The following is a 115,343-nucleotide window of genomic DNA, read 5'->3' on the forward strand; positions in this document are numbered from 1 at the left end:
GGTTATGGAGACGGTTGAAGCAGCAATGCGAGCAGGTCTAGAAATGGTGCATACGCGTGCCATTGTCGAAGGTTTGGATCAAGGTGAGCAAGAGATCGTCATCAATGGTGTTGTGGTTCCGCTCAGAGATGGTTACCCACGCGTAGACGGTAATGATTCATTCGATGACATGAACAAACAAGTCTTAGCTTGGCTCAATATTGATGCGGTGTCTTTAACTACGGCTCAAAAAGATCCCAATGCTGCTGATCTGTTTACTGACAAAAGCACGCCAAACAACCAAATCTATATTTTCTTCACTTCTGATTTGGATAAGAAAAGCGTCAACTTCCAATGCCAAGTGATGTACCAAAACATCACCACTCCAGAAGTAAGATTACTGACTGACGCTTGCTAGATATCGTTGAGGGGTTACTTCAAGACAAACCCAAAGTTTTTGATGGTTTGGAGTAGCTTCTCTTCGTAATTATCATCAAGTGCGTGCCTTAATTTGAACATGTGCACTTTTAAGCTGTTGGTGTCTGGCTGTTCATCTCCCCATACCTTCTGGATTAAGTCTTCACGACTGATGGGATTTGGAGTGGCGCGCAGCAAGACTTCTAGAATGCGATAGCCAGTAGGAGAGAGTTTGAGTTCATCGCTACCACGCATGACATGGCGCTCTTTCACGTTCATTTTTAAGTCTTTCAACTGCAGAAGGTTCACTTCGCCACTGCGTCGTCGAGAGAGCACTTTGACGCGCATTAACAGCTCTTCAAAGGCAAACGGTTTGGTGAGATAGTCATCAGCGCCAGCTTCAAAGCCAACGATTTTGTCATCTAGCGTGTCCCGCGCAGTCAGCATAATAATGGGGACATCACTGCCTTGTTCTCGTAATTTCTTACACACCTCTATGCCGGACATGCGTGGCAAATTCAGATCCAATATCACGACATCGTGGTGAGTCTTGGCTATTAACTCTAAAGCGGCTACGCCGTTCGAGACATGATCACAGCTAATGTCTTCAAGCTCAAAGTGTTCGACAGTGGTTTCTGCCAGTTCCAAGTTATCTTCGACCAAAAGCAATTGAAGTGTATTTGAGCGCGTCACATTTTTCTCCAGCAGAATGCGGTAAGCGAAGTATAGATTATTAAGCCAGAATCGCAGAAAAACAAATACTTAAATAGAAATTTTAGGTCACGATAACGGTCACTTTAACCAGTTGATAACCCACGAAATGCTAATTTAGCAACCAATTGAATGAATGGAGTTTGCAATGAGACGCTCTACTAACTTTAAGGTGGCATTGTTGGCAACGTGCAATATGCTTTTCTGGGCGTCGATTGCTGTGTCTACGGTTGCGCTATCAAGGCCGAACATTTCTATAGAAGTTCTAGTCTCACTACTTTTTATTGCAGGAGTCTTTACGTGGGCAACGATATATTGGTTGGTTCATAACTGTGTGAAACCCATTACGTGCATTACCAATGATATCGAGCGTATGAATCAGACTGGAAGCGTTGTACCTATCGCCAATATTTATGGGGAAGAATATGAGGCATTGCTTGTGGCGGTGAACAAAGCGATGAGATTGGCACAGGGTGAGAAACAAGAGCGCTAAGTGACCATAATCAAACAAATTCTGGTGCTATGCTTTAACGATGACATAAGAAAGGTAAGGGGCCATTAAACATGTCGCAAATCGAAATCAAATTGGAGCGTCCACGCGTCGAATTGCTGTTTGCCAAATATAAAGATCAAATCGGAGATGACTTTCCGGGCTATCGTAATCATGTTTATCGAACCATCACTTATGCGATGCATTTCCTCGGCAATGATGAGCAGTACGAGCAGTTAGTTGAAACGGCATTTGTTTATCACGACATTGGTTTGTGGACTGACCATGAATTGGCTTATCTCGAGCCTTCTGAAGCGGTTGCTTTGGCAGATAATGAACACTTTGAGTGGGGGTTAGATCCTGATGCTTTGCGCGGTGCGATTCATTGGCACCATAAGATTTCGCCGTATAAAGGGCCGCACCAGAAAGTTATCGAAGCATGCCGAAAAGCAGACTGGATTGATGCAACCAAAGGCAGCGTTCGTAAGGGGTTGAGTAAAGAAGTCATTGCAGAAGTGGAAGCGGCATTTCCAAACTTGGGCTTTCATGACACTTTGCTGCGCCTTGCAAAAGACTATGGCGGTTCAACGCTCGTAGGCGGCGTTAAAGTGACGTTGGGTATCGTTAAGTGGTAATTCGTCTTCTGCCTTAACCGTGAGTAAATATAAGCACGAAAATATAGATAACCAAAAAACAGAAACAACTACGAAATCAAAAATGCCGAGGTGATGCAGTTCACTTCGGCATTTGTCTTTTTGAATAGGGAGGTTATGCGCTGACTTCTTGCTGCATGATTTGTTGATTGAAAGCGAGAGGTTCTTTCAAGATGGCACGCCCAACAGCTGCCAAATCGAGCCAACCGTTGTTTACTGCTTGGTCGATGTACTCTGCGCTTTCAATTCCACCAACACCAATGATAGGAACACCCAAGTCCGCTTGCTTGAGGAAGGTGGACTCTGATACCAGATAGCCTTCGCCGCGGCGATCTTTAGGTCGATTCCATCCCCCAATGCCAGATGACACATCAATGATGTCTATGCCTGCTTTGATCAGCAACTGGCACACTTCTACCATGTCTTCTTGGGTTAATCCTTCTGGGTAAAGGTCTTGACCGGGGATTCGCACCATTACCCCAATGTTGCTATTGGCTTTGATTGCTTCGATGATCTCGACCACCAAACGAGTACGGTTTTCTAATGAGCCACCGTATTGATCATCACGCTGGTTTGTCACTGGAGAAAGAACTTGGTTCAAGCCATACCCGTGGGCACAGTGCAGTTCGACAAAATCAAAACCGGCCTTGTCCGCACGAAGCGCAGCGTCGATAAAGTTCTGACGCCAAACAAGCATGTCTTCCAACGTCATTGCTTTTGGCTGTGGCAACTCGCGATCGTAAGCGGGAACGGTTATGCCGGAAGGTCCCATTAAATCAGGGCATACCTCTAACTGCGCTTTACCGCCGCAATGAGTGATCTGAAAGCCTGCTTTTGCACCGCGAGCATGAATGACTTTTGCGATCGATTGCATTCCCTCAATGCAGTCATCGCTGTGTGCACCTAACTGGTTCGGTTCACTTCGGCCAGTAAAATCCACAAAGCTGTATTCCACCATCACAAGACCCGCCCCCGATTGCGCCAGTTTGTCATAGTGTTGAATAGTGGTTTGGGTGGCAATGCCATCGGTTGTCGCGGTTTGAGAGGCCATAGGTGGCACAACCAAACGATTGTTGAGTTGGTGTTTCGCGACGTTCAATGGAGTAAAGCGAGTCATACGATCCCTCGTGATATCGAAATAAGAGCAAACATTCTATGTCACTTTGCCAAGAATATGAGTGCGAATCTTCTGTTTCAATCCGAATACTTCGAATTTCTATCTTACATTTTCATAAATTACGCTAATTTAATTTTACTCATTACCGATCTTCGCTGAACTGAAGCATCACGTTTTTGTGCGTCGACAATATGCACGATGACAGAAGAAAGAACACCGGAACCCGATAAAAGAAGAGGTGTGTATGTGGAAGGTTCGTGAGGTCAGCCCGACAGATTTTGAAGCTATTAACTGGCTTAACTTCGAGCAGTTAACTGGGCATTGTATGTTTCAATCGAGTTCAATATCTAGCTCAATACTTGAAAGCGGAAAGGACGACGAAAAGTCACGTAGGGCGCTCGATTTTAGCCAATCTCGGATAACCAACCTCTATTACACGCCAGAGACGTTTTGTGCACAAATTCTCGACCAAGGTGTGTTGTTCTGCCTTATCGAAAATGCGCGTAATCGGCCAGCGGGTTATCTTTGCGTTCGGATGTGCAAACCTGATGGCAAGCAAGTTTATGCGTCAGGAGTGATGGTTTCTAACCTCTATTTTTGTGTAGAGCGTTTTTACCTCTCGCGCCGAGATAACCATCCGGAACTCGGAAAAAAGCTGTTTGAACACTTCGAACAATGGCGTGCGCGAATCTTAAATGTTCAAAAGCAATAACATAAAGAATTTGGAAAAACGCAAGATAGCTTAAGCCGTTATATCGCAGCAGTACCACGTTCCGAATTCATCTCTTCCATCGTTCAATCACAAACTCTCTCAATCACCACTGTCAAAGGAGCACCATATGGTGAAAACAACACGGTTAAGCTCATCAGAGCAAGAACAGAGCGGCCTATCCAACGAGGAGAAGGTATCGCTCTACAATACGTTTACACAACTCGTCTATGAAATGTCATCGAATCTACCGCCAGTCTGTAACGTGAAATTGCTTCCCATTGCTAAAATCAAAGCAAATGGCTATAAGGCCAATACGATAAAGCCGGCGGAGCGCGATTTGCTGAAACGTTCTTTGCTCATAGATGGGATCACATCCCCGATCATTGTGAACAAAATCGACAAAGGAAAAGCGTTTACGATTATTGATGGTGTTCATCGATTTGAGCTAATACAGTCACATCCTGTTTTACAACCTATCCCTGGTTATGCGCCTTGCGTGGTATTTGATACCTGCCTACCGAATTGCATGTCCTCGTCTATCCGGCATAAGAGCGCCCGAGGAACCACGGACTCTGAGGCCTTTGCGGATCTTGTCATCAACCTCGTTCAACTAGATTGGAGTAACGAGCGTATCAACCAAGAAATAGGAATGCTCGACGGCGAAATATCAAAGATGCTTCAGGTTGGCGACCTAGGGGAGTATTCACGACAAACTAGCCTCTCTGCCTACTTGGAGTAATCTCGCTAGCACAAGAGAGCAGGGTAGATTACTGCTGATCCCAATAATCGAGTTTTCCGTTGATTGTGCCGACGTGTACGTTGTATCGCGGAAAGTTCTTAAACAAATACACTTTGTCACCATGACGTTTAGAGTTATAAAAAAGCACACGATAACCTGATGTTACATGGTTAAAGTGGTCATTAGAGTCTTGCAACCGATCATCGACTATCGGATTTCGACTGTAGATGAAATGAATGACTTGATCGCCTAGCTTAAATTGCCTTGCCTCCACCTTCCATTTAGATAACAAATCTCCATGCTCACTCTGCTTTGAATGCATGGCAACAACCTTGCCTCGATAGCACGTCATAAAAGTATCTCTCTCATCGGTTTTAAAATTGATGGAATAGCGACATGTTGCTCCATTAATAAACGAGTAAAGAATCGTTAGAATAATGCTTACAGTTAAAAGTAGAGCGAGTGCCATAACGGTTCTATTTATCATTAGCTTGTTCCTCATTGTTTAATTCAATTAAGCCAGAACGAGTAGAGTAAAAGTAATTCCCTGTTTTATTTTTAGTTAAGAGTGAAGGTGGATTATCTCCTTCAATATGGCAAATTTGACCTGTTTTAAGTTCTTTGCATTCTAAATTCACCCATGAAAGCCACCAAAAGAACAATATATAAACACAAACAAAAATCATGAATATCGAAAGAAAGAACTTTCGCTTTTCGCAACGACAACTTTCTACGGTATGGGTCACTAACGCATCGACTTGAACATTAGAGGGTTCATCAATCAAAGAATCTTTGTCTTTATTCTTTACGTCTGTATTTTGTTTGGGTATTTGGATCCGATAGCCTTTCTTAGGCACATTAAGGATTTTTATATTGTCGATTTCTAGCACCTTCCTTAAGTTGGTTATCGCGACCGGCAGCGAATTTGGACCGATAATCTCCGCGCTTCCCCAAGCCTCAAGAATCAATTCATCCTTCACGACAACGTCACCAGGGCTTTTGCATAAACGATCTAAGATGCAACTCTCAGGTATGGTAATCGAGAACGACTTGCCATTTCCCAGAATGAGCTCAGCGCCGGATTCGGTTCGCTTCAGCGTGCAGTTTCCTATTGGCACTTCAATGCTGTCTATTTGTTGAGGTCTCATAAAGCTCCACCTTTATTATTTAGTTTTGAACGCTGATAAATGGTATGAAAGTTCACCCTTATGGTGTTGGTTTAATGTTAAATATATAAGTAATTAATCATTAATTTACATGTTCGATTGTTGTTTATAGGGATCTTGCCCACAAAAAAATGGACTATTTATTCATATTTGTTAAATGTCGTCACCCTTTATTATCCAACCGATCTCAGGCATATATATGAAGAATTTCTTCGCACAATTTCAGTCAATTGGTTGCAGTCAACAAGATGAAGAAATTAGATATGGTTATTTAATGTTTAGGAATGAATCTGAAAAGTGAAGATATTTTAGGTAATCGCAATCAGGGCATGGTCGTTGAGGGGATTACTTATCATTCCATGCATTCTAACGTTTCAATTATTAATTATTATTTAACGATGATTAATTACCTTTATTGAACGAGGTAGAGGATACTTACATTTCTAACATAGGTTTTTGCGCTTAATAAACATGATTGTGGAATGCATATCACGGAGCGAATTGAACGAGTTATTTGTACATCTTCGTTCTGCATCCAAAGGGAGTCTCGGATGATCCAAACGCCAGAAATGACAGCTTTTCTTTTGTTGATATTTCTTTATGCCTTTATGCCTGGGCCAGCAATGCTCTATAGCGTGGGGCAAACCTTAAGTTGTGGTAAGCGAGCGGGTATCATTTCTGTTCATTTGGGAGGGTACGGGTACTTCCACGTTGTCTTATCTGCGGTGTGTTTGTCATCCGCTTTCGTACTATCACCAATGGTATTTGAGGCAATGAAACATCTTGGTGCTGTCTACTTGATATGGCTTGGCATTACCAGAATCTACAAAGCTCAGACACAAGTCTGGTGTGAGAAACAACAATCTGGTTGTCAGCATGATTCTGACCAGAGGGTCTTTGTTGATGGCATCATCGTAGATGTTCTAAACCCCAAAGCCGCGTTATTTTACTTAGCTTTTTTGCCTCAGTTTGTAAGTCGCGATATTGGGTCAGATATTTGGCCTCAACTGTTACTACTCGGCATCATCACCAACATTGTATTTAGCTGTGCTGACTTATTGAGTGTCCTACTTGCATCGCGATTACGAGCCGCATTGCTTTTAAAACACAATACATGGATTTATTTGTCGAAGTGGGCAGGCTCGATATTCATTTTATTAGGGCTCTTGGCGGTAATTAACTAGATATGAGTTTTCTAAGTGAGCTCGTGAAAATTATCTTCACGATAAGGATTTTTGGGTTTTAAAACTTGGCTTTAATCTCGGTATAAAAATTTAAAAATAATTTCATCAATAATAGGAGGGCTATTTGATTTTTTCGTTTAAATATAATAGTGCAAAACAAAAAGGGAAAAGTAATGATAAATATAAACAATGTTGAATTATTAACACCAAAAGATAAAACACTATATTGGAAGAAATGGAGTTATTGTGCAGAAGCACGAATTGATCCGCTGGGTCAGATGTGTGTAGACCATATTAAGGAGCATCAGTATGAATAAGTCTCCCTCTGTTTATGGTGGTGCTTGTATTATTGCGTGCGTTTGTGTTGGTGCTGGTATGCTTGGCTTGCCTACCGCAGCATCAGGCGCATGGACATGGTGGGCGTTGCTGATTCTATTCGGCACTATGATCATCATGACGTTCTCCGGTTGGCTTCTGCTTGAAGCGTACTCTTCCTTTCCTTACAAAGCATCGTTCAGCACGGTAACTGAAACCGTGTTAGGTAAACCTATCAGTATCATCAATAACTTAGCGGTGTATTTTGTTGGCGGTATCCTGTTGTACGCCTACATTACCTCTGCTGGGTTGGTATTGGCGGATATGTTTTCAGTCAATGCCAAAGTGACCTCATTGTTGTATGTGATGGTGTTTTCTTTTTTCGTTTGGCATTCAACGCGTTGGGTGGACCGAATTTCAGTATTGTTGATCCTTTTCATGGTTATCTCGTTTGTGTTTGGGATCTCAGGATTAGCAAGCCAAATCGACCTGTCCGTATTGTTGAATTCCGGTGACGAGGGCGCGAACTACGTGCTTTACGTGGCGCCTATGTTGCCAATTGCGCTTGCTTCGTTTGGTTATCATCACTCGGTGTCTTCCTTGCGAGACTACTACCAAAGCGAACGTAAAGCGGGTAAGGCGTTGATTGGCGGAACGGTGATTGCGTTTGTGGTTTATAGCGCTTGGCTGCTCTCAATATACGGTAACTTACCTCGTGGTGAATTCAGCCATGTCATTGAAGCGGGAGGCAATGCAGATGCGCTCTTGAATCAGCTGAGCAAAGTGATTGAAGTGACGTTTATCTCACAAGTCATCAGTGCCTTCTCTGTCGCTGCTATTTTATCAAGCTTTATTGGAGTAGGGCTTGGCGTATTTGATTTCCTTGCCGACCTATTCAAATTTGATGACACCAAAGAAGGTAGAACCAAAACTTGGTGCGTAACCTTTATCCCTCCACTAGTTCTCTCTTTGCTATTCCCGTTTGGGTTTCTTATTGCCATCGGCTATGCAGCGTTCGCTGCGGCAATCTGGGCCTGTATTATTCCAGCGGCTCTGGTTGCCAAACTGAGAGCTCAGCGAAAAGCAGACGACAACAGCGAAGACTCTAACGATAAGAGTGCAGAGCCTACTTTTACGGTAAAGGGCGGAAGTGTCGTGCTGTGGGCTTCTTTACTTTTTGGTATCGCGGTCATGGTCATCCACCTGCTGACATTACTTGATGTTATCCCCATGTTTACGGGATAAATCCAATATTCATGGCGAATGCTCGAATATAAAAGCCAACTAATATGACCTGAATTCGTTTTACGGATTGAAATGACACCTGATGTTTTCATTAAGGTGCGGATATCTCTATTTAAATTTCGATGTCCCATTTAAATGAATAGTCGGAGAATTTCTCATTGAAGAATGATTTTTTATTTAAGTATTTCGTCAAGCAATAACGATAGAAACAATTAAAGGACGTTAAAAATGACAATTAATTACACGAAGAATAATCACTCGAACAGAAAATCAAAAAAACAAATAAGCGCTTTACAATACACTGGATTATTAGGTGTTTTGTTAAGTTCGGTGCCTGTGAGTGCAGCGTATGTCGACGGCAATTTGAAAATCAACGGAGATTACTTTCTTTTCGGTCTTGGCTCGGGTGCCGCGATGGAAGACAAAGACGACTATGCGGTTTCTGGTATCGGTCGTGTTACCGCAAACTGGACAGCGTTTGAAGACCAGAGTGGCAATGTTGGGCAAGTCCAGCTTCGAGTCGACCACAAACATCGTTTAACTAATGATGTACCGCTGATGTACATATTCGATAATTTAGGTGGTTACGGCATCATTCAACCAGCATTCAGCGACATTGGTCTTCGATTAACCAATTTGTACTGGCGACAAGAGTTCAACCAACAAAATACCGAACTGATGGTCGGGTTCCTCGATAGTACGGATTATGTCGATACTTACGCGCTTGGCAATCCTTACGCTGGCTTTTCAAACCTCCAATTCAGCACCGGCGTTGGTACGATCCCCATTCCAGATGAGTCCACTTTAGGTTTCACTCTAAGGCATATTACTTCGGATAATTTTTATGGCTTAGTGAGCTTTTCGGATGCGCTCGCCGATTCAACGGAGCCGTTTGGCGGGTTGAGCCACATCGTGCGTGATAACCAGTACTTTAAGTCTTTGGAAATTGGTTGGATAGGGGCGAAAGATGCTTTCTATGTTCAGAACATCCACATGACCTTATGGCACAGTGATGGAAAACAGGAACAAGAAACGGAAAACTATGGTGTGAATGTTTCTGCAACCTACCTTATGGGTGATTGGATGCCATTTGTCAGAGCGGGTGTCTCACACGGCGACGAATCACTGTACGAATCATCGTTCACGTTCGGAACCGGATACTTAGGCTTTGAAGGCAATACTTTGGGTATGGCCGTGGGGTGGGCTAAGCCGAACTTACCGATGGAGATTGATGAGATAGTCAACGCAGAAGTCTACTATCGTATGCAGTTTGGCGCACTGTCCTTGACTCCTAATCTTCAGTACGTCAGTGATTTAGCGTGGAATCCAAGTGAGGAAAATGCGTTGATCTTTGGCCTTAGAGCAAGACTAACGTTTTAACCTCGCGTCGTTGAACATTTGAGTAAAAAAATGCGCGGCGACGGCCGCGCGTGTCAAAGACCACAAGATACAAAGGAGTGTGTAGCTAATTGGATTGGAGAACTAACGTGTTGTTAGCGCCTTCATTCTCTCGTTTGGTCTTAAAGTCTCAACTAAATAATGGCTAATTAATGTGCCATGAGAAAAGAAACTGGTTGGCTTCTGTGTACCGATTACCACTCAATGCTTGAGCCATCGAATACTCGGAAGCTGCCAGATTCTTCTAGCGTTAAGTTTGACGCAACATTAATAATGCCAGACACACTTTGCTCGGCGGTAAAGGTCGCGTCTTTGCCACCCATATCGGTTTGTACCCAGCCCGGATGAATCGCCAATGTTTTCACTTCTTTCTCGCGAAGGTTCTGCGCTGCTGATACCAGAATTTGGTTCAGTGCCGCTTTAGACGTACGGTAGCTGTACATGTTGCCTGAGCTGTTATCACCAAGGCTTGCGACGCGAGTCGAGATACCGACGATGGTTTTGAGTTCACTAGCTGCAACGTTGTCTTGTAACGCTTGGATAAGTAGAGCAGGAGCAACGGTATTGATGGTTAGCACTTCTAGCCATTTAGCTTGTGTCATTTCACCGAGTTTCGCGCAATCGTCACCAAGCACGCCTGCATTTAGGATCAAGTGATCGATAGGGCGGCCATTCAGACTATCTGCTAGGGCATTGATGTCGGATTCTTTTGTTACATCGAGCGTTAATGGCTCAATGTTGTCGTTATTTTTTGCTAGTTCATTCAGTGCATTTGCTGATTCTGGCGCGCGACAGGCGGCCAGCACATGCCAACCTTTGTTTGCGTATTGACGAACAAACTCCAAACCAAGACCACGATTTGCACCAGTGATTAAAACAGTAGACATAGGGAACTCCTAAACATTCATTGAGTATGTGGTGAGTTTAAGAGTGAACCGGAACAAAACGCGCTAGAAAGGGAACAAACTTAGCAAGATTCGACAATGTCGAATTCAATAAGCTAAGTGGTTATTTTTCCAAGAATAGGAGGCGTGTTAGCGTTTCAAAAAGACGGACGCAAAATGAATTAGACGCTGCTGGTTTAGCTCTTTTGCATGACCGCTGACACCCGCGACAGCAACGAGCTCTCCCTCAAGATAGAGCGGGATGGCAAGGCAGTTTAAGTTCGGTTCCGCTTCTTCTAAGTCCAACGCATAACCATTGTTGGCAACCACGCTTAATTCTTTCTCTAACGACGGGGAAAGTTGGTCTTGCAAGCGCAAGCGTCGTCGGAGTTCCTCATCAAAGGCCAAAAAGACCTTGCCGATTGCAGAGGTGGTTAGCCCCTCACGTTTGCCGCGTGGGCTGCGGATCGTTAGTGGGTTATCTCGTTCGATGGCATCCAGATAAAGGTATTCCTGTGCGCCACTTTGAACGGCAAGATAGGCGGTGTTATCTGTTAACTGTGCCATCTTCTTTAAAAGAGAAGCAAAGTGCCGACGAATCGATTCATCCTTTTGCTCAAGTGGCTTGGAGAGATCACGAAATCGCAATCCCAATGTGTATCCCTGTTTTACACGAGAAACGTATCCCAACTCACTCATGGTCGCGAGTAAACCGTGCACCGTGGTTTTATTAAGCGCGACAGTTTCACTGACTTGCTGTAATGACATAGGCGCATTATGTAAAGAAAGCGCTTCTAGAATGGTAAAGCTTCGCTCAACGGATTGAATTCTTTTGGGTTCTTTGGACACGTTTTTACTCGGGTAACGGTGTGAGAAATGTGAAGGAACAAAGCCTGAGAATAGCTTCTCTTGTTAAATTAGAAAAGCCCAACGATCTGTCCATCGTTGGGCTTGTAAGTATTAGAAACTTTGGTGATTAACGTTCGCTAGGGTGTGTCCAAGCGAATTTCTCGAATGGCTTGTCTGGTTGAGTATGCGCTAGCGCATTGGTGAAGTTAGAAATCAGTTTCGCTGCCAATCCGGTTAATACCTCTAACGCTTGGCGCTGCGTGAAACCAGCATCCAAGAACGCTTGTAGTCTGTCGTCACCGATATGACCGCGGTTATCAAGTAACTCTTTAGTGAAATCATGCAAGGCTTGTAATTTTGCGTCTGGAATTGGTGTGCCTTCACGTAACGCTTCAATCACTTCATCTGGCATTTTGCCGGCTTTCATCATCCATGTATGGCCAGGAATGCAGTAATGACACTTGTTTTCGAAGTTAGAGGTCATAAACACCACTTGTTGTTCAAGCGGACTGAGTGTGGTGTTTTTCATGAAGAGTTCAAACGTTTTGTTGTAAGCCTCATACGTAGCAGGTGCTTCTGCGAGAACCGCATGAAGGTTAGGCAACATACCAAAACCTTTTAGCGATTGTTCAACTAATGCTTTTGATTCTTCGGGTGCCGTTTCAGCTGTGTAGTAAGTGAATTCAGTCATGAGTTTTCTCTCCGTGAGATTTTTTGCACTGTGTGCATGACATTGAATGTAAGCGCGTTCACCAAATCGAACTGCGTTATGTGGTTTATTATGGTGACCTAGACCTTAATATCAATTAGTTAACTTTTAGTAACCTAGTTTTGAACTTGCTTTGAAGCTTGGATTTAGTCGTTAAGTTATTAATTAACATAATTAAATTTTTGAAATCTGAATTTCCCTTTTCTCTAAGACGGGCTTTAAATTGGCCAGAATAAGCATAGTGTAAGACGCAAAAATGAGTAGGGATGTTGGAGCTATGGACGAAAACTTCTAATCAATATTGACGTAATTTGTTACATGTCACTCCTGGAGGGGAGGGATTTTTGCACGTATTTGCGGTGATTTGTCACGTAAATAACTGAGTGAGAACAAATATCATTCACCTAATGAGTAGTTACAATTACGTGCTAGAAAAAGGCCGTTTAACTTGGTTAATATTTAGTCAATCAAGGAGGTGTGTATGAGACGATTCGAGAACATACTTTTTGCTACGCAAGGACTGCCAGGGCACAGTGACGCACTGGGTCAAGCGATCAGAATTGCGGCCAACAATCGCGTTCCGGTATCAGGTTTAATTGCCTGTCCAGACTTTCCCACCGATCTCGCTCAGTATCAGCAAAGCTATGAGCAATCTTTGCACGATTCGCTTCAGCAGAGCGTAAAAAAGTTACGTGAACAACACGACATTACTGAAGAGCAAGTGCCGTTTCCGCTACGAGTACAAAGCAGTGAGCAACCAGCGGTTTGCATCATCCAACAAGCCATTACCAATCATAATGACCTGATCATTAAAGAGGCTGAGCCGCTCAGTGAAGGAGCTGAAGGTTTTAAAGCGATAGACATGACGCTATTGCGCAAGTGTCCTTGCCCGGTATGGCTTCACCGACCAATTTCTAAACCAAGAGATAAACGACGTATTGCGGTTGCCGTGGATCCCATGACGGTCAGCGACGAGCAACAAGTGCTTTCGCGTCGACTGCTGGAACTGTCTCGTTCGATTGCAGACACGTGCGACAGCCGATTACACATTATCTCTTGCTGGGAACACTACTTGGAGAACTATCTAGATAACCATGTCTGGATCCAAGTAGAAGAGGCGCAGTTGGCCAATGAAGTGTCTCGGGCGAAAGCAAATCATGAACAAGCACTACAACGTTTGATCGAGGACTCAGGTATCTCTGGTGAGATGGTGATTCATCATCTGCATGGTAAACCAGATGACCAAATTCCAGAATGTGTCGATGAAACCGAAATCGATGTTTTGGTCATGGGCACCTTAGCTCGAACCGGTATTTCAGGGTTTGTGATCGGTAATACTGCCGAGAACATTCTGCAATCGATCAACTGCTCTTTGGTGGCGATGAAGCCAGAGGGTTTTGTATCCCCAATTAAATAACCAGTCATTCGCGACTATTGAAAGGAGAAACACTGAGGTAAGCACGATCACGACAGACTGATGACTTCTCAATGGAGGATGGTATGAAAAAACTGTGTCCTATTTGCCAAACTGAAATGGTTGAACGCTCGAACATTCATGTGTGTCCGAGAAACGAAATCGGCGACTGTTCTTACGATGCACTTAACTTTGTGCATGAAGAGTCGGCTTACGTACTAAACCAAGCCAACACCTTTAGCGACTTGCGTTCCTACGTCGTCCCCGACAGCAAGTAGCTCGAACCATTGAGAATATAAGTCTATATTGAAATGGATGATCGTGACTTAAGTTTTCAGCGGTCTGCTTCAAAGCCTTCGCATTCTAGATAATCCGTTCACCTGTCTTGCTCGGATTGCCTTTCTAACACCCAAATCGACAATTGTGGTTGAAGCCTGAAGTATCAGGAGAGGGCGGTCTTTCCGTTGATTCTATGAGTCACCATCCAAGTGTGAACCTAACGAAATGGATGGCGATATTGAATAGCGTAATAGGGAATAAAAACACACAAGGCTCAAAAGATCGTTCGTTGATTCTTATGATCTTTCCTTTGCTGCCAATGGTCATTTTCGTCTCGCTCATTAGTTGGTATGAGCCGGGAGGCGTAAGTTGGCAAGCGGCTTGGGTTCCGGGTTTAGATGTAAACCTGAGCTTCAAGTTGGATGGCTTGTCTTTCCTATTTGCATGTTTGATCAGCGGTATCGGTGCGCTTATCCAGATTTACGCACTGGCTTACCTGAAGGGGCATTCGTCTCGATTCTCTTTCCACTTATACTTAACGCTGTTCATGTTAGCCATGCTCGGGGTTGTCACGAGCGACAATATCCTGCTCCTTTTTGTGTTTTGGGAGCTCACCACCATCACATCGTATCTTTTGATTGGCTTTAATCATGAGAAAGACAAATCCCGCAAGAATGCATTGCAATCTCTCATTGTCACTGGCGCTGGTGGCTTAGCGTTATTAGCTGGTCTGATACTGCTGGGTGAAATGGCTGGTAGCTATGAGATAAGTAACATCATCGCGCAAAGTGCGCTGATTGCACAACATGAATGGTTTATACCTTCGCTGGTTCTGATCTTACTCGGTGCGTTCACCAAATCGGCGCAGTTTCCATTCCACTTCTGGTTACCCAATGCCATGGCAGCGCCAACGCCAGTGAGTGCCTATCTTCATTCTGCCACTATGGTGAAGGCTGGGGTGTACTTGCTTGCCCGTGTGTCACCTATCTATTCACACAGCGAGATTTGGTTTTACACGCTCGGCATTTTTGGCGGTTTTACCGCGATATGGTGCGCGCTGCTGGCCCTGAAGCAAACCGATTTGAAGCTGATGCTGGCATACAGCACCAACGTCGCCTTAGGTAAATTGGTGCTATTGATAGGAATGGGGACTGAGTTAGCAATGATGGCCGCGCTGCTGTTTATCTTGGCGCATTCGTTCTACAAAGCAGCGCTGTTTATGGTGGTGGGTAATATCGATAAAGCGACAGGGACGCGTGATATTCGCATGCTTCATGGTTTGAAAGCAGCACTGGTAATCAGTGTTACAGCCGCAATCCTTGCTGCCTTGTCTAAATCAGGTGTACCACCGCTACTCGGCTTCTTAAGCAAAGAGTACATGTACAAATCCGGTCTGGAAGTGAGTGTCATCCTAACTACGATATTCCTTCTGGTTAACGTCACCATGGTGGCATTAGCGTTGGCGTTGATCGTTAAACCTTTCTTCGCGACGTATGAAGGTAATCCAACGCCAGCCAAGAAAGTGGAAGCCAGTAAAGGGTTATGGATACCAGCAATGCTGCTTGCCATAGCCAGTGTGCTTGCGCCGTTATTTGGCTTAGGGTGGATCAACAACAATGTGGTTGTTCCGGGTGTTTTGTCGAGCTTGCCTGACTCCGCACCAGAGGCTGCCAAACTGTGGCAGGGCGTGAATCTGCCGTTGGCGCTCAGCGCATTAACTTTGTTACTCGGTTTTGCTTTGTATCGAATCTACCCAAGGCTGTTGGTTAGCTGGCAGCGTAATGTTCCTGTGTTGCCAACAGCAGAATCCGTTTTCGACAAAATCATGGCTGGCATGATGCGTTTGGCGAAATGGCAAACGCAGTTATTGCAGCAAAAGCGCTTAAGCCGTTATGTGTTGTTGTTCTTTATCGTGCTGGCTGGATTGCTGTTAAGCAGCCCGTTAGTGATCCCACAAGCTCGCTTTGCTGCATTAGCAGACATTAGCTTCTACGAAATCAGCATTGCACTGCTGCTCATTGGTGCTGCCTTAGTCTGCACTTTTACCACGTCTCGTTTGCTGGCGGTCTCTGCCCTTGGTGTGGTGGGTTTTATGACCACCTTAGTCTTTATGCTTTACAGCGCGCCAGATGTCGCGAAAACCTTATTGTTGGTTGAAACCTTGATGGTTGTATTTGTGGTGCTCTTGATACGCCACATCCCAGGTTTATTGACGGTGCCGCAACATTCTGTACGTCGAAGATTACTGCATGGGGCGATAGCGGGTGTGATTGGTATGTCGGTAACGGCGTTGTTAATAAACATTACCGCACAACCTTTAGATTCCACTCTGGCTGATTTCTTCGCAGAGAACAGCGTTCCCGGAGGGCATGGACGCAACATCGTCAACGTCATTTTGGTCGATTTCCGAGCCTTCGATACGTTAGGCGAGGTGATTGTGGTCGTGATGGCGGGTATCGCTGCGGTTAGCTTGTTGAAAACGCACTATCACAAACGCAACCGCATCCGCTCCCTTATCTTTGCGACTACCGCACACATCGTTGCAGCGCTGATGTTGGTGTTCTCACTTTACCTTTTATTACGAGGTCACAACGAGCCGGGTGGCGGCTTTATTGGTGCGCTGATCGCTGTGATTGGTTTTGCGCTACTGATGTTTGCAGAATCGCCAAAGTATGTTCGTGACCGCTTGTATTACGCGCCATTTAGCATTGCTCTGTTTGGCATTTTCTTAAGCTTTGTGGCTGGCCTAATGAGCTTTGCCTTCAATTTGCCGTTCTTAACGGGTCTGTGGTGGAAAGACATTCTGCCACTTGGCACACCGTTGATATTCGATGTCGGCATCTACCTCGCCATTATTGGTGGTGTCATGGGGATGTTGCTGCGCGTAAATGAGGAGTTGGACTGATGGAAATACTATGGAGTCTCGTGGTCGGTGTGTTTGTCGCGGCTGGTGTCTATCTCATGCTTGAACGACACATCTTACGCTTACTATTCGGTTTGATCTTGTTGAGCAGTGCGGTGAACATCGCGATTTTCACTGCTGGACGTTTAACCCCCGGACTACCGCCATTGATTGAGGCGAATTCGGTGTTGCCACCAGAAGGTGCGGCAAACCCGCTTCCTCAAGCCTTAATTTTGACCGCCATTGTGATTGGCTTTGGTTTGTTGGTGTTCGCATTAATGTTGTTTTACCGCGCATATTCCGAAGCGGGCTCGGCCGATGTGGATGCGATGCGACGTTCTGAGGAGGATGAATGACGACGATTTGGTTGACGTTACCCGTAGTTGTTTCACTTCTTACCGCTGTCGCTATCTTCTGCGCGAAGCGCAACAAAGCGCTGGTGGATGCGATAAGTGGCACAAGCGCCTTGGCAACCTTGGTGATTACTGCATTGTTGACGCACGATGTCATCAACGGTGGTCCACAAGCAGTGGCGTTTGGTCAATGGGCTGCACCATTTGGCATTGTTTTTGTGGCGGATTATCTTGCCGTTGCCATGGTGATGGTGACGGCCATTATTGGTGTCGTGAGCGTGTTCTACGCCATGGGCGATCTGCAAGAAAAGGCATCGTACGGCACGTTTCATGCGCTAATGCATGTTTTATTGGCCGGCGTGTATGGCGCGTTTCTTACCGGAGATATTTTCAACCTCTATGTGTGGTTCGAGGTGATGTTGATAGCATCGTTTGGTTTGATGATCTTGGATGGATCGAAGCAACAAGTGGATGGGGCAGTGAAGTACGTGATGCTCAATCTGATTTCAACCTTGGTCTTCTTGCTCGCGATTGGTTTACTCTACGGTGCTACAGGGACTTTGAACCTCGCGGATTTACACGCCAAAGCCGCACTGATTCCGTCTGACACCAAAACCTTGCTCGCGCTACTGTTCCTATTCGCGTTTGCGATTAAAGCGGCGTTGTTTCCTGTTTTTGCTTGGCTGCCTGCTTCTTACCATACGTTGCCGAGCGCGGTTGTCGCACTGTTTGCAGCGTTGCTCACCAAGGTTGGGGTGTACGCATTAATCCGAGTGTTCACCTTGATTTTCCCACTCTCAGAAAGCGGTTGGCAACCGACTTTGATGTGGGTGGCAGGGCTTACGATGTTAACTGGCGTATTGGGGGCAGCGAGCCAGTACGACATTAAAAAGATTCTCTCTTTCCATATCATCAGCCAGATTGGTTACATGATCATGGGATTGGCGGTCTTCACGCCGCTTGCCATTGCGGGTGCAATTTTCTACATCGTGCACCACATCATAGTGAAAGCAAATTTATTCCTGATTGGCGGCTTTATCGAGCGTAAATATGGCTCGGGTAATCTGGGGCAATTAGGTGGCGTCTACAAAGCCATGCCTTGGCTCGCTTTCTTGTTTCTCATTCCTGCATTCTCTTTAGCGGGGTTTCCACCTTTGTCGGGCTTCTGGGGCAAGTTCCTTGTCATCAAATCTAGTTTGCAAACCGAGTTGTATTGGCTTGCAGGGGCCGCGCTCTTAGTTGGTCTGTTAACTGTGTTCTCGATGACCAAGATCTGGAACGAAGTGTTTTGGAAAAAGCCTCAGCAAACGCTCAAAGCTCAGCCAATGAACAAGTACACAAAAGGATTGTATTGCGTGCCAATCGCCACGTTGACTACGTTAAGTCTGATTATTGGTTTGGCAGCTGAGCCTCTTTACCAATTTGCAGAACTCGCCGCAGAGCAGCTGATAGAGCCCCAAGCTTACGTAAAAGCGGTTCTTGGAGAGAGTGCTTTGGCTGACATTGTAATAGCTGACAGAGAAATAGCTGAACGCGTGGCATTGAATGCGCCGGGAGGGAGCGAATGATTTATCTGTTTTTGAATTTATTTCTCGCTCTGGCTTGGATGCTGCTAAACGGCAACTATACAGGCACGAACTTCATTCTTGGTTTTGTGGTCGGCTTTTTGGCATTGCGACTTAGTCAACCGTTTGGGTTGAAAACCAGTTACTTCCGACGTTTCCGCGCTTTGGTCGGCCTGTTTCTTTTCTTCTGTTATGAGATGGTGATATCGGTAGCCAGAGTCGTCTGGGATGTGGTCACGCCAACCCATTTGAGTGACCCAGATATTGTTTATGTGCCGTTAGATGTTGAGTCAGATTTAGAGATCTCATTGCTCGCCAACATGGTTTCACTTACTCCGGGGAGCTTGAGCTTAGACGTCACACCAGATAAGAAGCACATGGTCGTGCACGCGATGTTTGCGCCCGAGCATGAAAAGGTAATTCGAGAGATCAAAGATGGTTTAGAGAAACGGATTTTGGAGGTGACGCGTGGCTGATGGATTACAGGTAGGTAGTTGGTTACAGATGAGCATCACGTTCGCTTATATTGGTTTGTTGCTCAGTGTCGTGATGGCATTCATTCGTTTGGTTCTTGGCCCAACCTTGGCCGATAGAGTGATAGCGCTTGATCTGATTTCATTTGTAACAGTGGGCTTTATTGCCGTTTATACCTTAGATAGTGGGCAACAATCCTTATTGGATATTGCTATCACGCTCGGTCTAGTGGCTTTCCTAGGGACGATTGCCTTTGCAAGGCTGATCTTCAAAAGAAAAGGAGAGGTGTAATGGACATTATTGTAGGGATTTTACTCTGTCTCGGGACCTTGTTTACGCTCATCGCAAGCCTTGGGATCTTGCGAATGCCCGACCTTTACACGCGAATGCACGCTGCAACCAAAGCAGGCACGGTGGGCTTAGCATCATTGTTATTAGCGGTGGCGATTGCGATACCGGATATCACGGTAATTTCACGAGTGATTGGCACTATGTTGTTTATCTTTATTACCGCCCCGGTAGCGGCACACTTACTGGGTAAGGCGACGCAAGAAAGTGGTTATCAAATCTGGAGAAACAACAAGAAATAGGGCTTATATGACTTGTGAGTAGAAACAAAAACGCCGCTAAATCAGCGGCGTTTCTATGTAGGTAATTGTCTTGTCTACTTGTAGCTAAGCTCTGTTGCTTTGCCTTTGAAGATTCGATACACCATAAAGGTGTAAAGTAAAATCATCGGCATAACAATCATCACACCGTAGCCCACAATCATTAAGGTCGCAGGTGATGAAGCGGCTTCTTGTGCGGTCATTAATCCCGGCACAACTTCTGGGAAGAAGCTATACGCAAGACCAAGAAAGCTCAACGCGAAAATGACGGTGACACCAAAGAAAGGCCAGCGCACACCCAGATCATTCACCATTGGAACCTGACGCAAATAGCGATCAACGAGGAAGATGGTCGCCAACACAATTAACGGAACTGGAGCAAGCAACAAGACTTCTGGGAAGCTGAACCAACGCAGGGCCACTTGTTGATTTACAATCGGGTTTACAACGCTTACCACTAGGATTCCCAACGCCGCTAACCAACCAGCACGGCGAGACCAACGCGCCGAGCGTATTTGCAAATCACCTTCCGTTTTCAGTACCAACCATGCGCCACCGATGTAAACATACGCCGCCGTTACACAAAGTGCGCTTAACCATGCAAAGCCAAATGCTTCGGTTGATTGCTCAAACCCCATGATGTAACGACCCACCATGTAACCCTGAGTTAGTGCGGTGATTAGCGAGCCAATTCTGAAGCACCAATCCCAATGGGGTTTATGGTCCGAGTTCGCTTTGGCGCGGAAGTCGAACGCTACGCCACGCATGATCAGTGCGATAAGCATGATGGCGGTCGGCATATAAAGCTCCGTCAAAATCAAGCTATGGGCAGTAGGAAAGGCAATCAGCAGAATACCAACGGCTAACACTAACCACGTTTCATTCGCGTCCCAGAAAGGGCCGATAGACGCTATCATTCGGTCACGTTGCGCTTCATTGTCACTTGGCAATAGGATGCCGACGCCAAGGTCGTAGCCGTCGAGCACGGCATACATAAAGACCGAGAAACCAAGCAGCAGAAGGTATATTTCTGGTAGATAGTCGAGCATGATTAGGCCTCTTGTTGTGTCAGTGGGACTTCATGGGCTGCAACGTCTTTGCGCGCCAAATAGAACAGGGTATGGATGTACGCAACCAGCAATGCTGCGTAAATGGCCAAGTACATAATGAGCGAAGTCATCACACTGCTGCTTGCAACCGTGGTGACAGCTTCTGATGTACGCAATACACCGCTGACCAACCAAGGCTGTCGACCAATCTCAGTAACATACCAACCCGCCAGTGTGGCTATCCAACCAGAGAACGTCATAGCTAACACTGTGTACAGGTAAGGTTTAGGTAGCGCTTTTTTGCGTGCTAGCTTCACCGCGCCATACCAGCTAACCAGCAGCATAAGAACACCCACACCGACCATCACGCGGAAACCAAAGAACAAGGGCTTCACTGGCGGGTGATCAGGTGCAAACTCGTTAAGTCCTCGGATTTCCCCGTCTAAGTCATGCGTAAGAATCAAACTCGCTAACTTCGGGATGCCCACTTCAAAATCATTGCTGCGAGTTTCTTCATTTGGCATCGCAAACAGAAGAAGAGGCGCGCCTTGCTCGGTCTCCCACACACCTTCCATCGCTGCGATTTTTGCAGGTTGATGTTCAAGCGTGTTTAATCCGTGAAGGTCACCGACAAAGATTTGAATTGGGATGAATCCAGCCGCCGCGAACAGCGCGACTTTTAGGCCAAGTTTGGCTGAGCGATGATCTGGCTTTTTCATTATTTGATAAGCCGAAATACCCGCAATCAAGAAGCTGGCAGTCAGCGCCGATGCCAATAGCGTGTGCAGAAGACGGTAAGGTAAAGAAGGATTGAAAATAACTTCCTTCCAACTGGTTACATGTACTATTCCGTCAATCACTTCATATCCGCTTGGTGTGTGCATCCAGCTGTTAAGTACCAGAATCCAAAATGCGGACATACTTGTCCCAACAGCAACCAGAACAGTAGCGAGAGTATGAACCCATTCCGGTACTCGCCCTCGTCCAAAAAGCATCACGCCAAGGAAGGTCGCTTCCATAAAGAAGGCGGTCATCACTTCGTATCCGAGCAATGGTCCTGCTACGTTTCCGACTCGTTCCATAAAGCCTGGCCAGTTGGTACCAAACTGGAAACTCATCGTAATGCCGGATACCACACCTAAGGCGAAAGTAAGAGCGAATATCTTGACCCAGAAGTAATAAACATCGAGCCAAACGGGAGCTTGTGTGCGGTTATATCGCCACTTGAAAAACACCAACATCCACGCCAACGCGATGGTGATGGTCGGGAAGAGAATATGAAAGCTGATATTGGCCGCGAACTGGATCCGCGACAGCATGAGGGTATCTAACATCTTGGTTCCTCAAAAACGTGCCGTACTAGAAATCGTGTCTATCTGTAATTTAGTTACGAAAAATCGGGCAGTTTGGATTCATGTATCGAGAAATACAGGTGATTCTGTTTTCTTCTAACCATGATTTATATCAACTAAGACAAAGAAAGGTGTGTGGGAAATTGTCTCAAAATGCCGCTAATAGTCGCGAGAAGTGAGTAAAAGAAAGCAAATGTAACTGAAGCCGCATGAATTAAGATTAGTTCGAATTATCCTTATGATGGTTTCGATAATTCTGAAATAAAATTACAGAAACAGTGTTTTTAGTAAGGATATTCACGTTCGTTGCTTTGGATGTTCGATTTTGGTTTATCAGACAAAAAAACGGCGCGGAATTGGAGTCATCCGCGCGAGTCAATGACTTCTAGATACATAAGAGTGCTTGGCTAATCACTCGGAGATCTTGAAAAACACAACAATCGAGTAGAACGTTGGCGTTTTCGCCAACCATTTCATTCTTTTGTGACTACGTTTAATTCTCCATTAATTAATGGCTAAATAATGCACCTAAGCGCATATTTTAGTTCCAACGTGAAAGTGCTTAGCCATTGACCCATTATTTGTGTTGCCCTAAAAAAGAAGGGACAAGCAACAAAAAAGGACAAGCGCTAACTTGTCCTTAAAAACTATTAATCGAAATTGTCTAGAGCGTTTTCACTACAACTTTTCGAGTTTTGGTAACTGGTAGTGTTTCATCTTCTCCACATCTGGCACGTAAGCTCGAAGCTGTGCGCGCCATCCATCTACTGGTGTTTTCGCGTAGTTCACGCCTTTTTCGTCTGCGATGGCATGACATTGTTCCCCACCAAAAATGATCGTAAAGCTGCCGTCTTCGTTACTCTTAAAGTCTTTACGGTTTGTGCTCACAATATTGTGGTCGTTTGTCATCAAGTAGTTATCTGAGTTGTACATGGTCAGCGAGCTGAAGGCTTTCGCCGGAACATGATCAAACGTTGCGGTGTAACATTCATTCGCCTTGGTGTTTTCAGGAGCCCAAGAAGCATACATTGCCGTCGATTCAGGGCTCAAACCCCAAGAACCTGCAATGGTGTAGGTCCATTTCTCCCAATTAGACACATCATGAATATCGAATTGCACCGTGTCGTACATGTCAGGCAACTTACCCCATTGTTTAAGTAGGGCAGAACGCAGCTCAGCGATGTCTTCCTCTTTGGTGTCAGTGGCATATGGAACAGCTGAGTTTGACTCAATCTTCATCTTGGGTTGAATTTCGTTCTTGATGTACGCCAAGTCATCGGCTGTTGCATCTGTTCCTACACGAACGCCAATAAACACATAGTCGGTCTCAATATCACCCGCTTTGTATTCATACACACCTGGTGTCCAAGTGTACTGAACAAAAGTATGGTTTTGGTCTTGGATGTGAAGCGAGACAAAACGATCCCCCATGTCTGGGATTTCAATCTTGAAGCCTTTACGCGCATCAATAACCGCAAGGGAATAGACGTTGTCGACATTCGGCGTGACAACCCAAGTATCACCCGCTTGAGATAGGCCAGGGAAGTGGATGAACTGGTTCAACTCACCACGGCTTAGCATCTTTTGTGCGAACAAATCGGCTTCTTTGCGCTGGTACTCCATTGCTGTCATGCCGTAGTCAAGCGGATTTACTGCCCAGTTAGAGGAATCGATGCTGTCGATCACTTGTTGTGTCGTTGGTAAATCAGCAGCAAAAGTAGCAGAAGAAATCAGAGCCATGGTCAGTGCTAATGACGTCTTTTTCATAATAGGACCTTTAAGGGTTAAGTAAGCGTTGACCCCATATTAGGCAGAACAAGATATGTTCAGAAGTGAAGCTGTTGAATGTTAGAAATTAACTGTATTAATATCTAATGCAAAGAGTGATGAAAGAGATGGCGCATGTTTGATTACAACCTACTCAAAGTATTACGAGTGCTGCTTGAAACCAGAAATACTAAGCAAGCGGCAGAACGTTTGAACCTTAGTCAATCGGCGGTAAGCCATGCGCTCAGCCGCTTAAGGGAAACCTTTGATGACGCATTGTTCGTCCGTGAGCGTTACGGATTAGTACCGACAGAGCGTTGTTATGAATTAGAGCGCCGCCTTCCTGAATTGGTCGAGCAGATTGATGGACTATTAGCTTTTGAAGCGGCATTTGATCCTTCTAAATACCAAGGAAAAGTTTCCATCAGTTTGACCAATGCACTGACAAACGCAATTGGTGTGGATCTGTTCTCCACCTTGCGAGAGAAGGCTCCAAACGCGAGATTTGAGATTATGGATTGGCGTTCACAAGTAGAATCGGCTTTGTTGTCTCGAAAAATCCACGTTGCTTTGGATTACGGTCCAGAAGGGTATTCCAAACAGATCAAACAAGAGTTGATGCCCAAGAACCACTTCATGTTTTGTGTCAGGCAAGGGCATCCGCTCACACAACTTGATGTTGTCACCATTCATGATTTAGCCAAGTATCCAATGGTGTTGATTCGTACTCCGGATTGGCAAACAAGACACGAAACGGCAGAGCAGACCATGTTAAAAGCCGGTCATGTTCCGGATATTTTGTTGAAATCGGATTCGCCGGAGGTTAACTTTAATGCCATCCGACATTCTGATGCCTTCTTCCCAGTCGCCAGTGTCATGACGACGCTTCCAGATGATATCGTCGCTATTCATCCTACGGTTAATTCCAGCACAGGCTTACCCAAGCAAAATATGGATGTGTACGCCTATTACCTCTATCAAACTCAAGATACCCCATTGATTAACTGGCTTCTTTCAGAGATCAAACTTCTTCTACAACACCGATTCGAGAATAACCAACGACCGACGTAAAAGGGCGGAAGGCGAACATTACGCTTCAACAATCGAGGTCTACATGAACAACCTAATCGTATTTACAGGTGGCCCAGGTGCGGGCAAAACCTCTGTAATAGAAAAGCTGATTGAGCTTGGTTACGCTTGCGCGCCAGAAGTGGGGCGCAAAGTGATTAAACAGCAAGTTGCTCTGGATGGTGATGCTTTACCGTGGAAAGACAAAATAGCTTTTCGTGATGAGATGGTACGTGAAGAGAAAAACCATCATCAAGCCTTCGAACAACTCAATGAGCTTGTCTTCTTTGACCGCTGTATTGTGGATTCATACGGTTATAGCCAATTAGAAAACTTACCCATTCCACAAGCATTATTGGATGCGTGTCAGCGTATACGTTACGCCAACCCTGTTTTTATCTTTCCACCTTGGGAAGCCATTTTTGCTAATGATGAAGAAAGAAAACAAGACTTTGCGGAAGCCGTAAGAACGTATCAAGCCATGGTCGCGACATATCATCAATATGGTTATGAGTTGATAGAAGTGCCGAGTATGAGTATCGAACAACGCGTGGATTTTATTCTCGAACGCTTAAAAGATCGACAGTTGATATAGAATTCATAGAAGTTGTGAGTAGTAGAGTGAACTAAACCGGGATCCCGCAATCATAGAGAGGGTAAGAGGAATTTCCCCTTATTTACAGTAAGATTTATTTAAGCAAAATAGGCGCTTAGTGAGACTAGAAAAGCTTAGAAACAAAGTTCTCAAATACGCAATGTTTAAATTTTGAGATTCAGATGTTATAACATAACAATTACTGTTTCCGATTATCCCAAGTACTATGAAGTTTGTTCGTTATTCACTCATTGCTGTCGCTGCTACCGCATTCTCTCTTGCAGCCTATCTCACCTATCAAGCAGAAACGAAACCAGAAGAAATCACCATTAAGGTCACGCCTTATTCCGAGCTAGAGGGCACTCACGTACACGAGGCTCAGACAGGCGACACGGCACCAAACGCCGAAGAGGCAAACCAAGATCACGACAACATTGCACGTATTCACTACTTCGTTAAAGTAGGTGACACACTCAGCACTATTTTTTCCTCGTGGGGTGTCCCATACGAAACCACGCAAAAGCTTCTTGAAGCCGATTTAACCTCCTTGAAACTGGATACCATCAAACCAGGTGATCACCTTGAGTTTATCGTGGATAGAGACACCAAGACGCTGCAACAAGTGATCTTCCACGAAAGCCTTGTAGAACGTTCGATTTACACGCAGAACGACGATGGCACATTCGCTTATGACTTTGTTGAAGAGCCGGGTGAATGGCGCGAAGAAATGTATTCCGGTGAAATCAACGGCAGTTTCTCATCTTCTGCGCACCGACAAGGATTAACTACTACCCAGATTGCCAACATTACGCGTGTACTTCGTGACAAAGTGAATTTTGCCCGCGAGCTGCGTGCTGGTGATAGCTTTCATGTGCTGGTACGTCGTCAGTACGTTGATGACCATTTAACCGGCAATACAGAAGTGCAGGGCATTGCTATCAAGATGCGTGGTAAAGACGTAGAAGCGTTTTTGGCTGAAGATGGTCGCTTTTATGACCGTGATGGAAACAGCTTAGAACAAGCCTTTAACCGCTATCCAATCGACAAACAATTCCGACGTATTACGTCTCCGTTTAACCCGAATCGAAGACACCCGGTAACAGGCCGCATTCAACCGCATAACGGTACCGATTTCGCGACGCCTGTGGGTTCGCCAGTTTACTCAACGGGTGATGGCAAAGTGATTGCTGTTCGTAACCACCCTTACGCAGGCAAATACTTGGTGATTGAGCACAACAGTGTGTACAAAACTCGTTATCTGCACTTGAGCCGTTTCTTAGTCAAGAAAGGCGATCATGTTAAGCGTGGACAAAAGATTGCGCTTTCGGGTGCGACAGGTCGTCTAACAGGTCCACACTTGCACTTCGAAGTACTGGTGCGCAACCGTGCAGTGGATTCGATGACAGCCGATTTACCGTTGGCGAGTTCGATTCCAAAAAAAGACAAACCAGCCTTCTTAGCACGAGTTTCTGAGTTTGATGACATGGTTGCTACCGAGCAAAACGCAAGCAACGCAAAAGCTAACGAGGGTAAAAAGACGTCTTAGACTCTTTGCATAGTTAAATGAACAAAGGCAGGCTTCGGCTTGCCTTTGTGTTTTAAGAGCCATGTGTTTTATGAACTGGCTTATTTTAAGCAGCATGTTGGTTTAGGGAGGTTAGACAGACATTCACCACCTCAAGCACTACCTTCGTTACTTGATGTGATACAGTTCGATTCGCATTCCTGCTGAAATTGACCAAAATACAAGTAGTAACGAGTGGAGGGTGAATGCAAATACCAACCGTAGGCTTTGACCATAAGAAATCGAATCAAGCAGAGATTGAAATCTTCGATCTAGAAAGCTTGCATGGCCAAGAGTACAAAAGCCATTCACCTCAAAAACCGCATCGCATTACCTTCTTTATGATGGTTTACATCGAAAAAGGCAGTGGCGTGCACATGGTGGATTTTAAGCAGTATCCGTTTGAATCTGGCAGTATCCTTTTTGTTCGTCGCGAGCAGGTGCAAGCTTTCGATTTGTCCAACAAACCCTCCGGCAAAGTGATCATTTTCACCCAAGCGTTTTTAGACCAAGTGCATGCCAACATGCGTTTACCTAACTACACTCCAACGCATTTAAACCAAGCTCGTTCACCATTATTGAACTTAGACGAAGCTACCTGCCAGAGTGCCAAACTGCTTATTGGTGAGGTTATCAAGGAAATTGAAAGTCAACATTCCGACCCATTGATCGTCATGTATCTTTTCTCTTCTTTCGCTCTAATGCTGCATCGCCTAAGACCTGAAGAGAGGCACGATAAGTTAACCAAAGAGCAGAGCTACAAGCTTGCACGTTTCTTTGATTTGCTCCAAGCGAATTATGAACATATCCGTGATGCGAACTGGTATGCGGGGCAGATGGGATCAACGTACAAAACGTTAAATGTTATTTGCAAGCTGGCAACGAACTTAACCGCGAAACAAATGATCGACGCGTTTGTCACAATAGAGATTAAGCGCCGCTTGGTGGTGAGTAACGTTACGACGCAACAGTTAGCTTTTGACTTTGGTTTTGAAGATGCGAGTAATTTTGTTCGATACTTTAAAAATCAAACTGATATGACACCAAGCCAATTCCAGAAGCAGTACGCCGAACCACAGTTATGATGTTGAGTATGAACGCCTTTTTGTGTTCATGTTCGATATTGACCATTTTCCGACGCACATCCACACAGACGAGTCTTTGATTCATTCCTATTATTGTTCTCAAGCCAACAAGAGGAAAATAATATGAACAAATTGACTCGCTTTTTCGCTAGCTCTGTTATCGCATCCACCGTTTTTGCTAGTGCTTCTTTCGCTGTAAATGCCGATGAATTGTCGAATCGTGATAAAGCCGTCGCGGTTATCTCAAGCATTGAAACTGGCGACCAAAACGCGATTTCATACATCAACCCAAACAAGTACATTCAGCATAATCTTGCGGTTGCAGATGGTTTAGCGGGCTTTGGCGAAGTAATGAAGATGCTGCCAGAAGGCAGTGCTAAAGCGAAAGTGATTCGTACCATTCAAGATGGCGAATACGTGGCATTGCACACGGAATACGACTTTTTCGGACCGAAAGCGGGCTTTGATATTTTCCGTTTTGAAGATGGTTTGATCGTCGAGCACTGGGATAACTTACAAGACGTGGCGAAACCTAATCCAAGTGGTCGCACTCAATTTGACGGTGCAACAGAAATTACAGATGTAAACAAAACAGACGAGAACAAAGCGATCGTTTCTGATTTTGTACAAACCATTCTGATGAAAGGGGATATGTCTCAGATCAGTAAGTTCATCGGTGATAAAGACAGTGACTACATCCAACACAACGTTGCGGTGGCCGACGGTTTGAGTGGTTTGGGCGTTGCACTCAAGCAATTAGCGGAAGCGGGCATGCCGATGGTATACAGCAAGAACCACTTGATTATCGGTGAAGGGAACTTCTTGTTATCAGTGAGTGAAGGTCAGTTCATGAACCAACATGTCGCGTTCTATGACTTATTCCGTGTCGACAATGGCAAAATTGTAGAGCATTGGGACACGATTGAAGCGATTCCACCGAAGTCAGAGTGGAAGAACGGCAATGGCAAGTTCGGCTTTAAATAACATCTAACGACAACATTCACGAAAAAGAGAGTCACATTGTGGGCTCTCTTTTTTCGTTTAAGCGAGTTATATACCCAACAATAGTTCGAAAATAAATCAATGTGATACAGGTGTAAAATAAAAACAGCTTAACTTTGGCTTTTATTTGTACGGAAATTAACGACATTAAGTGATAACTGGATTATTAAGGCCTTTATGAAATATGAATAGAATTAAGGCTCTATTTTTTCTCTTTCGTATTTTTGTTGTAGCGCATAAAAAATGTGTGACTTTAATTCCAAATAATATTTTGAAAATCAACTTATTTGATTTTCTTAACTTTTACACCCCTGCTATTTGTGTTGGTTATTAAATTGGCTTAATTATATCTTCCACTTATTTGTTGTGCGAAAAATACTACAACAAAAACAGTTGAGTTAATGTTTTTATAGTTTTATTTAACTCAGTGTGAGTTCTTTTTGTTGAATGTGAAACGAGGCTTTTGTTGCTAACTTGCTGTTAGAGCTCTAGAAATTGCTGTCTTTTTTCTCAAAACAATGCCTTTCTTTTGATTGTGGCAAAGCTACTGTCAATTAAATTAAAATAAGCTAATTAAGTTTATTCTTTAACATGAATTTAAACTTGGTTGATATAATAATTAGCTTTATAAAATGGGATGGTTATTCGCTATGAAAGATAAAGTTTGATATTTATCCCAGAAGTAAGAAGGAATTTTTGCCTTGGTTATTTTTATTTATAAATTAAGTGTGCTTGCAAAAATAATTGAACCGTTAATTGCAGGTCTTTGTGCAGTACCTAAATAATTAATATAAGACTAAGGACTTAATTATGTATCTAAGAAAGAGCAGTGCTACGCAGACAAACTCCATTGGTTATCGCACGTTAGGGTTAACAATGCTTTGTTCTGGTTTATTGTTGAATCCGATCTCCCAAGCCATGGCAGCGGAATTCAGCACCGATGCGGTTGCACAATCAGAAAGCGAATACTGGAGCACTTACAAGTTAGACATCAAAAACACTGGCTCAGACAGCGCAGACATGCGTAAGGCGGTGATTGAGTTCGTACTGCCTGTCGCAATTAACGACATTGGTTGGGCATCAAATCACCTTTCATACCCATCATGGGAGATCGCTCATACAACACAAGCTGACGGCGTGTTGAACGCTGTAACACTCAAATTCCCAGCAGGATCTTGGGTAGACAGTGAGTTGGCATCTGGTGAGTCGGCGGCGTTAACCATCTCTTTTGGCGGCGAACTAGAGGATCTCAATGCGTTTGAAGATTCCGTGGTGGTGAAAGTCGATGGTGAAGTTGTTCCTCCACCAGAGTTCTCATTGGATATCTTAGCGCCGGCACAAAACTCTGTGGTTTACACTGGCTCGAATGTAGACATCATCACGAGCGTAGAGGGTGAAGGTGCAAGCAAGCTAGAGTTCTGGGTCAACAATACCAAGCTGGCAGAACAGCCTGTAGTTGAAGGAACGACCGAGTATCAACAAGCTTGGCTACCAGCGGAAATTGGCGCCGCTTCAATTGCTGTCATGGCGTTCAACGAGAGTGGCGAAAAGCTGACTGATCAATCGGTACAAGTCACGGTGGAATCAGAATCTACCGCGCCGAACCCTCCTGTGATTGAGTTTATCTCACCAGATGCTGGCTCTTCTCACCAAAAAGGTGACACGATTTCGATCTCAACCAATGTCACCGATGCGGATGATGACTTAGCGACGGTGAAATTCTTTGCTAACGATGCTGAAGTATGCCAATTAGACGCGAAAACGACACAAGATTTTTCTTGTGATTGGACTGCACAAACAGCGGGTTCAGCAACGCTTCGCGCAGAAGCCCAAGATGACGAACAACATGTTACTCGCCAGAGCCTAACCATTACTGTGACAGACACGGGCACCAGTTGTGGCGATGTTCCTCAATACGAAGATGGCGTGCCATACAAGGTGGGTGATGAAGTTACCAATATCGGCAACATCTATTCATGTACCGTAGCTGGTTGGTGTGGAAACCCAGTTTGGACACCGGGGACAGGCCACCCAGATTATCCAGATGCGTGGAAAGACGCGTGGGACGAAGTAGGGCAATGTGATCCTAACCCAGTTCCAGTGGTGGATGTTCAATCTCCTCAAGATGGACAAAAAATTGCACCAAACCAAGCGTTCGATGTGATTGTCGATGCGACTGACGATACTGAAGTTGCTCGCGTTGACGTTCAGTTGAATGGTCAAGTGGTGGCAACATCAAGCACTCCATCACAAGGCGATACCTACACCATTACAGTTCCTGCACAAGACGAAGGCCAATACACGCTAACCGTCGTCGCTTACGATGACCAAGGCGCAAGTGCAGAAGCCGCACCAATTTCTCTGGCGATCACCGATAAAGACTTGGTGGTTTCGCTGTCTTCTCCTGTTGATGGTTCGAGCTACTTTGAAGGTCGTGCGATTTCAATCAAAGCAGACGCGAAGAGCTACGAAGGTGATATTACTTCAGTAAGCTTTATTGCAAATGGTAATGAGCTATTCAAAGACACTGAAGTGCCATACGAATACGAATGGCTAGGTGCACAGAAGGGCGCTTACGCGATCACAGCCAAAGCAGTAAACACAGCAAGCCAAGAACAAACTTCGGCAACGTCTAACATTACGGTGAAAGAAAGCACTGGCGGCGGTGGTTTAGTCGATAACCCGGATCGCTCGATCAGTTACCTAACATCTTGGGGTTTGAATGACTACGAGCAGTTGTTCAACTCAGAGGGTGACGGTTACCTATTGTCATTTGGTAAGTGGGACGCGAGCGGTAACATTACGATCTCTGATGGCATGCTAACACCACCTGATTACAATCCGGATTGGATGCCAACGCAGTACCTAGCTTGGTCAACACTTAAGCATGACAATGAAAACGTGACTATGATGGTGGCGTTCGGTGGTCAAACTTACGAAAGCATTTGGTCAGCGATCAGCACACCACAAAGCCGTGAAGCGGTCGCAACTGGATTGGTTGATTTAGTACATACGCCATTCCCTGTGTACAAAAAGAATCTGACACCAGAAGAGATGGAAGGTGAATGTCTTGCATCAAAACCTGATGGCAGCTGTGATTACAGTAAGTACCAGCTAGCAGGCTACGTGCACATTGACGGTCTAGATTTTGACTTCGAGAAAGCCGCTCGAATCACAGACAAAGAGAACCAAGATCTGACTGCTCTGATCAAACTGATCCGTGAGAAAGTAGGCAATACGAAAGTGCTGTCTCTGACGACTTACCACGTAGGTGCAGACCCAGTTGAATGTATGGATGCGAGTGTGTTCGAAAATTGTTCTTACATTGAACCATCAGGCCGTTCATCTCACCACGGTGAAGTGATCGATTTGCTGAAAGCAACCAAGAACGACTTCGATTTCTTCAACGTAATGACGTATGACGCAGGTCGAAACTTCCTCTACGACGTCGCGATGGCGAACTATGCTGAATATATTGGAGACAAGTCGAAGATTGTTTTAGGTAACACGATCAACAGCCAATGGGCGCCAGGTGGCAACTTTGTTGAAACGCGTCAAAACAACCTAGACCGTGCTAAGTGGCAGAAAGATAACGGTTACGGTGGTTTCTTTATGTGGACGTTAGGTTCAAACAACCAAGGTTTGAGCATGGCAGAACAAGTTGACTACTTTAACGACATGATCAGTGTAAGCAAGTAGTACTCACCTCATCTTGTAATCTACTTGAACGACGGAAGGCTCTCATGCCTTCCGTTATTTCTTCAATCTTCATCATGGGAACGCTTCTCGCTCGCCGTATTCCCATGCAAATTCCAATTGAAATTCAGTGGTGACAATATGTCAAAACTAGATTCTGGTCAGCACCAGAAAGCGATTCCGCACGCCCAAAATAAGGCATTCAAACCTAAAAATGACTCACCCCAACGCAATACGTCACAACACTATGACGCGTTCAGTAAATGGTTACATTGGATAATGGCGGTGATCATCATCTACGCCACGATTGCTGGTTATGGCATGTTGTTTGTGATGGATATGCCGCAACTGTTTCATGTGTTGTCGACGCTCAACATGTCATTCGCGACCATTGCGGCGGTATTGCTCATCGTACGTTGGGGTTGGTCATTCTTTCGAAAGACACCAGAGCTACCAAGCACGATACCTAGCACGCAGAAAAGCATCGCTAAATTGGCCCATGGCACCATCTATCTTATGATGTTTGTTGTCTTTGTTAGTGGCTTTTTGATGCTTAAGCACGAGTACCCATTCTTTTGGCTGTTTACCATTCCAAACCCAATTTCTAATGCCGAAGTGAATGAGTTTTTCTTTATGGTCCATCGCGTTGGTTGTGCCACATTAGCGACGCTGGTGGCGTTGCACGTCGCGGCGGCATTGAAACACCACTTCGTGAGTAAGAATGATGTGTTAAGAAGCATGGCGCTGACTACGTCGAAGCAAAATTGATAGCAGGGAAACCGGCGCTTTAAAGCACATTGAACAAAGCGCGTAAACCAAAAAGAAAAAAGGCTTGGTGAGCCTCCAAGCCTTTGTTTCGCGTTATCAAGCCGTTTTGGGCTAAATAACTACTTTTTAAAGGTGAGACTTAGAGTGAGTGGAACTCGGTCTGAAATCTTAATACCACCAACCGTTGCTGCTAGGTTTGTTAAGTTTTCAGTTGGGATACCAAAATCCGAAGCGCCAATAATGACGGGCGCACTTGAGCTAACCATCACAGTATCGCCAGCATTGAGTACCACAACAGGGAATTCTACCGACTTGGTCTTACCAAACAGCGTCACTTCAGCAGGTACTTTAAGCTTGTGAGAGCCTTCGCCTAGTGCTGACCAATCGACTTTTCCGACAACTTTCACAGGGGCATGTTTTGCCGATTCGAAGAAGATTTCGTTGAGTCGCGTATTACGGATTGGAATGCCTGTTTCAATGCTGTTTAGGTCGACAGACACATCAAATTGTCCTTCGCTGTTAAGTGTGCCTTTGAGGGCATCGATGGTCGCGGGTTCAACAACAAACTGATTTTTGATGGTAGCAAAGCTGACTGAGGAGAATTTTGAATCTAGCGTGTAATTATCAGCAGCGAACGATGCACCTGAAAATAGCGCAAGCGCGATGCTTAGGGTGGATAAAGTCTTTCTCATTATTATTAACCTTATATACGTTGAACAACGGTTCTACTTGATAGTAGTTCGGATTTATAAAAGTTAATAAGGAATTAAATCGATTGATTTCGATGATTTTTTCGATGTGATTGTGCGCTCAATAATGATGATTTGATATCAATGTAACTGATGCCATTTACGCTTTTTATGTCAAAAATGTGCTAATTAGCAATAACTTATTAAGCAGGTGCGAATGTGTGAAACCATTTCTAATTGATGATTCGCGACTTGCTTAAGTTGTCGTTACACTGTTTGCACATTTTATAATTCGTTAGGTTGGTTGGCTTATGTATACCGTTGGGATTGTGTTGTTTGATGATTTCACAGACGTAGACTTTTTCTTGATGTATGACCTGTTAGGCAGGACGCAAGACAGTTGGACAGTGAAAGTGCTAGGGACCAAACCAGAGCATGTTTCTCACCTGGGTATGACGGTAAAAACGGACGGTCATATCTCTGAAGTTGCAACGCAAGACGTTGTGCTTATCGCGAGTGGCAAGAAAGGCATACCAGCAGCGCTTCAAGATGGCGAGTTCATGTCCGCGATGAAGCTCAACCCAGAAAAGCAGCTAATTGGCTCTATCTGCGCGGGTTCTTTTATCTTGCATGAATTGGGCTTGCTTGACGGTAAAAAGCTCACAACCAACCCCGATGCTAAAGCGGTATTAAAGAGCATGGGAGGAGACGTTCAAGATGTTCCTTTGGTTGTTGAGGGAAATATTGCAACGGCGGGAGGGTGTTTATCATTGATGTACCTCATTGGTTGGTTAGCGGAGCGCCTGTTTGATTCTGATAAGCGACGCGAAATTCAAAACCAGTTGATACCAGCAGGGCAGTTGGAGATATTCGAGTCTCTTATCGCGAACACAATCATGGACGCCGAAGAGCTTAACCAAGTGACTTGCTCAGCGGAATAAGCAATAGCTCTGATTTTCCCTTTGTGACTGAACACAAACTTGTTCACTAAACCGTTGAATGTACGGGGAAGTGTACTAGGTTTTATATGAGTACTTGTGTTATGAAACCGCGGCTTTTTAAGCCATCGGTCTTTGACTGAGTACGGATAAATACTGTGTTGGGTCTATTCACGCGTCATCGATTATCGGATTACCGATGAATAAGAATATGGCGCGAAACCAAAGGGAAAAACAGTTGAGCAATCCAAATGAAAACTTAGAGAAAGTATTGGCTAAGGCGTTTACCACGTCTTTGATACGATTCTCAGTCACGACGCTTATCGTTATTGTCTGTTGGTGGGCGTTTTTACCATTTCTTCCTATCTTACTTTGGGCGCTGGTGCTTGCCATTGCGCTCTATCCAGTCAAACTCGTCATTGAAAGAAAGCTTGGGTTAAGCTCGGCGCGTGCTGCCACATTAATTGCCATCATTGGGGTTTTGATTCTCGGCACGCCAACGGCCATGGTGGGCAATTCCTTTGCTTCGAAAACACTCGGTGCATTTGAATCGTATCGAGATGGCACTTTAGTCATCGCCAAGCCTGCAGATAGCGTCAAAACGTGGCCTCTAGTCGGTGAAAAAGTTCATGCCGTTTGGTTTGAGGCTGCAGACGATCTGCCAACGTTTGTCGAAAAGCGTCAGCCTCAAATCAAAGGCTTCTTTAGTTGGTTCGTTGACAGTGCAACGGGAGCGGCGAAGAGCGTGTTTATGCTGATAGGCGCGATTATTATCGCCGGTATTATGCTCGCTTGGGCTCAACCTGCTGCAAGGTCGATACGTAAGATCTTCATTAGCTTCACCGATGAGGTGAGGGGGCCAGATTTACATCAACTCACCACTGCCACCATCAGACAAGTTGCCGTGGGAATCATCGGTATTGCGTTCTTAACGGCAATGGCATTCGGCGGAGTTGTTGCATTATCCGGTGTGCCTGCCGCTGCTTTGTTTACACTCATTGCGTTGATCTTTGCGATTGTGCAATTGCCAGTGACCATTATTGCGTTGGTTGCTGTCGGTATTCTATGGGCAGGAGATAGCGGCACGGTTCATAACGTCATCTTTACTGTGTTATTGATTGCAGCGAGTCTGATAGACAACTTCTTGAAGCCACTGATTCTCGGACGCGGGTTAGAAGTTCCTATGCCCATTGTCTTGATTGGTGCGGTCGGCGGCATGATGTCGGGCGGTATTCTTGGCATGTTCATTGGTGCTGCGTTCTTAGCGGCGGGTTACCAAGTGTTTATGAAGTGGGTAGACACAGAAACCCAGGACGTTGCTGATGTGATCGAAAGTGAACAGGCACAAGAAGTTACTCAAGAAACCGAGCAAAAAGGAAAGGACTCGAACGACTAACGTTTTATTCAGTTATTACTGAAGATAAACCAAAAGACGGCTCACATGGCCGTCTTTTTTGTGTTTGTTATTCAGCTATCAACAGGCTTTTAATGCAATCTATTCTCTGTACGGTATTCAGAAGGGGTTAAACCGACTTTGTTTTTGAATAGGCGAGAGAAGTACTGTGGATACTCAAAGCCAAGCGTGTAGGCAATGGTCGCAACAGAATCCTCGGTAGAGAGGAGCAGATCTTTCGACTTATCGATCAAGGTTTTGTGAATCCAATCTTTGGTCGTTTTGCCCGTTTCTGCTTTGAGTGCATCGCTCAAGTATCGGCTGGTCATATTCATGCTCGAAGCTAATTCTTCCACTTCAGGGATACTAGAAGACTCATCAAGAATTGCTTGCATTCTGCTGTCCAACAGCTGTGAAAAGCGTTCGTATACTGAGCTTTCAGACTCTTTACGCATTAAGAACTGACGATGATAGTAGCGATTGGCGTACATCAGTAATGTGCCGAGTTGCGACAAAATCAGCTCTTTAGTGAAAGCATCCAAGTTATTGCGATACTCCGCTTCAATAGCGTCAAAAATCGCCGCCATTTGCTTTTCTTCTTTTGGCGAAAGGTGCAACGCTTCGTTCACAGAATACTTAAAGAAATGGTACTTCTTAAGCTGTTCTTGCAGTTCGTGGCCGCGAATATAATCCTCATGGAAACAGATGCTTCGAGCCACAGAGTCGACTTTAATGCCAATGCCAGCAATCTCTTGCTCGGGTGCAATAAAGATCATGGTGCCATTGGAGCAATCGTATTTGGTTCGACCGTAAAGCAACTCGCCAGAAGTGATGTGTTTCAGTGAGATAGAGTAAAAATCGCTTGAGATAGCAAAACCGTTGTCGCATCGCAGACCATCATCGTGGTCTTTAGAATCCATTTTGATGACATCAATTAACGGATGCTCAGGAGGGCGGATTCCAAACCACTCGTTTTGTTCTGCGATGGACTGAAAATGATACTTCTTCATACGATTACCTAAAATGACAGTGGCAGATAACCAAGCTGCCACTGTTGCCATGAATTAACTTGTTGGTTTATTTCGCGATACAGCCTTATGCGCTTTGGTTATTGAAGAACTCAGCAATCTTGTTCGCAGCAACCGTTACATATTCTTCAACATCGTATAAGTCTACATGACTCGCGCCAGGCACGATAAACAGTTCTTTTGGCGATGTGACCTTCTCAAAGAATAGCTCAGTTGCGATTGCGGTATCTGCTCGTTCGCCCACAACACCCAAGAATGGTTGAGCCATGTGTTCAGCGTAGCGTTCACCGATATTCAGTACTGCCGACTCATAAATGTTCGATAACACTTGGTTAGAGAATCTAGGGTAGGTCTCAGTGCCTGCGCGAGCGGTACCGTAGAACTCATAACCTTCAAGTGCTGCTTCTGAAGCTTGAGGGTTGTTCCATTTGTAATCAGGATCGTCGTATCCAAACAAGTCGAATGTTTCCGAACTTTGCTCATTGTACATGCGTTGGCGAGCGTCATTTGCCGCGCCGATCATGCCTCGGTAAGCGGCTTTATCACCGAAGAACATGGCATCGGTTGCTAACATTGCGCTGATAGAAGCAAAAGCTTTTACTCGCAAGTCTGTGATAAGCACGCTACTCATAATGTTGCCGCCGCCACAGATACCAATACCGTACAACTTGTCTTTGTCTACATAAGGTAAAGAGCAAAGGAAAGAAATCGCGTTGCGTAGATCTTCATGTTTACGGAAGCTGTTTTCATCGTTACGGAAACCCTCGCTGTAGCTGTCCGATTCACCCTTGCTGTTGTAATCAAAGGCAAGATAAACGAAGCCCAGTTTTGCAAAGATAGGTCCGTATACCGCGGCGGTCTGTTCTTTGATTTGGTGCGCTGGTGGGGTAACTACGATGGTTTTGTATTGTTTCGATTCATCAAAACCTTGGGGTAGGTACATGTCGCCAGCCAAAGTTAGACCCAAGCTCTTAAATTCAACCTTTTGTACTGTCATCACGTTATCTCTCTTGTGTTTGTTGATGTGACTATCGTACTCCGTGGTGATTTTTAGTCAGTGCACAAAACACCGCAATGTGTATACAAAACCCCGAGGGACAACCAAACAAAAGTGGCGTGTTGTGAATGCGTGTTAAAGCGTTTGAAGTTGAAAATTCGAGCTGTTAACGAGAGTTGAATGGTTTGCAAAAGGCAGCGGGGAAGCCGCCTTTGATATTCATACCTGTTGAAATGGCGTAGCGCTGTATGTTTCTAGTAATCCCCGCGTAAATTAACGAGTAGCATCGCTTCAATCGTGTCGACCATTTCATCGAATGAAACTGGCATCGCTTTCGCCGTCACAGAGTATCCCTCAACGAATGGGATAAGAATCGATACTGCTCGTGATTGCGAGGTTTGATCTTTTGCTAGCGGCGCGATTTTCTCTTTCATTACCACGACCATCGTTTGATAGTAATCGCTCAGGTAAGACTCAATACTCTTATTACGCGTAGAGATTGCCCAATACTCTCTGAAGATTCGACACATGTCAGAAAGCTCATGACCGTGTGAAAGCAGCATAGAGACAATTGGTCTCAATGCCTTTTCTTCTTCCATCACCGGTAACGCTCTTAAATCGTCTAAACATTGTTGGAAATAACGATCGGCCACGGCTTTGAGTAAGTCATCTTTCGTTTTGAAGTAATATTGAACGTTGCTTAAAGACATGTCTGCGACGCTTGCGACCTTGCGCATCGTTACACCGAAGTCACCTTCTGTTTTTAATAGCTCGATTGCTATATCAAGAATTCTTTCTACTTTTGCTGACTTTTTAGGCATTTACAACATCTCAGAGCGTTAGATTAAGGATCACGTTTGATCTTAATTTGAAAAAGAGTATTGACATATTAGGTCTGTTGACCTAATTTTTCAACCAGTAGGTCAGGTGACCTAATTTTAAAAGGAGATACCCATGATTCAAGTCCAACGTACACCAGATGCTCAATTCGAAAATTTAAAAGATTACCCATTCAAACCTCACTATGTAGAAGGTTTAAAAGGCTATGAGGGTATTCGAGGTCACTACTTGGATGAAGGAAACCCGAACTCAGATGAAGTTTTCCTTCTGCTTCATGGTGAGCCAACGTGGAGCTATCTATATCGCAAAATGATTCCAGTATTTGTTGATACGGGAGCACGCGTTATCGCACCGGATTTGCTGGGTTTTGGTAAGTCTGACAAACCAGTATCGGAAGACACCCATAACTTCGAGTTCCACCGTAACTATTTGCTTGGACTGATTGAGCACCTAGATCTAAATAACATTACGTTGGTCGTTCAAGATTGGGGTGGTTTGCTTGGCCTAACTTTGCCACAAGCGATGAAAGCACGTTTTAAGCGATTACTGATCATGAACACGGGTTTGTTGATGGGGCCAACCACTCAAGAAGCCTTCTTGGAATGGAAGAAAGACATCGTTGAACCAGAAGAGTTGGCGCTGGACCACTTCATGAAGAAGTACGCACCAACGTTAGATGATGAAGAGGCTCGTGCTTACGCTGCCCCATTCCCTGATGAATCTTTCAAAGCAGCTGTTCGTAAGATGCCGAAGATGGTCGCTAATCCAGACCAAGCGTGCATTGATATTTCTACAGCAGCGGTTCCTTTCTGGGGTAAGGAATGGGAAGGGGAAACCTTTATGGCTGTTGGTATGAAAGACAAAATGCTAGGTCCTGCCGTAATGGGGTACATGCAAACGGTTATAAAAGGTTGTCCTGCTCCTATGGAAGTGCCTGAAGCGGGGCATTTTGTTCAAGAGTTCGGCAAAGAAGTCGCTCAAGCGGCTGTTGAACATTTCAAGCTTTAAGCATCGTTTTTAAGAGAAATCACTCATGAAAATTCTAAATCTCGTGTTCCATCCAAATTTGGAAAGCTCCCGCAACAACCAAACATGGAAAACTCAGCTTGAGGAATCTGGCAAGATCACCACAAATCGCGATCTCTATGCGGAGTATCCGGATTTCCAAATCAACGTAGAGAAGGAACAAGCGTTATTGTTAGAGCATGACCGCGTTGTTCTGCAATTTCCTTTCTACTGGTATTCAATGCCACCACTGTTGAAAAAATGGTTAGATGATGTTCTAACCCACGATTTCGCATATGGCGCAAAAGGCGACAAGTTGAAAGGGAAAGACATGCAGCTTGTCGTATCGGTTGGTGGTCGTGAAAAGTTCTACTCAGGCTTTGATATTTTCACCACGGTACCTGATTTGCTGCGACCATTTCAGCTCACGGCAAACTTAATTCAAATGAACTATCTTCAGCCTGAATATATGTTTAATGCTGATGCGGCCAAACCGGAGGAGATTGAGGCTTTTGGCGTTCAACTGGTAGATAAAATTGATGATCCTAAGCGTTCAAACCCGAGACAGTATCTCTACGACAGCATGACGCAAGAGCTTGAAGATGTTTATGAAGATTTAGGTTTAGCATAAACAGCCAAGCTAGATAGCATTCTAATCTGAACGAGAGCGAATCAATCAGTTCGCTCTTTTTATTTATCGAAAAATTGTGTTTGTTTATTGAGCTGGATACGTTGTCAGCAGTACGGAATATGGAATAATACAAAGCGGCTGATTGATAAAGCACATCGGCGTGAGTTGTGAAGAACAAGAATAAACAAGGAATGAAACAATGGTAGATTTTACTGTCGGTAAGTGGATTTTTGAACCTAAAGTGAGTGAAGTGACACAGGACTTTGTTTCCATCACGACGGAGCCAGAAACCGATTTTTGGCAGCGTTCATACTACGGCTTTAGAAATGATAATGCGCCAGCACTGCAAATCGAATCGGAAGAGAATTTTACTTTTACCACAAAAGTGAGTTTTGATTATCAGGCGCAATTTGATCAGTGTGGTTTGATTATTTACCTCGACAGCGAAAACTGGTTTAAAGCCTCTATCGAATATGAAAACGAAGCTTTCTCACGTTTAGGCAGTGTCGTGACTAACTTGGGTTACTCTGATTGGGCAACTTCTGACATCCCGCTGCCAGAGGCAATCTGGTATCGCTTGAGTCGCCGTGGCCCAGATTTTCTGATTGAGTCTTCTTTTGATGGCGTGACATTTAAACAAATGCGAATCTTCCACCTACATAAGTTGGGTGAAACTACCCCAGAAATGGGCAAGTGCGACCCACCATTGCCGGCAAACAATGTTGTGAGTTTTGGTGTCTATGCTTGTAGTCCGCTTAAATCTTCATTTACCGCCACATTCACAGATATGCGTTTAGAGCCTTGTAAATGGCTAGCGCATGCGGTTTAAATCCAACTACACAACAAAGCAAAGTGAGGGATTATGAAGTTAACTGTGTACCTGTCGGGTGAGATCCATACCGACTGGCGTGAGCAAATCATCAAAGGCTGTGAGGCAAAAGACCTGAATGTGTCGTTTATTTCTGCCAACACGCACCATGAATCCAGTGATGCAGCGGGCGATGGTTTGGGCCCGGAAGACAATCCTTTTTGGCGCGATCATAAATCAGCGAAAGTAAATGCGATTCGAATTCAGACCGCCATTAAGTCTTGTGACCTTGCCGTGATTCGATTTGGTGACAAATACAAACAGTGGAATGCGGCGTTTGATGCCGGTTTCTGTGCCGCTTTAGGTAAGCCTTACATCACTTTGCATGACGAGAAGATTGTCCATGCACTTAAAGAAGTTGATGCTTCTGCTCAGGCATGGGCAACGACTCCAGAACAGATCGTCGAGTTAATCGCGTACACGGTAAACCCTTAATCACTCGAAGCTAACTCTATCTTGTCATAGATATAAGCTGACCTTTAGGGTTTTAAATGCCCTTAGATACTTAAACGCATAGTCATTTGGTTATGCGTTTTTTTCTGTTTCGCAATGGGATTGTGTGAACTTCGCACGGAATGCTTTGGGCGTAAGCTGCTTGTATTTTAAGAACAATCGATTGAAGTTCGACAAGTTATTGAATCCAGATAACTCCGCAACGAGGGAAACGGGCTTGTCGGTTTGTACCAATAGCGAACAGCCTTTACCCAGTCTTACTTGAGTGATGTAGTGACTGACACTCTGTCCCATCATCTTCTTAAAAAATCGCCCCAGGGTACTTTCACTCATTCCAACCAAAGAGGCCAACTCTGTGACTGATAACGGTTCGGTGTAGTTTGCGTGTATCGCTTCAAGCAATTGGCTGAGTAATCTTTGTTGGCGTTTATCGGAGTCTTGTCGGTTCAAGGTTTGATTCACTGATATCGGTTGGTAATCAGCAGTGTTGCTTAGCTCATCAAGAATACTCAGCATAATGTTGAGCTTTTGCATCGGCGTCGCAGTGTCTAACTCTTCAAAAAGAGGCAGCAATTGCTTCGCGATAGCTTGAGAGAAGTGCAGCCCTCTATGAGCTTCGAGTAGCAGGGGAGAAAAGGCTTGGCATTCAGGAAATAAACGGGAGAGTTCCTCTATCCATTGTGTGTCAAACCACAAAACATAAACCTTCTGCTCCTTATCTGTTTCTAGGCTTGCTCTTGATTGCCATGTGTGAGGGATGTTGGGCCCTAATAGCACTAAGTCAAAATCCTCATACTCAGAGATCGTATCGCCAATGTAGCGTTCGCCCTTGCTGTTCAGAGTCAGTGTCAGCTCATACTCTGGGTGAAAATGCCATTCGAAAGGAATCGCCTCTAAGCGCCGAATCAGCAGTTGCCATGAATTGTCTTGGCTGTATTGAACCTTTTCGTATTGAGCTTTCATGAGTAATACAAACCTATCTGACACGCATATTTCTATGACGGTAAAGTATCAGTATCTGCGTTTTTTGTATCACTTTGTTGGATTAATTGTTGTCAGAATGTGACCAGTCAAGCGCACTCACGCTTGTTATACCAATAATAATCAGCCCTACAGGAATCAGTCACTATGAAAAACAAATACGGATTCGGCGACAACGCCCCCGGAAATAACAGTGTTTCCAACATCAATTCAGCGCAACTAAAAGACATCAAAAAAACACTGCCGTTGAAAAAGTTAACCCAAGAACAGTTCGACTTTTGGCAACACAATGGCTATTTGGTGGTGCGTCAAATCATCTCTCCGGAAGCGGTAAAGCGTTCACAGGATTTCCTATGGGAGTTCCAAGAAATGGACCCAAACGATGCGAGCACTTGGTATCAAGCGCAGCGCCGTGACCATGCCATGGTTGAGCTCAACAACTCTGGTATGGTGGAGTGTTATAACAACCAAGTGTTGTGGGATAACCGTCAGAACCCAGGGGTGTATAACGCATTTGTTGATATCTGGGATCAGGAAAACTTATGGGTCACTATTGACCGAGCTAACCTTAACCCGCCGAACAAATCAGGTCGTGAATTCAGTGGATTTGTTCATTGGGATGCAGATTCCTCACTCGAACCATTGCCAGTAAACGTACAAGGTGTGCTGGCACTGTCTGATACGGACGAAGAAACTGGTGGTTTCCAATGTGTGCCGGAGCTTTATCGTCAACTGGAAGAGTGGCGTAAAACCCAGCCTGCTGACCGCGACCCTTATGTGCCAGATCTCACTGGTTTTGAGGTGGAGTTTATTTCGATGAAAGCAGGGGACTTGTTGATCTTTAATAGCCTGCTTCCTCATGGCATTCGTCCGAACCAGTCCGATAAAGTACGTATGGCGCAATATATCTCTATGGTTCCGGCAGAAGAGGATAACCAACCAATTCGAGATTGGCGTGTTCGCTCTTGGCAAGAACGTCTTCCACCAGAAGGTTTTGCTTTCCCGGGTGATCCACGCAATTGGGAACAGGTGAAGTATCCCCAAGCTAAGCTCACACCACTAGGTGAGAAGTTGCTAGGTCTGGTGAGTTGGAAAGTACCTGAGTCTGCCTAAACAGATAGCTCTGGCTAAAACCAAGGTAAGCTGAAAATAAAGTTAGCTAAAAACAAAAGACCTCCATCACGGAGGTCTTTTTGAATTGTGCTGTTAATGTCACTAAGACAAAACTTAGATATTCACGACGACTTTACCAATCGCTTGACCACTGGCTAGACGATCATGCGCAGCGCCAGCTTGCTCAAGGGTAAACTCGTGTTCATCAAGAACTGGTTTTAGTGCGCCTGATTCTGCAATCTTAGCTAACTCTTTTAGGATGATGGCATGTTCACGTCGACCAACATTATGGATCATCGGAATAAGCATAAATACCACGTGCAATGACAAGCCTTTCATGTGAACGGTACTCAAATCTTGCTCATGCAAAGACACGGTTGTTGCAACTTGGCCGTTGAGTTTTGCTGCATCAAACGAGTTAGTTAGGTTTGCACCGCCAACCGAATCGAAGACTACATCAAAACCAGCGCCAGAGGTGTGTTTCGCAACGTAATCGGCTACTGACTCAGTACGGTAATCAATCGCTGTAGCACCAAGCTCGGTAATCAGGTCATTCTTCACTCCCGTAGAACCAGTTGCGAAGACTTCAGCACCCATGTGACGGGCAAGCTGCAGTGCAATATGGCCAACACCACCTGCGCCACCATGAACCAGTACTTTTTGGCCTTGGCGAACGCCAGCACGAATCAACCCTTCGTAAGCCGTAATGCCAACCAATGGAATTGCCGCCGCTTCACGCATAGAAAGGTTGCTTGGTTTGTGAGCGATAAGGTCTGCGTCTGCCACCATGTATTCTGCTAGAGAACCTTGAAGGTCACCGAGGCCACCCGCACAACCATAAACCTCATCACCAACCGCGTACTCGGTAACACCTTCACCAACGGCTTCAACCGTACCTGCGAAGTCCATACCCAGAATGCCCGGAAGTTGTGGGTGGAAGGGTAAACCTTCGCCCATTTCACGTAGCATCATGTCAACAGTATTAACGCTTGATGCAGCGACTTTAACTAGGACGTGGCCCGCTTTGACTTCCGGCTTTTGCACGTCTGCTGTTTCGAATACTTCTGAACTACCAAACTGACGAATTACGGCTGCTTTCATGATGATTTCCTCGGTTGTGCGTTTGTATGGATTCAGTATAGGCGCGATTTAAAAATTGATAATTGGGCTGAAAAAGAAATCAGTTTTAAGTTTTTGTTGATAATACTACGAGTAGTAAACCGCAGAGTTACTTACTCACCAATTGAGATTAAAGATCAGATTTACGTGATTTGTTGCTAGCCGTTATTGAGGAAATCACCTTTTAGTTTTCGTAGATACTGTTTCATTTTATGCGTCATTGTTTGATGTTTTTTAGAGGCGTAACGTTAATTGCGTTGCTTTGAAAATAGCAACCTAATGATTTTATTGGAAAAAGGAAATGGATATGGCTTACGAAGGCTACAAAACGTTTACTGCAAAGCAAGAAGACGCAATTCTTTATGTCACGTTTGATTTTGGTACGGTAAACGTGCAAGGGCAGGAAATGTTGGCGGATTTGAATGGGTTAGCACTGCGATTAGAACGTGATCGTAGTGTCAAAGTGGTTGTATTCCAATCAGCTAACCCGGAGATTTGGGTTTGTCATTACGATACCGAATTGCTTAAAGAGATGTCGACAGAGGTCGTTTCTCGCGAAGAAGCGAAGTTACTCGATCTTCAAGCGGTTCTCGAAAGAATCAGCAAGCTACCACAAGCCACAATTGCGAAGCTAGAAGGCTTTGCCCGTGGTGGCGGTCATGAATTTGCATTGGCCTGTGACATGCGTTTTGCCGCTCGCGGTAAATACAAATTCATGCAGATGGAAGTGGGTATGGGCATCTTGCCTTGTGGCGGTGGTGCATCTCGTATGGCGCGTCAGGTGGGATTAGGTCGTGCCCTAGAGATCATCTTGAGCGCCCGTGACTTCGATGCGGATGAAGCAGAAGCGTACGGCACTATCAACAAAGCGTTAGAACCGGATGAAATTGGCCCTTATGTTGATGCATTAGCGCAGCGAATTTCTAAGTTCCCGGCTGAATCTATCAATGCGTGTAAACAGATGGTGTACGAGTCAATCGACAAGCCAATTGATGAAGCATTGAAAGCCGAAGCCTACTGGCTTTACCAAGCAACGAGCAAAACGCCTGCAGTTAAGCGTTTCCAAATTGCCGATGATCAAGGCTTAGAGCATGACATCGAGAACCAACGCAATTGGGAAGACTTGGTGATGAAGGTACAAGACATCAACTAAGCTGCTGCATTAGTTTCTTATTAAGCACTAGAAAGGCGAGCCAAGTGGTTCGCCTTTTTGTGTTCAACTACCGACGTGTTTATCGTTCTTAAATTCGCAAGCCAATTGAGCTTGTTTATGGGCATGATCTTTCGAATTAAATCACAGACTTGAACAACGTTTTTGATAGACTGCAAAGCGATAGTTTTAGTGAGGAACACGTTTAATGCCGACCATACTTTGTTTTGGCGATTCAAATACCTGGGGCGCAGTACCGAATGAAGACCGCCGTTACGGACCAAACGAGCGATGGCCATCCTTGTTACGAATGTCTCTACCGGATGGTTATGAGGTCATAGAGGAAGGGCAACCAGGGCGAACAACTGTGCACGATGATCCTTTTGAAGGTGAGAAAAATGGCCTTCGCTATTTACGCCCTTGCTTGGAATCTCATCTGCCTGACTTGGTCATCATTATGCTCGGCACGAACGACATGAAAAACTGCTTGGGTTTATCCGCTTTCGATATCTCTCGTGGGGCAGCTCGCTTAGCGCAAGAGGTTCTTAACTTTGATAACTGGGCAAAGCGGGAAGCGCCGCAAGTTCTTTTAGTCGCGCCACCACCCGTGTATGAGATTGGTTTTTTCGGCAGTATGTTTATCGGCGGGGCGGAGAAGTCCAAAGAGTTTGGCTTTCATTATCGAAACCGAGCGGAAGAGCTGGGGTGTGCATTTCTTGATGCCGGAACCGTAGTGGAATCTTGTCCTAACGAAGGGATTCATTGGCAACAAGATCAGCATGAAAAATTGGCGAAAGCACTGCAACCCATGGTGTTAGCGGCTTTTCAAAGGTCATAGTTACTAAAAGATTACAGAGTCAAAAGGCTTTTCGTCTAAGGAAAAGCCTGTATTGAAAGGGTTGAGAAGCAGGGCGAGAATTCACTGTGCCCTTGAGGCGATCACGTAATCTGGTTGGCGTGTTCAGCATTTTTAAAGTGTTTACGCCAAGGCTAAACCGCTGTCTGGGCTTTCGTGTGCTGGGATTCTATGTATCCTTGCGGGACTGCCTTTTACGTGCGCCCACATCCGCAACATCGGACGCTTTGCAACAACCTCCGCCTTTGATCGGCCTACGTGAAAACATCACACCAATCGCGAGCATCGCAATACAACTTAGGAAAATAAGAACGGTAAGAACTAAAGTCATAACACCACCTCCTATAAATCGCTGTATTGTCATCTTTCTCCAATTTTATAAACAAAGCAATGGTCGTTTTGTAACCACTTATTATTTTTATCAATAGTCAGACCTTTGCTGGTGATGAAACGTGATGAGAAACGAAGGAGAGTTCTGAGAAATCAGCCCCTGTGATCTTTACCGATTCTTAAGTTTTGCGTCTAAGACAGCAATTGGATTCCTTCTATAACTCACTAAGTTGTTATGTTATAACATGTGTTTATCCAGAGTTTGTAGGTCAAAGGTATGCCATCAATTCCAGTCACCATTTTGCATGGATTTCTCGGGTCCGGGAAAACCACGTTTTTACGCAACATTCTTCAACAAGCCGATTCTTCTGGTATTGATCTTTCCGTTATTGTGAATGACATGAGTGAGTTAGACGTCGATGGCGTGCTTATCTTAAATACCGATGCGGTGAGTGAAGAGCAGGGCAATTTTGTCACGATCAGTGGAGACAGCATTAGCAGCCCGAGTGGTGTAAAGCAGCTCGATAAAGCCCTTAAAAAGCTCTGCGCAGAAAAATTGCCAGAATGGATTGTGATTGAAACATCGGGCAGTAGCCATCCGTTGCCTTTGGTCGAGTACTTCAAAAATAACGCACAATTCGCACTCAAAGACGTGATTACGTTGGTGGATGCGACTTGGTTGCGAGATGACTATCGACAAGGCTCTGCCTTAATCCCGAAGTGGCAGGAAAACGTGCAGCAGCGTGTTCGCGGCGTTGAAAACTTGTTGGTAGAGCAAATCATGTTCTCAAACCGTGTCATGCTCACCAAGACGGACAAAGTGGATGACAATACCATTCGCAACATCGCACAGGCGATTCACCCGCTTAATGTTTACACCGAGATAATCAAAACGTCATGGGGAAACTTGGATATCCGCATGTTGAAAGGTGAGCAAGACTACAATTTCTTCCTCGTTGAGCAGTTAATTGCAGAACTTCGTGAGACGGTGAATGAGCCGTTAAGTCTCTCTGATAAAGACGAACAAAGCCTTGTCGCGAAAGTGATAAAAGATGATCGACCTTTTCATCCTGCGCGTTTGTGGAATACCTGCCATCAGTATTTAACTAAAGGTGTGTTCCGCAGTAAGGGGTTCTTTTGGTTTCCAACTCGAGACGATGTTTCACTGCTTTGGAGCCAAGCGAACGGCAATGTGGGACTTGAAATCACAGGCTTTTGGCGCGCTTCGGTAATCAATGACGAATCGCAAAACTTCACTGATGAACATCGTCAAATCCTGCAAGATAAGATAGACAGTGTTAAAAGCCGCTTTGGTGATCGTCGTTGTCGCTTAACGGTGATTGGGCAAGAAAACGAAGTCGATGTGTTTATTGATGCGCTGGAAAACTGCTTTTTAACGGAAGCGGAATTGGAGCAATGGCAACAAGGGACAACATTTGAAGATCCTTGGCCAAAGAAAATAGCTAAGTTGAGCCAGAAGAAGATGCTTTGAATGTACTGGTGAGGGTTCCCTTGGTGCATGTTTGAATCTCGGCTTGTACCAAGAACGGACTTGCTGCGTTGGCTCGGTATACCAAAATTGGCTCTGTGTAACGAGAAAGCCTCCCGAATGTTGGGAGGCTTTTTGTATCTCAGTCGTTTACTGTTCCCATTCAGGGAAAGGATCTTCCAGAGATAACCAATAGTCGAGCCCTTGCTCCATCTCATCTTCTGTTAACAAGCATTCGTTAAGACGAGCAATCAATTTCTCTTGCTCTAATCCCTGACCAATAAACACCAATTCTTGTCGCATATCGCCGTATGGTTCTTGCCAAATGTCGTTTATAGCATCTAGGTAATCTTGATCCGTCGGCCATTCCTCCTTCGGAATCGCTTTCCAAAACATACCCGCAACACCATAACGTGCGATGCCTCCCGCTTGGCTCCATTGACCGACAAACTCTGGTCTTGTTGCTAGCCAAAAGTAACCCTTGGAACGAATCAGTTTGCCGTAATCTTTCGCATTGTGGAGGAAGTCGTAAAACTTCTCAGGATGGAAAGGGCGTCTCGCATGATAGGCAAAGCTGGAAATGCCGTATTCTTCGGTTTCCGGTATGTGCTCGCCTCGCATTTCCTTCAACCAACCTGGGGCTTGTTGTGCCTTTTCAAAACTGAAGCTTTGTGTGTCGAGTACCGCATCAAGTTCTACTGCACCATTCGAGATAGGAAGAATAGTAGCGGATGTGTTTAGGGTTTTAAGAATCGCAAAAAGCCTTTCGATTTCTGATTTCTCAGCGAGGTCGGTTTTACTTATCAGGATCACGTCAGCGAACTCGACTTGATCAACGAGTAAGTCGGCGACGCTGCGTTCATCGTCTTCACCTAAGGATTCGGCTGTCTCTGTTAAGAACTTAGCTTCATCGTAATCACGCAGAAAGTTAATCGCATCAACCACCGTAACCATGGTGTCTAAACGTGCAACGTCTGAAAGTGATAGCCCGTTTTCATCAGCAAACGTAAAAGTCTCTGCAACGGGAAGTGGCTCGGCGATGCCAGTGGACTCGATAACTAGGTAATCGAATCTGCCTTCTTGCGCGAGTTTAGTAACTTCTTCAAGTAGATCCTCACGCAGGGTACAACAGATGCAGCCGTTACTCATTTCAACCAACTTTTCTTCACTGTGGTTGAGAGAAACTTCATTCTGAACGGTCGCTGCGTCGATGTTGACTTCGCTCATGTCGTTGACGATGACCGCGACTTTTCTGCCTTGTCTATTGTTAAGAATATGACTTAAAACGGTTGTTTTTCCTGCGCCTAGAAAGCCGGACAAAACCGTAACAGGGAGTTTCTGGGTGTTCATGCTCATGCTCTTTGTAGTGTAATGTTATAATATAACAATTAATATAGTCGGTGATCTTAACTCTGGCATCAAGCAGTTTGTGACTGTGTCGAGTACTGCACCTTATTGGTGCCTTCATTCGTCGTTAAGTTGTACAGACTCAGATGTGCGGAATTTAGAGATCGAACTCTTATCTCGGTGTGGAGGTTCTATGAACGAAGAGAAAAAGCATGTCATGACAGAAGAAGAAATTCTTGCAGCGCCCGAGGCGGATTATATGAATCAAGCTCAGCTCGCGTTTTTTGAAAACCGATTATTTGAGCTTTATGAATCGACGTTAGCGCATATTGAACGTGCGAAAGAAGAGATGATTGCGCCAATGGAATTCAGTGACGAAAGCGATAGGGCGTCCAGTGAAGAGCAATCTGCAATCGCATTAAGAATCATAGACAGAGAGCAAAAGCTGTTACCTAAGATTCAGCAATCGTTGGCTCGCTTGCACGCAGGGGAATATGGCTACTGTTTAGAGTCTGGTGAACCTATCGGCATTCCAAGGTTATTGGCACGACCTGCTGCTGAATATAGTGCAGAGGTAAAGGCCCAAATGGAGTCAAAAGAGCACTGGTATAGGGAGTAAAATTTCGCCCAAGTAAATAGGGGGAAAGTGGGTTTTAAATCCCTCTGCGTCGCATAACAACGTGCAAGATAATACTAATTTTCACTCAACATGAATCTTCTTCATGTTGAGTGTGAGGAAATGTAACTTTCACTTACGTCATATTGTGATTGAATAGCCAAATAGATTTTAGCGGTATGGATGTCTAAATGGTAAATCTTACAATATTGGATGGTGGTATGGGGCGCGAGCTAAAACGCATCGGTGCTCCTTTTTCTCAACCTCTCTGGAGTGCCCAGGCACTTATCGAATCCCCACAGCATGTTATGCAAGCGCACCAAGGTTTTGTTGATGCAGGTGCACAAATCATTACCGTCAACAGTTATGCCTGTGTTCCGTTTCATCTAGGTGAAGATTTGTATGCAAAACAGGGATGCGAGCTGGCAGAGAAAGCCGCGAAAATTGCTCGTGACGTCGTGACCGCGTCACAAAAAGAAGTGTTTGTTGCTGGCGCGATACCTCCTGCCTTTGGCTCTTATCGACCTGATTTATTTGAAGAAAAGCGTGCTTACGACATCAGTGAGACTCTATTTGAAGCGCAAGAGCCACATGTAGATATTTGGTTGGCGGAAACTGTCGCAAGCCTTGGTGAAGCGCGAGTGATCAGCAAAGTTCTGTCTAAAACCGACAAGCCAGTTTATATCTCTTTCACGTTAGAAGATGAAGTCAGCGAAGTCTCGCGTCTGCGCTCTGGTGAGCTTGTCACTGACGCCGTTGAGGCGCTTCTTGATACTAATGCGACCGGTATTTTCTTCAATTGCTCAATTCCTGAAGTGATTGAACAAGCGATCAAAGATGTGAATCAGGTATTGGAGCGGACTGGGACGACATTAACTATTGGTGTCTACGCAAACAGCTTTGCGCCCATTAAAGCGAATCACCAAGCGAATGAGTCATACCAAGGGCTCAGAAACTTCTCTCCAACAGAATATCTAGAATACGCGAAAGCGTGGCATCGCTTAGGGGCGAGTATCATTGGTGGCTGTTGTGGCATTGAGCCTAGCCATATTGCTGAACTAACGGCGTGGAGAGACAGCCTTGAAGAATCTTAATCTCGGACTCACCATTCCTGCGATTGGTACGGTCCTGCTCATTTTACTCGTATCTTCGATGTTCCCAGAGCAGTCTCAAGCTATGGCAAACAACGCAATGACGTTTGTGACCGATTGGTTTGGCTGGTTGGTGCAAATCTGCAGTCTTGCTCTTGTTGGCTTTCTACTTTGGTTGGCATTTTCCAAGTACGGCGACATTCGATTAGGTGAAGGAAAGCCAGAGTATTCGAACTTCTCTTTTGGCGGCATGATCTTTACGGCTGGTGTTGGTGCATCGCTCATTTATTGGGGGATTGGAGAGCCAATGTACTACCTGCAATCTCCACCACTATTTGCTGAAGCGAACAGTTACACTGCAGCTGCGTGGTCAGTCACTTATTCAATGTTCCACTGGGGGATAACAGGGTGGGCGATCTACTGTTTCCCTGCGATTCCTTTTGCTTACGCTTTCTATGTACAAAAACGCCGTACATTGAAGCTCTCGACACTGTGTGAACCCGTGCTAGGTAAGAATCCAATCGTGGGCAAATGCGTCGACCTCTTGGCCATCTTTGGAACACTCGCGGCTTTTGCGAGTTCATTGGCGTTAACCGTCACGTTGCTGAGTACAGGAGCGGCAGAGTTATTTGGGATAGAGAACAACTTGTTGCTTCAAGGCGGCATCATCTTCTTGTTCGTATTAGTTTTATTCGCAGTGACGCTGGTGGGCTTCAACAAAGGCATTAGTAAGGTATCCGATTACACGGTCATCGCTGCGATTCTCTTTGCCTTGTTTGTGCTATTTTCATCAAATGCGCAATTTGTGCTGAACAACGTAACGGATTCACTCGGAGTCATGTTAGATAGCTTCTTCCGCATGTCTCTTTGGACAGACCCGGTGCAAAAGAGTGGTTTCCCTCAAGCATGGACTCAATACTATTGGTTTTGGTACTACGCGTACTTAATCATGATGGGGCTGTTCATTACACGTATATCGAGAGGTCGCACTATCCGTGAAGTCATCTTGTATACCATCTCGATGGGTGCTCTGGGATGCGCGTTCTTTATCTCAATCTTTGGTGGCTATGCGGTTTGGGCGCAGTTATTAGGTGGTTACCCAGTTCAAGAGTGGATGAGCAATGGTGGATTGACGTTTGCCGTCGTCTCGTTGATCAAAACTTTGCCAGCAAACAATGTGGTTCTTGCGGTCTTTTTGGTGATTCAATTCTTCTTGATGTTGACTACGATGTCGAGCGCTAGCGTGGCCACCTCAATGCTGACCACGAATCAGTTATCCCTAAACGGAGACCCAGACAACAAGGTCAAACTTATGTGGGCAGGGGCGATTGCACTTATCAGCTTTAGCGTATTCCTCACGGGTGGTGGCATCAATACCATTAAATCCTTGTGCGTGGTGGCGGGGCTACCGATGATGTTTATCTACGGAATCTTGGTTAAACAACTCATGATGGAGCTGAAAGGCAAGACAGCTTCGAAACCAGAATCGGAAGCATCTGTGGAAGCACAAGAACTGATTGCTTAACCACTAATAACAAACCCTCTTCATGTTTAAACTTGAAGAGGGTTTTTATCGCTTCATCCACCAACTTTGGCTTTATCTCTTCTCTGAGCGCTAACTTGATGCGCTGTTCTTCATCAGTAAGAAAAACACAAACACACAGTCTCATTTCCAACCTAAGCCGCGCTTATTGCTTTGAAGTGTAAATAGAAAGTCGGCATGATGTTTACCAATTCAAAATGAGCGGCATAAAAAAACACTCGCACACCTAATCTGACAGGAATAAACATGTACCAAGTTTTAAACGTGAATGAATATCCACAGGGTGTGGAAGTGTGCATTAAGTACATCCATACAAAGTGGGGTTCGGAAGACAATTACGCGTACTTTGAAAATGCAATTCTGCATTCAAGTAAGAAAGAAGACGCCATCCCTCAGTTTTATGTGTTGGTCACTGAAGGTGAGATTGTTGGCTGTTTTGGTCTAATCATTAATGATTTCGTCAGCCGACATGATTTATATCCTTGGTTGAGCTCTTTGTTTATCGAACCTCAACATCGTGGCAAGCGATTGAGCGAATTACTGTTTAATCATGCATTGAACGCTGCTAAAAGTATGGGCTTCCAAAGCCTTTATCTGACGACTGACCACGATGGCCTTTATGAAAAATTTGGTTGGGATAGAATAGAAGACGCTTACGATCCGTCTGGTTATGTGACCAAGGTGTACCGTAAGTCTTTAGAAAACATCTAGAATCAACAGGAGTCGGTTTCTAGATTATCGATTAGTTAGTGTCCGAAGTAAGCAAGGAAGCAAAAATGCTATGGATTGTGACAAAGTACTTAACTACCGCCGCGATTGTGGTTCTCATTTCTGAAGTTGCGAAGCGAAGTGATAGATTAGGTGCGCTCGTGGCTGCATTGCCAACCGTTACCATATTGGCGTTGGTATGGATGTATATCGAAGGGCAAGGCACTGAGAAGTTGTCTAACCACGCGTTTTATACCTTTTGGTTTGTTGTACCAACACTGCCAATGTTTCTTCTTTTCCCTTATCTACTGAGCAAGTATTCCTTTTGGATTACCTTGCTGATTAGTTGTGTTGTATCCGTAATTTGTTTTGCGATAACGAATTTGATCGCAAAACAATTTGGTATCAACTTGCTTTAAGCTCGTCTTCCTTCTGGCTCTGTATCCATTGGCGAGGTGACATACCAGATACATTTTGGAAAGCACGAGAAAAGCCCGAGTAACTGTTGTATCCCACCTCGTCAGACACCCAGTTGAGCGGTTTATTTTGCAGTAATAAAGACTGGGCGACGGATACGCGCCATTTTTGCACATAATCTCCAGGAGTATCCTCAACGACTTGTTTGAACGTCTCAATAAACTGAGTACGAGACATGGCCGCCAATGACGCCAATTCATTAAGATGAAAATGACGGGCAGGGAGCTGATGAATGGCGGTCATAACGGGAGCTAAACGAGGGTGGGCGAGCGCAGCAAACAAGCCGTGTTCAATTTGCTTTTCCTCAATAAGATAACGAAAGATCAACGCCATTAAGGTATCGCTCAGCTTATTCAATAAAAACTCTTGTCCGATGCTATTTCCTCTTGCTTCCGAGGACAGCATATCCAAGACCGGAGTTAGGTTCGGCACCGCGTTAAAAGGGATAACGACGACATCCGGCAAGACAGACAATAGAGGGTTGATCTGCCCACCTCGGTAATCCACATTGGCGCAAACCAATTCTGTTTCTTCGTTTCCTTCAATTCTATGCGGCGTATTGTTTGGAAGATAAATGATGCAAGGCTCTGTTAGCTTTTGAGCCTTCTCATTTGCGCTTGTCAGTATCAATTCGCCAGCATTCAAAACATGCAAATGGCCTCGGTTACTGTGCTCTGCTTGGAACGAGGAGATGCCACACAAGTGTCCAGAATAGAAAACGCCTGTGCGTATTGAGAAGTGCTTCATCAGCTGTGACAACAAATCCATGTTACCTCCGAACGATTCGCGTACTTTTTTGGTCTTTTGTCCCTTTATAGACCGGAAGAGTTGGCTAATTTATTCACACAAGGCAAACAAACACAGACAAGGAGCTTACTATGTCACGCATTAAATCAACTGGTCGAAAACTCACTTTAATGACCACTTTACTCGGAACCAGTTTTTCACTGATGGCTGCGGATGTAGGCATGAGCGTTGATGCAAATGATCTCGCTATCAAGGGTTACGACCCGGTGGCTTATTTCACGGATAATGGCCCAACTCAAGGGAAGGCCGAATATTCAGCTACGTACAACAATGCGATTTATCACTTTGTGAATGCAGCAAACCGAGACCAGTTCAAAGCTGACCCTCAAGCGTATGCGCCGCAATACGGTGGTTACTGTGCATTTGGTGTTGCGATGGGTAAGAAGTTTGAAACGGACCCAGAGGCATGGAAGATTGAAGGTGGCAAACTGTACTTAAACTTGGATAAATCGGTACAGAAGCGCTGGCTAGAAGATACGCAAGGCTTTATTCAAGATGCCAACACCAACTGGACAACGATTAAAGTTGTTGATGCAGATAAGCTGTAGCGGACGTCGTTTTTATCCTTTCCTCACACATTCAAGGCGAGCCAATTGGTTCGCCTTTGTGTATTGGGGTGAGGGAACGGACGTTTATAAGTTGTTATTTACCCAAGGTAGAAGCGATACATTTGTCACGAAAATTGATTTATTCCCAATCAAATTAGTTAGATAGGTTGTTTTATAAATGCAGGTGGGATTATTGTTGTCGAATAATAATTTATATCAATAACAATCAGTTGGAACCTATCAGACATGAAAAACAATCTTCTTAAAAAACTTCAAGTGCTCAGCGTTATCGCAATGGCTTCTTTGACAGTGGGATGTTCATCTATGGATGCACATGCGAGAGGGGGGTACGGTAAACCATTTTCCGGTACGGCGTTGTCCGTCGCGCGCCAGCCATGCTTCTTGGATGGCTCAGCCGTGTCTTACGCTTTATATCCTATTTCTTTCGTCGATATGCCTTTGTCATTGGTTACTGATGTTGTATTCCTGCCTGCTGATTTAATCATGTTATTTACTCCGACGACGAGCTACGGCAGTGTTTTGTCACAAGGTTGCCCAAGTGGCAGTATGATTTAGTTGCTTTGCTTCATTCCATTATTAACTTTTAGGAATGATCGTTATAACTTCCAGCACTAAAGGGCTGCGGATAATATTGGATTCAGTTGTTAAGAATATTCCTACAATCCTTTAATTCTGGAGGGAAAGCAAATGAAGAAAGCTCTAATTTGCGTAGCGCTAACTTTGCCTGCATTTCACGTGTTCTCTGCGCCAACAGACATCAATTCGCTTGAACGTATCGACTACGGAAACTATCAGTTTTATCAACCATACATTGAAACGGTACACACGGTAGATTTGATTGCACCGCCACCAACAGAAGGCAGCAAACAAGATATCGAAGATAAGCGCGTGGGTGCTATCGACTTTTCAGTTGATGACCCAGCGAGAATGGCTCAAGCGACACAAGACGCGCGTATTACTCCAGAATACTTTGCCAAGATTTATGGTGATGTATTGGGCGTGAAGATTACTAAGGAAGACACCCCAGCGATGTATACCGTTTTAGGGCGCAGCATTGCTTCTTTTGGTCTTGCGACATCAGACTCTAAAAAGCACTACAACAAAGCGCGTCCATTTGCGGTAAACGGCTTACCTTCTTGTACACCTTATGCCGAAGACTACCTATCTAAAGACGGATCTTACCCTTCTGGTCATACAGCATCAGGCTACGGTGTTTCACTCGTTGCGGCAGCAATTGCGCCGAACAATGCAAAAGCACTGACAGAGAGAGGGGCAGATTACGGCTACAGCCGAGTGGTTTGTAACGCACACTGGATGAGCGATGTGGAAGCAGGGAAAAAAGTGGCGCACATCGTGTTTGATAAGCTCAAGGCAGATAAACAATTTGCTGAGGACTTACAAGCTGCGCAGCAAGAGTACGTTGCACTAACCCAATAACGATAAATCGATACAGATACAGGCGGCCACAGTGCCGCCTTTTTCATTTTTAGCTCTTGCTATATAGACTTCTAATCACGGCTGAAATCACTCCTTGACCTTAAGCTAGCTTGAGGTTTTATCCTCGTAACCTCAAACAACAACCCACCAAAATCGGTAAGAAACCAATCGGAAAAGGAACTTCTATGAATCTAAATCAAGTGCTGTTAACCGTGAAAGACATCAAGTTATCTATCGAGTTTTATCAAAAGCTAGGGTTCAACTTGATTGTTGAAACAGAAAACTATGCGCGCTTTGAGTGCCTTGACGGAGATGCCACTTTTTCACTTTATCTCGGTGATCCAGAATCAAAAAGCAACAGCGTCATCTATTTTGAACACAAAGATCTTGATGCGTTAGTCGATAGTTTAAAGACGAAAGGCATCGAGTTTGTTCAAGAACCTACAGACAAAGACTATCTGTGGAGGGAAGCAATGCTAAACGACCCATCAGGTAATGAGCTTAAGCTGTATTGGGCTGGAGAGAACCGAAAGAATCCGCCTTGGCGAGTTGCTAACAATTAAGCTCTCTAAGCAAAGTAGCAGAGGTGAGCGAGCAGAGCATGCTCACCTTAAATAGGGCTAATGTTGTTGATTGGCTCTTACCAATTCACATGTCTGCTCGACAACTACTTATCTACATCACCGATAACGCCTTCATGGGATAGGTCGCCAGATAACTCTGCTTGGATCTCTGTAAGGCTTTCTTCTTCAGCCGCGACAATTTTTCCTGTTAGGGCATCAACCTCAACTTCATAAGCTTTATCGCCTTTCTTAACGAAGACATCCCATTGCGTATCTGGTTCATCATGGCGAATGCCAAGCACTTCAACATCTAAAGCGCCAAGCGCGGATTTAATGGCTTCTTCTTGGCTAATGATTTTCGCGTCGGACGCAGCGTAACTTGGAAGGCTCAAAACACCAAATGCGGTCAAGGCCGAACATAAGATTAACTTTTTCATTGGTTTCTCCTTAAGCTCTCATTTCACCAGAGAGAATTCTTTCGTTGGCGTCTCCATAGTGTAGGCGGTGACGTAAAAGAAATGTGAATATGCTTTTTGAGCGGTATTCATCCTAAAACACACGCTTTTGTTACGTCGGGGGCTTGGTGTAAAAAGGGGCGGTCAATTCTGGAAAACGTGGGGCGTTTGGGCTCTACAAGTTTTTCACATTTCTATTGGTAGTTTGGCGACAGTTAAAATCATGATGGATTGAAGTCGCCGTATGAACAGAAATTTGATGCTCAACTTTGGCATTGTATTCGTTGCTTTACTTATCCCTTACTCGGTGCTGCAAATAGGCACACCAACACCAGAGTGGCCAATGTTTTGGCAGGTGCGCACTTATTTAGTTAACTACAGTGGTATCGTATCAATGATCTTGATGTCGTTGTGCGTGATTCTATCTGTGAAGCATTGGCCGTTGGAACGCTGGTTAGGCGGACTAGATAAGCAATATCGTCTGCACAAATACCTTGGGATCTCGGTGGTGTTTTCTGCTTTGTTCCATTGGGGCGCATTTTTAAGTGATGATTTCGCGATGGATTTTGGTTACGTCGAGCCAAAGAATGAAACCTTTCCGTTTTGGAAGTTGATTGATGCATTGGGTGATCAGGCGCAGTTGATTGGCGAGTATGGTTTCTATCTGTCGGCGGCTTTTGTTTTGATTGCATGGATTAAGAAGTTCAAACACAACGTCTTTCAGCTCACTCATAAAGTCTTTCCATATCTTTACCTGCTTTTAGTGCTGCACATGGTGATGTTCTTTGATGCAAGCTTATGGTTAACCGTTACCGGAGCTATTCTTCTGTTGGTCAGCGGGTTAGCAACGGTAGGATGCTTGATTACCATCTTAGGTTTGAATGGTAGGAAGAAACGTTATCCCGCCAAGGTTAGTAGTATCAAATCAATCAACGGCGGAATTGAAGTAGTCATAAAAGTTGAAGTACCTCAATTTACGTATCAGCCGGGTCAGTTTGCATTCATCGGATTTGACGATAAAGAACGGCCACATCCATTTAGTTTGGCGTCAGCTTATAGTGACAACGGCCAGGTGCGATTACTAATCAAAGCTAATGGTGATTACACGCGTTCGTTAATGGAAACGCTTAAAGTCGGGCAATCGGCTCAGATAGAAGGCCCATACGGTTGTTTCAATTTCCAAGATGATACAGAGCAACAAATTTGGTTTGCAGCAGGTATCGGCATCGCGCCATTTTTAACCGCAATTGAAGCGATTGGGACAGCAAAGTCCGTAACACTTTTCTACAGCTATCGAGAAGAGGACAGGGTGCTTCTGGATGAATTACAACACCGAGCTAAGGAAGCGGGCGTAAAGCTATACATGAAAAATACGAGCGACGAAGGGCGTTTCACCAGCGCCGAGGTCATAGATCGCATAACAAATGTGGAACGCAGCAGTGTATGGTTCTGTGGTCCTTCCGAACTGGGTAAGACGCTTGAGAAAGCATTTATCAATATCGGTCTACCAGCCAAGTCATTCCATCGAGAGTTGTTTGAGTTTAGATAGAACTAACTGAAATCCGGGTCAATAATCAATAAGGCGAACCAAATGGCTCGCCTTATTTTGTTTCTGACAGAAGGGCTTAAAAGATCGCCTGCTCTTTATCTTTGATATAGAAATAGACGCTGATAGCGATAAACAAGAACGTGAAATAGTAGAAGAACGAAGACAGCGATGCGATAAAGTCGATGTGTTGTTCTATCTGTGCTTCGGTGTAGTTTTGCGAGAGCAGTTTGTAGTAATAGGCATAGAGCATACCGATTAAGCCGTAGCCCAAGTTGAACATCAAACCTTTGAAGCTTAATACTGTCGCTCGGTTGTGAGATTCTGTTTTCTTGTTCAAGTGATAGCTGATGAAAATGTTCATCGTCATGATAATAAAGATCAGAATCAGCGCAGGAATCACCCCGTATATTGACCAGCCTAAGCTTATCCAATAGTAGGTCGCCATCGTTGCGATGCCCATGACTAAAATGAACGTCTTTGGTGCCATACTCTCTGCTAAACGACGGCTTTGGCCAGCTAAGATAATCTGCAAGAGGCTAATGCCAGCGCCGATCAAACCAAAGTAGATGATTGGAATATCAATCGCACGGTAGTACTGACTGTTCATGGTCAAAAACATTCGTGAAGTGTGCTCGAACAAACTGTAGTAGAGCAGAATGAACAGCACATAAGGCGTAGACAATACCCATTTGGCGGTGTTGAGTGTGAGCTTCATGCTGGCCATGGTTGAAGCCAACTTGCTTTCGCTGCTTGGTATTACCTTTTTCTCTTCTCTCATGCTGAATGCTGCGTAGATAGCGATCAACGCAACAAACAAAGTCGCGTAAACAGGGATGCGCATGATGTCTTGCGTGGTTTCTGGTTTGTCGAATCCAAGGAACTGATAAACGTTGGCCATAAAGTTAACGTCGTACATGGCGGCACCCACAAGTGTGACCACAATGCCCACGCTAGAGGCTATACGAAGTTGAATCTGTAACACTCTCGGCCACAGCTCTTCCTTGCCTTGCTCTTTCAATGTGTCGTAAGCCAGCGCTTCATCCGCGCCACTTGCTAACGCCATCGCTAAGCCACTCAGCACTCGGTTAATCAAAAACACAACGAAAACAAAAGTGGGATTCCCAGTAGGGACAAAGGCGATCATTGCGATTTCGATGAACATGACGATGGACGACAGCACTACCAGTCGTTTTCGCCCTAAGGTATCGGCAAAAGCGCCGGAAGGGACTTCCGCAAGTACAATGGTCGCTGCCCAAACAACATTGAGCATGGCAAATTGAGACAGCGTTAATCCGTAATCCAAATAGAGCAGCGTGAATACGGGGTAATAGAAGCGCGCAAAGTAACTGCTTCGGAACATGAGGAAGCAGCGAACGTTACGGATTTTGAGGATTTCTTTCAGCGTCATGAAACATTCAGCAATATGAATAACATAACGTTATGTATAAACCTTTTTTAGATTGATGGGAAAGGTTTGTGCTTTGAAATCGCGAGATTTTTCGGAATAGTCGCTATTCCTTAGTTAACGACTCAACGCGTCACCCAGTGGGCGAAAGTACGCTTGAAGCGCTTCATATATCGCGTTTCTGTGTGCGATATCTGGGTAAAGAGGCAGGGTATCCGTCTTTGTTGTGCCAGAAACTAGGTATGCGTTTTCAATGCCAGAACAAGACTCCACAACGGCTTCAAATGCTCGCGCCATCATCTCGGTGGGTTGTGAAAAGTAGCTCGACCCCATCGCTTGGTCTGCTTTTACACTTCGAGACACATAGTCGTGTCTATCTTGGCCGTCTGGCGTGAGCAATGTGGCGTCAAAAATCTTCAGTAATCGCTCGTTGAGTGGATGCGGGAAATGATCGGCATTTTTCAGCCAGCAATCACTCGCAAATAAGATTTGGCGCTGCGGCCCTGAACGATCGCCAATGTCGAAAGCTTTCTCGGCAATGTAATGATCGAACGCATGCCAAAACTCATGAGCAAGCGCTCCTGCACCGGCATTCTTTGCTAAGGCTAATTCACGTTGATTCGGTGCGTAATGCGCTTGAACCCCTTTGCGGCCACCAGTACCAAAAGCAAGGCTCAAATTACCACGAAGCCCAATCGCCGAAGGCGGTAGCGCAAGGATGTACGCTAAGTCTGCGAGAGAATCGAATATTAAGTTTGCCGCGAGGTCTTTTTCTTCTTTGTTCACCCACTTACCAATCCGAATTCCGCCGATGCCAAATGTCTCTTTGATGTCGACAAACGACACTTGGTCGCCATGGCGATAATCAGGGCCTTTTCGCGTTTTGTATTTAAAACTGGTTAACTGCAAGACATGCCTCGAAGTGGTGCTGAAGGAGTGGAAACTTATACTCAAAACATAAGACGTCAGATTATACCGCAATAGAAGGCTGAGTCGGAGATTTCGTCCTATCTCGTTTTACGCAGGCTCGCGAACTTGTCCAATCCATCTACACTAAAACTAACACTCGTTTTATTCGCTTTGATTTTCAATAGCTTTGATGTGATTCCAACCAATGGATTCGAGTCATCGAAATACGGATATTTTATGTGGCAAACATTTCTGGTTTTTAAGCATGATTGGGAGATTTCGCCGTGGACCCGTTAACGCAAGGGTTGGTTGGGGCGTCATTGTCTCTATCAGTTAGCAAAAAACAACACTTGGTGGCGGCAGGTGTACTTGGAATGCTTGCTGGTATGGCTCCAGATTTGGACATATTGATTCGCTCTTCCAATGATCCGCTGCTGTTTTTGCAATATCACCGACAGTTCACCCATTCATTGCTGTTTATTCCTATTGGCAGCTTACTCTGTGCTTTAGTTCTCTATCCACTTTTTGCTAAAAGGCTTGGTTTATCGTTCACACAAAGCTGGTGGTATTGTGCACTTGGCTACGCCACACACGGTTTATTGGATGCGTGTACTAGTTACGGAACTCAGCTTTTGTGGCCGTTTACCAACGAGCGGTATGCGTGGAATACAGTGTCTGTTATTGACCCTGCCTTCACGCTTCCTGTTCTAATTGGCGTCGTGTTTGTTTTGCTGAAACGTAACCCTTGGTATGCGCGAATCGCGATAGTTTGGGCGTTTGCTTATCTTACGTTCGGCATGATTCAAAGAGACAGGGCAGAAGAAGCAGGATGGGAGCTTGCACAAGCGAGGCAACATGCTCCAGTGCGCTTAGAGGCCAAACCTACGTTCGCGAATAGTTTGGTTTGGAAAGTCATCTACGAAGCTGAAGGTCGATACTATGTAGACGCCATAAGAGTAGGGGCTGCGACCAAAATCTATACTGGAGAATCGGTTGCCAAACTGGACATCGGTAAAGACTTCCCTTGGTTAAGCTCAACATCGCAGCAGGCCTTAGATATTGAGCGATTTCGTTGGTTCTCTGATGGCTTTGTTGCGCGTGATCCGGACGATGAAAAGCGCATTATAGACGTGCGTTACTCAATGGTTCCAAACCAGATAAAAGCCTTGTGGGGCATTGAGCTTTCTAAATCCGCCGATGAAAACACCCACGCGGTATACACAACACATCGAGACACTTCGCAAGAATCAAGACAAGCATTTATCGATATGCTGAAAGGCAATGACTGAGTGTGACTCAAGTGTAATTAAGCGCATTGAAAGTCTTTAATCAATGTTGGCTTTTTAGAGAAGAAAAGTTTGCTAAACAAGGATTTGTATTCCCAGCCAAGAGACAGCAGTCTTTTGGCTAGGTTCTTGTTTTCAATGATGGCAACTTCAACACCTTGATAGTGATACGGGTTGTTTCTCACGTAGTTGATAAACGCCGTTAAAACCCCTTGGCCACGTACCGAAGGATCAAAGTTGATCGACACAATGGAAAAGCGCTGACTCCCCACTGGACAACGGACAAAGCAGTAACCCAACGGGTGAGTAATGGTTTCTGAAAACTCAGGGAAAGGGCGAGATTCAAAGTCCTTAGATAACTCATCGTATTGCTTACAGAGGTAATGAAAGAGTTGTTTCGCTTCGTTGTTCATAATGGTGTTGCTTTGTATTACTGGATTTCACGGTAATTTTAACCACAGCCCGCACCACAAAATGCGGTGAACTTTTTCCAAATTGATTTCCTCTTTTTGAAAGTAATATTATTTCAAATGAAGACTCATGGTTTCTATATGGAATAGAAAAAGCAGAACTTGCTACTCTGAAATTGAAATAGTTAGAAAGTAAAATAGTTAGAAGAGACAGTAATAGATAGAAGAAAAGGCCTCGGCTTGATGGAACTAAATATGACGAAAGGTACGGCACCCATTCTTTATTCTTTGCACAATTGCCCCTACGCGATTCGTGCAAGATTTGCGTTGCTCAAAGCCCAGCAATGCGTGCTTATTCGTTCTATCAAGCTCGATAACAAGCCATCAGCAATGCTAGAGGTATCGCCGAAGGGCAGTGTGCCAGTATTAGTGATTCCCAATCGTTCTCAAATGGACACTACACCTCAAAAACAGATACTTGAAGAAAGCTTAGACATTATGGTTTGGGCACTTTCTGAGTGTGACCCGCATGATCTTTTGAATAGCAGTCATCCAGAAGCATTGTCTAAAATGCTCGAAGTGATTGGAGAGTTTGAATCGCACTTTGTTCCCGCGATGAACGCTTTTGGCTGTGCGAAGCGTTACCATGAAGATAATGCAGATGAACTGCGTAAAGAGTGTGAAATGGGACTCATCAAGCTTGAGTCTCTTTTGACGCAGCATTCGTTTTTGTTTTCGGAACGAGAAAGCTTGGTCGATATCGCAATTCTGCCTTTCATACGTAAGTACGCCCGCATCGATAAACAGTGGTTTAGACAAAGCCCTTACCCAAACTTAAAAGCGTGGCTGAATGGTTATATTCAAAGTCCTCAGTTCTCCAAAGTGATGAAAAACTATGACTTGTGGTTAGACGCTAGGGAGGAGGAATACTTTGGCAATTAAGCGCTGCTCTCAAGGCTATTTGGGCGGAATCGCCGAGCGCATCTTCACTTTTGCAATATTAGCTTACTGCCTCATCCATTGACGATCACATCTACGACGCGCATCCTTTTACGTTCACTCAGGGCCAAGGCTCTTATTTCGCAAACAACTCGATAACTGCGTTTAGTACGCAGTGCTTGAACTTAAAAGGTAGCGCGTATGAACAAGATTGTTATGTTGGTGATGGGGCTGCTTTTTACCAGTCGGTTGTTTGCAAGTATTGTCCCTCACGCAAGCCAACTTGAACACGATGCACCCATTCTTCTTCGTTCTGTGTTGCTTGTCGGTGTTGCAGGCTTCCTGATCTGGAAAGTGGTTCAGTACTTCCAGAAAAGCAAATCTTCAGAGTAACTCGCTGCTACGAGACTTTATCTGCACATCCAAACAAATAAAAAGTGGTAATTGAAATCACAGCCCTTAGAATGCGCAAACTAAAAGTTAATAACTGATGTAGAGTGATTTTATGCTTCGTGATTACACATTCGATTGTCTTGTGACTATGCCACGCCATGAACTGGAAGAGTTTAGCGCTCGCATGATCAGTAAAATGGTGCCAGAAGATGTGATGAACGAACTGTTTACCTTTGACCAAGAAGAAGTAGACAGTGAAGACCGCATGTTGTCAGCGCGCCTAGATGCGATGTTACGCATGACCGCAATCGCACTAAGTGAAATTCAGCAAGCGTTTGATGATTCGGACAACGCGAAGCAAAACAGCGAGCGTATGACGCGACTTGTGCTTTGGCACTTCTACGCAATTTCATTCCGACTAGAAGAAGCCATCACGCTTGAAACACACTGTGAGCAAGTAGAAAAGCTGCTACAAAACACACCGACAGACGTATTCGCGTGGGTGAAGACGCTAACAGAGCTTCTACACACGTACGCGGAAATCAACGCGAAGGAAAACCCAGAAGGCTAAGTCTTACTGGGGATAAAAGATATAGCATGAAAGGCGAGCCAACTGGTTCGCCTTTTTCGTTTGTATTCGAGATAGTTGTTACGCGTTTTAAGCTTTAAGTGGCGGCAATAGAACCCCCAAGTTGTGAACTAATGCAATGCACTAACGTTGTGCTCGATAAGGAAAGCCGTCACCATGAAAAACGAACCATAGGAGCGAGCACGAGAGGAATATGGCCAAAATCTATTTTGTTTGTGGTTTTATCGGTTCGGGTAAGACGACGTATTCAAAAGCGCTGGCAGAAAAGCATGCTGCGTTTCGTTTCTCCATCGATGAATGGATGATCCCTTTGTATGGAGAGCACATGGAACGTGACGTTTTCGATAGTCGTTTAGCGACACTCCAGGGGCTATTTAAAGACTCCGCACAACAGCTGTTCTCCCTTGATGTCCCAGTAATATTTGATTTCGGTTTTTGGCGCAAAACAGATAGAGAAGCCTTTGTCGATTGGGCGTCGAGCATTGAAGTGGACAGTGAAGTGCATTATCTCGATGTACCTTTCGAAATCTGTAAGCAAAGAGCATTGGCACGTAACGCGGAACTAGGTGGGAATTCATATCACATGTCGCCAGAAATGTTGGATTTGTTTTGGTCCTGGTTTGAGGTTCCAACATCAAATGAAAATGTACTTTGGGTTAAATAAACAAACTCATCCCAAATCGTCACTCCATGTTTTCCATTGACATAACCGTTTACTCGGTCAGCCTTTCTCGTATCTCGTATCTCGTATCTCGTATCTCGTATCTCGTATCTCGTATCTCGTATCTCGTATCTCGTATCTCGTATCTCGTATCTCGTATCTCGTATCTCGCCCAAATAACCACATATACTAGGGGGTAGTATTATATACTGGAGGGGAGTATAGTTTTTAAAAACATAACTCACTGGGAAGTGTCACTGTATGAAAGACGTAAAGGGTGTTTTTCGCAACCTAGAAAAAATGCTGCAAAACGCGAATTGGTTTGAAGATGGTTGGGAAATTTATAACCGAGGAGAGTACCTGCAACTGTATAAGCAAAACTGGTTCAACGAAAACCAAGGTGGTGTACATTTCGAAACGTATATCGAAGGGTCACAAGTGAAGCAAAAAGCCTTTCCGATTTGTATGCATGCGGAAGAAGACTGTCCATCTCAAGCTGAATTTGTACGTCAATTCAAAGAGCTAGAAGGGAGCCGTATTGCTGGTTGGAAAGGGTATAAGACACTGGATAACAGCTATGGCATTTGCCAAAGAACCCTGCCGCTCCACTTTAAAAACCTAGAACAACGTTTGTTTGAAGAGTTCAACCGACTGCGTGCGCTAGAAGCAAGCATCGACAAAGTGCTGGATAGGTTATAAATGAAAAAGCAGAAAAGCCCTTGTATTGATGTATGTGATTTTTCCCATAGCAAAGGGTGGTGCGCTGGGTGTGGAAGAACGCGAGAAGAATGTAAGGCTTGGAAGTCGATGAAGCCTTACGCCATCAATGCGCTCAAAAAAGATCTGCAAAAGAGAATGTCTCAAATGAAAGCTCAGTAATACTGGGCTTTATTTAATGTATGAGTCGATAACTTTAATCACCACGTCCATATCCGCTTCTCGTTGTTCTTTGCTTTCTTCTAGAACAAGGTGCTCATGTAAATGGCCTTTGATGACCTCTTTCATCAAACCGTTTACCGCGCCTCGAATCGCGGCGATCTGCTGCAAGACGTCCTGGCACTCTTGCTCTTCATCCAACATCTTCTTAAGGCCATTAACCTGACCTTGTATCTTGCTGACTCGGGCCGTTAGCTTTTTCTTATCTTTAGCTGTATGTGACATAGCATCTGTACTCAATGTAATTGGCAGGAGAGAGGAGTTAGTCGGTAATGTAGCACCGAATTTATACTAGGGGGTAGTGTTTATACTAACGGGGAATATATTTGCGATGAATGGTTTTAAAACAAAGCCCGCTGATTTCAGCGGGCTTTATGGAAGGTTACTCTAGGTGCTTAAACTGCAACGCGACGAGGCGCTGATAGAGTTCGCAGCTTTGCATTAACGACTGGTGGTTGCCAAGGTCAATCAACTCGCCGCCGTCTAACACCGCAATTTTATCGGCGTGTTGGATGGTTGAAAGTCGGTGAGCAATGATCAAAGTCGTGCGGTCTTTCATCAATGCTTCAAGTGCTTGTTGAACATGATGTTCACTTTCACTGTCCAGCGCGCTGGTGGCCTCATCAAGCAAAAGGATTTTTGGATCTTTCAGAATTGCACGAGCAATCGCGATGCGCTGTTTTTGACCACCAGACAATCTCACGCCACGCTCACCCAAAAAGCTATGGTAACCGTCTGGTAGTTTCTCAATAAACTCATGCGCGTGTGCTTTCTTCGCTGCTTCAATCACTTGCTCGTCAGTCGCGTCTGGGTTGCCGTAGCGAATGTTGTGGAATACATCGTGGCTAAACAGAGCGGGTTGCTGCGGAACCAATGCCATTTGACGACGAAGATCATTCGGCTCGAACTGTCGAATGTCTTCTCCACCAAACAATACTTGGCCTTGTTGTGGGTCGTAGAAGCGTTGCAGCAATTCGAATAAAGTCGTTTTACCAGCGCCAGAAGGGCCAACTAAAGCCAACACCTTACCTTTCTCGGCGGTCAGGTTTAGCCCTTTGATAGCGGGTTGGTCAGGGCGAGAAGGGTAGTTGAAGTTCACTGAATCAAACATCACTTCCGCAGGCATCTCGTCGGTGATCGGAAGGTGATTGCTTGGTGCGCTGATGTCGCTTTCCACTTGAAGGATCTCAATCAGCCTTTCTGTTGCACCGGCGGCTCTTTGTAGTTCCCCCATGACTTCGGAAATCGTTGCCATAGAAGACGCAACCATGATGGCGTAGAACACAAATGCTGCGAGATCGCCAGCAGACATCTTGCCGTGAATAACATCACTGCCGCCAACCCAAAGCATGCCAGCAATGGCGCTGAATACAATGACGATAACACCAGAAATCAGAATCGCGCGCTGTTTTACTCGCTGTCTACCCACCTCGTAAGCTTTTTCTACTTCGACAGCAAACGCCGCGCGTTCATGCTGCTCTGAGCTAAAGCTTTGAACCGTTTTGATGTGCTCAATTGCTTCGCCTGCGTAGCTGCCGACATCGGCCATGGTGTCTTGGCTTTGGCGTGATAGGGCACGTACTCGTCTTCCATAAACCAAAATCGGAACCAACACGAATGGCACAGAAGCCAGCACAATCAAAGTGAGCTTAAAGTTGGTTGCGAACAACATGATGATCGCACCAATACACATAAGCGCGCTGCGCATCGCCATAGAAAACGACGAACCAATAATGCTTTGCAGCAACGTCGTATCTGTGGTGAGGCGAGACATAATATCGCCGCTACTATTGGTCTCAAAATAACTAGGATGCAGCGTAATCACATGGTTAAACACCGCAAGACGAATGTCCGCGCTGACGCGTTCGCCCACGGAAGAAACCAGATAGAAGCGGAAGAACGTCCCCACCGCGATACATAGCGTCACACCGACGATAAATTGAATCGCATTGGTGAGTTCTTGCAGCGATTGCTGAGCAAAGCCTTGGTCTATAAGAATGCGCACGCCGTAGCCGACAGATAGCGTTAGGCTGGCTGTGGCGATTAGGGCAACTAAGGCAGCAGCAACGCGCCATTTATAAGGTGAAACGAAGGTGTTGAGTTTAAGAAGAATGCCGAGATTTTTATTATTTTTACTGCTCATGAGTGGCTCACAAAGCGTTATAGGTACTTGGCATAGTAAGCGACTTTGGTTTGTGAAACCAGTGGTGAGTCAGTTTCGATAACAGAGTGATCCTTCTGGCAAGGCATTCAGCTCGATGGAACCTAATTTCTCACTTTTTGTTATTGGCATATGCTAATTACAGGGCATAAAGTGAATGCCTCAAATAGATAAAGGAATTCACCATGTCAGTCGCTCGCCAAGTCTAACGCTTCTTTTTTTGTTCTCTTTACTCATTCTGTTTTGTTCCACAGACAATCTCAAACGCAGAGGTATTTATGTCTATTCACGCTCCTAAAAACCACCAACATTGCGCAGTCTGCTGCCAGCCGTTTTTCAACGCGCACGATACGATTCAATTTACGGCAATGCCGAGTGGTGGCGTGCAAGGGCAAATCGTGCCGACAGAAAAGGTTCAAGGTTATGAAGGCGTGATGCAAGGCGGTGCCATCAGTGCGCTGCACGATACTGCCATGACACACTGCCTTTTCGCACAAGATATCTGCGCAATGACGGCTAAGCTGGAGGTGCGCTTTATCAAACCTATCCCTCTCAATCGTTCAATCCGAGTGGAAGCGCATTGCATCAAGAGTAAGCGAGGCATGTATTTGCTAGAAAGCGAAATCTATGTTGGTGAGCAGTGCTACTCAAAGGCTGAAGCCAAGTTTATGCAGCAGGCTGTTGAGGTCTAATATTGCTTACTTTTTGAGTACAGCAGTGAGCGACGAAAAGCGTTTAAAAGGAAAGGTTGTTACGGAAGAGAAAGGGAAGTGAGTCAACCTATTTGGTCAACTCGCATTCTTTGCTATTGGCGTAGTGAGTAAAGAACCTAAACAGCGATGCAGTTAATCCACATACGCCACGGAGCTTGGTTCTTTATAAATACAGTCTACTTTTGTCACACTGCCACTCGAGTCTTGATATTGAGCATAGACGACCCATAGGCCATTGGTTCGCGCGCCCATTACCGTAACCCGAGTATTTTCACCATAAGTTGTATTGTCCGTGCCAGATCCTCTACCAAAAGAGACTTGGAACTCCTTCTGGACAGCACGTTGTACTTCCATGCCGTTAAAGTCCCCCTTTGGCTGAACATGCAAAAACTCAAGCCCGCCTCCTTTTCCTTTACGGATTGCAAAGGTACAACCGGTCAATTGAGTGGTTACCAAGTAGTCAGCAGCATCATAATGGGTGACTTTAGAAATGGAGTCGGGTTTAAGTTGTTCAAAAGGAGAAACGGGGATATGAATACATTGAAGTGCTTTCGCGTTTTTAACTAACGATTTTGGACCAAGGCGGAAACGCATCTCCTTCATCTTTACCCCCTGATTTATCCCGAAAGCGGTATCGCCATGGCTATACAAGTAAAACCTCATAGCACCTTTCGATTGGCCCGCGCTGGTAATGGATAGTGGGAAGCGAAGTAAAAACTCCTCTAAATCTCGGTCTAAAACCTGAACAGCCTGATCTAACGTTTGTGGCATAACACAGTCCTTTGTTGTTATTTATAGAATGCGTGGAATCTTATTGATTATAGTTCACAGGCATAAGCATATATGAACATATCGAATCCAATGAAATTTCTTCTTCTTTCATCACGAGAACATGATATTGCTCGGAAGTAAGCACTGGTTATCTTGATGAAGTCGCCGTTAGCAAAAAGAGATTGTCGCTTCGCCATTCAATAACAGAAAGGTGAACCGAACCGTTCACCTTCATCGTTTCATTGCTTAGCGCTTTGACCTAAATCGAGCATCAAACTCAGTTAGTACCTCAACTTTGGGGTTTGTGGGCCGTTTTTATCTGCTCGAACAGTTCTTCTGCCTCCGCAGTTAATAAAGAGTAGGTACGTATGTCGCCGCGTCTTTGCGCTTGCATCGCTTGTTCAAGCAGCATTGAGTGGCGTTTTTTGAGTTTCTTGACGGAATTGTTTTTGAAGAAAGAAAACATAAATAAATCCTTTACTTAGAACCTTCCTTTATTACGCGTTTAGTCTGCTTTTGGTTCAAACCATCAACACCGCACTATTGTTTTGTTACGTCTTTCTTTTGTTCAATCTGCCGCCAAAGATGACGGTTTTCGACTCATTGATGAGAGGGCGCTTGGGACAATTTTGACTCACCTTGCCATACAAAAACTTATCTGAATTCATGTGGCTAATTGTTTGTTGTTTATATCGTCATTTTACATATGAACTACAAGGCATTATTGGCGAAATGAGGAGCGATCTTTTTTGAGTCAATAGTAAATAACGGTCAGGTCATGAAAATAAAGGCTTCAAAGATTAAGGATGTGATGTTGTAAGAGTATTTCAAAATGTTTCTGTTGTTACACCTTGTAACATTGGTGCGTTGTCGGTATGGTTCGTCCCCTCAAAAAATAGACTTTTACGCTCAACTTAAAGGAAGAACTATAATGATTTCTAATGATGCGGTAATCATGGGCATGCTCGCTGTCATACTCGGCGCTATCTTTATCACGGAAAGCAGCCAAAACAGCGCACTAAAAAGATTCTATTCGATCATTCCGGGTCTTTTACTCTGTTACTTCGTTCCTTCATTGCTAAACAGTTTCGGTATCATTGATGCATCGAACTCTAAACTGTACTTCGTAGCAAGCCGCTACCTACTGCCAGCAGCGTTGGTGCTTTTGATCATTTCTGCTGATCTGCGCAAAATCATTGGTCTTGGCCCGAAAGCGGTCATCATGTTCTTGACCGGTACGGCAGGGATTATCATCGGTGGTCCTCTGGCGATTCTGATTATCGACCAAGTTTCTCCGGATCTCGTTTCTGGTGATGTATGGCGCGGCCTAACCACGGTTGCTGGTTCTTGGATCGGTGGCGGTGCAAACCAAGCCGCGATGAAAGAAGTCTTCGAGGTGAACGACGAGCTGTTCTCGGCAATGATTACGGTTGACGTTATTTGTGCCAACGTTTGGATGGCAATCCTATTGATTATGGTTGGACGTCAGAAGAAGGTAGACGCATGGCTTAAAGCGGACACATCGTCCATCGAAGAGCTAAAAGAAACCGTTTCTAAGTACCAAGAAGAAAACGATCGTCCAACCACAACAACCGACCTTGTTAAGATCGCTTCAATTGCGTTTGGTCTAACCGGTCTTGCACATTACTTTGCCGATATGATTGCACCGTGGATTTCGACTAACGCTCCAGAACTGGCGAAATACAGCCTGACTTCGGGGTTCTTCTGGCTAATCGTATTGGTAACAACATTTGCGCTTGTTGCTTCTTGCTTTAAATCGACACGCAGTCTTGAGCACGGTGGGGCATCGAAAGTAGGTTCAACCTTCATCTACATCCTTGTTGCAACAATTGGTATGCAGATGGACGTCACGGCAATCTTCGATAACCCAGGTTACTTCTTTATCGGCATCGTTTGGTTAACCATCCATGCTGTATTAATGATTGCTGTTGCGAAGCTGATTCGTGCGCCACTGTTCTTTATGGCGGTAGGTAGCCAAGCGAACGTTGGTGGTGCAGCATCTGCGCCTGTTGTTGCGGCAGCATTTCATCCAGCACTAGCACCAGTTGGTATTCTAATGGCCGTTCTTGGTTATGCATTAGGTACATACGGCGCCTACATCAGTGGTCTACTAATGCAGTTGGCTGCGGGTCAATAATTTAACCTCGCGATTCAATCTAACGATACTTAAAGAAAAGTCCGGCATAGAAGCAACTATGCCGGACTTTTTGTATTCGCCTTTTAAGCTTCATTTGCTTGGCGCTGTAGGTGTTCGATAAATACTGGTATCTTTTTCGCTAAATGCTTCCTCGACGCATAAAACGCATACAACACCAAATCTTCTGGTGTGCATTCCAAGTCAATCACTTCCAAACAGCCTGAATTTAATTCCTCTCGGCAAAACTCAGCAGGCAGAATCGCAAAGCCCAACCCAGCCAATGCACCGGACTTGGCAAGTTGTCCGCTGTTTACCTTAAATGAAGACTTCACTCTTTGAGTTATCAGCTCTCCCTCTGGGCTTTTGAAAACCCAGGGTGTTCCTTTCAAGGCAGTAAAGCTACTCACGCACGGAACGTGCCTCAAATCCGTGATTTGGTAAGGTTTCTGGCACGCTTTCAACAGGTTAGGTGAGGCGACGACAACACTCGGCCAGCGCTTAATCTCTTTGGCAATCCAATTACTGTCTTCCAACTTCCCGCGATGAAAGCCTAAGATCACGTCAAACCCGTCTAACAAACTTTCTTTTGGGCTTAAGTTAGTTTCACAGTTCAATGAAATTGAAGGGTGTTGAACACAAAAAGAAACGACTGCCTTTGCTAGCTCTGGAGAATCTGGCATCAGAACGTTGAGTTGGCCCATGACCGTTCTAGAATGCTGCGTTATGTCTTGAAGCGCATCATTTAGAGTGTCCAGTATCGGCTGTGTACGTAAATAAAGATGTTCACCAGCGTCTGTCGCGCAAATTCTTCGGGTTGTTCTATCAAACAATCGCACATCAAGTTGCTCTTCCAGTAAAGCAATATGCCGACTGACATTTGACGTGGGTAGGGATAAAAACTCAGCAGCTCTCTTAAAGCTGTTGTTCTCATAGACGCAGTGGAAACTCTTAAGCCATTGCGGATCAATTTTATCGAGCACTTTAGTTAATCCCATTTTGTTGGATTATGAAGTCTATAAATCGCACTTTATTACTCAAAGTAGGTTTATACAATGTTTGCTAACTTGATTTCTTGATAAAGGTTTTCCCTATGAGTTGGTTAGAAAAGATATTGGATAGCAAGAACATCGTCAGTACACGGACAGCGTCAATTCCAGAAGGGGTATGGACCAAGTGTCCGTCTTGCGATCAAGTATTGTATCGGCTTGCCCTTAAGGAGAATTTAGAAGTTTGTCCGAAATGCCAACATCATATGCGGATGTCAGCGCGACACCGTTTGGATAGCTTCTTGGATAAAGGAGAGCGGATAGAAATCGGCAGTGAATATGAGCCAAAAGATCTGCTTAATTTTAAGGATAAAAAGCGCTACAAAGAACGTATTGCCCTCGCTCAAAAGAATACTGGAGAGAAAGATGCGTTGATCGCAATGAAAGGTGAGCTACTCGGTTTACCCATTGTCGCCTGTGCATTCGAGTTTTCTTTTATGGCGGGGTCGATGGGGTCAGTCGTAGGTGCACGTTTTGTTGATGCCGTCGATACAGCAGTAAGAGATAATTGTGCACTAGTTTGTTTTTCAGCTTGTGGTGGTGCTCGTATGCAAGAGTCTTTAATGGCGTTAATGCAGATGGCAAAAACCAGCGCAGCATTGGCGCGGCTATCCCACGCACGCTTACCTTATATTTCGGTATTGACCGATCAAACGTTCGGCGGCGTCTCTGCAAGTTTAGCTATGCTGGGGGACATCAATATCGGTGAGCCAGAAGCAAGGATTGGGTTTGCTGGGCGTCGTGTGATTGAACAAACCGTGCGAGAAAAGCTACCGGATGGCTTTCAACAAAGTGAATTTTTACTAGAGCATGGCGCTTTAGACATGATCGTACAAAGGCGGGATATGCGAGAAAGAGTAGGTAGGCTGGTAGCAAAGCTGACTCACACGGCAATTTAGCCTGATTTTTAATCACTTACCGAGTTGTAACGCATAAACTTATCAATATGCGAGCTTACTAACACGCCATACGTGACACTTCATGTATTCTTAATTGAAGCGAAGAAGAGGATTTATCAATGTCAAAAAGCTCCAAGCTTCACAATGAAGACAAACTGGTTAAGAAGGCACTAGAGATTGGTGGGAAGATGGCGAAGCTACAAGGTTTTGACCTTCCTCAGTCACCACAACCTCTAAGAGTAAAAGCGATTTACCTATTCTTGGTTGATGCAAAACAGATCACGCCACTGCCGGAAAGCAAGCTAGACGGCGCAAGCATCAAACACCGACTGGCAGTCTGGATACACAGTGCATTGCCAGACAACGACCCTCTAAAGTAGAAAACCTCATAAGTCACATAGGTCACTAATTAACAAGGCGAGCCAAATGGTTCGCCTTGTTTAGTATTGCAAGTGCACCGGGGTCTTTAAGTGTGGCGGTATCATTGATTTACAAAACAGAATCAAAAGGACTAAAGATAAATCGAGAGAAGCGCTACAATGCATGCGTTGCGAGAGTGCAACCAAGATTACTCATTTACAGAAGCCTTGAAGTAACCATACATGTCTAAAGATTTCGAATTCACTACAGAATACATACTCGACAAACCTTTTTTTGCTGAGTGTTATGATCAAACTAGCCAGCCAACGAAGTTCCCACAGGCGTACCTAAAAGGGATACTGTTTCTAGTCTTTGGTGTGGTTTTATTGGAGTTTGAACTGCTACCCAATGGTTATGTCGGTTGGTTCTTTATCGTATTGAGTGTGATTGAAGCGTGCAGCGTTTACTTCAAAAGAACTTGGTGGTTGTGGCGTCAAACCATCAGCTCAAGCCGTGGCAGTAAAGTGGTTTTTGATGTGAATGCAGATGGCGTGCGCTACAAAAGCGGTAAAGTTGATCGCAGCCTCGCTTGGAATGAAATCGATCAACTCGAACAAACTGACTTGGGCTTTATCCTTCATCTTGGTAAACAACGCCAATACATCACCAAATCTTGTTTAAACGAAGAAGTCATCGCGTTTATGGTAGAGCAGCACGCGGCATCAAAAGCGAGCTAACAAATCCTTACTGACAAAAGAGGCGAGGCAATTGGTTCGCCTTTTTTGATCTTGGCTTTGAATAGGTAGATTGTTAGCTTTTGCCTAATAATAATTTAGCTATTCATCATCTAGTTCTAACTCATCTTATCTATATCATTTATTCCATAGACGCAGAGTGCGTAACTTATTGGAAAAGCACCTTGAAAAGTTCAGGGTGTAGATAGGAAAGTTATTATGACAACAGCAACAAAAACAGTCCCAATGACAAACAGTGTCGGGCTGACTCTTCTTGCGGGTTTACCTCTTTTCACTCTACTGCCACTTGGCTTAGACATCTTCTTACCTGCGGTATATCAAATCGGAGAATTCTTCTCTGACCAAGGCGTGCCTTCAATGGCGATCAGCATCTACATGTTGTTCTGGGGGCTTGGCCAATTGTTCTGGGGCGGTATGGCTGACACCATAGGCAAAAAGAACATTGCGCTGATTGGTCTCGCTTTGTTTGCTTTCAGTTCTTTTATGATTTCGACCATTGATAGCGACCAAGCAATGCAGTTCTTGGCGTTTCGTGCGCTACAAAGCTTTGCTGGCAGTGCTTGCTTTACCGCGATCTTTGCTCTGATCCGCATGCGATTTGAAGGTGAGCACTTGAATAAAGCATACAGCTACCTGAATGGTATTCTCGCGTTTGTTCCGGTTAGTGCTCCGCTGGCTGGCGCGTACATTGTCGAGACAAATTCTTGGTTTACGCTGTTCACGATCATGTCGGTACTTGGTGTGGTTAGCATTGTTTGGATATTCTTGACTCTACCAAATGACAAAAACGCGCAGCAATCATTGGTAGCAGAAGCATCGAACGTAACGAACACTGGCTTTATTCGTCGTTATGCCAACGTAGTTGTGAATACGCGCTTTAAGACATTCCTATTCTTTGCACTGGTGGCTCAGAGCCTGTTTATCTACCTACTGACCGTTGCGCCAATGTACCTAATGGGCAAGCTAGAAGTATCACAGTTCGCATTTGGTCAAATGTTTATGGCAATCGCGATAGTCTTCATGCTTGGTAGCTTCTTATCGCCAGCCATTAACGCACGCTTAAGCATTAAATCTTTAATCGCACTTTCACTCGGATTGATTGTGACGGGCGGCGTACTCATGTTTGTTATGAGCGGCATTCAAGCTTGGTATTCTCTCATTGGTCCTATGGTGATTATTGCTATCGGTTGCACCATGCTTCTGTGCAGCTGTCCGGCAAATGCACTGGCAGATTTCAAAGAAAACGCGGGCGTGGCAAGCGGTTTATACACGGCGACAACATTCGGTGCTGGCGCACTAATCTCAGCCTTGTTTACTCATGTGATTGATAGCACTGACCTTAGCCAAGTATCTCTGGTTTACGCGTTGTTCGCACTGTTTGCATTGGCGGTATTCTCAATAAATAAAACAGTGAAAGCATGAATCTCTGAGCCAAATCCAACAGAGCTCAGAGTCACTAGCAATAAAGTACAAAAAACGAAGCAGGATTCTTCAATCTATTGCGACTCACACTAAGTAATCTAGAGCCTATCGAAGCGCAGATTACACAAAATAAGAGAGAAAATTATGATCATCGTTACAGTGACAGGCAAAGTAAAACCTCAATTCAAATCGCTTTTTATCGAGCACATGGCGGAGCTGGCAAAAGTAGTTCGTGCGGAAGATGGCTGCATTACCTATCAACAAAACATCAGTGCAGACGACGAAAATACGCTATTTCTTTATGAAGAATGGCAGTCAGAGCAACAACTACAGGCACATTTGGCCACAGCGCACATGACAGAGCATTTTGAGCTCGCTCGACCATGGTTTGATTCGGTCGAGATGAAAACCTTCGAAGCAACTGAAACCCAAGCTTAACCAGCTAAAAAACTGACGAGGAACTCGACATGAAAAACACAACCCAGCGAGTCGCGATTGTTACTGGCGCAAACCGTGGCCTCGGTAAAGAAGTTAGTCGTCAATTGGCAGAGCAAGGCGACTTAGTCATTGTCACGGCTCGTCAGTTGAGTAGCGCACAGCAAACAGTGGAAGAGCTGGGTTTGGACAACGCATTAGCGGCGCAGCTTGATATTACTAACCAAGAGAGCGTTGACCAATTGGTTGAGTTTGTTCAGCAACGATTTTCTGCTGTCGATGTGTTAATCAACAATGCCGCCATTCACTATGACACTTGGCAAAACGTCGTGAACGCAGACCTCAATACCGTTCAAGAAGCGATGGACACCAATGTTTATGGAGCATGGCGGATGACACAAGCCTTCTTACCTTTGCTACAAAACAGCCAACAAGCTCGAATCGTTAACGTCAGCAGTGGGGCGGGTGCGATGAAGAACCAGACTGGCAGCACTCCAGCATACAGCATGTCGAAGATCGCGCTTAACTCATTAACCTTAATGTTGGCTAATCAACTCAAAAGCAGTGGCATTCTGGTTAACGCCGTCTGTCCGGGTTGGGTCGCAACAGATATGGGAGGAAGCGGCGGTAGACCTGTAGAGCAGGGGGCAAGTGGCATAACTTGGGCTGCAAACTTGCCAGCAAATGGACCAACTGGTGGCTTCTTCCGAGATGGTGAAGAAATCGAATTTTAGCCGTTAATGGGTATAAGCTTTAATCAAAGTTATGGCTTCTCTGATGTATGGAAGCTGATAAAACAAGAAACCAAAATAGTGGGTAATATGAAAAAGTTAATTGTCATTTTCTCGTTGGCAGCCGTTGCCATCACTACGGCATTTCAAGCATTTTGCGCAGATACCATTCACCTTGCTGCTTACAACGGCAATGAAGCTCAAGTGATTAAATTATTGAAAACCAATCCCGATCCGGATGAAAGAGATTCTTACGGCGGCACCGCGCTGCATGCCGCTATGTTCCAAGACAATACGAGAATCGTCGAACTGCTGATTGAAGCAGGCTATGACGTTAACGCTGTTGGCCCTAGAAACGGATATACACCACTTCATGATGCGGTATGGGCTAACAACCTGCCCGCACTAAAAATCTTGGTTGCCAATGGTGGTGATATCACGGTTAAAGGGAAAGATGGAAATACGCCACTTGAAAAGGCAATCGCTGAAGACAAACCAGAAATCGTCGCTTACTTACAAAGCCTTAAATAGGGAATAGGTGTCCATAATGCAATATCAAAACGCGGATTACGATAAATTGATTCAGCAGTATGCCGAGCACAAGTTTACCAAGAATGACATCAAGAGCTTTGTATATCGCGTGTTCTCAATGTATGAGCGTGCAACCGTAGGAAAGGTGCGAGTGCCAGCAGAAGCATTTGCCAATCTCGTTGATGAAAATATCCAAGTCGACTTTCCCGATTACAAAATCCATTCTCGGCAAGAGTTTATGGAATGGCACCATTGGATACATGACTTGTTGCTGTCTGACGACCACGATATTGAGCGTATCGAAGTCTCTTACCTAGGTGAAGGTAAGTATGCCGCTGAATTTGATGTACGCTGGCGTGGTGATTTTAAGGATGGTTCGTTTACTGATCTCACCGTCTCGCAACGCTGGGTGATGTACGAATCGGAACAGTTCGATCACCCAGTGATTGAGAGCTACCTTGCGGTGGTAAAGAGCAATAACCTGACTGGCGATTAAGGGAGGTAGGAAGCAACTCTCGTTATTAGCTTAGGTTTAACACCCTAATAAGCGTCTCAGTCCTAGCTCAGTGACCCCATCCCATACAAAAAAGGCGAACCACACGGTTCGCTTTTTTTGATCTTGGAGTTTGATGTTTGGTTGGTTGTTCAAATTCAGAAGCACAAACTGAACCACTACACTCGGCGCTTAATATGGGTCATTCCAGCGAGCCTAGGCGAGACTAGGAATCTACTTACCGCGCGTTAGGTTCTAATAACAGAGCAAATTTTTGGGGAGTTATTGAAATGACTTCAAGCAAACATTCACTAAGAAGACGAATAAAAATATCTATGCAATCAATTAAATATCATTTTTGAAGGCATTTAGCGCGGTAAGTATTATGTGCGCTTTGACCCTGAGTTTCTGGACTTCAGTGCCCCAATTTTGCTCAATAAGTGCAAAGACATCCATTATTGATGTAGTTGTCATTATAAAGCCTATTAAAACAGTAGGTTGTAAGCAGTTGAAGGCAAAGTGATGTGGTAATGTCCCAAGTAGTTTAGACAACTCGGTTGTGTATATCAGGTTAGGTAAGTCTCGTGCTGCCTATAAATTCTGTATTTGTTTAAAGATGATTGTAGGAGCTATGTATGAGTTCATCCGAAATGGAGCTTTCCGATAGTGGTGGACCCGCGGCTCTAAAAGGGTTCGAGTACCAGAACTTTGTAGCTGCATACTATGTACTTAGTATGTTAGAAGATAAAAGCTTGATAACTGTTCGCTGTGAAGCTGTGGATGATATAGATGCCATATACACTGACAAGATTGAATATATTCAAGTGAAAACCACTGATGGTGATTTCAAGTGGAATCCTTCAGAATTTGCAGACGCCGCAACTGAAAGAGTTCCCCCGGTTGGACGTCAAAAAAAAGATCAAATAATCAGTAAAGAGAACTCGATTTTACATAAATCATTGTTATGTGATAGAGGCTCCCTGCCAAGTTACTTTAGGATTGTTACTTCACGCGATGTTACTGATGCGCTTAAATACTTGAAAATAGACCTCCAAACTAGGGGAGAGAAATCGGATCTTAAACTTAAGATCCTTAAGAAGTTAAGTGCGTGTGTAGAGAGGAACAGGCCTAAGAATTTAGATATGTTCAAATCCCCTAATAATAATGGGATTGAGTATTGGCTAGATCATGCTTTTTGGGAAGTCATACCAAGTAAAGAGCTAATAGAGATGCGATGTACTAAACTCATTCGGCAATCTGCTCATAGGAAAGGTATCTATCTCAGCGAAAACGGAGACGCTGAAAGAATACTATGTTCTTTACTTATCAATTTGTATGGTAAGGGAGCGGCTTCTAGAGTGCTTAAGTCTATTGATGATAAGTCTTATCATCGTGAGCATTTCCTTCCTTGGTTTGAAAGTGAGCTCGAACACTATTCTAATCTTAGCAATGAACATGTGAAAGTTTATACAACAAATCAAACGCAGCTCAACGCAGTATTAACTTCCTTTTTTACCGACAAAGAAATCTATAAGGCTTTTAATTTCGAAGGAAGTAAAGAGTGTACTGGGTTGAAAGGTGAATATCACCGCCGTAAATATGGATATGGCCTAATAGCTAGAAACCTTTATGGATGGCTCCATGAAGTACTTCTTTTACCTAATGAAATCGCAGATATTTCTCCCGACAAGATAACGGCGAAATTTCAGACTTTAACTCAACGTTATCAGGACGAAGCTAATTATATCAATGGCTTGGTTGCCAAGGCCTTGTTACACTCTACGGTTAGGACTACTTACAAATCACAACCTATCGCAGCGAACCTTCATGTGGATGGCAAAAATGAAACGTGCTTTGATAATGTCCACATTGTTTTAAATAGTCATAAGCCCGATAGTTTAATTATGGGATTTAGTCGACTTTTAGCTAAACCTAATGAGAGTTCTTTTTCCGATATTGTGAAAGGGTTTGACGAACTATTGGGCTCTGAAGCGTTCACTACACAAAAAGAAAAAATTCTCATAGCTAAAAAGGATAACTATCTTTTAGAGCATGATATAGACGAAATTTTGGAGCCTAACAGTTCTCTAGACTGTAATTTAAATAGGTTCAAATTCGTGTTCTTTATAGGGTATGAGTCTAATCATATAAAATGTAGCTCAAAAGATCTGAACGATGGCTTTGAGGAAAAACTCATAATTGAAGCAAAAAAACAATTTAAAACTTTGGTAGATAAACTTATATCTAAAGATGATTTCTACGAAGACCTAAATATAGAAATCTATCTTTACCCAATTCCTTCGTTATCCTCACTTATAACTGAGGTACAGAATCAAGTGGCATCTCAATGGACAACAGCTTAGATCCAAAACTTTACATGGAAAGTCTTCAGAAAGGTAAGATTACTGCATTTTCGTACCTTAAAATGGTTAATAAGTGTCTATCGTCTCCTGACCTTGTCCCAAGCGGGCAAGAGTTATTAATCCGAGCTTTGGAACAGTTACCGCTTTTCATTAATCAAAAATCCTTATTTCAAAACTTATTGCGTTCAGCTGGCTTATATCCATATATCAAAAAATACTTTGTAGACCTTTCACCTGAAAGAGAATTTGTACTTGATGTATATAAAAGTAACTTTGATGACAATTTCATCTTCCACTCTGTACAAGCTCGAGTTTTCAATCTAATTATATCTGGTAAAAACGTAGTTTTAAGTGCCCCAACCAGTATGGGAAAAAGCGCGATAGTCGATGCTTTGATCGCAGAGCGAAAATTTAAAAATATAGTAATCGTTGTACCCACAATAGCTCTAATAGATGAAACTAGAAGACGTATCAATCAAAGGTTTGGTTTCGAATATCAAATCATTCACCATGGTTCTCAACAACGGAGAAAAGAAAAAGTAATTTATATCTTTACTCAGGAGCGAGTGAATGAGCGAGATGACCTAAATAATGTTGACTTGTTTATTATAGATGAGTTTTACAAGCTTGCTGACACAAAGGATGAGCTGTCTAGGCCGAGAGCATTTGCTCTGAATATTGCGTTAAGCAAGTTGCTTACAGTTTCTAAGCAATTCTATATGACTGGCCCATATATTGATGCTATCCAAGGGCTGAACTCTCTAAAGAGAGAGTTTACTTTCATTCCATCTGATTTTAAAACAGTCGCATTAAATATATATAAATATGAGATAGCTGCAAATGATACAGTTAATAAAAATAAAGAACTAGAAAGGATAATCGAGTCTTACAAAGGGCAAACAATTATATATTGTAAGTCTTCTAGTTCTATTGCAAAGGTCATCCGATTTCTAACTGGATTAAACACTAGGAATCAAAGTAATTTTTTGGCTTCTTGCGATGAGCCTCTAAGAAAGTACTATAGATGGCTAAAACGGAACTATGGTGAAGATTGGGGAGGAACCTGTGCTTTGGCCAATGGTATTGGTGTTCATTACGGGGCTCTTCCACGAGCAATACAACAAAAAACAGTTGAGTTGTTTAACAAGAAACAAATTAAGTTTTTGTTGTGTACCTCTACGATGATCGAGGGAGTGAACACGTCGGCCGAAAACATTGTGATTTACGACAATCGGAATGGCACGCCCAAAGTCGATAGTTTCACTCATAAAAATATATCTGGTCGAGCTGGAAGGATGGGGCAGTACTTGATTGGAAATGTTTTTTGCTTAGAAAAGATTCCTGAACAAGAATCTCAGATTGTGAGGCTACCTTTAGATCAGCAAGGTGAAGGCTCGCCTATCAATTTACTTGCTGGTATACAGCCAGACCACCTCTCTGAGCAAGGAAGTCAAACTTTAAACAATTTTGCTAGGAACTCAGATGTTCCTATGGATATTGTTAGAAAGCACTCATCATATAGCGTTGATGTACTAGAGCGTGCTTATGAACTTATTACAGAGCTATCAATATATGAAATGGAACAAATTGCGACAGTAACAAAGCCTAAAAAATACCAACTAGAGTTACTTACCCGTTTTATCAAAACAGTAGAGAGTCGGGTACTCGCTAGACAACAACTTCACTATGAAGACAATGATGATTTGTATAACAAATTAGGCCGATATATATACGCGGACAAGCATACCCATTATGTTAAAAAACAAATTGAATACATTTATAAATCACGTGACTGTGGTGAAATGCGTTCCGATTCGACAGATAAAGAGTTAGGTATTGTTCGTAACATATTTAAACATGCAGTCCCTAGAGCCCTCGCGTTGCTTGAAGATCTACTCAACTATGAGTTTAAGTCCTTAGAGCTTCCAACAAAAGCGAACTTGGGTTGGCTAATACATATATTTGAAAATAGCCATTTACCGTCTTCATTTTCGGCACTGGAAGAGATGGGTATTCCAATTGAAACGCTGGAGAAGCTAGTTACAGATAGGCTGAGTGAAGCTGATATTGATACATTGGTGCGTTATTTACGAATTTACCATAAGGAAATACGTTCCCTAAGTTCAGTAGATTTAATGTTCATTAAGCAAGCTGTATATTAATGATTCTGTTTTTATCGAACATAATAAACAATCTTTAAAAAAGGCGAACCAATCGGTTCGCCTTTGTCTATTTAGATTCTACAAAAATTAATCTTCGTAGTTATCGATGCTTGGGCACGAGCAGATTAGGTTACGGTCGCCGTATACGTTATCTACGCGGTTTACTGTTGGCCAGTATTTCCAAGATTTGGTTGCTTTAGAAGGGAAGCAGCCAAGCTCACGAGAGTAAGGGCGATCCCATTCATCTTTCGCTAGGTCAACTTGAGTGTGTGGCGCGTTAACAAGCGGGTTGTTATCTAGCGGCCATTCACCGTTCTTAACCTTTGTCATCTCTTCACGGATTGCGATCATCGCATCACAGAAGCGGTCTAGCTCTTCTAGGTCTTCCGATTCTGTTGGCTCAACCATTAGCGTGCCTGCTACAGGGAACGACATGGTTGGTGCGTGGAAACCGTAGTCCATGAGACGCTTCGCGATGTCTTCTTCGCTGATGCCTGTTTCTTCTTTTAGTGGACGAATGTCGATAATACATTCGTGCGCTACACGGCCGTTTGAGCCACGGTAAAGAACAGGGTAGTGAGGGCGTAATTGCTCCATCACGTAGTTCGCGTTCAGAATCGCTACTTTTGTTGCGTCTGTTAGGCCAGCTTCGCCCATCATTGCGATGTAAGCCCAAGAGATAGGCAGGATAGACGCGCTACCCATATCCGCTGCGGATACTGCGAAGTTTTCGCCGTCTGCACCGTTTTCAATGTGACCTGGTAGGAAAGGCGCTAGGTGCGATTTCACACCGATAGGACCCATACCCGGACCGCCACCACCGTGTGGGATACAGAAGGTTTTGTGTAGGTTTAGGTGAGAAACGTCTGAGCCGATGAAGCCTGGCGTTGTTAGACCAACTTGTGCGTTCATGTTTGCGCCGTCTAGGTAAACCTGACCGCCTGCGGCATGAACCATTTCACATACTTCTTTCACTTGCTCTTCGTACACGCCGTGCGTAGAAGGGTAAGTGATCATGATGCTTGATAGGTTGTCTTTATGCTTTTCGATTTTCGCTGCTAGGTCAGTGACGTCGATGTTGCCTTCTTCATCACACTTAACCACAACGACTTTCATTGACACCATAGACGCTGTTGCAGGGTTAGTACCGTGCGCAGAGCTTGGGATCAAACATACGTTGCGGTGACCTTCGCCACGGCTTTCGTGGTAGCGTTGAATCGCGATAAGACCTGCGTACTCACCAGATGCACCAGAGTTTGGTTGTAGTGAGAATGCGTCGTAGCCTGTGATTTCACATAGCTTCTCTTTAAGATCTTTTGCTAGCGCTGCGTAACCGGCTGCTTGTTCTGCTGGTGCGAACGGGTGGATCGAACCAAACTCAGGCCATGTTACTGGAATCATCTCTGCTGCTGCGTTCAGCTTCATCGTACAGCTGCCCAATGGGATCATGCCATGCGTTAGCGAGAAGTCTTTGTTCTCTAGCTGTTTTAGGTAACGCATCATCTGTGTTTCGCTGTGGTGCGTGTTAAACACAGGGTGCGTTAGGTATTCTGTTGTACGGCGCAGTGCTTCTGGAATCGCAGCAAACTCGTTGCCAGCAATTTCAGTTGATAGTGCTGCCACTTCTTCTTTCACACCGAATACTGCGAATAGGGCTTCTACGTCTGCCACTGTTGTGGTTTCGTCGAAGCTTACACCTAGCTGAGTACCCAACTTACGTAGGTTGATGTCTGCGGCTAGTGCTTTCGCGTATAGGTCTTCAGTTTGCGCACCAGTATTGATGGTGATGGTGTCGAAGAAGCTGTTGTGAGCGAGCTCGAAGCCGCCTTTGGTTAGGCCAGCAGCTAGGATAGCGGTCATGTGGTGCGTACGACGAGCAATCGTGCGTAGACCTTCTGCGCCGTGGTAAACCGCGTAGAAAGACGCCATGTTCGCTAGTAGAGCTTGAGCGGTACAGATGTTTGATGTCGCTTTTTCACGACGGATGTGCTGCTCACGCGTTTGCATTGCCATGCGCAGTGCTTGGTTGCCGTTGGTATCGATAGAAACACCGATAACACGACCTGGCATTGTACGCTTGTGCTTGTCACGTGTTGCCATGAAGGCTGCGTGTGGGCCGCCGTAACCCATAGGAACGCCGAAACGTTGTGCCGAGCCGATTGCAACGTCTGCGCCCATTTCACCCGCAGGTTTGAGTAGGGCAGAAGCTAATAGGTCAGTCGCTACGGTTACTAGCGTTTTGTTTGCTTGCGCTTTTGCGATGATGTCCGTTAGGTCACGTACTTCACCCGTTGTACCTGGGTATTGAACTAGCGCGCCGAATACGTCTTGCTCTGGTAGTGATTCTAGAGAACCAACTAGTACTTCAAAGCCGATGAATTTCGCACGAGTTTTTACCACTTCGATGGTTTGTGGGTGAACGTCGTCAGCAACGAAGAATACGTTACTCTTGCTCTTACCCGCACGCTTACAAAGTGTCATCGCTTCTGCTGCTGCCGTTGCTTCATCAAGCAATGATGCGTTCGCGATTTCCATACCAGTAAGATCCATCACCATTTGTTGGTAGTTTAGAAGCGCTTCTAGACGACCTTGTGAGATCTCTGGTTGGTAAGGGGTGTAAGCGGTGTACCAGCCCGGGTTTTCCATCACGTTACGTAGGATTACGTTTGGCGTGAAGGTGTTGTAGTAACCCTGACCAATGAATGTACGTTTAACTTGGTTCTGATCGGCGAACTCACGCATCGCTGCCAGCATGTCTGCTTCGCTTTTCGCTTCTGCCAAGCTCATTGGCTGCTCTAGGCGAATTTGTGCTGGTACGGTTTCGTCGATAAGCGAATCTAGGCTAACTGCGTTGATTGCTTCCAACATTTTCTGTTGGTCAGATTTGTTTGGTCCATTGTGGCGAGCAACGAACTCGTTTTGTGTGCTGAGGCTTTGAAGTAATTCAGTCATTGTCCTTTACCTACTCCTTGGCTCGGGTAACGGATTTGCGTTACTGATAAATTAAATTATACGTCCGAACCTAGAAAAAAAGCTGTCCACTAATCGTTATGCTAGGGGACAGCTTTCGTCTCATCCTAATTACTCTTCTTCGATAGAGCTTAGGTATTCTTCCGCATCTTTTAAGTCATCCAACTCAGATGGGTTTGAAAGCTTCACTTTCACAATCCAACCACCTTCGTATGGTTCTTCGTTGATTAGCTCTGGGCTGTCTTCTAGCTCTTCGTTGATTTCAACTACTTCGCCGGTGATTGGTGAGTAGATGTCTGAAGCTGCTTTTACTGACTCAACCAAAGAAAAGCTTTCGCCCGCTTCGACTTCATCTTCCACGTCTGGTAGGTCAACGAAAACTACGTCACCTAGCATCTCTTGAGCGTGCTCTGAAATACCGATAGTTACTGTGCCGTCACCGTTGTCACGTACCCACTCGTGGCTATCTGTAAACTTCAGTGTTTTGTCCATTGCTTAATCTCCAAATAACTTGTCAGGATAGTTTCTGATTTAATAAATCTTTTATTGGTAAAGAGGGTAACGACTGCAAAGCTCTTTCACTTGCTTGCGTACGCGTTTTTCTACTTCTGCGTCACCTTCAGGGTTGTTCACCAAACCGTCCAGTACGTCACCAATCCAATTACCGATGAGTTTGAATTCTTCAGCGCCAAAGCCGCGGCTTGTACCCGCAGGCGTTCCTAAACGGATGCCCGATGTAATCATAGGCTTCTCTGTGTCGAATGGGATGCCATTTTTGTTACACGTGATACCTGCACGCTCTAGTGCTTCTTCTGCTTTGTTACCTTTCAAGCCTTTAGGGCGAAGGTCAACCAGCATTAAGTGCGTGTCTGTACCACCGGTTACGATGTCGCAACCGCGAGTTTGCAATACTTCCGCCAGAACTTTTGCGTTGTTGATCACTGAATCAATATAAGTTTTGAATTCAGGACCAAGCGCCTCACCGAACGCCACTGCTTTAGAAGCAATCACGTGCATCAGTGGGCCGCCTTGTAGACCTGGGAATACCGCTGAGTTGATTTTCTTAATGATGTCTTCGTGGTTGGTCAGGATCATACCGCCACGTGGGCCACGTAATGTTTTGTGCGTTGTGGTTGTAACAACGTGTGCGTGAGGAAGCGGGCTAGGGTGCGCGCCTGTTGCGATAAGACCGGCAATGTGTGCCATGTCGACCATAAGAATCGCGTTTACTTCGTCTGCGATTTCACGGAATTTTGCAAAGTCGATAGTACGTGGAATGGCACTACCGCCTGCGATGATCATTTTAGGTTGGTGCTCAAGTGCAAGTTGGCGAACGTCTTCGTAGTTGATTTCTAGTGTTTCGCGGTCAACGCCGTATTGAACAGCATTAAACCACTTACCAGAAAGTGCAGGGCGAGCACCGTGTGTTAGGTGACCACCTGCGTCTAGAGACATACCAAGAATTGTGTCGCCAGGTTGAAGTAGCGCCAGTTTTACTGCGCCGTTTGCTTGTGCGCCTGAGTGTGGTTGAACGTTTGCGTATTCACAATTGAAAAGTTTTTTCGCGCGTTCGATAGCAATGGCTTCCACTGTATCTACGTGCTCACAACCACCATAGTAACGGCGACCTGGGTAACCTTCAGCGTATTTGTTTGTTAGGCATGTGCCTTGAGCTTGCATTACCGCTTTAGAAACGATGTTCTCAGAAGCGATAAGTTCGATTTGTTCGTTTTGGCGAGCGAATTCTGCCTGAATTCCAGCAAAGACAGCGTCATCTGTCGCAGAGAGGTTGGTAGAGAAAAAGTTTTCCAAGCTGTGGTTAGGGTAACTCTTGTTCATGGTAGTTGACCTTCCAAATCTGAAAATGAACCCGCAGTAGAAATAGTTGTTTGATTGCGATGGTGGCTCATTTGTCCTCAAAACAGCTGAACTGCATAGCAGAACAGAGTGAACTTTCGGCCCGAATAAGTGGGCAAAACTCCGTCGGATTGTGGTTTCTCTTGTCCAATCTCTTACGGAAATGTGCATCTCTACATCTAACAAGTTGGTAACATAGCGCTTGCGGCACGAACAATCAACCAAAAATTTCCTATAGGAAACGAGATTTCTGGTTTTGTTAACAAGAGCACGCTTTAATTAACTCGGTGGACTTTTATCCACTATAGGGTTCATGCACAATGCTAATCGGAAGGAATAAAGGATATTTACAGAGGGATTTATGGCTGAAAGTATTTACGATGAATACCCGTCAATGACGTTGGCGAAAGAGCAGCAAGACCAGAATATTGAACCGCTTAAGCTCGGTCAGCGCATAAAAGATATCCGCTCTAAACTTGGTATTACGTTAGAAGAGGCAAGCCAACGAACTGGCCTTGCGCGTTCTACGCTAAGTAAGATCGAGAATGAACAGATTTCTCCAACGTTCCAAGCGATGCAAAAATTAGCGCATGGCTTACAAATTGACATGCCGCAACTGTTTGAACCACCTAGAAAAAAGGTAGCGACAGGGCGCAGGGATGTGACCAAGAAAAAAGAGGGTAAACCACACCCAACCCAAACCTACGAACACGAGCTGTTGGCGACTCAACTTTCCAATAAGAAAATGATGCCTTTTAAGAGCCAAATTCGTGCCCGTAGTTTTGACGAATACAAAGACTGGGTTCGCCATGATGGGGAAGAGTTTTTGCTCATCTTATCAGGTGAGGTGATGTTTTATTCTGAGTTCTATGAGCCTGTTGTATTAAGCGAAGGCGACAGTGTGTATTACGATGCGAACATGGGTCATATGTTGACCAGTGTGAGTGAGGAAGACGCGCACATTTTGTGGGTGACTGCCAAATAGTGATAAATAGTTGTAAATTTCCTATAGTGAAAGCAAACGTTTGCTATCGGTTTTGAATACGTTATGATGGCGCTCTGTTGATGATATCTCACTCAACAGAGCGCCTTTTTTGTGCGTTTTGTTGTGATTAAAATGTTAAAAGTCACACTTTTGAAAGTCGAGCGATGTCTTGTTCGTGCAAAATTGAATCAAGCGTGTTTATTATTGGAAACATTATTCGATGCGAATGCCGACAGCATTCTCGGGTCTATCTAAATGGAGACGAAAATGACTCAAGAACTTCTGAAAACACCACTGCATGCACTTCATGTTGAAGTAGGCGCAAAGATGGTCCCGTTCGCGGGTTACGACATGCCAGTTCAATACCCACTGGGCGTTAAGAAAGAACACTTACACACTCGTGATGCAGCAGGTCTGTTCGATGTTTCTCACATGGGTCAACTTCGTTTGATTGGTGATGGCGCAGCAGCGTTCTTAGAGACACTGGTTCCGGTTGATATTGTTGACCTAGGTGCGGGCAAGCAACGTTATGCTTTCTTTACTAATGAGCAGGGCGGCATCATGGACGACTTGATGGTGGCTAACCTTGGCGATCACCTGTTTGTTGTTGTGAACGCAGCATGTAAAGAGCAAGATATTGCGCACCTTCAGGCGCATCTTCCTTCTGGCATTGAGCTAGAGATTATTGATGACCGCGCACTGCTTGCGATTCAAGGCCCTAAAGCGGCAGAAGTACTAGCGCGTTTCGCACCAGAAGTAGCAGAGATGCTATTTATGGATGTTCGCAAAGTTGAACTACTGGGCGTTGAGTGCATTGTTTCTCGTAGTGGTTACACTGGCGAAGACGGTTACGAAATCTCTGTTCCTGCGGACAAAGCAGAAGAGCTTGCTCGTAAACTCACAGGTGAAGAAGAAGTCGAGTGGATTGGCCTTGGTGCTCGTGACTCTCTTCGTCTTGAATGTGGCCTGTGTCTGTACGGTCATGACCTAGATACAACAACAACGCCTGTTGAAGCAAGCCTACTATGGGGCATTCAAAAAGTACGTCGCGCTGATGGCGAGCGTGCAGGTGGCTTCCCTGGTGCTGATATCATTCTTAAGCAGATCGAAACGAAAGACGTTGCACGTAAGCGTATTGGCTTGGTTGGTCAAACAAAAGCACCGGTTCGTGAAGGTGCTGAGCTGTTCGACGCAGACGGTAACAAGATTGGTGTGGTAACAAGTGGTACAGCAGGCCCTAACGCAGGCAAGCCAGTATCAATGGGTTACGTACGCGCAGATCTAGCGGCTATCGGTACAGAGCTGTTTGCAGAAGTACGTGGCAAGATGCTACCAATGACGGTAGAAAAAATGCCGTTCGTACCACAACGCTATTACCGTGGTTAATTAAGCTAATTCATTGATTTAGTGAGTTAAATAAGGCTCGTTATTCCAGCGAGCCTAAGCAAAACTAGGAATCTAACCATCAGAACGCAGGTTCCATTAAGTTTCCTCTCTAAAGCGATAAGCACAAATAAAAATGCCGAGCTCAGTGCTCGGCATTTTTTATGTTCTTTTCAAAGCTCTGCTTATGCGGTGAGTTCTTCGATAGGGCAACACATCTCAATCACAACTTCACTCAGTTTGCTTGGGTGAATCATGTCTTCTTTGTTCACGCTAAACTGACTTGCCATGATGGTGTTGAACAATTCCCAGTGGTTAATCAGCATTTTTTCGCGATTGTCTGCATCTTCTGGCCACGTCTCTTGCATCATAGGCGCTAGGCTAATCGCACCATGTGCAAACACCAGCATTTGCCACTTTGATTCCCATTGATCAATACGATGCTCTGGGTATTCCACGTTGTAGTCAGCAAAGAGGTCGGTAAAGATCGCCGCGAACTCATCTTTGGATCTTAAGAAGTATTGCAGCAATGCATCGTCGCCTTGGCGAATCGCATCGGCAATCATTTGGACTGGGTGCGGGTTAACGAGTGCAAACGCTAGCATTCTTACCATGAACAAGTAGATTTTTTGATTCGATGGCGTATTCGCTGGCATCTCGCTTACTAACTGCGCCATGTAGCTTTGCATGAATTCGTCCATGCCATCACTGACGGCTTGCCAGATCTTCTCTTTGCTACCGAAGTGGTGGCGAATCAAACTATGGGACACACCAGCTTTCTCACTGATGTTTCGAAGCGAGACACGTTCGTACCCTAACTCACAGAACATATCTGCCGCGACTCTTAGAATCAGGCACTTAGTTTGCTCAGCGGCTTCAGCACTTCTACGGCCTTGCTTTCTTTCTGTCATAGTTCGAATTTTCCCGAATATTAATCAACGCGCCTATTTTTACCAGAAACCGGACAGTTTGCCTAATTATTTTATTATCCACATGGAAAATATGTTGATCATTTTTTCGTTATACATATACTGCACACCTGTGTAGTAAATATAAAGTCGATGGAGAAAGCCAGTGCGAAAACAATACTTAAAGCGCACATTTGTCGGAGCAGCGGTGGCATTGAGCCTCGCCACGATGCTGACAGGGTGTAACAAAGCCGTATCAGAACCGTCTGAGCCATTAATCAAACCTGTAAAATTACTTGCTGTTAATGATCTGACTGTTGCCGATTCCGATGCATTCCTTGCACGAATAGATGCAACGTACAGAGCCCAACTTTCATTTCAGGTAGGTGGCGAAATTGAGAAGTTGATCGTGAGAATGGGAGAAGAGGTGAAGCAGGGCGATGTACTTGCAACGCTAGACCCAAAAGACTTGCAGTTAGCTCTTGATGCATCACAAGCGCAGTACGCATTAGCGAAAACCCAATGGGAACGCTCGAAAAGCTTGTACAACAAGAAGCTGATCAGTACAGACAGTTACGACCAACAAGAAACGCAATACAAAGCGGCACTGGCAAACTTAGAGCAAGCGAAAACCGATTTGAGCTACACAGAGATTCATGCGCCGTTTGATGGTGTGGTGTCTTATACCTACGTGAAGCCATACCAAGTGGTCGCTGCTAAGCAAGAAATCCTAAACCTAATCGACAACACCACTTTGGACGTGTCTTTTACTTTGCCTGTGACTTACGCCGAAGCGGTGTCGTTGAACTCACTTAAAGATGCAGAGATGTGGGTGACGATGGACAGCGAACCAAACAACCGCATCCAAGGCAAATTCAAAGAAATCTCTACTCAACCAAATGCCGACACTAACAGCTACGAAGCGATCGTGACGATTACTCGTCCTTCTGATCGTAACTTGCTAACGGGCATGACAGGCCAAGTACACATTGCGAAGCAAAACGTATCGAACGCGATGATGTTGCCAAATGCGGCTTGGGTGTCGAAAGATGCCGCTCATGGTGAGGTTTGGGTAATGGACAGCGATACGCAGCAAGTGAATAAAGTGACCTTGTCACTGAATGCGAACGGTGCTGTTGAGTCGGGTCTAGACAAGAATGATTACGTTGTTATTGCAGGTGTTGAACGCCTAGTGGAAGGCCAAGTCGTGAAAGCTTGGGTTCGTGAGGAAGGTATCTAATGAAACGTTCATTATTCACAGTATCGGCTATCGCACTGGCGGTACTCACCGGTTGTAACAGCACAGACGAAGTCACCGCAGAGCAGCCTTTGTATGTTTCTACGGTTGCTGTCGATGTTCCAGTAAAAAGCCAATACCGCACATTCAAAGGCCAAGTTGTGCCTGCGGAACAAACGCCAATTGCATTCCGTCGCGCAGGCGAAGTTCAGCATGTGCTAGTCAAAGCGGGTGACACGGTTAAAGAAGGCCAGATGATCGCTAAGCTGGACGACAGTAAAGAAAAGCAAGCAGTAAACGATGCAGAAGCACAATACACGCTAGCGATTCGTCAGCTTAAACGTGGTGAAGAGCTGCATAACCGCCAAATGATTTCAAAAGCGGAATTGGATGAGCTAACAGCAAACAAAGAACTGGCGGAAGCAAACTTCTACAACGCAACAAACCAATTGAACTACACACGTTTATTTGCACCGTTTGCGGGCAAGGTTTCTGATGTATTCAAAGAGCGATTTGAGCGTGTTGCGATTGGTGAGCCGGTTCTTAACCTGTATCAAAGCGACAAAGTTTACGTTCGTATCGAACTGTCAGACAACGTGCTTGCGATGGTAAACCCAAATACACAAAGCATGAGCTACCAACCTCAAGCAACGTTCTCGGGTGATGCGAAATCCTATGCGTTGGATTACTTGGAGCACACCAGTGAGCCAAACGCTCAAACGCAAACCTACCAAATGTATTTAACCATGCCCCAACCTGAGGAAGAGATTCTACCGGGTACCAGCGTAAGCGTTGCAGTAGACATGGTAGCAGCGGGCATTACTTCCATTGATGGCTACAACATCCCAATGACTGCGTTACAAGCGGGCAATCAAGATGGTGAGTTTTTTGTTTGGAAATTAAATGGTGACGCTGTCACTAAAGTTGAAGTAACCATCGACCAAGTTAATGGTGAAGGTGCGATTGTGTCATCAGGTGTTGCTCAAGGCGATGTATTAGTGAATTCCAGCTTACGCAAACTGCGCGAAGGTAAGCATGTGGATGTGGTGGAGAAACAATAATAATGAGCATTGCTGAATACTCAATTAAGAACAAAGTCATCAGCTGGCTGTTCATCGTTATTCTAGCGATCGGCGGTGTGACGTCTTTCCTAGAACTGGGTCGATTGGAAGACCCGGCATTTACCATCAAAGATGCGATGGTGATTGCGACTTATCCTGGTGCGACTTCTAAAGAAGTAGAAGAAGAGCTGACGTATCCGCTTGAGAAAGAGATTCGTAAGCTGCCTTATATCGATAAGATCACGTCGACGTCCTCTAGTGGTATGTCTCAGATTATGGTGAGCATGAAGATGGATTACGGTCCAGATGAATTGCCGCAAATCTGGGATGAAATGCGCCGTAAAATCAACGATCTGCAACCAACTTTGCCGCAAGGCGTTCAATCTCTGCAAATCATTGATGACTTTGGTGACGTGTACGGCGTAATGCTGATGCTAACGGGTGATGACTACGATTACGTAGAACTGAAACGTTATGCAGACCAACTTACGCGTGAACTCGAACTGATTGATGGTGTGGGTAAAGTTGACATCGCTGGCGACCAACAAGAGATGCTGTTTGTTGAGATTTCATTGGATCGCTTGGCGGCTCTGAACCTCGACATGAACGTGATCTCTGGCTTGCTGAACCAACAGAACAATGTGGTTTCTGCGGGTGAGGTAATGGTAAACGGTGAGAGCCTTATTATTCGCCCAAGCGGTACATTAAACACAGTTGAAGCACTAGAAAACCTGATTATTCATGGTCGCGATACAGGTAATCTGATCCGTCTGAAAGACGTTGCAACCATCAGCCGTGGCATTCAAGAAAAGCCGGGTAATGTGCTGCTGTACAACGGTAAGAAAGCAATCAACATCGGAATTTCGTTTGCGTCTGGCGTAAACGTAGTAGAAGTTGGTCAACGTATTGAAGCCGAACTAGCAAGCCTTGAAACCATCAAGCCTGCTGGCATCGATATGAACTACTTCTACAACCAATCGCAAGAAGTTGACGATTCAGTAAAAGCGTTTGTTATTAGTTTGGCAGAAGCTGTTGCTATCGTAATCATCGTACTGCTGTTCACCATGGGTTTACGCAGTGGTGTGATCATCGGTTTGGTGCTGTTGTTGACGGTATTTGGCACCTTCATCTTGATGAACTACAACAACATTGAGCTGCACCGTATCTCACTTGGTGCACTGATCATTGCACTCGGTATGCTGGTGGACAACGCCATCGTGGTGGTCGAGGGGATATTGGTTGGCCTTAAGAAAGGACGAACCAAAGTTCAAGCGGCAACAGATATCGTGAAACAAACTCAGTGGCCGCTGCTTGGTGCGACAGTCATTGCTATTACCGCGTTTGCGCCTATCGGTCTGTCACAAGATGCGACTGGTGAGTTCATGGGCTCTCTGTTCTGGGTTCTGTGTTTCTCGCTATTCTTGAGCTGGATTACGGCGATTACGCTAACGCCATTCCTAGCCGATCTTCTATTGAAAGAAGAAGACAAAAACGCAGATGCAGAAGACGAAGACCCATACAAAGGTTGGTTGTTCGTTGCGTTCGGTGCGTCTCTTAAACTTGCGCTTCGTTTCCGTTGGTTAACGGTAGCAGGCATGGTAGCGCTGTTGGTTGGTGCTGTCGTTGCGTTTGGTAGTGTGAAACAACAGTTCTTCCCGCCGTCAAACACGCCGATGTTCTACGTTGATATGTGGATGCCTGAAGGCACAGACATTCGCGAGACCATCAAGAAAGCGGAAGAAGTTGAAAGCTACATCCGTACTCAAGACAACATTGATTTTGTATCAGCGTCGATTGGTCAAGGTTTGCAGCGTTTCGCTCTGACTTACCAACCGGAGAAGAGCTACGAAGCCTACGCACAGTTCCAAGTTCGTACTACGGACCGTGAGAACATGTTTGAGCTACTGCATAAGCTGGACGACAACCTAGCGAAGACGTTCGATAAGCCAACGTTCCAGTTCAAGTTGATGGAATTCGGCCCGTCACCAGCGTCTAAGATTGAAGCGCGTATTACTGGCCCAGATCCACAAGTGCTACGTGAGCTTGCGGTACAAGTAGAAGATATTCTTCATACTGACCCAGGTGCTCGTAACATCCGTCACGACTGGCGTGAGCGCACTAAAGAGCTAGTGCCTGTATTTAACGAATCTAAAGCTCGTCGATTAGGCATCTCGAAAGAAGATCTTTCAAGCACACTGCAAATGGCGTTTGGTGGTAGCACACTTGGCTTCCTTCGCGATGGTACACACATTCTGCCTATCATGACGCGTTTGCCAGAAGCGGAGCGTGTGGATTTTGAATCACTGCAAAACGTGAACATCTGGAGTCCATCGCTACAAAGCTACATTCCAGTTGATCAAGTGATTGATGGTGTGAAACTGGATTGGGATGAGCCACTGATTCAACGTCGTGACCGTAAACGTACTCTGACGGTACTGGCTGACCACGATGTATTAAGTGATGACACCGCAGCAAGCTTGTTTGCTCGTGTTCAACCAAAAGTGATGGCACTGCATATCCCAGAAGGTTACGAAATCACGTGGGGTGGTGAGTACGAATCATCGAAAGATGCACAAGAAGGTCTGTTTGGTTCACTGCCAATGGGTTACTTGTTGATGTTCATCATTACGATGCTGTTATTTAACTCACTGAAGAAGCCGTTGGTTATTTGGTTCACAGTACCACTGTCTATCATTGGTGTGGCATTTGGTCTTCTGATGACAAACATGCCATTTAGCTTTACCGCGTTCCTTGGTCTATTGAGCTTGAGCGGTATGATTCTGAAAAACGGTATCGTACTTCTTGACCAGATTAACCTAGAGCTAGCATCAGGTAAGGATCCTTACTTAGCGATTGTCGACAGTGCGATTAGCCGTGTTCGACCAGTAAGTATGGCGGCGCTGACCACCATCCTAGGTATGATTCCATTGGTGTTTGATGCGTTCTTCGGCTCAATGGCAATTACGATTATGGCAGGCCTTGGTTTTGCTACAGTTTTGACTCTGATTGTTGTACCAGTCATGTTTGCAATTCTGTTTAAGATCAAACCAACCACTGCATAAGGGACTTCCTGGCTTTATTTATTGTCAGATTCCTGCCAAGCCCTGAGGGTATTCCTCAGGGCTTTTTTGATCTGAGAGAATTGAGATACGAGATGCGAGAAGGAGAAAATAATGGAGGCGAGAATCTAGACGCGGGAAGAAGATGAAGGTGAAAGAAGGGCTGGTGGTTTCGTGTACACCTAACTGATTTTTATGATTTTCTTACAAGCGATTGATAAATCATGCGTATACTAAGAATACATCATCATTAAAAGAGCGAACGCAAATGAACAATCGCGGATTACACGGACTCTTCCTATTAGGTTCTCTAACGCTTATTGGCTGTTCTACGACAGACGGCGTTTCTTCAAATACCACGGAAGCGCAAGCGCCTGTGGAAGTGAAAAGTGCCGATGCGGCAACAATCGCAACTTGGATTGACCAAAGCATTCTGAACCCAGAAGGGCTTTCTTTAGCAAACGACAAGATCAACTACCAAGTGGGTTCTGCTGACTTAAACAGTGACGGTATGGCAGAACACTTTGTGTTGTTCCAAGATCGTTACTTCTGCGGAAGTGGTGGCTGTACTGGGTACATATTCGATAACAGCGGCAAAATGCTTAGCCGCATGTCAGTAACCAGAACGCCGATTGCACTTATCGACAGTTACAGCAACGGTTGGCAAGATTTTGTTGTGTGGAGCAATGGCGCATACCGTCAAATGAGCTTTAATGGTGACTCTTACCCAAGTAACCCATCTGTCGAGCCAAAATACGACCATAACACCCAAGTGCAAACAGCAATCGCGTATGTGATGGCAACCGAGCTTTACCAACAAGACGGTTACGACATTCTGCCTGTTGACGATAAAGAGATTTGGACGCCAGCGAACGTTTATCACTTTACCTTTAAGCATCATGGCGACCCGCACAGCGTGTACAATGCAACGGTGAATTTGAGCAGCGGCGACGTGGATATCGAATCTGAACCAATGCAATAAATTGTCGGTTTAAACACTGCCAACTTAAACAAGAAAAGGGCGAACACTTATCATAAGAGTTCGCCCTTTGTGGTTTCTATGTGTTTGCTTTTGTTTCTATTGTTTTTGGAGCTTAGGCTGCTTTAGAACCTAGCCAGTTTAGAACTTATAGGTAGCGCCCGCATAGAAAGAGCCAATCTGTACGTCTGTATCCAGACTTGAACCTTTCGGTTTTACTGTGAAATGATCCATTTCATACGCCGCGCGAAAGGTGATGTTCTCAAATTGAATTGGCGTGTATTCCAGACCTGCCCCGATACGCAGGGATAAGTCATCTTCATTGTCTGTCGTCGGAATATCAACAGACATATAACCCAAACCAAAGGTTGCAAAAGGGCGCAGGCCATTATTGAACGAGTAACCAATATTCGCCGCTACCGAGACGTTGCTCGCGCCTAAATCATAAGCCGTATCTACGATCTTAAAATCACCATATTTGGTGTACTGCGCTTCCACGGCAACGATACGGTTGAACTGATAACCACCAATGATTTTGAACGCGGTACCGTTGTCATCCACTTTTGTAAACGGGTTGTCGTCACTAAACGTGTTGTTACCCACACCGCCTCCAAGATAAAAACCTGAGACATCTTGTGAATCATTTGCTTGAGCACAAACGCTAAAAAGAGCGGATAAAAGGATGATTGTGTTTTTCATAGTTACCTCTGTATGACTGTCTGTCTTGTTATATTTAAAACGGTGTTCATTATCTAAATGAGGCGCTGAAAAACTAAACAAAAAGCAAACAAAAACCAAATACTTCCCTTTGATTTAGTCACTTAGGTAATTGTGTGTTTTTTGTGTGATTGGAAGGTATGCACAATAAGAAATCGATGTTTGAATCCTTGATTACGTCCAAACTGGACGCTTTATGCTGGTGTGATGAGGTTGATTTGGTTTTTCGAATGGTTTGAGAAACCTAACCTATAATTCAAGGAGTTGAGAAAGTGATGAGCTTGTATGCATAGAATCTATTTCGCCAATCTAGTCCTAGACCCGACGACAAGAAAACTGTCCAATTCAGACGGCGATGATGTTCCCCTAAGACCGCTGCCATACCAAGTATTGAACTTGCTGATAGAAAAGCAGGGTGTGCATGTGACTCGTGAGGCGCTATTCGAAACCTGTTGGGATGGCTCAGTCGTTACCGATCAAGCATTAACCAATGTGATTTCCGGTTTAAGAAAGAAACTGGCTCAGTTGAACGCACAAGGCGTACAGATTAAAACGGTAAGTAAAATTGGTTATTTACTGGAAGTTGATGCGGATGTGAAACCCATCAAACAGAAAGTTGAGATACCGGAACTCCAAACGCTCGAAATTGATGATGTTGAACCTCAAGTCAAAGCAGCGCCCAAACAAGAATCTGAATCGCGAGACAAGGCATTTAGCGTAACTCCGATACTGATGACGGCTTTCCTGCTTTTCGCGATTGTCTCTGTGCTTTATTTTCGTCCGTTTGCGCCACATCCTGATTTTCTTGATGATTCGGATTACCAACACTTTTCTGTGTCTGAAACGGACTTCTACTTTTACGATCAAAATCATGATGAGTTAGATCTTTCGGCGTTGGCAAAGAGCCTCAACGATGAAGTATTTCCGGTTTGTCCGGCTATCGTATATTTGCGCGTATCTGAATCGGCTTATCAAGAAGGAGCGCATATTTTGCGTGCGTTTGCTTTCGCCAAAAACAGCAATAAGAACGTCAACTACATTAAGTTTTCTCTCGATATCGACACCTTGAAAGAAACGGTCTTAGAGAGCATGAGCAGGGCGGATGCAATATGCAAATAAGTAAACTTCTTGTACTCAATATTGCATTGGCAACGGGACTCGTGGGTGTGGTTGTTCACCAAAAGTATTTCCAATCGGATGAAATCACTGGTTCGCGTTGGGCGTGTGCAACGTTTGAAGAAGACTTTATTACCAGAGGTTATCGACGTTATGAAAACATTAGTGACCGTTCTGTCGTGGTGTTTAGCTCGGATAGAGACATGTACATTTTCCAGAAAGGCTCCTTGCTAACGAAAAAGGGCGAAAGCAAAGAGTATGAGCTGGTTTACAACGGCAAGTATCAAGTGGATGGACATGCGCTGACGGTGGATTATCAGAAAGTCAGCTGGAATGAACAGCCAACGGAGAGTGAAGTGTTTGTAAGAGACATGAACTCATACGTGGGCACAAAAACGGACTTCATTTACAAAGTGGAGGACGAACAACTGTTCTTTTTCAATCAGAGCGAAACAGAAGAGAGTAACTTTATCTGCTATCGGATTTAGCGCCCGTTAGATTCCGCTTATCGCTCAATAAAAAACACCTCCCAATGCCGAGGCTAGAGGGAGGTGTCGAATGCCAAATCGAGGGAGGCATTGTTAATCGTTGCTTAGAACCATCTAAGCGAATTAGTCACGATTAAGCAGCTGCTTCTTGTTTCGCTTCTGCTTTGTTCTTTAGGAACGCGTAAGTGAAACCTGTTACCGCTGTACCTGCTGCGATTGCTACCAAGTACATTAGCACTGGTGAGATTGCGTTAGGGATAAGCAGTACGAACAAACCACCGTGTGGTGCCATCAGTTTTGCACCGAACAGCATTGATAGAGCACCTGTTAGTGCGCCACCCGCCATACATGATGGGATTACACGCATTGGATCTTTCGCTGCGAATGGGATTGCACCTTCAGAGATGAAGCACAGACCAAGAACGAATGATGCTTTACCTGCTTCACGCTCGCTTTGCTCGAACTTGTTCTTAGCAATGAACGTCGCAAGACCCATACCTAGTGCCGGTGTCATACCTGCTGCCATGATTGCAGCCATTGGCGCGTAAGTTTGTGAAGCCAATAGACCTACACCGAATGCGTAAGCGGCTTTGTTTACTGGACCACCTAGGTCGAAACACATCATCGCGCCAAGGATAATACCCAGTAGAACCGCACTGTCTGAACCCATGTTGTTTAGGAAATCAGTTAGGCCGCTCATGATGCCAGATACTGGACCACCCACGATGTAAATCATCACAAGCCCCGTGAACAATGTCGCCACGAACGGGATGATAAGGATAGGTTTAAGTGCTTCCATTGATTGTGGAAGTTTTACTTTGTCGGCAAGGAACTTAGCAGCGTAACCTGCGATGAAACCTGCTGCGATACCACCAAGGAAACCTGCACCAGTTGAACTAGCAAGCATACCGCCAACTAGGCCCGGAGCCAGACCCGGACGGTCAGCAATAGAGAACGCGATGTAACCAGCAAGAACTGGAATCATCAATGCGAATGCAGAGCCACCACCGATGTTCATTAGCGCTGCTGCTAGCGTGCCTTCTTCTTTAAACGCTTCGATACCAAATACGAAGGAAAGGGCGATGATCAAACCACCGGCAACCACAACTGGGAGCATGTGAGATACACCTGTCATTAGGTGCTTGTACGCGCCTTTCTTCTCTTCTGTCGCTGATGATGCGCTAGAAGAGCCAGAGTGTTGGTATACGCTTGCTTGTTCAAACGCTTTGTCCATTTCTTCCGCTGTTTTCTTCAGCGCTGGACCTGTTTTAGTGCGGTACATCTTCTTGCCGTTAAAGCGGTCAAGAGGTACTTCGATGTCTGCTGCGATGATGACCAAATCTGCGTCTGCGATTTCTTGGTCAGTCAGTTGGTTTTTCGCACCTACTGAGCCACGTGTTTCCACTTTGATTTGGTGACCACGACGTTTGCCTTCTTCTTCTAGCGCTTCTGCTGCCATGAAGGTGTGCGCAACGCCGGTTGGACATGCTGTGATAGCAACAATCTTTTTAGTTGCAGAGGCGCTTTCTGCTGGTGCTGCTACTTGTGCCGCAACTGTATTTGCTTGCTCTAGTGTTGCTGCACTTTCAACAGCAGTTTGTAAGAATGCGGATGCGTCTTTCGCTACAGTGCTGATATCTGCTTGGTAGACTTTTTTACCTACGAAACGAGAAGTATCAACTGGAGTGTTAGCCGCAATTACGATCGCTTCTGCTTGTTCAATGTCAGCGTCTGTCAGCAGTGTTGGTTCAACCACGCTTGATTGGCATTCAATCTTTGCGTTCCAACCCAGCTTCGCCGCTGCTTGTTCTAGTAGACCTGCCGCAATGATGCTGTTCGCAACACCACTTGGACAAGCTGTAATAATGGCAATATTCATACTGATAACCTTCTGTTCCTTAGTTTTTGTCTAAGTTCGTATTAGGGTAAAGCTCGGTTACTTGCGTTTGGAGCTTGATGTTCTCCAGTTCTTCCTGACTGGTTAGGCCAACGCCAACTTGGCTTACTGCTAGGGCAGAAAGCGCAGTAGCGAAGCGCAGTAAATCGTTTTTCGGCATCACTTGCATGTGACCCCAGCACAAGCCAGCAACAAGCGTGTCGCCAGCACCAACGGTGCTTACTACATTCATTCGTGGTGGTTGAGCACGCAACCATTCGCCTTGGTTAAGCCACATCACGCCGTCTGCACCCATAGAAACTACGATGTTCTCAATACCTTTATCGCTTAGCGTTTGCGCTGCTTCTTGGCATTGTTCTGGCGTTGAAAGGTGCTCGCCGACAAAGTCACTTAGCTCTTCGTCGTTTGGTTTGATCAACCAAGGATGTGCGTCGATGCCTGCGCGTAGTGCTGCTTTGCTGCTATCGAACAAGACTTTCTTGCCTTGCTTATGCAGCTTCTCAATCCATGCTGCGCATTGCTCTGCAGTAACACCGCCCGGTAGGCTGCCTGCCAATACAAAGTAATCGTGTGTTTCTGCAAGGCGGAATAGGGTTTCTTCAAAGCGCGCGATTTCTTCTGCTGTGACTTGAACACCAGGGAAGTTGATGTCGCTCACTTGGCCATCTGCTTCAACCAATTTCACGTTGATGCGAGTTGCGCCTTCGACTTCAACGAACTCGTTTTTAACCTTGATATCGCTAAATAGCTGGTGGAACAGCTCTGGGTTGTCTTTGCCAAGAAAGCCGGTCACTGTTACGTCTGCACCTAGGTCACTAAGTACTTTCGCTACGTTTACGCCTTTACCAGCCGCGTGCAGGTTGCTCTTTTCAACTAGGCTGACAGAACCCACTTTGATTGAGTCCAGCGAACCTGTTAGATCAAGGGCAGGGTTAAGCGTGATGGTAACGACTTTGTTTGTTTTCAATACTGTCATTCTCTCACCCCTTAACCTTCGCCAAGACCAGATGCGATCGCTTTGCCGATTGACTCAAGTGCTTGTGCAGCATCTGGACCTTCAGCAGAGAATTGAAGCTGGTGGCCGTGTTTCACGCCTAGCGCGATAACTTTCATTAGGCTCTTCGCGTTAACTGCTTTGCCGTCGCCATCTAGGTTTGCTACACGAATGGTAGATTCGAACTTCTTCGCTTCAGCAACTAGCATTGCGCCAGGACGAGCGTGTAGGCCGTGGGCGTTTTTGATTTTGAAGATTGCTGTGTTGCCGTCTTCAGCCGCTTCTGTTGCCATTTCTTCGCCTTTGAACAGTGCAAGGATCTGTTCAGCAGAAGCATCAAGTAATTTGCTGTGTTCGTTGTTAAACACAAGCTTTGAAATCGTGCTTAGGATAGATTGGTGAGCGTTGTTGCAAGCTGCAAATGCAACTAGAGCACGCACTTTCTCGCCTTCGAATTCACAATCATTGGCTGTTGATACAAAAGAAACGCCAGTGCGAGTTACTTGTTTATCACTGCCAACAAGCCATAGACCTTGGCCTAGATGCGTTGGCGTTTTTGTTACTAGATCTGCAACGAACTCTGTACCTGCACAACCTGTGTTTTTAAGTAGGCCGCCGGCAACCGCGCTCATTTGAATCATGTCACTTGCTGGGAATAGAAGTTGAATGAGAGAAGCATCGAAATCCGCTTCTAACTGAACGTCGCCATGAAGTAGGGCGATGATGTCGTCTTCGTTTTTCGCATTGCGTAGACGCTCTTCAACGCCGTCCGCACCCAGTACTTTTGTTAGCTGCTTAAGAATGCCCAAGTGCTCGTCTGATTTCGCTGCAATACCGATAGCAACGTAAACTGTGTTGCCGTCGCCCCATTCAACGCCTTCTGGGAAGTGGTGAACAGCAACACCCGTGGTTTTCACCATTGAGCGCGTGTCAGTTGTGCCGTGTGGAATCGCGATACCGTTACCTAGAAACGTAGAGTTCTGGTTTTCACGGTTTAGCATGCCTTCTACATAGCCTTGTTCAACCAGACCTTTGTCTGTCAGGCTTTTCGCGATGCTTTTGATCGCTTCAAACTTATCTGTAGCGGATTGAGATAGGGTAATGTCGTTCTTACTTAGCTTAAGCATGGTGCTTCTCCAGCCTTAAGGTATCTATTTCTAATTCATCTTGGCTACGCAGTACTTTGTTTGCGTAACGCCGTTTATCTATGGTTGCTGAACGTGCCTTTGTTCGTCATTTCTCTATTCGAGACGGTTTTGCTTAACAACAATTTGCTGAACAAAAGAAACTGAATCGATTCAGCATTTGGTCAAATTTTTTAAAACACTCAGCGAAACTGTTTTTAAAATCGAAACTTAACCACTCAGTGTCTCAATGCTTTTAAAGCCTAGCAAAGGGAGACTGCATTGCTTGATTTTGGTGATTCTCGTCAATTTTTGAGTTTTGCTGAATCCTTTCAGCTTTTATACTGAATCGGTTCAGCATATAATTCAACTTATCGAAGGATCGTTGATGTATTAATATGATCCCGCGCACAGAATAGGGCTTAGAATATGACACTGGATGAAATAGCGAAATTAGCCGGGGTTTCAAAGACCACGGCAAGCTATGTGATTAACGGAAAAGCGCAGAAATACCGCATCAGCGAAAAGACTCAAAAGAAAGTCATGGCGGTGGTTGAGCAGTACAATTACAAACCGGATCACGCAGCATCTTCTTTAAGAGCGGGCAACTCGCGTTCGTTCGGTTTGATCATTCCAGATTTAGAGAACACCAGTTACGCACGTTTAGCAAAACTGATTGAACAGAACTCGCGTAAAGCAGGCTACCAAATTTTGATTGGCTGTTCTGATGATGATCCGCAAACGGAACAAAAAGTTGCAGAGGCGCTCGTGAGTCGTCGTATTGATGCGCTATTCGTTGCGAGCAGTATGCCAGCAGCCAGCGAGTATTACCTCAAGCTGCAAAACTCGGGTACGCCCGTTATCGCACTTGACCGCCCTATGGATGATGAGCACTTCTGTTGTGTGATCAGTGAAGATTTTGATGCGGCGTTTGAGTTAACCGAATCGGTATTGTCTTCAGAGATTGATTCGATTGGTTTGATTGGTGCGTTAGAAGAGCTTCAAGTCTCTAAAGAGCGTGAACTTGGTTTCCGTTCGGCTTGCCAGCAAGGTAGCACTGGCGTTTTGGTTGGCTATGGTCAGCACTTCTCCCGTGAAGAAGGCAAGAAGGTGCTCGAAGGTTGGATCGCAAAGGGCAAACTGCCGGATGCTGTGGTGACCATGTCTTACACTTTATTAGAAGGCGTATTGGATGTGATGTTAGAAAAGCCAGAGTTGATGGGCAAAGTACGTTTGGCCACCTTTGGTGATAACCGCTTGCTCGATTTTCTTCCAATCAAAATCAACTCTCTTCCACAGCAGTTTGAGCTGATTGCCGACAGTGCAATGGAGTTGGCGCTTAATGCCTCAGCTAAACGCTATAAAGCGGGTGTAGAGTTGATTCCGCGTAAGATTGTTAAGCGCCACACCGACGCTAAAGCTTAATTTCTACCGTCAGCGCCACAAATGCGTGGTCGCTGGCGTTTTTATCTCTCTCAAAAGACGGATTGATTAAGTGCGCATCCAACACTTGGTAGTTCGTGACTTCTGCTATTGATACATCGGCGTGTGCATCAAACTCTTGCGACAACAAGATGTAATCCAATACGTTTCCTTTCGCAAAGTGGTAGTGCGTTGCTGGCCGTGAATCTAGTGAGGGCGTTACTTGCAATTCCCATCCGTCATTGAGCTGTAAATCAGTGACGCTGTCACCATAATATTCAATCAAAACACTGTTAACGCTGGTTGAAGTAATGCCTTGGTTCATATCACCCATTAATACTGTCGGCATCGGATTCATAGCATACTGCCTTTGCATTGCGTCTCGCAGCATTGCCGCTTCCCAACCACGTTGTTGCGTAGATAACCAACGGGCAATCGGTCTGCTTGCTTCTTCTGGAGTGGTTGAATCCGCAGGGCGCTGTGACTTCAAATGTGTGACGTATACAGAGAGATGACCAATAATTGGGTGAACAACACAGGCACGAACGGGTTTGCGGCTAAAAGGTGGAGCGTCGATATCACCAAAGGCATTGAGTGTGTCTTTATCGAACGTGACCGCTTCAAAGCTTTCAATCGGAAAGCGCGAGGCCACTGCAACCACTGGGCGAGAATAAATGTAATCGCCTTCAATGTGCGGCGTATCGACACAGGCAAAGTGTTCATAACCTATTTCAGCAAAGAAGGTTTTGGTTTCTTCGATGCTGAACACTTCTTGTAAGCCGATGATGTCGGGATTAAGTTGTTCGAACTGCGATTTGGTCCAAGCGAGTTTGTCCTGCCAATCGTCGCGAGAATATATGTTCTCGAAGTCGTAATACGCGCCAGGTGGTGCAACAAAGTTAAACAGGTTGGCGGTGGCAAAGGTAATGTGGTTCTTATTAGACAAAATATCGCTCGTTCAAGGAGTTATTGGGTGAGTATATACCCAATTGGACAAGATGAGTGAAGATCACGTTTCTATTTGTACGCATTCCGTTTAAACTCCGTTCATCAAGAAAAATGAGTAACGAACATGACCCAAGATTACGAACACGAAGAGTATTTAGAAGGCGAAGAGATTGAGATCGAAGCGATCGGTATCGACGTTGACGCGCACCCAATTGAGCTGTACAAGCTTTTCAAAATCGCGAACTTGGTGAGTGGTGGTGGTGAAGCAAAACACATCATCGAAGAAGGTTACGTTGCCGTAAACGGTGAGCTAGAAACTCGTAAACGTCGCAAAATGTACGACGGCGATTTCTTCGAGTTTAACCAAGAGTACTACGTTGTTGTATGTGACGCGCCAGTAACCGAACCTGAAACTGCTGAAGAAAAAGCAGAGAAGAAGGCGAAAAAAGAAGCGCAAGCGGCACGTAAAGAAAAGTCTCGCTCGAAAAAGAACGACAAACCAAGTGCTAAAGGCCCTAAATCTACCGGTCGTAAAGCCGCGCACAAAGAGCGTAAAGCACAAAAAGAAGCATTGTCTCAATCTGCTAAGAAAGGCAAGAAAGAGGAAAAGCCGCAGGTTGCACGCGATCCTAAAAGTGGTCGTAACTCTATCGACTTCTTCTAAGCGATTTGTTTCGATATTAAAATCGACGTAAACATAAAAGCGCCGCCTTGGTAAGTAACCTTGGCGGCGCTTTTGTATCTAAAGCAATTTAATCTGTATCTGTGGTAACGCGTTTAATGTAGCACTTTGGCTGTTTCTTTTTGCTCAGTCCAATGGTGAATCGAGTGTGGCTTCGCCAGATAAAAACCTTGGTAGTAATCCAAGTTTAGTGCTTGCATGGCTGAAAGCTGTGTATTCTCTTCGACACCTTCGATGACCACTTTTGCGTTCATTTCTTCAGCGAGGTCTACTGCATTGGCGATCGCTAATGTGTCACCAGAGCAATAATCGAGTAGATAAGAACGATCTATTTTGATGATGTCTGGGCAAAGCTGCTTAACACGTGACATATCTGAATGGTGAGAGCCAAAATCATCAATCGCAAACAAGAAGCCGTTTGCTCTCATGAGTTGCACTGCTTGAATCAAAAGTTCTGTATCACCGCAAGATTCCTCGACGACTTCAAAGACCACGTCAGAAGGTTCCATACCTAACTCAAATAATCGTTTGTAGAGCAGGCCATTGTCTTTAAAGCCCATGTCTTTGGTCAGTGTCAGCAAAGTTTGTGGCATGACGTTAAGAAACAGCTTGATTGGTGATCCTGCAAAGTGACGAGCAAAGTTACGGATATGAATCGCACGGGAGAGAAATTCAATACAAAGTCGGAAGTAAGTATCGATGCTGGCATCAGCAAAGAAGAGATCCGGTCGAATATTCGTGCCATCTGCACCACGAATACGGAGCAGGGCTTCCATCCCGATCATTTGTTGGTGTTTATCAAAAATAGGCTGATAAACACTGTGGAAAGTGTATTGATTGAGCACAACGTAGTATTCGCCAAGGCTGTCCTGCCTTATGTACTGCTCGTAATCGGACTGCTTCTTTAACTCCATGAAAAACGCCAAAAAATTAGCATGAAAACGACTGTAACAGGATGGAATTCCGATTTGAAGCGCTACGCTGTCTTATTTTTGAAGCCTATTGAGTTAATTTGAAATAGATTCCGATTTTTTCTCGATGTATCTAAAAAACATTGATAGACCGAAACAAATCAGGAAGTAAACGAAGCCGACAATTAGCCAGATTTCGAAAATATAGCCTGAGGAGTTAGCCATCTCTGTGCCGACAAAGGTCATTTCTTGAATCGAGATCAGCGAAACGATGGAGGTGTCTTTAACCAGTGAAATGGTTTGTCCTGCCAGTGCGGGTGTAATCGCTTTTAGCACCTGTGGCGCGATGATGAAACGGTATTTCACCCAACGAGATAGACCAAGCGAGTCAGCCGCTTCCCACTGGCCTTTATCGACACTCTGCAAACCGGCACGAACCACTTCAGCAATGTAGGCAGAAGAGAGCAAACCCACACAAAGCACACCGGACGCAAGGTTTTCCCATAGGTTAGCAGGGCCAAAGAAGAAGTGCTGAACCGCGTTAGGTTCGCCGCGATAGTTACGGAGAAGGTCTTCCAAGCCAAGTAATGGGATTAACTGATTAGAGATGAAAAAGTAGAAGATGAATACGAACACCAAAGGTGGAATGTTTCGTACCAATTGAATAAATGCGTTGGCAGGCGTGCGCAACCAAACTGTATCTGAAAAACGCGCTAACCCAAGCAATGTACCTAATACTAGAGCAAAAATGATGCCCCAAAGGCTCAAGCGTAGTGTTGAGATTAAGCCTTGGAAGAAATACGGCAAGCCGCCATCTGCTCTTGGGGTGAACAAGAGGTCGATTGCTTCTTTCCAATGCCAGATGTAGTTTACGCCGACGGTAGAACGATGATAGAGCCAAACCCCAGCCAACGCGCAGATGGCAAGCAGTACCCAATCGAGTACATTAAAACGACTTAAGAAAAAGCCTGATTTTGCTTTGGTTGGTGCAACGCGAGTGGTGGTTTGTCCGCTCAAGGTTTAACTCCGTTAGTAGAGAAGAAAACCGACCCGCAGTACGAGTCGGTGTTATTAATTATTACGACGATTAAGGTTATTGACCTTGTGCAACTTGGTCTTGCCAATCTAGCGTTGAGAACCAGTATTCGTAACGCTCATCTAGCCAACCGTCTTGAGTACGAGCTTCAATCCACTCGTTGAAGAAGGCTTTTTTATCTTCTTCGCCTAGGCGAACTGCGAATGCCTCATTACCTTTGGATAGTCGCTCAGTAAATGGAATGAACAGTTTGTCAGCATGCTTGATCGCTTCATGTTCCGGTTTCGGGCTTGATGCAATAACAGCGTGTGCGTTGCCGTTCAATACTTCTTGGAATGCTTGTGCATCGTCATCAAACTGAAGGATCTTCGCTTTAGGGAAAGTCTCACGCGCTACTTGCACAGTGAACGCACCACGACGAGCAGCAATTTTCACACGGCGAGAGTCAAAGTCTGAAAACTCACTAAAGCCCGCCGCTAGCTCTTTGTTTGCTGCTACTTGAACGCCTGAGTGCGAGTAAGGTTCAGTAAACAATACGCTCTTTGAACGTTCTGGCGTAATCGACATGCCGCCAATGATTACGTCGAATTTCTTAGCAAGAAGAGCAGGGATGATGCCATCCCACGCTGTCGGTACAAACTCAACTTTTAAGCCTGTATCCGCTGCGAGGCGCTTCGCCACATCGATTTCAAAACCAATCAACTCACCTTGTTTATTACGCATTGCCCAAGGCACAAATGTCGACATACCAACGCGCAGCGTGCCACGCTCTTTGATTTGATCAACGTTTGGTGTCGCTGCTTCTTCATTGGCTAATGAAGGTAAAGCAATTGCAAGCCCTAATAATGCAGTAATGGTCGCTTTGAATAACTTCATGTTATCTCCTTATAATTTGCGCCAACTGGCTCCTAGTTTGTGTTCTAGCCAAGCGGATAAGCCAGAAAGTGATAATGTGAGAGCAAGATAGATTGCTGCCACAGTAAACCAAATCTCAAACGGCATCGCCGTCTCAGATACGATGTTTCTCGCCTCGGTTGTTAGGTCGAATATTGCCATCACACTGACGATTGAAGAGTTCTTAATCAGTGACACCACTTCGTTAGTCAAGGGTGGCAAAGTGCGTTGAAGTACCTGCGGAAGAATCACGTCTTTGTAGGCAAACAACGGTGATAAACCTAAGGTTTTGGCTGCTTCAAACTGACCTTTTGGAATGCTGTTTAAGCCCGCACGGAAGATTTCTGCGGTATAAGCACCTTGGAATAGTGACAGTGCTAAAACAGCGGTACTGAATCTATCTAACCCAATAACTGGGCCAAACACGAAGTAGAGTAGGTAGATTTGCACCAGCAATGGGGTATTGCGAATCAACTCGACATAAGCGGTACCGATCGCGTTACCAACTTTGGAGTTGCTGAGTCGTAATAGTGCGGTGACGAAGCCTATCACTAATGTGAAGAAAAGACTGATGGCCGAAATCTTTAAGGTGACGATAAGACCGTCGACCAATTCCGCTGGCCACCACTCACCATCTTCGTAAAAGGCGATGTAATCGGGTACGCGCTCCCATTGCCATTGGTACCCCATCGCTTGTGCGCCGGAATCGAGTACCCACACGATCGCTATCAAAAGAATGGCGATTTGTAATATGGCTTGTAAAACAGGTTTTAGGATTCGAATTACCATAGGCTAGTAGCTCAGAATCTGATTCAAAAACGCTTGGGTACGTGGATGCTGCGGTGTTTCGAAAAGGGCTACCGGGGAGTTCATCTCAATGATTTCACCTTCATCCATAAACACCACTCGATTCGCCACTTTCTTAGCAAAGCCCATTTCGTGCGTCACACAAATCATGGTCATGCCGCTTTGTGCCAGTTCCACCATCACGTCTAGCACTTCGTTGATCATCTCAGGGTCGAGCGCCGAAGTCGGTTCATCAAACAGCAGTAGGTCGGGTTCCATGCAAAGGGAACGCGCGATAGCAACACGTTGCTGCTGACCACCAGAAAGTTGAATTGGATACTTATTGGCTTGTTCTTCGATGTTCACACGCTTGAGATAATGCATTGCACGTTCTTCGGCTTCCTGTTTGGATAGCTTTAACGTGCGGATCGGAGCAAGAGTGAGGTTTTCTAACACAGTAAGATGTGGAAACAGATGAAAGTGCTGGAACACCATGCCGACTTTGCCAGGTTTTTGAGCTTTGGAATCGGCTGGTTGTTCGAAGACGCTGAGTTCACCTTCTTGGATGGATTCTAAGTGGTTGATACAACGAATGAGTGTTGATTTACCTGAACCGGAAGGGCCACAAACAACAACGATTTCACCGGTATGTACTGAAAAATTAATGTCTTTGAGGGCGTGATATTCACCATACCACTTGTTTACGCCGCTGAACTCAACAACGATATTTTTCTCTTTCAAGGCTGCCAACTTTTAGAATAAATTTCTTTCTACAATAACAAGTTATTAACCGTATTGCACCTGTTAATCAAGCATAAACTGTCCAACTGGTGAGCAAATAACTCGTGATAAAACTAACCGATAATATAGTCAGTTTTAGAGGAAACGGATCACTATGGCGAACACGGACGTCGTGATTAAATATTGAGCGGAATAGTAGGTGGTCATGACAACTTGTCGAGAGAAAATCGACGTGCCACCGAAGCGTTCAAACGCCAAAACCGCACCGGATAAAGTAAAGACAAAGCTGCCTAAAACTGCAAATGCGGAAGATTGGGTTTTACCACTGGCATAGTATTCCATCGACATCCACAACATGGCCATGAGGACGAAGATGTAACTGGCGACAGACCATTTCTCTTTCCCCAAATCGGGTTTAAAGAAGAAATAAGCGCAGAGGCCGACGCCGAACACGGCAAAAGGCAACCAAGGTGTAAAGTGCCAGGCTGCCATATTAATGAAGCCCAAGGCGTAACAAATTAATGCTAGGCAAAATAGCTTAATACCGAGTATGAACTTGTCTTTCGGGTGCATCATGACTAAGTCACCGATAAGCGAAATTGACAGACCGGCGATGATCCACTGAGTGTAGGGAAGGTGATTTGAAGGTGATAGGAGTAGCATTCCAATCATGGCGACGATCGGAAGCGGTTTGGTCAAAAAGAATAGCCACTTTGGGCCAGTCTTAATACTGATGATATGTATGAACGCACAAGCTATGACAATCAGCCACATACGAATAACTCTTGAATAGACGACTAAACGCTCATCTTTTTATGAGCAAGCTAAAAAATGACACTTCGAATAGTAAGCACTTGGTTTGTTTTTGGTCATCGGCTTACATAACAACATCGAACCATCGCTTATTTGTTAGTTTTCTTGCAGAAAAGTTCAATATTTATCGAGTTGTCAATGTTGCGCTAAATTAACATAAAAAAACGGCATTGTATCCGCGTAGACACAATGCCGTCAAAAAAGGCAGTAATTTAATAGATCGAGTCGTTATGCAACGGCAAGTTCTAGAATTTTACGGCTGTTTTCTAGGTCGATTGCTTGGTTTTCGCCAAGAACCGTCATGCCGTGTTTGTTCAGTTGATCAATCACAGCATCGATAGCTGCTTGACGGTCATCACCGTAACCTTCAAGTTGAGTCGCGACTTCTAGCTGATGGTAGAAAGCTTCAATCGATTGGATTGTGCGTTCTGCCAAATCTTCACCTTCTGCCAACCCAAATACGTTACGACCCATTTGCTCAAGCTTAGGACGTTTGAATTCCATTTGGTTGCGAAGTAGAGATGGTTGAATGATCGCTAGTGAACGAGCGTGGTCTACGTGCCATAGTGCAGTCAGCTCGTGGCCAATCATGTGCGTTGCCCAATCTTGAGGCACGCCGCTACCGATTAGACCGTTCAATGCTTGGTTTGCTGTCC

The 115,343-nt window shown here is 44.9% G+C and carries 116 protein-coding genes (2 of these 116 only partly in view); 72 read left to right on the top strand and 44 right to left on the bottom strand.

From position 1 onward, the window contains the following. On the top strand, positions 1 to 397 hold the 3' portion of the coding sequence (locus A9237_RS20130; protein WP_009704584.1) for a type II secretion system protein. 134 nt of this gene lie to the left of the window's left edge; the window shows 397 of its 531 coding nt (coding positions 135-531); its start codon lies beyond the left edge, outside the window; it ends in the stop codon at positions 395 to 397. A gap of 14 nt (positions 398 to 411) precedes the next feature. On the opposite strand, the gene A9237_RS20135 is transcribed toward A9237_RS20130, so the two are convergent. Beyond that, entirely contained in the window at positions 412 to 1,089 is a 678-nt protein-coding gene (locus A9237_RS20135) for a response regulator transcription factor (protein ID WP_009704583.1), read from the bottom strand. 166 nt (positions 1,090 to 1,255) lie between these two features. On the opposite strand from A9237_RS20135, the gene A9237_RS20140 reads away from it, so the two are divergent. Both A9237_RS20140 and A9237_RS20145 read left to right on the top strand, forming a co-directional pair. Continuing rightward, positions 1,256 to 1,600, top strand: coding sequence for a hypothetical protein (locus tag A9237_RS20140; RefSeq protein ID WP_078609339.1), 345 nt, complete (start codon positions 1,256 to 1,258; stop codon positions 1,598 to 1,600). A gap of 71 nt (positions 1,601 to 1,671) precedes the next feature. Then, positions 1,672 to 2,232, top strand: a complete 561-nt coding sequence (locus A9237_RS20145) for a hypothetical protein (protein ID WP_009704581.1) — start codon at positions 1,672 to 1,674, stop codon at positions 2,230 to 2,232. Between the two features lie 133 nt (positions 2,233 to 2,365). Here A9237_RS20145 and A9237_RS20150 read toward each other — a convergent pair whose 3' ends face one another. Next, positions 2,366 to 3,367 (bottom strand): NADH:flavin oxidoreductase, encoded by a 1,002-nt coding sequence (locus A9237_RS20150; protein WP_078609341.1) that lies wholly within the window; start codon positions 3,365 to 3,367, stop codon positions 2,366 to 2,368. A gap of 244 nt (positions 3,368 to 3,611) precedes the next feature. On the opposite strand from A9237_RS20150, the gene A9237_RS20155 reads away from it, so the two are divergent. Together A9237_RS20155 and A9237_RS20160 are read left to right on the top strand one after the other, a co-directional pair. Then, entirely contained in the window at positions 3,612 to 4,079 is a 468-nt protein-coding gene (locus A9237_RS20155; protein ID WP_237358457.1) for a hypothetical protein, read from the top strand. Between the two features lie 127 nt (positions 4,080 to 4,206). Next, the gene (locus A9237_RS20160) at positions 4,207 to 4,818 is read left to right on the top strand and encodes an IbrB-like domain-containing protein (protein ID WP_078609342.1); all 612 of its coding nucleotides are present in this window, start codon (positions 4,207 to 4,209) and stop codon (positions 4,816 to 4,818) included. A gap of 28 nt (positions 4,819 to 4,846) precedes the next feature. Here the strand turns inward: A9237_RS20160 and A9237_RS20165 are convergent, their stop codons facing one another. Together A9237_RS20165 and A9237_RS20170 are read right to left on the bottom strand one after the other, a co-directional pair. Further along, positions 4,847 to 5,305 (bottom strand): hypothetical protein, encoded by a 459-nt coding sequence (locus A9237_RS20165; protein ID WP_045417836.1) that lies wholly within the window; start codon positions 5,303 to 5,305, stop codon positions 4,847 to 4,849. Continuing rightward, on the bottom strand, positions 5,295 to 5,966 hold the full coding sequence (locus A9237_RS20170; RefSeq protein ID WP_078609344.1) for a winged helix-turn-helix domain-containing protein: 672 nt from the start codon (positions 5,964 to 5,966) through the stop codon (positions 5,295 to 5,297). Before A9237_RS20170 ends, A9237_RS20165 begins: the two co-directional genes overlap by 11 nt. Positions 5,967 to 6,535: 569 nt before the next feature. Between A9237_RS20170 and A9237_RS20175 the strand changes: the two genes are divergently transcribed. The 3 genes from A9237_RS20175 (at position 6,536) to A9237_RS20185 (ending at position 10,108) form a co-directional block, all read left to right on the top strand. After that, complete coding sequence (locus A9237_RS20175; RefSeq protein ID WP_078609346.1) at positions 6,536 to 7,168, top strand: LysE family translocator; 633 nt, start codon at positions 6,536 to 6,538, stop codon at positions 7,166 to 7,168. Positions 7,169 to 7,477: 309 nt separating this feature from the next. After that, complete coding sequence (locus tag A9237_RS20180) at positions 7,478 to 8,728, top strand: aromatic amino acid transporter (RefSeq protein WP_078609348.1); 1,251 nt, start codon at positions 7,478 to 7,480, stop codon at positions 8,726 to 8,728. 336 nt (positions 8,729 to 9,064) lie between these two features. Further along, on the top strand, positions 9,065 to 10,108 hold the full coding sequence (locus A9237_RS20185) for a carbohydrate porin (protein WP_418386510.1): 1,044 nt from the start codon (positions 9,065 to 9,067) through the stop codon (positions 10,106 to 10,108). A gap of 212 nt (positions 10,109 to 10,320) precedes the next feature. On the opposite strand, the gene A9237_RS20190 is transcribed toward A9237_RS20185, so the two are convergent. The 3 genes from A9237_RS20190 to A9237_RS20200 all read right to left on the bottom strand — a co-directional run bounded on the left by A9237_RS20190 (position 10,321) and on the right by A9237_RS20200 (position 12,550). Continuing rightward, complete coding sequence (locus tag A9237_RS20190) at positions 10,321 to 11,013, bottom strand: SDR family oxidoreductase (protein ID WP_039989068.1); 693 nt, start codon at positions 11,011 to 11,013, stop codon at positions 10,321 to 10,323. A gap of 147 nt (positions 11,014 to 11,160) precedes the next feature. Next, positions 11,161 to 11,859: an IclR family transcriptional regulator gene (locus tag A9237_RS20195; protein ID WP_078609352.1), complete on the bottom strand. Its 699-nt coding sequence runs from the start codon at positions 11,857 to 11,859 to the stop codon at positions 11,161 to 11,163. A gap of 127 nt (positions 11,860 to 11,986) precedes the next feature. After that, positions 11,987 to 12,550 carry a carboxymuconolactone decarboxylase family protein gene (locus A9237_RS20200; RefSeq protein ID WP_039839501.1) on the bottom strand — a complete coding sequence of 188 codons (564 nt, stop codon included), beginning with the start codon at positions 12,548 to 12,550 and terminating at the stop codon, positions 11,987 to 11,989. A 499-nt stretch (positions 12,551 to 13,049) separates the two neighbouring features. Here A9237_RS20200 and A9237_RS20205 point away from each other — a divergent pair, with 499 nt between their 5' ends. The 8 genes from A9237_RS20205 to mnhG all read left to right on the top strand — a co-directional run bounded on the left by A9237_RS20205 (position 13,050) and on the right by mnhG (position 20,145). Next, positions 13,050 to 13,985: a universal stress protein gene (locus A9237_RS20205; RefSeq protein ID WP_078609353.1), complete on the top strand. Its 936-nt coding sequence runs from the start codon at positions 13,050 to 13,052 to the stop codon at positions 13,983 to 13,985. Positions 13,986 to 14,068: 83 nt separating this feature from the next. Continuing rightward, positions 14,069 to 14,260: a TFIIB-type zinc ribbon-containing protein gene (locus A9237_RS20210; protein ID WP_009699168.1), complete on the top strand. Its 192-nt coding sequence runs from the start codon at positions 14,069 to 14,071 to the stop codon at positions 14,258 to 14,260. A 299-nt stretch (positions 14,261 to 14,559) separates the two neighbouring features. Beyond that, positions 14,560 to 17,166: a hydrogen gas-evolving membrane-bound hydrogenase subunit E gene (gene mbhE / locus A9237_RS20215; RefSeq protein WP_078610226.1), complete on the top strand. Its 2,607-nt coding sequence runs from the start codon at positions 14,560 to 14,562 to the stop codon at positions 17,164 to 17,166. Then, on the top strand, positions 17,166 to 17,519 hold the full coding sequence (locus A9237_RS20220) for a Na+/H+ antiporter subunit C (RefSeq protein ID WP_009704566.1): 354 nt from the start codon (positions 17,166 to 17,168) through the stop codon (positions 17,517 to 17,519). Before mbhE ends, A9237_RS20220 begins: the two co-directional genes overlap by 1 nt. Beyond that, the gene (locus tag A9237_RS20225) at positions 17,516 to 19,084 is read left to right on the top strand and encodes a proton-conducting transporter transmembrane domain-containing protein (protein WP_078609355.1); all 1,569 of its coding nucleotides are present in this window, start codon (positions 17,516 to 17,518) and stop codon (positions 19,082 to 19,084) included. The genes A9237_RS20220 and A9237_RS20225 overlap by 4 nt, the downstream gene beginning before the upstream one ends. After that, on the top strand, positions 19,081 to 19,557 hold the full coding sequence (locus A9237_RS20230; protein ID WP_038896553.1) for a Na+/H+ antiporter subunit E: 477 nt from the start codon (positions 19,081 to 19,083) through the stop codon (positions 19,555 to 19,557). The genes A9237_RS20225 and A9237_RS20230 overlap by 4 nt, the downstream gene beginning before the upstream one ends. 28 nt (positions 19,558 to 19,585) lie before the next feature. After that, positions 19,586 to 19,846 (top strand): cation:proton antiporter, encoded by a 261-nt coding sequence (locus A9237_RS20235; RefSeq protein WP_009699163.1) that lies wholly within the window; start codon positions 19,586 to 19,588, stop codon positions 19,844 to 19,846. Next, entirely contained in the window at positions 19,846 to 20,145 is a 300-nt protein-coding gene (mnhG, locus tag A9237_RS20240) for a monovalent cation/H(+) antiporter subunit G (RefSeq protein ID WP_045384992.1), read from the top strand. The genes A9237_RS20235 and mnhG overlap by 1 nt, the downstream gene beginning before the upstream one ends. Positions 20,146 to 20,219: 74 nt before the next feature. Here mnhG and A9237_RS20245 read toward each other — a convergent pair whose 3' ends face one another. The 3 genes from A9237_RS20245 to A9237_RS20255 all read right to left on the bottom strand — a co-directional run bounded on the left by A9237_RS20245 (position 20,220) and on the right by A9237_RS20255 (position 24,331). Next, positions 20,220 to 21,212, bottom strand: coding sequence for a cytochrome d ubiquinol oxidase subunit II (locus A9237_RS20245; RefSeq protein WP_009704562.1), 993 nt, complete (start codon positions 21,210 to 21,212; stop codon positions 20,220 to 20,222). 2 nt (positions 21,213 to 21,214) lie between these two features. After that, positions 21,215 to 22,546: a cytochrome ubiquinol oxidase subunit I gene (locus A9237_RS20250; protein WP_078609357.1), complete on the bottom strand. Its 1,332-nt coding sequence runs from the start codon at positions 22,544 to 22,546 to the stop codon at positions 21,215 to 21,217. A gap of 696 nt (positions 22,547 to 23,242) precedes the next feature. Beyond that, complete coding sequence (locus A9237_RS20255) at positions 23,243 to 24,331, bottom strand: DUF1254 domain-containing protein (protein ID WP_078609359.1); 1,089 nt, start codon at positions 24,329 to 24,331, stop codon at positions 23,243 to 23,245. A gap of 135 nt (positions 24,332 to 24,466) precedes the next feature. Here A9237_RS20255 and A9237_RS20260 point away from each other — a divergent pair, with 135 nt between their 5' ends. The 7 genes from A9237_RS20260 (at position 24,467) to A9237_RS20290 (ending at position 34,109) form a co-directional block, all read left to right on the top strand. After that, a complete protein-coding gene (locus A9237_RS20260; protein WP_078609361.1) occupies positions 24,467 to 25,402 on the top strand; it encodes a LysR family transcriptional regulator in 936 nt (311 codons plus the stop codon). 43 nt (positions 25,403 to 25,445) lie between these two features. Then, entirely contained in the window at positions 25,446 to 25,994 is a 549-nt protein-coding gene (locus tag A9237_RS20265) for an AAA family ATPase (protein ID WP_078609363.1), read from the top strand. A gap of 226 nt (positions 25,995 to 26,220) precedes the next feature. After that, entirely contained in the window at positions 26,221 to 27,540 is a 1,320-nt protein-coding gene (locus A9237_RS20270; RefSeq protein ID WP_078609365.1) for a peptidoglycan DD-metalloendopeptidase family protein, read from the top strand. Between the two features lie 224 nt (positions 27,541 to 27,764). Next, complete coding sequence (locus A9237_RS20275; RefSeq protein ID WP_009704556.1) at positions 27,765 to 28,643, top strand: AraC family transcriptional regulator; 879 nt, start codon at positions 27,765 to 27,767, stop codon at positions 28,641 to 28,643. A gap of 123 nt (positions 28,644 to 28,766) precedes the next feature. Further along, positions 28,767 to 29,627, top strand: a complete 861-nt coding sequence (locus A9237_RS20280) for a nuclear transport factor 2 family protein (protein ID WP_078609367.1) — start codon at positions 28,767 to 28,769, stop codon at positions 29,625 to 29,627. Positions 29,628 to 30,455: 828 nt separating this feature from the next. Then, positions 30,456 to 33,344 carry an Ig-like domain-containing protein gene (locus A9237_RS20285; protein ID WP_078609368.1) on the top strand — a complete coding sequence of 963 codons (2,889 nt, stop codon included), beginning with the start codon at positions 30,456 to 30,458 and terminating at the stop codon, positions 33,342 to 33,344. A 138-nt stretch (positions 33,345 to 33,482) separates the two neighbouring features. After that, positions 33,483 to 34,109 (top strand): cytochrome b, encoded by a 627-nt coding sequence (locus tag A9237_RS20290; protein ID WP_078609370.1) that lies wholly within the window; start codon positions 33,483 to 33,485, stop codon positions 34,107 to 34,109. A gap of 119 nt (positions 34,110 to 34,228) precedes the next feature. Here the strand turns inward: A9237_RS20290 and A9237_RS20295 are convergent, their stop codons facing one another. After that, positions 34,229 to 34,801: a YceI family protein gene (locus tag A9237_RS20295; RefSeq protein ID WP_078609372.1), complete on the bottom strand. Its 573-nt coding sequence runs from the start codon at positions 34,799 to 34,801 to the stop codon at positions 34,229 to 34,231. A gap of 308 nt (positions 34,802 to 35,109) precedes the next feature. Between A9237_RS20295 and A9237_RS20300 the strand changes: the two genes are divergently transcribed. Continuing rightward, a complete protein-coding gene (locus tag A9237_RS20300; protein WP_078609374.1) occupies positions 35,110 to 35,739 on the top strand; it encodes a DJ-1/PfpI family protein in 630 nt (209 codons plus the stop codon). A 235-nt stretch (positions 35,740 to 35,974) separates the two neighbouring features. Continuing rightward, a complete protein-coding gene (locus A9237_RS20305) occupies positions 35,975 to 37,132 on the top strand; it encodes an AI-2E family transporter (RefSeq protein WP_078610227.1) in 1,158 nt (385 codons plus the stop codon). A gap of 89 nt (positions 37,133 to 37,221) precedes the next feature. On the opposite strand, the gene A9237_RS20310 is transcribed toward A9237_RS20305, so the two are convergent. The 3 genes from A9237_RS20310 to A9237_RS20320 form a co-directional block, all read right to left on the bottom strand. Beyond that, positions 37,222 to 38,139 carry a helix-turn-helix domain-containing protein gene (locus tag A9237_RS20310; protein WP_078610228.1) on the bottom strand — a complete coding sequence of 306 codons (918 nt, stop codon included), beginning with the start codon at positions 38,137 to 38,139 and terminating at the stop codon, positions 37,222 to 37,224. Between the two features lie 85 nt (positions 38,140 to 38,224). Beyond that, a complete protein-coding gene (locus A9237_RS20315; RefSeq protein ID WP_078609376.1) occupies positions 38,225 to 39,154 on the bottom strand; it encodes an alpha/beta hydrolase in 930 nt (309 codons plus the stop codon). A 254-nt stretch (positions 39,155 to 39,408) separates the two neighbouring features. Then, positions 39,409 to 39,975: a TetR/AcrR family transcriptional regulator gene (locus A9237_RS20320; protein ID WP_078609378.1), complete on the bottom strand. Its 567-nt coding sequence runs from the start codon at positions 39,973 to 39,975 to the stop codon at positions 39,409 to 39,411. Positions 39,976 to 40,108: 133 nt separating this feature from the next. On the opposite strand from A9237_RS20320, the gene A9237_RS20325 reads away from it, so the two are divergent. From A9237_RS20325 to A9237_RS20340, 4 genes are all read left to right on the top strand, one after another. Continuing rightward, the gene (locus tag A9237_RS20325; protein ID WP_078609380.1) at positions 40,109 to 41,002 is read left to right on the top strand and encodes a haloalkane dehalogenase; all 894 of its coding nucleotides are present in this window, start codon (positions 40,109 to 40,111) and stop codon (positions 41,000 to 41,002) included. A gap of 25 nt (positions 41,003 to 41,027) precedes the next feature. After that, positions 41,028 to 41,630 (top strand): NAD(P)H-dependent oxidoreductase, encoded by a 603-nt coding sequence (locus A9237_RS20330; RefSeq protein ID WP_078609382.1) that lies wholly within the window; start codon positions 41,028 to 41,030, stop codon positions 41,628 to 41,630. A gap of 199 nt (positions 41,631 to 41,829) precedes the next feature. Beyond that, positions 41,830 to 42,459 (top strand): DUF1349 domain-containing protein, encoded by a 630-nt coding sequence (locus tag A9237_RS20335; RefSeq protein ID WP_078609384.1) that lies wholly within the window; start codon positions 41,830 to 41,832, stop codon positions 42,457 to 42,459. A 33-nt stretch (positions 42,460 to 42,492) separates the two neighbouring features. Then, positions 42,493 to 42,933: a YtoQ family protein gene (locus A9237_RS20340; protein ID WP_078609386.1), complete on the top strand. Its 441-nt coding sequence runs from the start codon at positions 42,493 to 42,495 to the stop codon at positions 42,931 to 42,933. Positions 42,934 to 43,023: 90 nt separating this feature from the next. Here the strand turns inward: A9237_RS20340 and A9237_RS20345 are convergent, their stop codons facing one another. Continuing rightward, complete coding sequence (locus tag A9237_RS20345) at positions 43,024 to 43,914, bottom strand: helix-turn-helix domain-containing protein (RefSeq protein ID WP_078609388.1); 891 nt, start codon at positions 43,912 to 43,914, stop codon at positions 43,024 to 43,026. Positions 43,915 to 44,079: 165 nt separating this feature from the next. Here A9237_RS20345 and A9237_RS20350 point away from each other — a divergent pair, with 165 nt between their 5' ends. Then, positions 44,080 to 45,045 carry a phytanoyl-CoA dioxygenase family protein gene (locus A9237_RS20350; protein WP_078609390.1) on the top strand — a complete coding sequence of 322 codons (966 nt, stop codon included), beginning with the start codon at positions 44,080 to 44,082 and terminating at the stop codon, positions 45,043 to 45,045. 114 nt (positions 45,046 to 45,159) lie between these two features. On the opposite strand, the gene A9237_RS20355 is transcribed toward A9237_RS20350, so the two are convergent. Further along, positions 45,160 to 46,146, bottom strand: coding sequence for a zinc-dependent alcohol dehydrogenase family protein (locus A9237_RS20355; RefSeq protein ID WP_009704540.1), 987 nt, complete (start codon positions 46,144 to 46,146; stop codon positions 45,160 to 45,162). A gap of 325 nt (positions 46,147 to 46,471) precedes the next feature. Here A9237_RS20355 and A9237_RS20360 point away from each other — a divergent pair, with 325 nt between their 5' ends. Both A9237_RS20360 and A9237_RS20365 read left to right on the top strand, forming a co-directional pair. Then, on the top strand, positions 46,472 to 47,317 hold the full coding sequence (locus tag A9237_RS20360) for an enoyl-CoA hydratase/isomerase family protein (protein ID WP_078609393.1): 846 nt from the start codon (positions 46,472 to 46,474) through the stop codon (positions 47,315 to 47,317). 205 nt (positions 47,318 to 47,522) lie between these two features. Then, on the top strand, positions 47,523 to 48,152 hold the full coding sequence (locus A9237_RS20365; protein ID WP_078609395.1) for an SGNH/GDSL hydrolase family protein: 630 nt from the start codon (positions 47,523 to 47,525) through the stop codon (positions 48,150 to 48,152). A gap of 187 nt (positions 48,153 to 48,339) precedes the next feature. On the opposite strand, the gene A9237_RS27405 is transcribed toward A9237_RS20365, so the two are convergent. Then, positions 48,340 to 48,501, bottom strand: a complete 162-nt coding sequence (locus tag A9237_RS27405; protein WP_162998339.1) for a hypothetical protein — start codon at positions 48,499 to 48,501, stop codon at positions 48,340 to 48,342. Positions 48,502 to 48,777: 276 nt separating this feature from the next. Between A9237_RS27405 and A9237_RS20375 the strand changes: the two genes are divergently transcribed. Beyond that, entirely contained in the window at positions 48,778 to 49,992 is a 1,215-nt protein-coding gene (locus A9237_RS20375; RefSeq protein WP_078609397.1) for a CobW family GTP-binding protein, read from the top strand. Between the two features lie 147 nt (positions 49,993 to 50,139). Here A9237_RS20375 and zigA read toward each other — a convergent pair whose 3' ends face one another. Beyond that, on the bottom strand, positions 50,140 to 51,339 hold the full coding sequence (gene zigA, locus A9237_RS20380) for a zinc metallochaperone GTPase ZigA (protein ID WP_078609399.1): 1,200 nt from the start codon (positions 51,337 to 51,339) through the stop codon (positions 50,140 to 50,142). Positions 51,340 to 51,529: 190 nt separating this feature from the next. On the opposite strand from zigA, the gene A9237_RS20385 reads away from it, so the two are divergent. The 5 genes from A9237_RS20385 to A9237_RS20405 all read left to right on the top strand — a co-directional run bounded on the left by A9237_RS20385 (position 51,530) and on the right by A9237_RS20405 (position 55,713). Further along, entirely contained in the window at positions 51,530 to 51,955 is a 426-nt protein-coding gene (locus A9237_RS20385; protein WP_078609401.1) for a TraR/DksA C4-type zinc finger protein, read from the top strand. A gap of 188 nt (positions 51,956 to 52,143) precedes the next feature. Continuing rightward, positions 52,144 to 53,046, top strand: coding sequence for a homocysteine S-methyltransferase family protein (locus A9237_RS20390; RefSeq protein ID WP_078609403.1), 903 nt, complete (start codon positions 52,144 to 52,146; stop codon positions 53,044 to 53,046). Then, positions 53,033 to 54,568, top strand: coding sequence for a BCCT family transporter (locus A9237_RS20395; protein ID WP_078609405.1), 1,536 nt, complete (start codon positions 53,033 to 53,035; stop codon positions 54,566 to 54,568). The genes A9237_RS20390 and A9237_RS20395 overlap by 14 nt, the downstream gene beginning before the upstream one ends. Before the next feature lie 264 nt (positions 54,569 to 54,832). Beyond that, a complete protein-coding gene (locus A9237_RS20400; RefSeq protein ID WP_063343987.1) occupies positions 54,833 to 55,297 on the top strand; it encodes a GNAT family N-acetyltransferase in 465 nt (154 codons plus the stop codon). Positions 55,298 to 55,362: 65 nt separating this feature from the next. Then, entirely contained in the window at positions 55,363 to 55,713 is a 351-nt protein-coding gene (locus A9237_RS20405; RefSeq protein ID WP_005440716.1) for a DUF3147 family protein, read from the top strand. Here the strand turns inward: A9237_RS20405 and A9237_RS20410 are convergent. Beyond that, on the bottom strand, positions 55,700 to 56,539 hold the full coding sequence (locus A9237_RS20410) for an AraC family transcriptional regulator (protein ID WP_078609407.1): 840 nt from the start codon (positions 56,537 to 56,539) through the stop codon (positions 55,700 to 55,702). The genes A9237_RS20405 and A9237_RS20410 overlap by 14 nt on opposite strands. A 110-nt stretch (positions 56,540 to 56,649) precedes the next feature. Between A9237_RS20410 and A9237_RS20415 the strand changes: the two genes are divergently transcribed. The 4 genes from A9237_RS20415 (at position 56,650) to A9237_RS20430 (ending at position 59,147) form a co-directional block, all read left to right on the top strand. After that, a complete protein-coding gene (locus A9237_RS20415) occupies positions 56,650 to 57,126 on the top strand; it encodes a YHS domain-containing (seleno)protein (RefSeq protein ID WP_078609409.1) in 477 nt (158 codons plus the stop codon). 324 nt (positions 57,127 to 57,450) lie between these two features. Beyond that, the gene (locus A9237_RS20420; protein WP_005440710.1) at positions 57,451 to 57,702 is read left to right on the top strand and encodes a YceK/YidQ family lipoprotein; all 252 of its coding nucleotides are present in this window, start codon (positions 57,451 to 57,453) and stop codon (positions 57,700 to 57,702) included. A 132-nt stretch (positions 57,703 to 57,834) separates the two neighbouring features. Beyond that, positions 57,835 to 58,584, top strand: coding sequence for an acid phosphatase (locus A9237_RS20425; RefSeq protein ID WP_078609410.1), 750 nt, complete (start codon positions 57,835 to 57,837; stop codon positions 58,582 to 58,584). A 185-nt stretch (positions 58,585 to 58,769) separates the two neighbouring features. Then, positions 58,770 to 59,147 carry a VOC family protein gene (locus A9237_RS20430; RefSeq protein WP_041053163.1) on the top strand — a complete coding sequence of 126 codons (378 nt, stop codon included), beginning with the start codon at positions 58,770 to 58,772 and terminating at the stop codon, positions 59,145 to 59,147. Positions 59,148 to 59,251: 104 nt separating this feature from the next. Here A9237_RS20430 and A9237_RS20435 read toward each other — a convergent pair whose 3' ends face one another. Beyond that, complete coding sequence (locus tag A9237_RS20435) at positions 59,252 to 59,584, bottom strand: PepSY domain-containing protein (protein WP_041053161.1); 333 nt, start codon at positions 59,582 to 59,584, stop codon at positions 59,252 to 59,254. Between the two features lie 262 nt (positions 59,585 to 59,846). Here A9237_RS20435 and A9237_RS20440 point away from each other — a divergent pair, with 262 nt between their 5' ends. Next, positions 59,847 to 61,151 (top strand): ferredoxin reductase family protein, encoded by a 1,305-nt coding sequence (locus A9237_RS20440; protein ID WP_237358458.1) that lies wholly within the window; start codon positions 59,847 to 59,849, stop codon positions 61,149 to 61,151. A 76-nt stretch (positions 61,152 to 61,227) separates the two neighbouring features. Here the strand turns inward: A9237_RS20440 and A9237_RS20445 are convergent, their stop codons facing one another. Next, positions 61,228 to 62,559 carry an MFS transporter gene (locus A9237_RS20445; protein WP_078609413.1) on the bottom strand — a complete coding sequence of 444 codons (1,332 nt, stop codon included), beginning with the start codon at positions 62,557 to 62,559 and terminating at the stop codon, positions 61,228 to 61,230. Between the two features lie 114 nt (positions 62,560 to 62,673). After that, complete coding sequence (locus tag A9237_RS20450; protein WP_078609416.1) at positions 62,674 to 63,465, bottom strand: CLCA_X family protein; 792 nt, start codon at positions 63,463 to 63,465, stop codon at positions 62,674 to 62,676. Positions 63,466 to 63,749: 284 nt separating this feature from the next. Here A9237_RS20450 and A9237_RS20455 point away from each other — a divergent pair, with 284 nt between their 5' ends. Then, positions 63,750 to 64,754 (top strand): metal-dependent hydrolase, encoded by a 1,005-nt coding sequence (locus A9237_RS20455; RefSeq protein ID WP_078609418.1) that lies wholly within the window; start codon positions 63,750 to 63,752, stop codon positions 64,752 to 64,754. A gap of 17 nt (positions 64,755 to 64,771) precedes the next feature. Here the strand turns inward: A9237_RS20455 and A9237_RS20460 are convergent, their stop codons facing one another. Then, positions 64,772 to 65,164 (bottom strand): hypothetical protein, encoded by a 393-nt coding sequence (locus tag A9237_RS20460; protein ID WP_078609420.1) that lies wholly within the window; start codon positions 65,162 to 65,164, stop codon positions 64,772 to 64,774. A gap of 252 nt (positions 65,165 to 65,416) precedes the next feature. Here A9237_RS20460 and A9237_RS20465 point away from each other — a divergent pair, with 252 nt between their 5' ends. The 6 genes from A9237_RS20465 (at position 65,417) to A9237_RS20490 (ending at position 68,622) form a co-directional block, all read left to right on the top strand. Next, entirely contained in the window at positions 65,417 to 66,103 is a 687-nt protein-coding gene (locus A9237_RS20465) for a glutathione S-transferase (protein WP_153303270.1), read from the top strand. 198 nt (positions 66,104 to 66,301) lie between these two features. Continuing rightward, positions 66,302 to 66,493: a hypothetical protein gene (locus tag A9237_RS20470; RefSeq protein ID WP_009704524.1), complete on the top strand. Its 192-nt coding sequence runs from the start codon at positions 66,302 to 66,304 to the stop codon at positions 66,491 to 66,493. Positions 66,494 to 66,605: 112 nt separating this feature from the next. Then, positions 66,606 to 67,064, top strand: a complete 459-nt coding sequence (locus A9237_RS20475) for a hypothetical protein (protein WP_009704523.1) — start codon at positions 66,606 to 66,608, stop codon at positions 67,062 to 67,064. Positions 67,065 to 67,275: 211 nt separating this feature from the next. Beyond that, positions 67,276 to 67,746: a P-loop nucleotide/nucleoside kinase family protein gene (locus A9237_RS20480; protein ID WP_078609424.1), complete on the top strand. Its 471-nt coding sequence runs from the start codon at positions 67,276 to 67,278 to the stop codon at positions 67,744 to 67,746. Between the two features lie 258 nt (positions 67,747 to 68,004). Beyond that, the gene (locus A9237_RS20485) at positions 68,005 to 68,442 is read left to right on the top strand and encodes a hypothetical protein (protein WP_078609426.1); all 438 of its coding nucleotides are present in this window, start codon (positions 68,005 to 68,007) and stop codon (positions 68,440 to 68,442) included. Then, positions 68,443 to 68,622, top strand: coding sequence for a DUF1289 domain-containing protein (locus tag A9237_RS20490; protein WP_033006290.1), 180 nt, complete (start codon positions 68,443 to 68,445; stop codon positions 68,620 to 68,622). 9 nt (positions 68,623 to 68,631) lie between these two features. Here A9237_RS20490 and rcnR read toward each other — a convergent pair whose 3' ends face one another. After that, positions 68,632 to 68,904 carry a Ni(II)/Co(II)-binding transcriptional repressor RcnR gene (rcnR, locus tag A9237_RS20495; RefSeq protein ID WP_005440696.1) on the bottom strand — a complete coding sequence of 91 codons (273 nt, stop codon included), beginning with the start codon at positions 68,902 to 68,904 and terminating at the stop codon, positions 68,632 to 68,634. A gap of 157 nt (positions 68,905 to 69,061) precedes the next feature. Next, positions 69,062 to 70,822 (bottom strand): ABC transporter ATP-binding protein/permease, encoded by a 1,761-nt coding sequence (locus A9237_RS20500; protein ID WP_078609428.1) that lies wholly within the window; start codon positions 70,820 to 70,822, stop codon positions 69,062 to 69,064. Between the two features lie 296 nt (positions 70,823 to 71,118). Here A9237_RS20500 and A9237_RS20505 point away from each other — a divergent pair, with 296 nt between their 5' ends. After that, positions 71,119 to 71,532 (top strand): PaaI family thioesterase, encoded by a 414-nt coding sequence (locus A9237_RS20505; RefSeq protein WP_078609430.1) that lies wholly within the window; start codon positions 71,119 to 71,121, stop codon positions 71,530 to 71,532. A gap of 153 nt (positions 71,533 to 71,685) precedes the next feature. Here A9237_RS20505 and A9237_RS20510 read toward each other — a convergent pair whose 3' ends face one another. Next, entirely contained in the window at positions 71,686 to 72,324 is a 639-nt protein-coding gene (locus A9237_RS20510) for a hypothetical protein (RefSeq protein ID WP_020196319.1), read from the bottom strand. A 289-nt stretch (positions 72,325 to 72,613) separates the two neighbouring features. Beyond that, entirely contained in the window at positions 72,614 to 72,790 is a 177-nt protein-coding gene (locus tag A9237_RS27235; RefSeq protein ID WP_009704518.1) for a DUF6435 family protein, read from the bottom strand. Between the two features lie 465 nt (positions 72,791 to 73,255). Here A9237_RS27235 and A9237_RS20515 point away from each other — a divergent pair, with 465 nt between their 5' ends. Beyond that, positions 73,256 to 74,482 (top strand): DUF819 family protein, encoded by a 1,227-nt coding sequence (locus tag A9237_RS20515; protein ID WP_009704516.1) that lies wholly within the window; start codon positions 73,256 to 73,258, stop codon positions 74,480 to 74,482. Positions 74,483 to 74,565: 83 nt separating this feature from the next. Here A9237_RS20515 and A9237_RS20520 read toward each other — a convergent pair whose 3' ends face one another. After that, positions 74,566 to 75,477, bottom strand: a complete 912-nt coding sequence (locus A9237_RS20520; protein WP_078609431.1) for a LysR family transcriptional regulator — start codon at positions 75,475 to 75,477, stop codon at positions 74,566 to 74,568. A 95-nt stretch (positions 75,478 to 75,572) separates the two neighbouring features. Between A9237_RS20520 and accD the strand changes: the two genes are divergently transcribed. The 10 genes from accD to A9237_RS20570 all read left to right on the top strand — a co-directional run bounded on the left by accD (position 75,573) and on the right by A9237_RS20570 (position 85,679). Then, the gene (accD, locus tag A9237_RS20525; protein WP_078609433.1) at positions 75,573 to 76,427 is read left to right on the top strand and encodes an acetyl-CoA carboxylase, carboxyltransferase subunit beta; all 855 of its coding nucleotides are present in this window, start codon (positions 75,573 to 75,575) and stop codon (positions 76,425 to 76,427) included. Positions 76,428 to 76,546: 119 nt separating this feature from the next. Continuing rightward, complete coding sequence (locus A9237_RS20530; protein ID WP_005376453.1) at positions 76,547 to 76,807, top strand: DUF5062 family protein; 261 nt, start codon at positions 76,547 to 76,549, stop codon at positions 76,805 to 76,807. Positions 76,808 to 77,029: 222 nt separating this feature from the next. Next, the gene (locus A9237_RS20535) at positions 77,030 to 77,524 is read left to right on the top strand and encodes a YcxB family protein (RefSeq protein ID WP_078609435.1); all 495 of its coding nucleotides are present in this window, start codon (positions 77,030 to 77,032) and stop codon (positions 77,522 to 77,524) included. 216 nt (positions 77,525 to 77,740) lie between these two features. Continuing rightward, positions 77,741 to 78,964: an MFS transporter gene (locus A9237_RS20540; RefSeq protein ID WP_078609437.1), complete on the top strand. Its 1,224-nt coding sequence runs from the start codon at positions 77,741 to 77,743 to the stop codon at positions 78,962 to 78,964. A gap of 144 nt (positions 78,965 to 79,108) precedes the next feature. Beyond that, positions 79,109 to 79,402: a putative quinol monooxygenase gene (locus tag A9237_RS20545; protein WP_029789385.1), complete on the top strand. Its 294-nt coding sequence runs from the start codon at positions 79,109 to 79,111 to the stop codon at positions 79,400 to 79,402. 29 nt (positions 79,403 to 79,431) lie between these two features. Next, a complete protein-coding gene (locus A9237_RS20550) occupies positions 79,432 to 80,133 on the top strand; it encodes an SDR family oxidoreductase (protein WP_078609439.1) in 702 nt (233 codons plus the stop codon). A gap of 87 nt (positions 80,134 to 80,220) precedes the next feature. Continuing rightward, complete coding sequence (locus tag A9237_RS20555; RefSeq protein WP_078610229.1) at positions 80,221 to 80,661, top strand: ankyrin repeat domain-containing protein; 441 nt, start codon at positions 80,221 to 80,223, stop codon at positions 80,659 to 80,661. 16 nt (positions 80,662 to 80,677) lie between these two features. Beyond that, positions 80,678 to 81,157, top strand: a complete 480-nt coding sequence (locus A9237_RS27570) for a hypothetical protein (protein ID WP_237358459.1) — start codon at positions 80,678 to 80,680, stop codon at positions 81,155 to 81,157. A 632-nt stretch (positions 81,158 to 81,789) separates the two neighbouring features. Beyond that, a complete protein-coding gene (locus A9237_RS20565) occupies positions 81,790 to 83,517 on the top strand; it encodes a dsDNA nuclease domain-containing protein (RefSeq protein WP_078609441.1) in 1,728 nt (575 codons plus the stop codon). Next, a complete protein-coding gene (locus tag A9237_RS20570) occupies positions 83,502 to 85,679 on the top strand; it encodes a DEAD/DEAH box helicase (protein WP_078609443.1) in 2,178 nt (725 codons plus the stop codon). Before A9237_RS20565 ends, A9237_RS20570 begins: the two co-directional genes overlap by 16 nt. 87 nt (positions 85,680 to 85,766) lie before the next feature. Here A9237_RS20570 and gcvP read toward each other — a convergent pair whose 3' ends face one another. From gcvP to A9237_RS20585, 3 genes are all read right to left on the bottom strand, one after another. Further along, a complete protein-coding gene (gene gcvP, locus A9237_RS20575) occupies positions 85,767 to 88,631 on the bottom strand; it encodes an aminomethyl-transferring glycine dehydrogenase (RefSeq protein ID WP_078609445.1) in 2,865 nt (954 codons plus the stop codon). Between the two features lie 129 nt (positions 88,632 to 88,760). After that, positions 88,761 to 89,141, bottom strand: coding sequence for a glycine cleavage system protein GcvH (gene gcvH / locus A9237_RS20580; RefSeq protein WP_005451648.1), 381 nt, complete (start codon positions 89,139 to 89,141; stop codon positions 88,761 to 88,763). A gap of 51 nt (positions 89,142 to 89,192) precedes the next feature. Beyond that, positions 89,193 to 90,488, bottom strand: a complete 1,296-nt coding sequence (locus A9237_RS20585) for a serine hydroxymethyltransferase (protein WP_005451650.1) — start codon at positions 90,486 to 90,488, stop codon at positions 89,193 to 89,195. Between the two features lie 379 nt (positions 90,489 to 90,867). Here A9237_RS20585 and A9237_RS20590 point away from each other — a divergent pair, with 379 nt between their 5' ends. Both A9237_RS20590 and gcvT read left to right on the top strand, forming a co-directional pair. Then, on the top strand, positions 90,868 to 91,491 hold the full coding sequence (locus A9237_RS20590) for a helix-turn-helix domain-containing protein (RefSeq protein ID WP_005431308.1): 624 nt from the start codon (positions 90,868 to 90,870) through the stop codon (positions 91,489 to 91,491). 267 nt (positions 91,492 to 91,758) lie between these two features. Further along, the gene (gcvT, locus tag A9237_RS20595) at positions 91,759 to 92,877 is read left to right on the top strand and encodes a glycine cleavage system aminomethyltransferase GcvT (RefSeq protein ID WP_020197065.1); all 1,119 of its coding nucleotides are present in this window, start codon (positions 91,759 to 91,761) and stop codon (positions 92,875 to 92,877) included. Between the two features lie 182 nt (positions 92,878 to 93,059). Here the strand turns inward: gcvT and A9237_RS20600 are convergent, their stop codons facing one another. Next, positions 93,060 to 93,785: a TetR/AcrR family transcriptional regulator gene (locus tag A9237_RS20600; RefSeq protein ID WP_005441953.1), complete on the bottom strand. Its 726-nt coding sequence runs from the start codon at positions 93,783 to 93,785 to the stop codon at positions 93,060 to 93,062. 163 nt (positions 93,786 to 93,948) lie between these two features. On the opposite strand from A9237_RS20600, the gene A9237_RS20605 reads away from it, so the two are divergent. The 4 genes from A9237_RS20605 to A9237_RS20620 all read left to right on the top strand — a co-directional run bounded on the left by A9237_RS20605 (position 93,949) and on the right by A9237_RS20620 (position 100,121). Beyond that, positions 93,949 to 95,022, top strand: a complete 1,074-nt coding sequence (locus A9237_RS20605) for an efflux RND transporter periplasmic adaptor subunit (protein WP_005441951.1) — start codon at positions 93,949 to 93,951, stop codon at positions 95,020 to 95,022. Further along, complete coding sequence (locus A9237_RS20610) at positions 95,022 to 96,080, top strand: efflux RND transporter periplasmic adaptor subunit (protein ID WP_078609447.1); 1,059 nt, start codon at positions 95,022 to 95,024, stop codon at positions 96,078 to 96,080. The genes A9237_RS20605 and A9237_RS20610 overlap by 1 nt, the downstream gene beginning before the upstream one ends. 2 nt (positions 96,081 to 96,082) lie before the next feature. Continuing rightward, complete coding sequence (locus A9237_RS20615) at positions 96,083 to 99,142, top strand: efflux RND transporter permease subunit (protein WP_078609449.1); 3,060 nt, start codon at positions 96,083 to 96,085, stop codon at positions 99,140 to 99,142. 265 nt (positions 99,143 to 99,407) lie between these two features. Next, positions 99,408 to 100,121: a hypothetical protein gene (locus tag A9237_RS20620; RefSeq protein WP_078609451.1), complete on the top strand. Its 714-nt coding sequence runs from the start codon at positions 99,408 to 99,410 to the stop codon at positions 100,119 to 100,121. Positions 100,122 to 100,259: 138 nt separating this feature from the next. Here A9237_RS20620 and A9237_RS20625 read toward each other — a convergent pair whose 3' ends face one another. Next, the gene (locus A9237_RS20625; protein ID WP_078609452.1) at positions 100,260 to 100,817 is read right to left on the bottom strand and encodes a porin family protein; all 558 of its coding nucleotides are present in this window, start codon (positions 100,815 to 100,817) and stop codon (positions 100,260 to 100,262) included. Positions 100,818 to 101,120: 303 nt separating this feature from the next. Here A9237_RS20625 and A9237_RS20630 point away from each other — a divergent pair, with 303 nt between their 5' ends. After that, the gene (locus A9237_RS20630) at positions 101,121 to 101,954 is read left to right on the top strand and encodes a winged helix-turn-helix domain-containing protein (RefSeq protein ID WP_078609454.1); all 834 of its coding nucleotides are present in this window, start codon (positions 101,121 to 101,123) and stop codon (positions 101,952 to 101,954) included. Next, the gene (locus tag A9237_RS20635) at positions 101,945 to 102,439 is read left to right on the top strand and encodes a hypothetical protein (protein WP_078609456.1); all 495 of its coding nucleotides are present in this window, start codon (positions 101,945 to 101,947) and stop codon (positions 102,437 to 102,439) included. The genes A9237_RS20630 and A9237_RS20635 overlap by 10 nt, the downstream gene beginning before the upstream one ends. Positions 102,440 to 102,572: 133 nt before the next feature. On the opposite strand, the gene fruA is transcribed toward A9237_RS20635, so the two are convergent. From fruA to fruB, 3 genes are read right to left on the bottom strand one after another with little or no spacing between them, the layout of a single operon-like run. Then, positions 102,573 to 104,318 (bottom strand): PTS fructose transporter subunit IIBC, encoded by a 1,746-nt coding sequence (gene fruA / locus A9237_RS20640; protein WP_078609458.1) that lies wholly within the window; start codon positions 104,316 to 104,318, stop codon positions 102,573 to 102,575. 19 nt (positions 104,319 to 104,337) lie between these two features. After that, positions 104,338 to 105,312: a 1-phosphofructokinase gene (pfkB, locus tag A9237_RS20645; RefSeq protein ID WP_078609460.1), complete on the bottom strand. Its 975-nt coding sequence runs from the start codon at positions 105,310 to 105,312 to the stop codon at positions 104,338 to 104,340. Positions 105,313 to 105,323: 11 nt separating this feature from the next. Beyond that, positions 105,324 to 106,457 carry a fused PTS fructose transporter subunit IIA/HPr protein gene (gene fruB / locus A9237_RS20650; protein WP_078609462.1) on the bottom strand — a complete coding sequence of 378 codons (1,134 nt, stop codon included), beginning with the start codon at positions 106,455 to 106,457 and terminating at the stop codon, positions 105,324 to 105,326. A gap of 426 nt (positions 106,458 to 106,883) precedes the next feature. On the opposite strand from fruB, the gene cra reads away from it, so the two are divergent. Beyond that, on the top strand, positions 106,884 to 107,879 hold the full coding sequence (gene cra, locus A9237_RS20655) for a catabolite repressor/activator (protein WP_078609464.1): 996 nt from the start codon (positions 106,884 to 106,886) through the stop codon (positions 107,877 to 107,879). Here cra and A9237_RS20660 read toward each other — a convergent pair. Continuing rightward, the gene (locus tag A9237_RS20660; protein WP_078609465.1) at positions 107,869 to 108,822 is read right to left on the bottom strand and encodes an endonuclease/exonuclease/phosphatase family protein; all 954 of its coding nucleotides are present in this window, start codon (positions 108,820 to 108,822) and stop codon (positions 107,869 to 107,871) included. The genes cra and A9237_RS20660 overlap by 11 nt on opposite strands. Positions 108,823 to 108,948: 126 nt before the next feature. On the opposite strand from A9237_RS20660, the gene A9237_RS20665 reads away from it, so the two are divergent. Further along, a complete protein-coding gene (locus A9237_RS20665) occupies positions 108,949 to 109,488 on the top strand; it encodes an RNA-binding S4 domain-containing protein (protein WP_005441925.1) in 540 nt (179 codons plus the stop codon). Between the two features lie 113 nt (positions 109,489 to 109,601). On the opposite strand, the gene A9237_RS20670 is transcribed toward A9237_RS20665, so the two are convergent. From A9237_RS20670 to A9237_RS20700, 7 genes are all read right to left on the bottom strand, one after another. After that, positions 109,602 to 110,420 (bottom strand): EAL domain-containing protein, encoded by an 819-nt coding sequence (locus tag A9237_RS20670; protein ID WP_039986352.1) that lies wholly within the window; start codon positions 110,418 to 110,420, stop codon positions 109,602 to 109,604. 93 nt (positions 110,421 to 110,513) lie between these two features. After that, a complete protein-coding gene (locus A9237_RS20675; RefSeq protein ID WP_041053104.1) occupies positions 110,514 to 111,434 on the bottom strand; it encodes an amino acid ABC transporter permease in 921 nt (306 codons plus the stop codon). A 76-nt stretch (positions 111,435 to 111,510) separates the two neighbouring features. After that, positions 111,511 to 112,329, bottom strand: a complete 819-nt coding sequence (locus A9237_RS20680) for a transporter substrate-binding domain-containing protein (protein WP_038894847.1) — start codon at positions 112,327 to 112,329, stop codon at positions 111,511 to 111,513. A 9-nt stretch (positions 112,330 to 112,338) separates the two neighbouring features. Next, positions 112,339 to 113,136, bottom strand: coding sequence for an amino acid ABC transporter permease (locus A9237_RS20685; protein ID WP_009704484.1), 798 nt, complete (start codon positions 113,134 to 113,136; stop codon positions 112,339 to 112,341). A 3-nt stretch (positions 113,137 to 113,139) separates the two neighbouring features. After that, on the bottom strand, positions 113,140 to 113,874 hold the full coding sequence (locus A9237_RS20690) for an amino acid ABC transporter ATP-binding protein (protein WP_009704483.1): 735 nt from the start codon (positions 113,872 to 113,874) through the stop codon (positions 113,140 to 113,142). Between the two features lie 135 nt (positions 113,875 to 114,009). Then, entirely contained in the window at positions 114,010 to 114,648 is a 639-nt protein-coding gene (locus A9237_RS20695; protein ID WP_078609467.1) for a lysoplasmalogenase, read from the bottom strand. Positions 114,649 to 114,915: 267 nt separating this feature from the next. Next, positions 114,916 to 115,343 carry the end of an iron-containing alcohol dehydrogenase gene (locus tag A9237_RS20700; RefSeq protein ID WP_009704481.1) on the bottom strand. 721 nt of this gene lie beyond the right edge of the window, so 428 of the gene's 1,149 nt are visible here — the last part of the coding sequence; its start codon lies off the right edge, out of view; it ends in the stop codon at positions 114,916 to 114,918.

It is taken from the genome of Vibrio owensii (assembly GCF_002021755.1).
GTDB lineage: Bacteria > Pseudomonadota > Gammaproteobacteria > Enterobacterales > Vibrionaceae > Vibrio > Vibrio owensii.

Coding starts and splice junctions, on each gene's coding strand:
- A9237_RS20140 (WP_078609339.1), top strand. CDS start 1,256: ATGAGACGCTCTACTAACTTTAAGGTGGCATTGTTGGCAACGTGCAAT.
- A9237_RS20145 (WP_009704581.1), top strand. CDS start 1,672: ATGTCGCAAATCGAAATCAAATTGGAGCGTCCACGCGTCGAATTGCTG.
- A9237_RS20150 (WP_078609341.1), bottom strand. CDS start 3,367: ATGACTCGCTTTACTCCATTGAACGTCGCGAAACACCAACTCAACAAT.
- A9237_RS20155 (WP_237358457.1), top strand. CDS start 3,612: ATGTGGAAGGTTCGTGAGGTCAGCCCGACAGATTTTGAAGCTATTAAC.
- A9237_RS20160 (WP_078609342.1), top strand. CDS start 4,207: ATGGTGAAAACAACACGGTTAAGCTCATCAGAGCAAGAACAGAGCGGC.
- A9237_RS20165 (WP_045417836.1), bottom strand. CDS start 5,305: ATGATAAATAGAACCGTTATGGCACTCGCTCTACTTTTAACTGTAAGC.
- A9237_RS20170 (WP_078609344.1), bottom strand. CDS start 5,966: ATGAGACCTCAACAAATAGACAGCATTGAAGTGCCAATAGGAAACTGC.
- A9237_RS20175 (WP_078609346.1), top strand. CDS start 6,536: ATGATCCAAACGCCAGAAATGACAGCTTTTCTTTTGTTGATATTTCTT.
- A9237_RS20180 (WP_078609348.1), top strand. CDS start 7,478: ATGAATAAGTCTCCCTCTGTTTATGGTGGTGCTTGTATTATTGCGTGC.
- A9237_RS20190 (WP_039989068.1), bottom strand. CDS start 11,013: ATGTCTACTGTTTTAATCACTGGTGCAAATCGTGGTCTTGGTTTGGAG.
- A9237_RS20200 (WP_039839501.1), bottom strand. CDS start 12,550: ATGACTGAATTCACTTACTACACAGCTGAAACGGCACCCGAAGAATCA.
- A9237_RS20205 (WP_078609353.1), top strand. CDS start 13,050: ATGAGACGATTCGAGAACATACTTTTTGCTACGCAAGGACTGCCAGGG.
- A9237_RS20210 (WP_009699168.1), top strand. CDS start 14,069: ATGAAAAAACTGTGTCCTATTTGCCAAACTGAAATGGTTGAACGCTCG.
- mbhE (WP_078610226.1), top strand. CDS start 14,560: ATGATCTTTCCTTTGCTGCCAATGGTCATTTTCGTCTCGCTCATTAGT.
- A9237_RS20220 (WP_009704566.1), top strand. CDS start 17,166: ATGGAAATACTATGGAGTCTCGTGGTCGGTGTGTTTGTCGCGGCTGGT.
- A9237_RS20225 (WP_078609355.1), top strand. CDS start 17,516: ATGACGACGATTTGGTTGACGTTACCCGTAGTTGTTTCACTTCTTACC.
- A9237_RS20230 (WP_038896553.1), top strand. CDS start 19,081: ATGATTTATCTGTTTTTGAATTTATTTCTCGCTCTGGCTTGGATGCTG.
- A9237_RS20235 (WP_009699163.1), top strand. CDS start 19,586: ATGAGCATCACGTTCGCTTATATTGGTTTGTTGCTCAGTGTCGTGATG.
- mnhG (WP_045384992.1), top strand. CDS start 19,846: ATGGACATTATTGTAGGGATTTTACTCTGTCTCGGGACCTTGTTTACG.
- A9237_RS20245 (WP_009704562.1), bottom strand. CDS start 21,212: ATGCTCGACTATCTACCAGAAATATACCTTCTGCTGCTTGGTTTCTCG.
- A9237_RS20250 (WP_078609357.1), bottom strand. CDS start 22,546: ATGTTAGATACCCTCATGCTGTCGCGGATCCAGTTCGCGGCCAATATC.
- A9237_RS20255 (WP_078609359.1), bottom strand. CDS start 24,331: ATGAAAAAGACGTCATTAGCACTGACCATGGCTCTGATTTCTTCTGCT.
- A9237_RS20260 (WP_078609361.1), top strand. CDS start 24,467: ATGTTTGATTACAACCTACTCAAAGTATTACGAGTGCTGCTTGAAACC.
- A9237_RS20265 (WP_078609363.1), top strand. CDS start 25,446: ATGAACAACCTAATCGTATTTACAGGTGGCCCAGGTGCGGGCAAAACC.
- A9237_RS20270 (WP_078609365.1), top strand. CDS start 26,221: ATGAAGTTTGTTCGTTATTCACTCATTGCTGTCGCTGCTACCGCATTC.
- A9237_RS20275 (WP_009704556.1), top strand. CDS start 27,765: ATGCAAATACCAACCGTAGGCTTTGACCATAAGAAATCGAATCAAGCA.
- A9237_RS20280 (WP_078609367.1), top strand. CDS start 28,767: ATGAACAAATTGACTCGCTTTTTCGCTAGCTCTGTTATCGCATCCACC.
- A9237_RS20285 (WP_078609368.1), top strand. CDS start 30,456: ATGTATCTAAGAAAGAGCAGTGCTACGCAGACAAACTCCATTGGTTAT.
- A9237_RS20290 (WP_078609370.1), top strand. CDS start 33,483: ATGTCAAAACTAGATTCTGGTCAGCACCAGAAAGCGATTCCGCACGCC.
- A9237_RS20295 (WP_078609372.1), bottom strand. CDS start 34,801: ATGAGAAAGACTTTATCCACCCTAAGCATCGCGCTTGCGCTATTTTCA.
- A9237_RS20300 (WP_078609374.1), top strand. CDS start 35,110: ATGTATACCGTTGGGATTGTGTTGTTTGATGATTTCACAGACGTAGAC.
- A9237_RS20310 (WP_078610228.1), bottom strand. CDS start 38,139: ATGAAGAAGTATCATTTTCAGTCCATCGCAGAACAAAACGAGTGGTTT.
- A9237_RS20315 (WP_078609376.1), bottom strand. CDS start 39,154: ATGACAGTACAAAAGGTTGAATTTAAGAGCTTGGGTCTAACTTTGGCT.
- A9237_RS20320 (WP_078609378.1), bottom strand. CDS start 39,975: ATGCCTAAAAAGTCAGCAAAAGTAGAAAGAATTCTTGATATAGCAATC.
- A9237_RS20325 (WP_078609380.1), top strand. CDS start 40,109: ATGATTCAAGTCCAACGTACACCAGATGCTCAATTCGAAAATTTAAAA.
- A9237_RS20330 (WP_078609382.1), top strand. CDS start 41,028: ATGAAAATTCTAAATCTCGTGTTCCATCCAAATTTGGAAAGCTCCCGC.
- A9237_RS20335 (WP_078609384.1), top strand. CDS start 41,830: ATGGTAGATTTTACTGTCGGTAAGTGGATTTTTGAACCTAAAGTGAGT.
- A9237_RS20340 (WP_078609386.1), top strand. CDS start 42,493: ATGAAGTTAACTGTGTACCTGTCGGGTGAGATCCATACCGACTGGCGT.
- A9237_RS20345 (WP_078609388.1), bottom strand. CDS start 43,914: ATGAAAGCTCAATACGAAAAGGTTCAATACAGCCAAGACAATTCATGG.
- A9237_RS20350 (WP_078609390.1), top strand. CDS start 44,080: ATGAAAAACAAATACGGATTCGGCGACAACGCCCCCGGAAATAACAGT.
- A9237_RS20355 (WP_009704540.1), bottom strand. CDS start 46,146: ATGAAAGCAGCCGTAATTCGTCAGTTTGGTAGTTCAGAAGTATTCGAA.
- A9237_RS20360 (WP_078609393.1), top strand. CDS start 46,472: ATGGCTTACGAAGGCTACAAAACGTTTACTGCAAAGCAAGAAGACGCA.
- A9237_RS20365 (WP_078609395.1), top strand. CDS start 47,523: ATGCCGACCATACTTTGTTTTGGCGATTCAAATACCTGGGGCGCAGTA.
- A9237_RS27405 (WP_162998339.1), bottom strand. CDS start 48,501: ATGACTTTAGTTCTTACCGTTCTTATTTTCCTAAGTTGTATTGCGATG.
- A9237_RS20375 (WP_078609397.1), top strand. CDS start 48,778: ATGCCATCAATTCCAGTCACCATTTTGCATGGATTTCTCGGGTCCGGG.
- zigA (WP_078609399.1), bottom strand. CDS start 51,339: ATGAACACCCAGAAACTCCCTGTTACGGTTTTGTCCGGCTTTCTAGGC.
- A9237_RS20385 (WP_078609401.1), top strand. CDS start 51,530: ATGAACGAAGAGAAAAAGCATGTCATGACAGAAGAAGAAATTCTTGCA.
- A9237_RS20390 (WP_078609403.1), top strand. CDS start 52,144: ATGGTAAATCTTACAATATTGGATGGTGGTATGGGGCGCGAGCTAAAA.
- A9237_RS20400 (WP_063343987.1), top strand. CDS start 54,833: ATGTACCAAGTTTTAAACGTGAATGAATATCCACAGGGTGTGGAAGTG.
- A9237_RS20405 (WP_005440716.1), top strand. CDS start 55,363: ATGCTATGGATTGTGACAAAGTACTTAACTACCGCCGCGATTGTGGTT.
- A9237_RS20410 (WP_078609407.1), bottom strand. CDS start 56,539: ATGGATTTGTTGTCACAGCTGATGAAGCACTTCTCAATACGCACAGGC.
- A9237_RS20415 (WP_078609409.1), top strand. CDS start 56,650: ATGTCACGCATTAAATCAACTGGTCGAAAACTCACTTTAATGACCACT.
- A9237_RS20420 (WP_005440710.1), top strand. CDS start 57,451: ATGGATGCACATGCGAGAGGGGGGTACGGTAAACCATTTTCCGGTACG.
- A9237_RS20425 (WP_078609410.1), top strand. CDS start 57,835: ATGAAGAAAGCTCTAATTTGCGTAGCGCTAACTTTGCCTGCATTTCAC.
- A9237_RS20430 (WP_041053163.1), top strand. CDS start 58,770: ATGAATCTAAATCAAGTGCTGTTAACCGTGAAAGACATCAAGTTATCT.
- A9237_RS20435 (WP_041053161.1), bottom strand. CDS start 59,584: ATGAAAAAGTTAATCTTATGTTCGGCCTTGACCGCATTTGGTGTTTTG.
- A9237_RS20440 (WP_237358458.1), top strand. CDS start 59,847: ATGAACAGAAATTTGATGCTCAACTTTGGCATTGTATTCGTTGCTTTA.
- A9237_RS20445 (WP_078609413.1), bottom strand. CDS start 62,559: ATGACGCTGAAAGAAATCCTCAAAATCCGTAACGTTCGCTGCTTCCTC.
- A9237_RS20460 (WP_078609420.1), bottom strand. CDS start 65,164: ATGAACAACGAAGCGAAACAACTCTTTCATTACCTCTGTAAGCAATAC.
- A9237_RS20465 (WP_153303270.1), top strand. CDS start 65,417: ATGACGAAAGGTACGGCACCCATTCTTTATTCTTTGCACAATTGCCCC.
- A9237_RS20470 (WP_009704524.1), top strand. CDS start 66,302: ATGAACAAGATTGTTATGTTGGTGATGGGGCTGCTTTTTACCAGTCGG.
- A9237_RS20475 (WP_009704523.1), top strand. CDS start 66,606: ATGCTTCGTGATTACACATTCGATTGTCTTGTGACTATGCCACGCCAT.
- A9237_RS20480 (WP_078609424.1), top strand. CDS start 67,276: ATGGCCAAAATCTATTTTGTTTGTGGTTTTATCGGTTCGGGTAAGACG.
- A9237_RS20485 (WP_078609426.1), top strand. CDS start 68,005: ATGAAAGACGTAAAGGGTGTTTTTCGCAACCTAGAAAAAATGCTGCAA.
- A9237_RS20490 (WP_033006290.1), top strand. CDS start 68,443: ATGAAAAAGCAGAAAAGCCCTTGTATTGATGTATGTGATTTTTCCCAT.
- rcnR (WP_005440696.1), bottom strand. CDS start 68,904: ATGTCACATACAGCTAAAGATAAGAAAAAGCTAACGGCCCGAGTCAGC.
- A9237_RS20500 (WP_078609428.1), bottom strand. CDS start 70,822: ATGAGCAGTAAAAATAATAAAAATCTCGGCATTCTTCTTAAACTCAAC.
- A9237_RS20505 (WP_078609430.1), top strand. CDS start 71,119: ATGTCTATTCACGCTCCTAAAAACCACCAACATTGCGCAGTCTGCTGC.
- A9237_RS20510 (WP_020196319.1), bottom strand. CDS start 72,324: ATGCCACAAACGTTAGATCAGGCTGTTCAGGTTTTAGACCGAGATTTA.
- A9237_RS27235 (WP_009704518.1), bottom strand. CDS start 72,790: ATGTTTTCTTTCTTCAAAAACAATTCCGTCAAGAAACTCAAAAAACGC.
- A9237_RS20515 (WP_009704516.1), top strand. CDS start 73,256: ATGATTTCTAATGATGCGGTAATCATGGGCATGCTCGCTGTCATACTC.
- A9237_RS20520 (WP_078609431.1), bottom strand. CDS start 75,477: ATGGGATTAACTAAAGTGCTCGATAAAATTGATCCGCAATGGCTTAAG.
- accD (WP_078609433.1), top strand. CDS start 75,573: ATGAGTTGGTTAGAAAAGATATTGGATAGCAAGAACATCGTCAGTACA.
- A9237_RS20530 (WP_005376453.1), top strand. CDS start 76,547: ATGTCAAAAAGCTCCAAGCTTCACAATGAAGACAAACTGGTTAAGAAG.
- A9237_RS20535 (WP_078609435.1), top strand. CDS start 77,030: ATGTCTAAAGATTTCGAATTCACTACAGAATACATACTCGACAAACCT.
- A9237_RS20540 (WP_078609437.1), top strand. CDS start 77,741: ATGACAACAGCAACAAAAACAGTCCCAATGACAAACAGTGTCGGGCTG.
- A9237_RS20545 (WP_029789385.1), top strand. CDS start 79,109: ATGATCATCGTTACAGTGACAGGCAAAGTAAAACCTCAATTCAAATCG.
- A9237_RS20550 (WP_078609439.1), top strand. CDS start 79,432: ATGAAAAACACAACCCAGCGAGTCGCGATTGTTACTGGCGCAAACCGT.
- A9237_RS20555 (WP_078610229.1), top strand. CDS start 80,221: ATGAAAAAGTTAATTGTCATTTTCTCGTTGGCAGCCGTTGCCATCACT.
- A9237_RS27570 (WP_237358459.1), top strand. CDS start 80,678: ATGCAATATCAAAACGCGGATTACGATAAATTGATTCAGCAGTATGCC.
- A9237_RS20565 (WP_078609441.1), top strand. CDS start 81,790: ATGAGTTCATCCGAAATGGAGCTTTCCGATAGTGGTGGACCCGCGGCT.
- A9237_RS20570 (WP_078609443.1), top strand. CDS start 83,502: ATGGACAACAGCTTAGATCCAAAACTTTACATGGAAAGTCTTCAGAAA.
- gcvP (WP_078609445.1), bottom strand. CDS start 88,631: ATGACTGAATTACTTCAAAGCCTCAGCACACAAAACGAGTTCGTTGCT.
- gcvH (WP_005451648.1), bottom strand. CDS start 89,141: ATGGACAAAACACTGAAGTTTACAGATAGCCACGAGTGGGTACGTGAC.
- A9237_RS20585 (WP_005451650.1), bottom strand. CDS start 90,488: ATGAACAAGAGTTACCCTAACCACAGCTTGGAAAACTTTTTCTCTACC.
- A9237_RS20590 (WP_005431308.1), top strand. CDS start 90,868: ATGGCTGAAAGTATTTACGATGAATACCCGTCAATGACGTTGGCGAAA.
- gcvT (WP_020197065.1), top strand. CDS start 91,759: ATGACTCAAGAACTTCTGAAAACACCACTGCATGCACTTCATGTTGAA.
- A9237_RS20600 (WP_005441953.1), bottom strand. CDS start 93,785: ATGACAGAAAGAAAGCAAGGCCGTAGAAGTGCTGAAGCCGCTGAGCAA.
- A9237_RS20610 (WP_078609447.1), top strand. CDS start 95,022: ATGAAACGTTCATTATTCACAGTATCGGCTATCGCACTGGCGGTACTC.
- A9237_RS20615 (WP_078609449.1), top strand. CDS start 96,083: ATGAGCATTGCTGAATACTCAATTAAGAACAAAGTCATCAGCTGGCTG.
- A9237_RS20620 (WP_078609451.1), top strand. CDS start 99,408: ATGAACAATCGCGGATTACACGGACTCTTCCTATTAGGTTCTCTAACG.
- A9237_RS20625 (WP_078609452.1), bottom strand. CDS start 100,817: ATGAAAAACACAATCATCCTTTTATCCGCTCTTTTTAGCGTTTGTGCT.
- A9237_RS20630 (WP_078609454.1), top strand. CDS start 101,121: ATGCATAGAATCTATTTCGCCAATCTAGTCCTAGACCCGACGACAAGA.
- A9237_RS20635 (WP_078609456.1), top strand. CDS start 101,945: ATGCAAATAAGTAAACTTCTTGTACTCAATATTGCATTGGCAACGGGA.
- fruA (WP_078609458.1), bottom strand. CDS start 104,318: ATGAATATTGCCATTATTACAGCTTGTCCAAGTGGTGTTGCGAACAGC.
- pfkB (WP_078609460.1), bottom strand. CDS start 105,312: ATGACAGTATTGAAAACAAACAAAGTCGTTACCATCACGCTTAACCCT.
- fruB (WP_078609462.1), bottom strand. CDS start 106,457: ATGCTTAAGCTAAGTAAGAACGACATTACCCTATCTCAATCCGCTACA.
- cra (WP_078609464.1), top strand. CDS start 106,884: ATGACACTGGATGAAATAGCGAAATTAGCCGGGGTTTCAAAGACCACG.
- A9237_RS20665 (WP_005441925.1), top strand. CDS start 108,949: ATGACCCAAGATTACGAACACGAAGAGTATTTAGAAGGCGAAGAGATT.
- A9237_RS20670 (WP_039986352.1), bottom strand. CDS start 110,420: ATGGAGTTAAAGAAGCAGTCCGATTACGAGCAGTACATAAGGCAGGAC.
- A9237_RS20680 (WP_038894847.1), bottom strand. CDS start 112,329: ATGAAGTTATTCAAAGCGACCATTACTGCATTATTAGGGCTTGCAATT.
- A9237_RS20685 (WP_009704484.1), bottom strand. CDS start 113,136: ATGGTAATTCGAATCCTAAAACCTGTTTTACAAGCCATATTACAAATC.
- A9237_RS20695 (WP_078609467.1), bottom strand. CDS start 114,648: ATGTGGCTGATTGTCATAGCTTGTGCGTTCATACATATCATCAGTATT.